Annotated in this window: 106 protein-coding genes (1 of these 106 cut by a window edge); 52 read left to right on the top strand and 54 right to left on the bottom strand. The window is 65.6% G+C overall.

Annotated features, from left to right (window positions below; genetic code table 11):
• A protein-coding gene (locus BLU17_RS06315) for a cache domain-containing protein (RefSeq protein WP_091996061.1) crosses the window boundary here: on the bottom strand, window positions 1–46 show its start. Its footprint begins 1448 nt before the window's first position; 46 of the gene's 1494 nt are visible here — the first part of the coding sequence; its start codon is at window positions 44–46; its stop codon lies off the left edge, out of view.
• 439 nt (window positions 47–485) lie between these two features.
• On the opposite strand from BLU17_RS06315, the gene BLU17_RS06320 reads away from it, so the two are divergent.
• The 3 genes from BLU17_RS06320 to BLU17_RS06330 all read left to right on the top strand — a co-directional run bounded on the left by BLU17_RS06320 (window position 486) and on the right by BLU17_RS06330 (window position 5078).
• The gene (locus tag BLU17_RS06320) at window positions 486–2573 is read left to right on the top strand and encodes a carbon starvation CstA family protein (protein WP_091995869.1); all 2088 of its coding nucleotides are present in this window, start codon (window positions 486–488) and stop codon (window positions 2571–2573) included.
• 30 nt (window positions 2574–2603) lie between these two features.
• Window positions 2604–2810, top strand: coding sequence for a YbdD/YjiX family protein (locus BLU17_RS06325; protein WP_091995870.1), 207 nt, complete (start codon window positions 2604–2606; stop codon window positions 2808–2810).
• A 288-nt stretch (window positions 2811–3098) separates the two neighbouring features.
• Window positions 3099–5078, top strand: a complete 1980-nt coding sequence (locus BLU17_RS06330; protein WP_091995871.1) for an SMP-30/gluconolactonase/LRE family protein — start codon at window positions 3099–3101, stop codon at window positions 5076–5078.
• Between the two features lie 75 nt (window positions 5079–5153).
• Here BLU17_RS06330 and hpnH read toward each other — a convergent pair whose 3' ends face one another.
• Window positions 5154–6305, bottom strand: coding sequence for an adenosyl-hopene transferase HpnH (gene hpnH, locus BLU17_RS06335; protein ID WP_091995872.1), 1152 nt, complete (start codon window positions 6303–6305; stop codon window positions 5154–5156).
• A gap of 12 nt (window positions 6306–6317) precedes the next feature.
• Window positions 6318–7262: a 4-hydroxy-3-methylbut-2-enyl diphosphate reductase gene (gene ispH, locus BLU17_RS06340; protein ID WP_091995873.1), complete on the bottom strand. Its 945-nt coding sequence runs from the start codon at window positions 7260–7262 to the stop codon at window positions 6318–6320.
• A 418-nt stretch (window positions 7263–7680) separates the two neighbouring features.
• Between ispH and hpnC the strand changes: the two genes are divergently transcribed.
• A complete protein-coding gene (hpnC, locus tag BLU17_RS06345; protein WP_091996062.1) occupies window positions 7681–8550 on the top strand; it encodes a squalene synthase HpnC in 870 nt (289 codons plus the stop codon).
• The gene (locus BLU17_RS06350; RefSeq protein ID WP_091995874.1) at window positions 8547–9725 is read left to right on the top strand and encodes a glycosyltransferase; all 1179 of its coding nucleotides are present in this window, start codon (window positions 8547–8549) and stop codon (window positions 9723–9725) included. Before hpnC ends, BLU17_RS06350 begins: the two co-directional genes overlap by 4 nt.
• A gap of 84 nt (window positions 9726–9809) precedes the next feature.
• On the opposite strand, the gene BLU17_RS06355 is transcribed toward BLU17_RS06350, so the two are convergent.
• Window positions 9810–10400 (bottom strand): hypothetical protein, encoded by a 591-nt coding sequence (locus BLU17_RS06355; protein WP_091995875.1) that lies wholly within the window; start codon window positions 10398–10400, stop codon window positions 9810–9812.
• 129 nt (window positions 10401–10529) lie between these two features.
• Window positions 10530–11552: a hopanoid-associated sugar epimerase gene (gene hpnA / locus BLU17_RS06360; protein ID WP_091995876.1), complete on the bottom strand. Its 1023-nt coding sequence runs from the start codon at window positions 11550–11552 to the stop codon at window positions 10530–10532.
• Between the two features lie 182 nt (window positions 11553–11734).
• On the opposite strand from hpnA, the gene BLU17_RS06365 reads away from it, so the two are divergent.
• On the top strand, window positions 11735–12031 hold the full coding sequence (locus tag BLU17_RS06365; RefSeq protein WP_091995877.1) for an acylphosphatase: 297 nt from the start codon (window positions 11735–11737) through the stop codon (window positions 12029–12031).
• Window positions 12032–12096: 65 nt separating this feature from the next.
• On the opposite strand, the gene egtD is transcribed toward BLU17_RS06365, so the two are convergent.
• Window positions 12097–13113, bottom strand: a complete 1017-nt coding sequence (gene egtD / locus BLU17_RS06370) for an L-histidine N(alpha)-methyltransferase (RefSeq protein ID WP_091995878.1) — start codon at window positions 13111–13113, stop codon at window positions 12097–12099.
• A 456-nt stretch (window positions 13114–13569) separates the two neighbouring features.
• Between egtD and rarD the strand changes: the two genes are divergently transcribed.
• A complete protein-coding gene (gene rarD, locus BLU17_RS06375; RefSeq protein WP_091995879.1) occupies window positions 13570–14463 on the top strand; it encodes an EamA family transporter RarD in 894 nt (297 codons plus the stop codon).
• Window positions 14464–14481: 18 nt separating this feature from the next.
• On the opposite strand, the gene BLU17_RS06380 is transcribed toward rarD, so the two are convergent.
• Complete coding sequence (locus tag BLU17_RS06380) at window positions 14482–15021, bottom strand: Mpo1 family 2-hydroxy fatty acid dioxygenase (RefSeq protein WP_091995880.1); 540 nt, start codon at window positions 15019–15021, stop codon at window positions 14482–14484.
• Between the two features lie 326 nt (window positions 15022–15347).
• On the opposite strand from BLU17_RS06380, the gene BLU17_RS34510 reads away from it, so the two are divergent.
• Both BLU17_RS34510 and BLU17_RS06390 read left to right on the top strand, forming a co-directional pair.
• Entirely contained in the window at window positions 15348–15710 is a 363-nt protein-coding gene (locus tag BLU17_RS34510) for a hypothetical protein (protein ID WP_425434073.1), read from the top strand.
• Window positions 15652–16293, top strand: coding sequence for an HAD family hydrolase (locus BLU17_RS06390; RefSeq protein ID WP_091995881.1), 642 nt, complete (start codon window positions 15652–15654; stop codon window positions 16291–16293). The genes BLU17_RS34510 and BLU17_RS06390 overlap by 59 nt, the downstream gene beginning before the upstream one ends.
• A gap of 156 nt (window positions 16294–16449) precedes the next feature.
• Here BLU17_RS06390 and BLU17_RS06395 read toward each other — a convergent pair whose 3' ends face one another.
• The 3 genes from BLU17_RS06395 to BLU17_RS06405 form a co-directional block, all read right to left on the bottom strand.
• Window positions 16450–16710 (bottom strand): hypothetical protein, encoded by a 261-nt coding sequence (locus BLU17_RS06395; RefSeq protein ID WP_091995882.1) that lies wholly within the window; start codon window positions 16708–16710, stop codon window positions 16450–16452.
• 327 nt (window positions 16711–17037) lie between these two features.
• Entirely contained in the window at window positions 17038–17826 is a 789-nt protein-coding gene (locus BLU17_RS06400; protein WP_091995883.1) for a DNA/RNA non-specific endonuclease, read from the bottom strand.
• A 288-nt stretch (window positions 17827–18114) separates the two neighbouring features.
• Window positions 18115–18474 carry a DUF3564 domain-containing protein gene (locus BLU17_RS06405; protein WP_091995884.1) on the bottom strand — a complete coding sequence of 120 codons (360 nt, stop codon included), beginning with the start codon at window positions 18472–18474 and terminating at the stop codon, window positions 18115–18117.
• 308 nt (window positions 18475–18782) lie between these two features.
• On the opposite strand from BLU17_RS06405, the gene BLU17_RS06410 reads away from it, so the two are divergent.
• From BLU17_RS06410 to BLU17_RS06420, 3 genes are all read left to right on the top strand, one after another.
• Window positions 18783–19205, top strand: a complete 423-nt coding sequence (locus BLU17_RS06410) for a rubrerythrin family protein (protein WP_091995885.1) — start codon at window positions 18783–18785, stop codon at window positions 19203–19205.
• A 125-nt stretch (window positions 19206–19330) separates the two neighbouring features.
• Window positions 19331–20668, top strand: coding sequence for a heterodisulfide reductase-related iron-sulfur binding cluster (locus tag BLU17_RS06415; protein WP_091995886.1), 1338 nt, complete (start codon window positions 19331–19333; stop codon window positions 20666–20668).
• Between the two features lie 36 nt (window positions 20669–20704).
• Complete coding sequence (locus tag BLU17_RS06420) at window positions 20705–21286, top strand: DUF3501 family protein (protein WP_091995887.1); 582 nt, start codon at window positions 20705–20707, stop codon at window positions 21284–21286.
• Window positions 21287–21292: 6 nt separating this feature from the next.
• On the opposite strand, the gene BLU17_RS06425 is transcribed toward BLU17_RS06420, so the two are convergent.
• Window positions 21293–21757: a GNAT family N-acetyltransferase gene (locus BLU17_RS06425; RefSeq protein WP_245746744.1), complete on the bottom strand. Its 465-nt coding sequence runs from the start codon at window positions 21755–21757 to the stop codon at window positions 21293–21295.
• 94 nt (window positions 21758–21851) lie between these two features.
• Here BLU17_RS06425 and pdxR point away from each other — a divergent pair, with 94 nt between their 5' ends.
• Entirely contained in the window at window positions 21852–23414 is a 1563-nt protein-coding gene (gene pdxR, locus BLU17_RS06430) for a MocR-like pyridoxine biosynthesis transcription factor PdxR (protein ID WP_091995889.1), read from the top strand.
• Here pdxR and BLU17_RS06435 read toward each other — a convergent pair.
• From BLU17_RS06435 to BLU17_RS33660, 12 genes are all read right to left on the bottom strand, one after another.
• Window positions 23340–24314 carry an aldo/keto reductase gene (locus tag BLU17_RS06435; RefSeq protein ID WP_091995890.1) on the bottom strand — a complete coding sequence of 325 codons (975 nt, stop codon included), beginning with the start codon at window positions 24312–24314 and terminating at the stop codon, window positions 23340–23342. The two genes, pdxR and BLU17_RS06435, sit on opposite strands and share 75 nt — an antisense overlap.
• 115 nt (window positions 24315–24429) lie before the next feature.
• A complete protein-coding gene (locus tag BLU17_RS06440) occupies window positions 24430–25734 on the bottom strand; it encodes an NAD(P)/FAD-dependent oxidoreductase (RefSeq protein WP_091995891.1) in 1305 nt (434 codons plus the stop codon).
• Window positions 25734–27026 (bottom strand): NAD(P)/FAD-dependent oxidoreductase, encoded by a 1293-nt coding sequence (locus BLU17_RS06445; protein ID WP_091995892.1) that lies wholly within the window; start codon window positions 27024–27026, stop codon window positions 25734–25736. Before BLU17_RS06445 ends, BLU17_RS06440 begins: the two co-directional genes overlap by 1 nt.
• A 60-nt stretch (window positions 27027–27086) precedes the next feature.
• A complete protein-coding gene (locus BLU17_RS06450) occupies window positions 27087–28676 on the bottom strand; it encodes a DUF3138 family protein (protein ID WP_091995893.1) in 1590 nt (529 codons plus the stop codon).
• Between the two features lie 94 nt (window positions 28677–28770).
• The gene (locus BLU17_RS06455; protein WP_091995894.1) at window positions 28771–29682 is read right to left on the bottom strand and encodes an ABC transporter permease subunit; all 912 of its coding nucleotides are present in this window, start codon (window positions 29680–29682) and stop codon (window positions 28771–28773) included.
• Entirely contained in the window at window positions 29679–30644 is a 966-nt protein-coding gene (locus BLU17_RS06460) for an ABC transporter permease subunit (protein WP_091995895.1), read from the bottom strand. The genes BLU17_RS06455 and BLU17_RS06460 overlap by 4 nt, the downstream gene beginning before the upstream one ends.
• 12 nt (window positions 30645–30656) lie before the next feature.
• Window positions 30657–31808: an ABC transporter ATP-binding protein gene (locus BLU17_RS06465; protein ID WP_091995896.1), complete on the bottom strand. Its 1152-nt coding sequence runs from the start codon at window positions 31806–31808 to the stop codon at window positions 30657–30659.
• 247 nt (window positions 31809–32055) lie between these two features.
• On the bottom strand, window positions 32056–33177 hold the full coding sequence (locus BLU17_RS06470) for a polyamine ABC transporter substrate-binding protein (protein WP_091995897.1): 1122 nt from the start codon (window positions 33175–33177) through the stop codon (window positions 32056–32058).
• A gap of 77 nt (window positions 33178–33254) precedes the next feature.
• On the bottom strand, window positions 33255–34697 hold the full coding sequence (locus BLU17_RS06475) for an aspartate aminotransferase family protein (RefSeq protein ID WP_091995898.1): 1443 nt from the start codon (window positions 34695–34697) through the stop codon (window positions 33255–33257).
• An 18-nt stretch (window positions 34698–34715) separates the two neighbouring features.
• Window positions 34716–36050, bottom strand: a complete 1335-nt coding sequence (locus BLU17_RS06480; protein WP_091995899.1) for a glutamine synthetase family protein — start codon at window positions 36048–36050, stop codon at window positions 34716–34718.
• Window positions 36051–36081: 31 nt separating this feature from the next.
• On the bottom strand, window positions 36082–36891 hold the full coding sequence (locus BLU17_RS06485) for a gamma-glutamyl-gamma-aminobutyrate hydrolase family protein (protein WP_091995900.1): 810 nt from the start codon (window positions 36889–36891) through the stop codon (window positions 36082–36084).
• A 278-nt stretch (window positions 36892–37169) separates the two neighbouring features.
• Entirely contained in the window at window positions 37170–37394 is a 225-nt protein-coding gene (locus BLU17_RS33660) for a hypothetical protein (protein WP_091996063.1), read from the bottom strand.
• A gap of 444 nt (window positions 37395–37838) precedes the next feature.
• Between BLU17_RS33660 and BLU17_RS06495 the strand changes: the two genes are divergently transcribed.
• Together BLU17_RS06495 and BLU17_RS06500 are read left to right on the top strand one after the other, a co-directional pair.
• Window positions 37839–38390 carry a cupin domain-containing protein gene (locus BLU17_RS06495; protein ID WP_091995901.1) on the top strand — a complete coding sequence of 184 codons (552 nt, stop codon included), beginning with the start codon at window positions 37839–37841 and terminating at the stop codon, window positions 38388–38390.
• Window positions 38391–38470: 80 nt separating this feature from the next.
• The gene (locus tag BLU17_RS06500; RefSeq protein WP_091995902.1) at window positions 38471–39961 is read left to right on the top strand and encodes an aldehyde dehydrogenase; all 1491 of its coding nucleotides are present in this window, start codon (window positions 38471–38473) and stop codon (window positions 39959–39961) included.
• Between the two features lie 67 nt (window positions 39962–40028).
• Here the strand turns inward: BLU17_RS06500 and BLU17_RS06505 are convergent, their stop codons facing one another.
• The gene (locus tag BLU17_RS06505; protein WP_091995903.1) at window positions 40029–40472 is read right to left on the bottom strand and encodes a MarR family winged helix-turn-helix transcriptional regulator; all 444 of its coding nucleotides are present in this window, start codon (window positions 40470–40472) and stop codon (window positions 40029–40031) included.
• A gap of 211 nt (window positions 40473–40683) precedes the next feature.
• On the opposite strand from BLU17_RS06505, the gene BLU17_RS06510 reads away from it, so the two are divergent.
• The 3 genes from BLU17_RS06510 to BLU17_RS06520 all read left to right on the top strand — a co-directional run bounded on the left by BLU17_RS06510 (window position 40684) and on the right by BLU17_RS06520 (window position 43467).
• Window positions 40684–42171 (top strand): DHA2 family efflux MFS transporter permease subunit, encoded by a 1488-nt coding sequence (locus tag BLU17_RS06510; RefSeq protein ID WP_176928954.1) that lies wholly within the window; start codon window positions 40684–40686, stop codon window positions 42169–42171.
• 69 nt (window positions 42172–42240) lie between these two features.
• Window positions 42241–43182, top strand: a complete 942-nt coding sequence (locus tag BLU17_RS06515) for an AEC family transporter (RefSeq protein WP_091995904.1) — start codon at window positions 42241–42243, stop codon at window positions 43180–43182.
• Window positions 43183–43263: 81 nt separating this feature from the next.
• On the top strand, window positions 43264–43467 hold the full coding sequence (locus tag BLU17_RS06520; RefSeq protein WP_143189186.1) for a glycine zipper 2TM domain-containing protein: 204 nt from the start codon (window positions 43264–43266) through the stop codon (window positions 43465–43467).
• A 73-nt stretch (window positions 43468–43540) separates the two neighbouring features.
• Here the strand turns inward: BLU17_RS06520 and BLU17_RS06525 are convergent, their stop codons facing one another.
• From BLU17_RS06525 to BLU17_RS06535, 3 genes are all read right to left on the bottom strand, one after another.
• The gene (locus tag BLU17_RS06525) at window positions 43541–44386 is read right to left on the bottom strand and encodes a carbohydrate ABC transporter permease (RefSeq protein ID WP_091995905.1); all 846 of its coding nucleotides are present in this window, start codon (window positions 44384–44386) and stop codon (window positions 43541–43543) included.
• Complete coding sequence (locus tag BLU17_RS06530; RefSeq protein ID WP_091995906.1) at window positions 44383–45288, bottom strand: carbohydrate ABC transporter permease; 906 nt, start codon at window positions 45286–45288, stop codon at window positions 44383–44385. The genes BLU17_RS06525 and BLU17_RS06530 overlap by 4 nt, the downstream gene beginning before the upstream one ends.
• Before the next feature lie 188 nt (window positions 45289–45476).
• Complete coding sequence (locus BLU17_RS06535) at window positions 45477–46709, bottom strand: ABC transporter substrate-binding protein (RefSeq protein ID WP_091995907.1); 1233 nt, start codon at window positions 46707–46709, stop codon at window positions 45477–45479.
• Between the two features lie 288 nt (window positions 46710–46997).
• Here BLU17_RS06535 and BLU17_RS06540 point away from each other — a divergent pair, with 288 nt between their 5' ends.
• The 3 genes from BLU17_RS06540 (at window position 46998) to BLU17_RS06550 (ending at window position 49886) form a co-directional block, all read left to right on the top strand.
• Window positions 46998–47771 (top strand): SDR family oxidoreductase, encoded by a 774-nt coding sequence (locus BLU17_RS06540; protein ID WP_091995908.1) that lies wholly within the window; start codon window positions 46998–47000, stop codon window positions 47769–47771.
• Window positions 47772–47851: 80 nt separating this feature from the next.
• Window positions 47852–48913, top strand: a complete 1062-nt coding sequence (locus BLU17_RS06545) for an ABC transporter ATP-binding protein (protein WP_091996066.1) — start codon at window positions 47852–47854, stop codon at window positions 48911–48913.
• Window positions 48914–48974: 61 nt separating this feature from the next.
• On the top strand, window positions 48975–49886 hold the full coding sequence (locus tag BLU17_RS06550; RefSeq protein ID WP_091995909.1) for a MurR/RpiR family transcriptional regulator: 912 nt from the start codon (window positions 48975–48977) through the stop codon (window positions 49884–49886).
• A gap of 12 nt (window positions 49887–49898) precedes the next feature.
• On the opposite strand, the gene BLU17_RS06555 is transcribed toward BLU17_RS06550, so the two are convergent.
• From BLU17_RS06555 to BLU17_RS06565, 3 genes are read right to left on the bottom strand one after another with little or no spacing between them, the layout of a single operon-like run.
• Window positions 49899–51338 carry a cytochrome P450 gene (locus BLU17_RS06555; protein ID WP_091995910.1) on the bottom strand — a complete coding sequence of 480 codons (1440 nt, stop codon included), beginning with the start codon at window positions 51336–51338 and terminating at the stop codon, window positions 49899–49901.
• A 52-nt stretch (window positions 51339–51390) separates the two neighbouring features.
• Entirely contained in the window at window positions 51391–52218 is an 828-nt protein-coding gene (locus tag BLU17_RS06560) for an IclR family transcriptional regulator (RefSeq protein ID WP_091995911.1), read from the bottom strand.
• Between the two features lie 26 nt (window positions 52219–52244).
• A complete protein-coding gene (locus BLU17_RS06565) occupies window positions 52245–53132 on the bottom strand; it encodes an IclR family transcriptional regulator (protein WP_091995912.1) in 888 nt (295 codons plus the stop codon).
• Window positions 53133–53417: 285 nt separating this feature from the next.
• Between BLU17_RS06565 and BLU17_RS06570 the strand changes: the two genes are divergently transcribed.
• The 6 genes from BLU17_RS06570 (at window position 53418) to BLU17_RS06595 (ending at window position 59498) form a co-directional block, all read left to right on the top strand.
• Window positions 53418–54377 carry an MBL fold metallo-hydrolase gene (locus BLU17_RS06570; RefSeq protein WP_091995913.1) on the top strand — a complete coding sequence of 320 codons (960 nt, stop codon included), beginning with the start codon at window positions 53418–53420 and terminating at the stop codon, window positions 54375–54377.
• Window positions 54378–54448: 71 nt separating this feature from the next.
• Window positions 54449–56161, top strand: a complete 1713-nt coding sequence (locus tag BLU17_RS06575; RefSeq protein WP_091995914.1) for an FAD-dependent oxidoreductase — start codon at window positions 54449–54451, stop codon at window positions 56159–56161.
• 23 nt (window positions 56162–56184) lie between these two features.
• Window positions 56185–56418, top strand: coding sequence for a DUF2783 domain-containing protein (locus BLU17_RS06580; RefSeq protein ID WP_091995915.1), 234 nt, complete (start codon window positions 56185–56187; stop codon window positions 56416–56418).
• A gap of 287 nt (window positions 56419–56705) precedes the next feature.
• Window positions 56706–57917 carry a Crp/Fnr family transcriptional regulator gene (locus tag BLU17_RS06585; RefSeq protein WP_091995916.1) on the top strand — a complete coding sequence of 404 codons (1212 nt, stop codon included), beginning with the start codon at window positions 56706–56708 and terminating at the stop codon, window positions 57915–57917.
• A gap of 87 nt (window positions 57918–58004) precedes the next feature.
• On the top strand, window positions 58005–58808 hold the full coding sequence (locus BLU17_RS06590) for a flagellar motor protein (RefSeq protein WP_091995917.1): 804 nt from the start codon (window positions 58005–58007) through the stop codon (window positions 58806–58808).
• A 21-nt stretch (window positions 58809–58829) separates the two neighbouring features.
• A complete protein-coding gene (locus tag BLU17_RS06595; RefSeq protein ID WP_091995918.1) occupies window positions 58830–59498 on the top strand; it encodes an OmpA/MotB family protein in 669 nt (222 codons plus the stop codon).
• 44 nt (window positions 59499–59542) lie between these two features.
• On the opposite strand, the gene BLU17_RS06600 is transcribed toward BLU17_RS06595, so the two are convergent.
• Window positions 59543–60025: an Lrp/AsnC family transcriptional regulator gene (locus BLU17_RS06600; protein ID WP_091995919.1), complete on the bottom strand. Its 483-nt coding sequence runs from the start codon at window positions 60023–60025 to the stop codon at window positions 59543–59545.
• Window positions 60026–60372: 347 nt separating this feature from the next.
• Here BLU17_RS06600 and BLU17_RS06605 point away from each other — a divergent pair, with 347 nt between their 5' ends.
• Window positions 60373–60999 (top strand): LysE family translocator, encoded by a 627-nt coding sequence (locus tag BLU17_RS06605; RefSeq protein ID WP_091995920.1) that lies wholly within the window; start codon window positions 60373–60375, stop codon window positions 60997–60999.
• Window positions 61000–61045: 46 nt separating this feature from the next.
• On the opposite strand, the gene BLU17_RS06610 is transcribed toward BLU17_RS06605, so the two are convergent.
• The 3 genes from BLU17_RS06610 to BLU17_RS06620 form a co-directional block, all read right to left on the bottom strand.
• Window positions 61046–62074 carry a DUF2242 domain-containing protein gene (locus BLU17_RS06610; protein ID WP_245746745.1) on the bottom strand — a complete coding sequence of 343 codons (1029 nt, stop codon included), beginning with the start codon at window positions 62072–62074 and terminating at the stop codon, window positions 61046–61048.
• Between the two features lie 444 nt (window positions 62075–62518).
• Window positions 62519–63874, bottom strand: coding sequence for an APC family permease (locus BLU17_RS06615; RefSeq protein WP_091995921.1), 1356 nt, complete (start codon window positions 63872–63874; stop codon window positions 62519–62521).
• 113 nt (window positions 63875–63987) lie between these two features.
• On the bottom strand, window positions 63988–64818 hold the full coding sequence (locus BLU17_RS06620; protein ID WP_091995922.1) for a carbon-nitrogen hydrolase family protein: 831 nt from the start codon (window positions 64816–64818) through the stop codon (window positions 63988–63990).
• Window positions 64819–64980: 162 nt separating this feature from the next.
• Between BLU17_RS06620 and BLU17_RS06625 the strand changes: the two genes are divergently transcribed.
• Complete coding sequence (locus tag BLU17_RS06625) at window positions 64981–65832, top strand: helix-turn-helix transcriptional regulator (protein ID WP_091995923.1); 852 nt, start codon at window positions 64981–64983, stop codon at window positions 65830–65832.
• Window positions 65833–65859: 27 nt separating this feature from the next.
• Here BLU17_RS06625 and BLU17_RS06630 read toward each other — a convergent pair whose 3' ends face one another.
• The 7 genes from BLU17_RS06630 to BLU17_RS06655 form a co-directional block, all read right to left on the bottom strand.
• Window positions 65860–66276 carry a rubredoxin gene (locus tag BLU17_RS06630; RefSeq protein ID WP_091995924.1) on the bottom strand — a complete coding sequence of 139 codons (417 nt, stop codon included), beginning with the start codon at window positions 66274–66276 and terminating at the stop codon, window positions 65860–65862.
• A gap of 40 nt (window positions 66277–66316) precedes the next feature.
• Window positions 66317–66445: a hypothetical protein gene (locus tag BLU17_RS34190; protein ID WP_281247801.1), complete on the bottom strand. Its 129-nt coding sequence runs from the start codon at window positions 66443–66445 to the stop codon at window positions 66317–66319.
• A 289-nt stretch (window positions 66446–66734) separates the two neighbouring features.
• Window positions 66735–67292 (bottom strand): FUSC family protein, encoded by a 558-nt coding sequence (locus BLU17_RS06635; RefSeq protein ID WP_091995925.1) that lies wholly within the window; start codon window positions 67290–67292, stop codon window positions 66735–66737.
• A gap of 36 nt (window positions 67293–67328) precedes the next feature.
• Complete coding sequence (locus BLU17_RS06640) at window positions 67329–68006, bottom strand: GntR family transcriptional regulator (RefSeq protein ID WP_091995926.1); 678 nt, start codon at window positions 68004–68006, stop codon at window positions 67329–67331.
• On the bottom strand, window positions 68003–69388 hold the full coding sequence (locus BLU17_RS06645; protein ID WP_091995927.1) for an aspartate aminotransferase family protein: 1386 nt from the start codon (window positions 69386–69388) through the stop codon (window positions 68003–68005). The genes BLU17_RS06640 and BLU17_RS06645 overlap by 4 nt, the downstream gene beginning before the upstream one ends.
• A 131-nt stretch (window positions 69389–69519) precedes the next feature.
• Entirely contained in the window at window positions 69520–69933 is a 414-nt protein-coding gene (locus BLU17_RS06650) for a DoxX family protein (RefSeq protein ID WP_091995928.1), read from the bottom strand.
• 106 nt (window positions 69934–70039) lie between these two features.
• Window positions 70040–70765 carry a pirin family protein gene (locus tag BLU17_RS06655; protein ID WP_091995929.1) on the bottom strand — a complete coding sequence of 242 codons (726 nt, stop codon included), beginning with the start codon at window positions 70763–70765 and terminating at the stop codon, window positions 70040–70042.
• Window positions 70766–70890: 125 nt separating this feature from the next.
• Here BLU17_RS06655 and BLU17_RS06660 point away from each other — a divergent pair, with 125 nt between their 5' ends.
• From BLU17_RS06660 to ahpF, 3 genes are all read left to right on the top strand, one after another.
• A complete protein-coding gene (locus BLU17_RS06660; protein WP_091995930.1) occupies window positions 70891–71799 on the top strand; it encodes a LysR family transcriptional regulator in 909 nt (302 codons plus the stop codon).
• A gap of 401 nt (window positions 71800–72200) precedes the next feature.
• Window positions 72201–72764, top strand: coding sequence for an alkyl hydroperoxide reductase subunit C (ahpC, locus tag BLU17_RS06665; protein ID WP_091995931.1), 564 nt, complete (start codon window positions 72201–72203; stop codon window positions 72762–72764).
• 156 nt (window positions 72765–72920) lie between these two features.
• The gene (gene ahpF / locus BLU17_RS06670; protein ID WP_091995932.1) at window positions 72921–74525 is read left to right on the top strand and encodes an alkyl hydroperoxide reductase subunit F; all 1605 of its coding nucleotides are present in this window, start codon (window positions 72921–72923) and stop codon (window positions 74523–74525) included.
• Between the two features lie 154 nt (window positions 74526–74679).
• Here ahpF and BLU17_RS06675 read toward each other — a convergent pair whose 3' ends face one another.
• Together BLU17_RS06675 and mprF are read right to left on the bottom strand one after the other, a co-directional pair.
• Complete coding sequence (locus BLU17_RS06675) at window positions 74680–76041, bottom strand: virulence factor family protein (RefSeq protein ID WP_091995933.1); 1362 nt, start codon at window positions 76039–76041, stop codon at window positions 74680–74682.
• Window positions 76038–78647, bottom strand: coding sequence for a bifunctional lysylphosphatidylglycerol flippase/synthetase MprF (mprF, locus tag BLU17_RS06680; protein ID WP_091995934.1), 2610 nt, complete (start codon window positions 78645–78647; stop codon window positions 76038–76040). Before mprF ends, BLU17_RS06675 begins: the two co-directional genes overlap by 4 nt.
• 602 nt (window positions 78648–79249) lie before the next feature.
• Between mprF and BLU17_RS06685 the strand changes: the two genes are divergently transcribed.
• On the top strand, window positions 79250–80413 hold the full coding sequence (locus BLU17_RS06685) for a porin (protein WP_091995935.1): 1164 nt from the start codon (window positions 79250–79252) through the stop codon (window positions 80411–80413).
• 91 nt (window positions 80414–80504) lie between these two features.
• Here the strand turns inward: BLU17_RS06685 and BLU17_RS06690 are convergent, their stop codons facing one another.
• On the bottom strand, window positions 80505–80972 hold the full coding sequence (locus tag BLU17_RS06690; RefSeq protein WP_091995936.1) for a DUF2917 domain-containing protein: 468 nt from the start codon (window positions 80970–80972) through the stop codon (window positions 80505–80507).
• Between the two features lie 542 nt (window positions 80973–81514).
• Here BLU17_RS06690 and BLU17_RS33665 point away from each other — a divergent pair.
• From BLU17_RS33665 to BLU17_RS06715, 5 genes are all read left to right on the top strand, one after another.
• Window positions 81515–81751, top strand: a complete 237-nt coding sequence (locus BLU17_RS33665) for a hypothetical protein (protein WP_091996068.1) — start codon at window positions 81515–81517, stop codon at window positions 81749–81751.
• Window positions 81732–82460 carry a GntR family transcriptional regulator gene (locus BLU17_RS06700; RefSeq protein ID WP_091995937.1) on the top strand — a complete coding sequence of 243 codons (729 nt, stop codon included), beginning with the start codon at window positions 81732–81734 and terminating at the stop codon, window positions 82458–82460. Before BLU17_RS33665 ends, BLU17_RS06700 begins: the two co-directional genes overlap by 20 nt.
• A gap of 440 nt (window positions 82461–82900) precedes the next feature.
• Window positions 82901–84148, top strand: coding sequence for a formyl-CoA transferase (gene frc, locus BLU17_RS06705; protein WP_091995938.1), 1248 nt, complete (start codon window positions 82901–82903; stop codon window positions 84146–84148).
• A 17-nt stretch (window positions 84149–84165) separates the two neighbouring features.
• The gene (locus BLU17_RS06710) at window positions 84166–84978 is read left to right on the top strand and encodes a fumarylacetoacetate hydrolase family protein (RefSeq protein ID WP_091995939.1); all 813 of its coding nucleotides are present in this window, start codon (window positions 84166–84168) and stop codon (window positions 84976–84978) included.
• A gap of 51 nt (window positions 84979–85029) precedes the next feature.
• Window positions 85030–85995 (top strand): hypothetical protein, encoded by a 966-nt coding sequence (locus tag BLU17_RS06715; RefSeq protein WP_091995940.1) that lies wholly within the window; start codon window positions 85030–85032, stop codon window positions 85993–85995.
• A gap of 125 nt (window positions 85996–86120) precedes the next feature.
• On the opposite strand, the gene BLU17_RS06720 is transcribed toward BLU17_RS06715, so the two are convergent.
• A complete protein-coding gene (locus BLU17_RS06720) occupies window positions 86121–87065 on the bottom strand; it encodes a LysR family transcriptional regulator (RefSeq protein ID WP_091995941.1) in 945 nt (314 codons plus the stop codon).
• Window positions 87066–87424: 359 nt separating this feature from the next.
• On the opposite strand from BLU17_RS06720, the gene oxlT reads away from it, so the two are divergent.
• Together oxlT and BLU17_RS06730 are read left to right on the top strand one after the other, a co-directional pair.
• Window positions 87425–88768 (top strand): oxalate/formate MFS antiporter, encoded by a 1344-nt coding sequence (gene oxlT, locus BLU17_RS06725; RefSeq protein ID WP_091995942.1) that lies wholly within the window; start codon window positions 87425–87427, stop codon window positions 88766–88768.
• A 22-nt stretch (window positions 88769–88790) separates the two neighbouring features.
• Window positions 88791–89906, top strand: coding sequence for a LysR family transcriptional regulator (locus BLU17_RS06730; RefSeq protein WP_091996069.1), 1116 nt, complete (start codon window positions 88791–88793; stop codon window positions 89904–89906).
• A gap of 122 nt (window positions 89907–90028) precedes the next feature.
• Here BLU17_RS06730 and BLU17_RS06735 read toward each other — a convergent pair whose 3' ends face one another.
• Entirely contained in the window at window positions 90029–91006 is a 978-nt protein-coding gene (locus BLU17_RS06735) for a 2-dehydropantoate 2-reductase (RefSeq protein ID WP_091995943.1), read from the bottom strand.
• A gap of 190 nt (window positions 91007–91196) precedes the next feature.
• Window positions 91197–91817 carry a LysE family translocator gene (locus BLU17_RS06740; protein ID WP_091995944.1) on the bottom strand — a complete coding sequence of 207 codons (621 nt, stop codon included), beginning with the start codon at window positions 91815–91817 and terminating at the stop codon, window positions 91197–91199.
• A gap of 353 nt (window positions 91818–92170) precedes the next feature.
• On the opposite strand from BLU17_RS06740, the gene BLU17_RS06745 reads away from it, so the two are divergent.
• From BLU17_RS06745 to BLU17_RS06785, 9 genes are all read left to right on the top strand, one after another.
• Window positions 92171–93580: a DUF2252 domain-containing protein gene (locus BLU17_RS06745; RefSeq protein ID WP_091995945.1), complete on the top strand. Its 1410-nt coding sequence runs from the start codon at window positions 92171–92173 to the stop codon at window positions 93578–93580.
• A 198-nt stretch (window positions 93581–93778) separates the two neighbouring features.
• Window positions 93779–94738: a transporter substrate-binding domain-containing protein gene (locus BLU17_RS06750; RefSeq protein ID WP_245746746.1), complete on the top strand. Its 960-nt coding sequence runs from the start codon at window positions 93779–93781 to the stop codon at window positions 94736–94738.
• Window positions 94739–94776: 38 nt separating this feature from the next.
• On the top strand, window positions 94777–95589 hold the full coding sequence (locus BLU17_RS06755) for an SDR family oxidoreductase (protein WP_091996070.1): 813 nt from the start codon (window positions 94777–94779) through the stop codon (window positions 95587–95589).
• Window positions 95590–95681: 92 nt separating this feature from the next.
• Window positions 95682–95948 carry an oxidoreductase-like domain-containing protein gene (locus BLU17_RS06760; protein ID WP_091995947.1) on the top strand — a complete coding sequence of 89 codons (267 nt, stop codon included), beginning with the start codon at window positions 95682–95684 and terminating at the stop codon, window positions 95946–95948.
• A 14-nt stretch (window positions 95949–95962) separates the two neighbouring features.
• Window positions 95963–96829 carry an NAD-dependent protein deacetylase gene (locus tag BLU17_RS06765; protein WP_091995948.1) on the top strand — a complete coding sequence of 289 codons (867 nt, stop codon included), beginning with the start codon at window positions 95963–95965 and terminating at the stop codon, window positions 96827–96829.
• Between the two features lie 26 nt (window positions 96830–96855).
• Window positions 96856–97473, top strand: coding sequence for a pyridoxamine 5'-phosphate oxidase family protein (locus BLU17_RS06770; RefSeq protein ID WP_091995949.1), 618 nt, complete (start codon window positions 96856–96858; stop codon window positions 97471–97473).
• 21 nt (window positions 97474–97494) lie between these two features.
• Window positions 97495–98115: a DUF938 domain-containing protein gene (locus BLU17_RS06775; protein WP_091995950.1), complete on the top strand. Its 621-nt coding sequence runs from the start codon at window positions 97495–97497 to the stop codon at window positions 98113–98115.
• A 102-nt stretch (window positions 98116–98217) separates the two neighbouring features.
• Window positions 98218–99627, top strand: a complete 1410-nt coding sequence (gene gndA / locus BLU17_RS06780) for an NADP-dependent phosphogluconate dehydrogenase (RefSeq protein WP_091995951.1) — start codon at window positions 98218–98220, stop codon at window positions 99625–99627.
• A 212-nt stretch (window positions 99628–99839) separates the two neighbouring features.
• On the top strand, window positions 99840–100166 hold the full coding sequence (locus BLU17_RS06785) for a DUF4148 domain-containing protein (protein WP_091995952.1): 327 nt from the start codon (window positions 99840–99842) through the stop codon (window positions 100164–100166).
• A gap of 420 nt (window positions 100167–100586) precedes the next feature.
• Here BLU17_RS06785 and BLU17_RS06790 read toward each other — a convergent pair whose 3' ends face one another.
• Both BLU17_RS06790 and BLU17_RS06795 read right to left on the bottom strand, forming a co-directional pair.
• The gene (locus BLU17_RS06790) at window positions 100587–101399 is read right to left on the bottom strand and encodes a DUF2968 domain-containing protein (RefSeq protein ID WP_091995953.1); all 813 of its coding nucleotides are present in this window, start codon (window positions 101397–101399) and stop codon (window positions 100587–100589) included.
• Window positions 101400–101528: 129 nt separating this feature from the next.
• On the bottom strand, window positions 101529–101849 hold the full coding sequence (locus BLU17_RS06795) for a hypothetical protein (RefSeq protein WP_091995954.1): 321 nt from the start codon (window positions 101847–101849) through the stop codon (window positions 101529–101531).
• Between the two features lie 276 nt (window positions 101850–102125).
• Here BLU17_RS06795 and BLU17_RS06800 point away from each other — a divergent pair, with 276 nt between their 5' ends.
• Complete coding sequence (locus tag BLU17_RS06800; protein ID WP_091995955.1) at window positions 102126–102851, top strand: M23 family metallopeptidase; 726 nt, start codon at window positions 102126–102128, stop codon at window positions 102849–102851.
• 190 nt (window positions 102852–103041) lie between these two features.
• The gene (ltaE, locus tag BLU17_RS06805; protein ID WP_091995956.1) at window positions 103042–104046 is read left to right on the top strand and encodes a low-specificity L-threonine aldolase; all 1005 of its coding nucleotides are present in this window, start codon (window positions 103042–103044) and stop codon (window positions 104044–104046) included.
• 99 nt (window positions 104047–104145) lie between these two features.
• On the opposite strand, the gene BLU17_RS06810 is transcribed toward ltaE, so the two are convergent.
• A complete protein-coding gene (locus tag BLU17_RS06810) occupies window positions 104146–105558 on the bottom strand; it encodes an MFS transporter (RefSeq protein WP_281247802.1) in 1413 nt (470 codons plus the stop codon).
• Window positions 105559–106040: 482 nt separating this feature from the next.
• On the opposite strand from BLU17_RS06810, the gene BLU17_RS06815 reads away from it, so the two are divergent.
• Window positions 106041–108494 (top strand): glycogen/starch/alpha-glucan phosphorylase, encoded by a 2454-nt coding sequence (locus BLU17_RS06815; RefSeq protein WP_091995957.1) that lies wholly within the window; start codon window positions 106041–106043, stop codon window positions 108492–108494.
• A 28-nt stretch (window positions 108495–108522) separates the two neighbouring features.
• Here BLU17_RS06815 and BLU17_RS06820 read toward each other — a convergent pair whose 3' ends face one another.
• The 4 genes from BLU17_RS06820 to BLU17_RS06835 form a co-directional block, all read right to left on the bottom strand.
• Entirely contained in the window at window positions 108523–108948 is a 426-nt protein-coding gene (locus BLU17_RS06820) for a DUF6232 family protein (RefSeq protein ID WP_091995958.1), read from the bottom strand.
• A gap of 237 nt (window positions 108949–109185) precedes the next feature.
• Entirely contained in the window at window positions 109186–110343 is a 1158-nt protein-coding gene (locus BLU17_RS06825) for a porin (RefSeq protein ID WP_091995959.1), read from the bottom strand.
• A gap of 494 nt (window positions 110344–110837) precedes the next feature.
• Window positions 110838–111953 carry a succinylglutamate desuccinylase/aspartoacylase family protein gene (locus BLU17_RS06830; protein ID WP_091995960.1) on the bottom strand — a complete coding sequence of 372 codons (1116 nt, stop codon included), beginning with the start codon at window positions 111951–111953 and terminating at the stop codon, window positions 110838–110840.
• Between the two features lie 379 nt (window positions 111954–112332).
• Complete coding sequence (locus tag BLU17_RS06835; protein WP_091995961.1) at window positions 112333–113100, bottom strand: ABC transporter substrate-binding protein; 768 nt, start codon at window positions 113098–113100, stop codon at window positions 112333–112335.
• Between the last annotated feature and the right edge of the window lie 287 nt (window positions 113101–113387).

The following is a 113387-nucleotide window of genomic DNA, read 5'->3' on the forward strand; positions in this document are numbered from 1 at the left end:
TTTTTGTCTTCAGGCGGCGGTCGGCGAAGAAAAATGGGGCGGGCATGACGGTGTTCGAAAGCGGAATCTGCAAGCATAACCGGGCGCGCGGCGAGGCTGGCGATCCACGCAGCGCTCGCGACCGGCGCATGCAGATTACGGAGACTGTATCGCCGCGATGATAGCGATTCCCCGGCCGGCTTCTGCCCAGACTCGTCAGCGTCACGCTTATGTCGGCGTTTTCCCTGAGCGCGCGAGACGCATTGCGCGGCAGGTATCGCCGCCGTTGAGTGTGCGTTGAGCGTGTATCGAGCGCCGTCTTTTTTGCTACGTAATTGTACGTAGATCGCTTACGTAGTTGTCCGGTTGTGGCTGACGGCCTGAAAGCGAATACTACCGCCCACGGCATGGCGCGGTGCGTCATGCATGTGCCGGCATAGATCGGCGCGCCAGGGCCCGGACCCGATTCCGGGTGCGAAGCTAAAACCAAAAAACGGAGACACCGCATGAGCCGGGCATCCAGTTTTGTCGTCTGGACGATCGTCGCGCTACTCGGCGCGTTCGCGTTCGGCACCATCGCGCTCGCGCACGGCGAGCGAATCAGCGCATTGTGGATCGTGATTTGCGCCGTGTGCGTCTATCTGATCGCGTATCGTTTCTACAGCCGCTTCATCGCGAGCACCGTCCTGCAGCTCGACGGCCTTCGCATGACGCCGGCCGTGCGCCACAACGACGGGCTCGATTACGTGCCCACCAACAAGTACGTGCTGTTCGGCCATCATTTCGCGGCGATCGCGGGCGCGGGTCCGCTGGTCGGCCCCGTGCTGGCCGCGCAGATGGGCTACATGCCCGGCATGCTGTGGATTCTCGCGGGCGTGGTGTTCGCGGGCGCCGTGCAGGACTTTGTCGTGCTGTTCCTCTCCACGCGCCGCGACGGCCGCTCGCTCGGCGACCTCGTGAAGATGGAACTGGGTCCCGTGCCCGGCGTGATCGCGCTGTTCGGCACGTTCCTCATCATGATCATCATTCTCGCGGTGCTCGCGCTGATCGTGGTGAAGGCGCTCACGAACTCGCCGTGGGGCACGTTCACCGTGGCCGCGACGATTCCCATCGCGATCTTCATGGGCCTTTATGTGCGTTACATCCGCCCCGGCAAGATCGGCGAGATCTCGATCATCGGCTTCGTGCTGCTGATGGCGTCCATCGCGTTCGGCCAGCACGTGCACGATTCGCCCATGCTCGCCGCCATGTTCACGTTCACGGGCACACAGCTCACGTGGATTCTGATCGGCTACGGCTTCGTCGCTTCGGTGCTGCCCGTGTGGCTGCTGCTCGCGCCGCGCGACTACCTCTCGACGTTCCTCAAGATCGGCACGATTCTCGCGCTCGCGATCGGCATTCTGATCGTCGCGCCGGAACTGAAGATGCCGGCGTTCACGAAGTTCATCGACGGCACGGGTCCGGTCTGGTCGGGCAACCTGTTCCCGTTCCTCTTCATCACGATCGCGTGCGGTTCGGTTTCGGGCTTCCACGCGCTGATCTCGTCGGGCACGACGCCCAAACTGCTCGACAACGAAACCAACGCGCGCTTCATCGGTTACGGCGCGATGCTGATGGAGTCGTTCGTCGCGATCATGGCGCTCGTGGCCGCTTCGGTGATCGAGCCGGGCGTGTATTTCGCGATGAACGCGCCGCTCGCCGTGCTCGGCACGACGCCGGACGCCGTCGCGCAAACGGTGGGCCACTGGGGCTTCGTCCTCACGCCGGAGATGCTCACGCACACCGCCCAGGCCGTGGGCGAGACGACCATTGTCGCGCGCGCCGGCGGCGCACCGACGCTGGCCGTGGGCATGGCGCAGATCCTGCACCAGGTGGTGGGCGGCGAAGCGATGATGGCGTTCTGGTATCACTTCGCCATCCTTTTCGAAGCCCTCTTCATCCTGACCGCCGTTGACGCGGGCACGCGCGCCGGCCGCTTCATGCTGCAGGACCTGCTCGGCACGTTCCACCCGTCGCTCAAGCGCACGGAATCGCTGCCCGCCAACCTGATCGCCACGGCGCTTTGCGTGGCCGCGTGGGGCTACTTCCTCTATCAGGGCGTGGTCGATCCGCTCGGCGGCATCAACACGCTGTGGCCGCTTTTCGGCATCTCCAACCAGATGCTGGCGGGCATCGCGCTGATGCTCGGCACCGTCGTGCTGTTCAAGATGAAGCGCGAGAAGTTTGCGTGGGTCACGGCTGTGCCGACGGTCTGGCTGCTCGTCTGCACGCTCACGGCGGGCTGGCAGAAGATTTTTGACAGCAACCCGAAGGTGAGCTTCGTTGCGCACGCGCAGAAGCTTTCGGCCGCCATTGCACAAGGCAACGTCGTCGCGCCCGCGAAGTCGCTCGAGCAGATGCAGCGCATGGTCTTCAACGACTACGTGGATGCCGCGCTTTCGGGCCTCTTTATCTTCGTCGTGGCGAGCATCGTGGTTTATGGCCTGATCGCGATTGCGCGCGCACGCCGCATCGACCGCCCGACCGCCCAGGAAACGCCTTACGAAGCGATGCCGGCGGGCGGCGCGGCTGTCGTGTCGCAGCGCGTGCATTGAACCGGCGTCGGCAACCGAACGGAGCGCATCATGTTCTCGGGACTTCGCGACAACGTACAGACGGCCGGGCGCTACCTCGGCCAGGCCATGCGTTTGATGGTCGGCTTGCCGGATTACGAGGGCTACGTCGCGCACATGCGCGCGACGCATCCTGACCGGCCCGTGATGACATACGAGGCGTTTTTCCGCGAGCGGCAAAACGCACGGTATGGGTCGGGCGCGGGGAAGTGCTGCTGAGTCCCCGCTGATTGTTGTTTCAACGCGAGGCGCGACGGCGAAAGCCGTCGCGTTTTTTTTCGCAAGTAACGCACTCGATTCGAGGCGTCATCAAAGGCGCTCAATTCTCGCGGCGCCCCGCCGTTAACTTTGACGACGACATTCCGCACCAATTCGACGTGTCGCGCCTCGCCCGGCGTCCCCCCACTGCTTCGGATCGTCGGGAACCGCATCTGCAGGGTTGCCGCACACGGCAACACCTCATCTTGAACCTCTGCGCCGTACGGCGTGCGAATCAACGAATCTCTCATGGTCTTGCATCGAATTGGCGCCGCCTTGCTTGCGGCAGCACTGAGCGCGACGGTCGTGCCCGTTTGCGAAGCTCAATACGCTACCGACTGGATTGCGAACACCTACGGTACCAACGCGACGCGCGTGGGCAACGTCGCGCGTTCGATGTGGGTCGCGCCGGAAGGCGTGATCTATACCTCGTCGATGTGGGACGAAAACGAAGGCGGCGTCGCCATTTACCAGAACGGCCAAAGCCTGGGGTCGATCGGCGGGCACGGCGACTTCCAGGGCGGCGCGATCACGGGCAACGCGACTTCGCTGTTCGTCGCGATGCAGTACAACGCCTCGTATGGCAGCGGCACGGTCGGGCGCTACAGCCGCGGCAGCGGCACGCGCGAGCTGCTCATCAACGTGAGCGCCGATACGACCGGGAAACTCGCCGATGTCGTCACCGGACTCGCGACATCGGGCTCGCTCCTCTACGCCAGCGACTTTCCCGGCAACCGCGTGCGCGTGTTCACCACGGAAGGCGTCTGGCAGCGCGACATCGGCGTGAGCGCTCCCGGCGCACTGGCCGTGGACGCGGCCGGCAACCTCTGGGTCGCGCAAAAGAGCGCAGGCGCCGTGCTCGAATTCAGTCCCGGCGGCCAGCTTTTGAATACGGTCCAGCTCGCGGCCTCCGCGCGACCGTCGTCGCTTGACTTCGATTCGCAGACCTCACAGTTGATGATCGGCGACTCGGGTCCCGACATGAACATCAAGCTCTACAACGTGGCGGGCGCGCCGTACGCGACCGGCACGTTCGGCGTTCGGGGCGGTTATCTCGACACAACCACCGGCGCGAAAGGACAGGCGGGCGACAAGCGCTTCATGCGCGTGGCAGGCATCGGCAAGGATTCCGCCGGCAATCTGTACGTGCTGAACAACCCGTGGGGCGGCTCGTGGGATCTCGGCCGCAACGGCGGCACGGACATTCAGGCTTACGACGGCACGGGCACGCTGCGCTGGAAGCTCCAGTCGGTGAATTTCGAAGGCAATGCGGCACCCGACCCCGCCACCGACGGCGCCCTGTTCTACGGCGGCATGAACGTCTATTCGGGCACGGCGGGCGGCACCTTCGTCGCGAATACCATCGATCCGGTCACGTATCCGTCCGACCCGCGCATCAATCTCAACGATTCGCAACGCGGCGAGCATTTCGCGCAGCTCGCGAGCGTGGGCGGCCAGCGCATTCTCGTGGCTGCCGGCCAGAACCCCGACACGTTCTACTTTTTTCACTTCAACGCGTCGAGCGGCTACATCGCCATTCCCGACTACGCGTTGCCAGGTTCCGCATTCGGGACGACGGCCCCGGTGCGCAACGGCTTTTGCCTCGACGGCAGGGGCGACCTGTGGGTGGGCCTCGACAAGTCCAACGTCATTTCGCACTACCCGCTAACGGGTTTCGACGCGAGCGGCAAGCCGCATTGGGGCGCCGCGATCACCGCGCCGATTCCTGGCACGATCGCGCGGCTCACGCGCATTCTCTACCTGCCCGAAAGCGACACGATGATTCTCGCGGGAGAAGATGCCGGCGTCACCGACTGGACCGCGGTCGGCACGCGCGTCGAGGTGTATCACGGCTGGCTCGCCGGAAACAGGAGCACGCCGAATCCGGTCATCAACCTCACGAGCGCGAATCCGAAGTCGATCGCGGCTGCCGGAAATTATCTGTTCGTGGGCTACGTGCACACCGTGCCGAACATCGATGCGTTCAACCTCACCACGGGCGCGATCGACACGACGTTCGTCGACAGCAGCCCGAGCGCGGTGTACGTGGGCAACGACGTGGATTCGATGTATGGCGTGCGGGCGTATCGACGCTCGACCGGCGAATTTGTCGTGACCAGGGACAACTACAACGGCGCCAGCGTCGTGGTGTATCGCTGGACGCCAGCGGCCGCGAGCATGAGCGCGGCAACAGCGGCGGCGACGGTGTCGCCATTCACCGCGAAGTGAGGAAACGACAAAGGGCGCGACGGCATGAACCGTTGCGCCCTTTTTGCAGGCTGACCGCGCGAAGCGGAAAGCGGCTTAGCCGGCCGCGACCGTTGCCGGCTTCTTCGTCTTGGCCGCGTTCTTGATCTCTTCGAGCTTGATCTCGACGTGACGCGAGAACACGTACTCGGCCGGACGCTGGCCGTCGAGCGGGATGTCCTTGGCGAACTCGCCTTCGGTTTTCGGGCCGCTCATCGCGACCTTCAGTGCCTTGAGCGGATGCGCGACGGTGTCGAGCACGGCCGTCGCCTCGAAGCCGCAGTGGACCATGCAGTCCGCGCACTTCTCGTAGTTGCCGGTGCCGTACTTGTCCCAGTCGGTGGTTTCCATCAGTTCCTTGAAGGTCTTCACGTAACCTTCGCCGACCAGATAGCAGGGCTTTTGCCAGCCGAACACGGTGCGGGCCGGGTTGCCCCAGGGCGTGCATTCGTAGGTCTGGTTGCCCGCGAGGAAGTCGAGGAACAGGCTCGACTGGCTGAACGACCAGTTCTTGCCGTTGTTGCCGCGCTTGAAGATTTCGCGGAACAGCTTCTTGGTCTTGTCGCGGTTCAGGAAGTGCTGCTGGTCCGGCGCGCGCTCGTAGGCGTAGCCCGGCGAAACGGTGATGCCGTCCACGCCAATGGGGCCCAGCGTGTCGAAGAACTTCGCCACGCGCTCGGGAATCGCGTCGTTGAACAGCGTGCAGTTGATGTTCACGCGGAAGCCGCGGCGCTTCGCTTCCTTGATGGCCGCGACGGCCTTGTCGTAGGTGCCTTCCTGCGAGACCGAGTGGTCGTGCGCTTCGCGGTCGCCGTCGAGGTGCACCGACCAGACGAAGTACGGGCTCGGCTCGTAGTCGTCCATCTTCTTTTCCATGAGCAGCGCGTTCGTGCAGAGATACACGAACTTCTTGCGCGCCATGATGCCCTTGACGATCTGCGGCATTTCCTTGTGCAGCAGCGGCTCGCCGCCGGCGATGGAAACGACCGGCGCGCCGCACTCGTCGACGGCTTCGAGGCATTCCTGCAGCGACAGGCGCTGGTTCAGGATGGGGTCCGGATAATCGATCTTGCCGCAGCCGTTGCAGGCGAGATTGCAGCGGAACAGCGGCTCGAGCATGAGCGCGAGCGGATAGCGTTTGTTACCGCCGAAATGCTGACGGAAGATATAGGCGCCAACGCGGACTTTCTGGAGCAGCGGAATAGACAAGACGTGTCCTCCTTAAACTTCGCGCGCGACGAGCGGTTGCAACAGCTTCGACGGCAGCTTGAATTCGACTTTTTCTTCACGGCCCGTCATCGTCGACACCTCGACAGGCCCCAACGCGCGCAGCGCGTCGATCACGTTCTCAACCATTTCTTCGGGTGCCGATGCGCCGGCCGTGATACCGACCGTTTGCACATTGGCGAACCATTCGGGCTTCACTTCCGAGCCATCGGCGACGAGATAGCTCGGCACACCCGTTTCGCTGCCGATCTCGCGCAGACGATTCGAGTTCGAGCTGTTCGTCGCGCCCACCACGAGCAGAACGTCCGCCAGCTCCGACAGTTCGCGCACCGCTGCCTGGCGGTTTTGCGTGGCGTAGCAGATGTCGCGCGTGTCCGGGCCGACGATGTCGGTGAAGCGGGCGAGCAGCGCGTCGATGATGCCGCGCGTGTCGTCCACCGAGAGGGTGGTCTGCGTCACGTACGCGAGCGGCGCATCGAGCGGCAGGTCGAGCTTCGCAACGTCGGCTTCGCTCTGCACGAGCAGCACGGTGCCTGGAATCTGGCCGATCGTGCCTTCGACTTCAGGGTGGCCGGCATGGCCGATCAGGATCAGCGTGCGGCCCGCCGCGACGTACTGGCGGCCCTGCACATGAACCTTCGTGACGAGCGGGCAGGTGGCGTCGAGCACGTCGAGGTCGCGTTCCTCGGCGGCGCGTTCCACGGTCTTCGCCACGCCGTGCGCGCTGAAGATCGCCACTGCGCCTTCCGGTACCTCGTCGAGTTCTTCCACGAAACGCGCGCCCTTGTTGCGCAGGTTTTCGACCACATGACGGTTGTGGACGATTTCATGGCGCACGTAGACCGGCGCGCCGTGTTTCTGCAGTGCGCGATCAACGATTTCGATAGCGCGGACAACCCCCGCGCAAAAGCCGCGGGGTTGGGCAAGGATCACTCGCATAAGGTGGCGAACTCCGACTGCCGCAGGAGGCGAGCGAGTCGGTAAAAATGACCTGATCGCCGGCGGCTGTCTATTATTAAGGATGCAAAAATCCGCCAAAGGGGTGACGGAATAAAACCAGACGCGCATTTTAACCCCATCGCCCGCGGTTTGCTGCGCGGAGCACTAGCAGGTGCGGCGTGCACGCGACGGCGGCGCCCGCGCGACGGCCGGCAGTCCCCGAAAAGTTCGCCGCATGGCGCCCCGGCGGCACCCGGCATGCTCGGCCGGCGCCCCACGGCCGCATGGCGGCCATGCGGCAAATGAGACCGGACGCGCGGTCCTTGCGCGGTGCAACATGACGCGGGAACCCTTAAACTATTGCGTCCTGCGCTTGCCCGATGGCGGCCGAGGATACGACCCCATGCCGAACGCTTCGATGGAACCCGACCACTACGACGATTTTCCGGTAGCGCGCGTCTTGCTGCCGAAGGCGCTGCGCGCGCCTGTCGGCGTGATCTATCACGTCGCGCGCACGCTCGACGACATCGCGGACGAAGGCGACTGGAGCCCCGAGCTGCGTCACACGCGCCTCGCCGATTTCCGCGAGGGCCTGAACGCGGTGGCCGAAGGCCGCGCGGCGCGCGTGCATCCCACGCTGTTCGCGGAGCTCGCGAAAGTGGTGCGCGAATGCCAGTTGCCGCTGGAACCGTTTTACGATCTCGTCGCCGCATTCGATCAGGATATCGACACGACGCGCTACGCCGATCGCTTCGATCTGCTGGACTTCTGCCGGCGCTCGGCGAATCCGGTCGGCCGCTTGATGCTGCATCTGATCGACGAGGCGACGCCGGAGAACCTCACCGATTCCGACGCGATCTGCACCGCCTTGCAACTCATCACTTTTCTCCAGGACGTGGGCGCCGACTGGCAGCGCGGCCGCGTCTACCTGCCGCTGGCGGACCGCGAGCGTTTCGGCGTGACCGAGGCGCAGATCGCCGCCGGCAGGGCGGACGACGCGTGGCGCGCGCTGATGGCGCAGGAAGTGGCGCGCGCGCGCGCGCTCATGGTGGGCGGCGCGCCGCTCGCGCTGCGCGTGCCGGGACGCTTTGGCCTCGAGCTGTGCAGCGTCGTGCACGGCGGCCTGCGCATGCTCGAAATCATCGAGCGCGGCGGCTACGACGTTTTCCGCGCGCGGCCTGTGCTGCGCGCGCCCGACTGGGCCGTGGTGCTCCTGCGCACGGCGGCCATGTGGCTGTCGCGCCGCGTGGGCGTGCGCGCGCCTTCGATCGAGAGTAACAACGCATGACTACCACCCTCCTGTTTGCCGTCTCCTGCCTCTCGCTGTTGATCTGGCTCGTGTTGCTGTTCGGCCGCGGCGGCTTCTGGCGCGCGCGCCCCGCCGAACCGCTGCCGCTCGTCGAGCCGGCGGCGGGCTGGCCCGCCGCGTGTGCCGTGGTGCCGGCGCGCAACGAGGCCGACGCGATCGGCGAGGCCGTCAGTTCGCTGCTCCAGCAGGACTACGGCGGCGAATTTCACGTCATCGTGATCGACGACCACAGCACCGACGGCACCGCCGAAGCCGCGCGCGCCGCCGCACTTGCGCTGCAATGCCCGGAAAAGCTCAGCGTGATCGCTGCGAAACCGCTGCCCGCGGGCTGGTCGGGCAAGGTGTGGGCGCAGTCGCAGGGCATCGAGGCGGTGCGCACGCTCAAGCTTCCCGCCGACTACCTGCTCCTCACGGATGCCGACATCGGCCACCCGCCCGACGCGCTCGCGCAACTCGTGGTGCGCGCGCAGGCCGAAGGCCGCGACCTCGTTTCGCTGATGGTGCGGCTGCGCTGCGACTCGGTCTGGGAAAAGGCGCTCATTCCGGCGTTCGTGTTCTTCTTCGCGAAGCTCTATCCGTTCTCGTGGGTCAACAACCCGAAGAACCGCACGGCGGCGGCGGCCGGCGGCTGCATGCTGGTGCGCCGCGAGGCGCTCGAAGAGGCGGGCGGCATCGAGTCGATCCGCGCCGAGTTGATCGACGATTGCAGTCTCGCCGCGCGCATCAAGCATCGCGGCGAGGGCCGTCACCCGATCCGCCTCGATGTGGCCGCGAAGAGCATATCGCTGCGCCCGTACGATTCGTGGAAGGACATCTGGAACATGATCGCGCGCACGGCGTTCACGCAATTGCATTACTCGGCGTGGCAGCTCGCGGGCACGATCCTCGGCATGGCGGTCATCTATCTCGCGCCGCCCGTGGTCGCGCTCGCGCTCGGCCCGAAGGGCTGGCCCGCATGGCTCGCCTGGGCGCTGATGTGCTGCGCCTACTCGCCGATGCTCGCCTACTACCGGCGCTCGCCGCTGTGGGCGCCGTTCCTGCCGCTCGTCGCGCTGTTCTATGTGGGGGCGACGTTTGCCTCGGCGTGGCGCTTCTGGCGCGGCAAGGGCGGCCAGTGGAAGGCGCGCGTGCAGGCGCCCGTGCAGAGCCGTTGAAGCACGGCTCGCCGCCAGGCCGCCGCGAATGAAAAAAAGCCGTCGGTTTCGACGGCTTTTTTGTGGGGTGGACGCCCGCGCGTGCTAGCGCTGCGTGAGCATCATATACATCTGCACGACGACGTCGGGCGAGAACGTGAACGGCACCCAGCCGTGACCGGTGTGACGCAGCACCAGCAGGCGGTCGCCATTGGACTGCTTCTGCACGGCCATTACCGGATTTTTCGTGGACGCGAAGCGCCAGCCGGGCGGAATGCCGGGCGGCGGCTCCGGCTGCATCGAGGCGCGCGCGTTCGACAGCTCCTCGATCATCTGGCCGACTTGCAACGCGTTGAGCGTCACCGTCCGGCCGCCGATCGTCAGCGTGATTTCGTTCTGCGACGGCCGCGCCACGAGCAGTTCGGGCTGCGCGTCGGCGGCGGTCTCGGCCTGCTCTACCGCGGCTTCTGCGGCCTCGGCGGTCGCGACCGCTTCAGTCGCTTCGGCTTGCGGCGTGACGGCGGCATCCGCTGCCGGGGCGGCGGCGCGCTCCGGTTCGCCGGCTGCAGCGGGGGATGCGTGGAGGGGTTCTGCGGCGGCACGTTCGTCGGCGCGCGGTGTTTGCGCGGCGGCGGCGGCCTGAAGGAGCTGATCGACGCCCGCTTCGAGCACGCCAATCTGGTCTTGAAGATTCATGCGAGCTTCTCAGGTAAGACCCGCGATTTTACCCACAGCGCGCGTGCATTGCCCTTCCGGCGTTGTATGCATGTTGCAGGAAAAGTTGTAACAAATTGCTCGGCTGGCGCGCGGCTGCGCGCCGGAAGCTCATTTCGCATTCAGATAACCCGCTTCGCGGAACCATGCGAGCGCATCTTTCAAGCCCTCGCGATACGGTCGCGCGCGATAGCCAAGCTCGCGCTCCGCCTTCGCCGACGTGAAGTACATCTTGTTCTTCGACATCTTGAGCGCATCGACGGTCACGAACGGCTCGCGCTTCGTGAAGCGCGCCACGGCTTCCGCGCCCAGCGCGAGCGGGTAGAGCGGCCAGCGCGGCAGCGCGATCGTGGGCGGCTTGCGGCCCACCATGCCCGCGATGTCGGCGAGCATTTGCTGCAGCGGCAGGTTCTCGCCGCCGAGAATGTAACGCTCGCCAATGCGCCCGCGCTCGAGCGCGAGGAAGTGGCCCATGGCGACGTCGTCCACGTGCACGAGATTCAGGCCCGTGTCGACGAAGGCGGGAATCTTGCCCGTCGCCGCCTCGACGATGATGCGGCCCGTGGGCGTCGGCTTCACGTCGCGCGGCCCGATCGGCGTGGACGGATTGACGATCACGGCGGGCAGGCCGTCGCGCTCGATCATGCGCTCCACGGCGCGCTCGGCGAGCACCTTGCTGCGCTTGTACACGCCGATCGCCTGACCGGCCGTGAGCGGCGAGGTCTCGTCGGCGGAGTTGCCCGAGCTCGTGACCTTGAGCGTCGCCACGCTGCTCGTGTAGACGACGCGTTCCACGCCTGCGTCGAGCGCGGCGCGCATGGTCGCTTCGGCGCCTTCGAGATTGGCGCGCTCGATTTCGTGCGGATCGGGTGCCCACAGGCGGTAATCGGCGGCCACGTGAAAGAGGTAGCGCACGCCGGCAAGCGCCTTGCGCATCGAGGCGGCGTCGCGCATGTCGCCGGTGACGATTTCGACCTCGAGCGCTTCGAGGTTCTTGCGCGGGCTCGTGGCGCGCACCAGCACGCGCACGGCATAGCCCTTTTCTTGCGCGATGCGGGCGACGGCCGAGCCGACGAAGCCGGACGCTCCGGTGATCAGCACGAGATCTCGGTTGGCGCGGGAGGTGTCGGTCATTGCGGGTTCGCTTCCATGGTCGGTGACGCGCCGCGTGCGCGGCGTGGCACGGATTGTACGCGGCGCGGGCGTTCAGGTGCCTTGCCGGGCGCCCCGGCTGTGCGCCCGGCGTGCCCGCGCGATGGCGTCTACAATGCCGACCGTATCGGCCGTGGAAGCAACGAGGAATGGAGAAACGAGCAATGAGCGAACCCGATCTGGATGCGCGTCTCGAAACGTATTACGTGCGCGTGCACGGGACCGTGCAGGGGGTGGGCTTTCGTCACGCGACGGTGCGCCAGGCGCACGCGTTGCGCATTCGCGGTTACGTCGCGAATCTCGAGGACGGCTCCGTCGAGGCCGTCATCCAGGGCACGGCCAATCAGGTGGACCGCATGCTCTCGTGGCTGCGCCACGGGCCGCCTGCCGCGCGCGTGAGTTCGGTGGAGAGCGAGGAGCGCTTCACCGGGAAACGTTACGAGCGCTTCGAGCAGCACTGAAATCGCCCGATAAAAAAGCGGTGCGTCTCTCGCGAGGCGCGCCGCTTCTTCCTATGCGCCTCGCGTCACCTCACGGCAAGCAGACTCTCCGCGAATCCCCACTCCTTCTCCACCCACTGCCGCGCGCATTCGAAGCCCGCATCGGCGGCGATCGCCGGGATTTCATCGGCATGGTACTTGTGGCTGCTCTCGGTCCAGATCGTCTCGCCCGCGCCGATCTCGACCGTGAGACCGGCCGCGCGGACCCCGGCGCGCACGTCGCGCCTCGCCCGCAGATGCATTTCGATGCTGCGCACGTCCGCGTTGAAGCGCGCGACGTGCTCGAAGTCGCGCAGGTCGAAGTCGGCGTCGAGCTCGCGGTTGATGCGCGAAAGCAGGTTCAGGTTGAAGGCCGCCGTGGCCCCGATGGCGTCGTCGTAGGCGGCGATCAGCGTGCCGACGGGCTTCACGAGGTCGGTGCCGAGCAGGAGCGTGTCGCCGGGGCGCAGCATCGCGCGGATGTCGCGCAGGAAGCGCGTGGCCGCGAGGCGCGCGAAGTTGCCGATCGTGCTGCCGAGAAAGAGCACGAGCAACTGCTCGCCGCGCTTGCGCTGGCGGCTCACTTCGGAAAGGCCGGCGAGATAGTCGCGCTCGTAACCGACGATCGAGATGCGTTCGATGTCGGCGAGTTCGCGCCGGCACAGTTGCAGCGCGGTGCGCGATATCTCGATCGGACAGTACGACGTGGGGCGCTTGCGGCACAGCGCTTCGAGAATGCGGCGCGTCTTGCGGCCGCTGCCGCTGCCCAGCTCGGCGACCTTGACGTCGGAGGGCAGCGCTTCGACGATCTCGGGCGCGTAGCGCGTGAGCAGGCGTTCCTCGGCGCGCGTGACGCCGTACTCGGGCAGCACGGTGATCACTTCGAAGAGGGCAGAACCCACTTCGTCATATAGATACTTCGACGGCAGTTCCTTCTGCGGCGCATGCATGAGGCCTGCGCGCACTGCGGCGGCGAATTCGCCGGCGGCGGGAGAAAGGTCGGACGAATGGCCAAAGGCGCGGGCGGGGTCGGCAACGGCGGGGCGGGGCGCAGAAAGTGTCATGCGGGCTCCAGGGGCGTTGGACGTTGTGGGGACGGCGTCGTGCTCGCGGTGGCCGGCGAGCGCGCGGCGCGCGCCAGTCAAACGCGAGGCGCGGCTCCCGCAGCCCAGGCGGAATCCCGCTGGCTGCAGCGGAGTCCAGCCGGGTTGCGGCGACGGCGGGCTGGCGCAGCGAGACTTACGTTCTAGTCCATCGTCGTGCGATCTGCCGGACTAAATTGCTCTGCCTGCGGTGGGAGGGCGAGTGCGCACGACATATGCCCGCCTTGTGCGGCGCGGGTTTGCGGCACCTCTCGCAGCCCAAACACGACTAGAATGCGGTCTCGCTGCCGGTTTCGCCGGCGCGCGTCTTATTCAACAGCCAGTTCAAATGACAACGCTTTTACTCGTGCGTGTGAAATCTGCGCACCGCGCCGCTCGCGATTGCCCCGTTTCTGCTTTCCTGACTTGCACGTGCCGATGAACCAGTACGAACCAGGGCGCGGCATTGCGCTTTCAGTGGGGGCCTCGGCGTTGTTCGCGCTGATGTCGGCCTATACGCTGCTGCTCGCGCCGCTCGGCGGTCTCGATATTTTCGCGTGGCGCGTGATCTGGACCGCGCCCGGAGCGTTGGCCCTGCTGGTGCTGCGCAAGCGCGCGCCGCAACTGCGCGCGCTCCTCGCGCGCATGGTGAGCGAGCCGCGCACCGCGCTCGCGCTGGCGGCGAGCGCGGCGCTGCTCGGCTCGCAGCTCTGGGTGTTTCTGTGGGCGCCGCTGCACGGGCGCATGCTGGAAGTGTCGCTGGGCTATTTCCTGCTGCCGCTCATCATGGTGCTCGTGGGCCGCTTCTACTATCACGAGCGCCTCGAACTGCTGCAATGGCTCGCCGTGGCGTGCGCGGCCGTGGGCGTGGCGCACGAACTGTGGGCCACGCACGCCTTCTCGTGGCCTACGCTGCTCGTCGCGCTTGGCTATCCGCCGTATTTCGTGCTGCGCCGCAAGATTCACGCCGATTCGCTCGTTATTTTCGCCGTGGAAATGTTGCTGCTCATGCCGGTGGCGGTCATCGAGGCGCGTGCTGGCGGCTCGCTCGCGCTGCTCGACGCGCACAGGTTCCTCGCCTTCGTGCTGCTGCCGGGACTTGGCGTGCTCAGCACGGCGGCGCTGGCGTCGTACCTGAAGGCGAGCCGGCTGCTGCCGATGGCGCTCTTCGGCATCCTCGGCTATGTCGAGCCCGTGCTGCTCGTGCTCGTTTCGGTGACGCTGCTCGGCGAGCACCTCGGCGCGCGCCAGCTCGCGACCTACGTGCCGATCTGGCTGGCCGTCGCGCTCACGGCCGTACACGGCGCGCGGCTCGTGCGGTTCGGGCGCTGAAGCTGCCGCCGCCGCCGCTTACTGCCGCGCTTCCCGCCCGCGCGGCGGATTGATGCGCGTGGGACCCACCTTCGACTCGATCGCCGCGCGCAATTCAGGCCGCCAACCGATTCTGAACAACGCCTCGGCGAGCACGAAGAGCGGGCCGATCATGAGGCCGATCAGATCGTCGACGAAAGCGGGCTTGCGATGTTCCCACGCGATATGCCCGACGAACTGGAAGATCCAGCCGACCACGAACAGCGCCGCGCCGCCGCCCAGCCATACCGCGGTACCTTGCTGCGCGAGCCACGCGCCGAAGGCCACGCACGCGACGGAGACGATCGCCATCATGAGGCCGAGGGGCACGTCCAGCACGAGGTAGTAAATCGTGGCGGCGCCGAACAGCAGCCAGGCCGGCGAGACGGAAACCGGCAGCCCCGGCGCGATGACGGGACGCGAGAGCAGCACGGCGAGCGCGAGCACGATGAGCGGAATGCCGATGAAATGGGTGCCGATGTTGCGCGTGTCGCGGTGGTAGGCCGCGTATTGGGTGAGTTGCCCGGTCAGGTTTCTCATGAGTGCTCCTCCGTCTCCAAAATCATTATGATCGTCGGGCTCATGCGCGCAAACCTTCGGCTAGCCGACAATTGCGCCGATTTGTGTCCCGAGCGGGCGCTTGCTCGGGCCCGTCTGCTTCCCAGGCGACGATGATTCCACGTTCCGCTTTGCCGCTTGCCGCCACAACGGCCGCCACAACGGCCGCCACAACGGCCGCCAATTCGCCGTCTGCCGCCGCGCTCGAACGCAGCGCGTGGTTTCGCGGCGCGCCTGAGCCGTTGCGGGAGGCTTTGCGCGCGGCCGGGCGCCGCGTGATTACCGTGCCGCAGGAAGATCTCGCGCTGATGCTCGCGCTCTCGCGGCAGACGGTGAACCAGATCCTGCGCCAGTTCGAGCGCGAGGGGGGGCGCACTGCACTACGGCGAGATCGAGATCGTCGACGGCGGCCGGTTGTCGGCCCGTGCGCAGTGAGAGGTCATGTTAGGCTGCAACGTGCATGCACATCGATCGATATTGACCGTTTGCATCAACGTAAAGTCGCGCATTCCAGTGCCGCATTGCAGCCGCTTCGCGTTTGCGCCGACAATGACGCCGGTCCGCCGCCCCGCCGCGTCGCCTTTTTCCCCCTAGCCTGGCCCATACCGCTTCATGAACGACCGCGTCGTAGCCGCCTTCGACTTCGATGGCACCATCACCACGTCCGATAGCTTTCGCGCCTTCATGCTCGACGCCGCCGGCCCGGCGCGCTTCGCCGCGGCCGCGTTGCGCTGCCTGCCCTGGCTCGCCGGCGTCCCGCTTGGCTGGGCGCCGCGCGGACCGACCAAGGCCCGCTTCCTGTACGCGGCGATGGGACCGGTGCGGCGCGAGGTGCTCGAAGCCGCGGCGCGGCGCTTCGTCGAGCGCCGCCTGCCCACGCTGCTGCGCCCCGAGATGCTCGCGCGCGTGGCCGAACACCAGGCGCTCGGGCACGAGGTCGTGCTCGTGAGCGCGTCGCCGTCGATCTATCTGCGCATGTGGGCGAGGACGATCGGCATCGGCACCGTGCTCGCAAGCGAACTCGAATGGCGCGATGGCGCGTACACGGGCCATCTCGCGGGCGACAACTGCTGGGGGCCGGAGAAAGAAGCGCGGCTGCGCGCGTGGTGGGGGGAAAACGCGCCCGCCACGCTCTACGCTTACGGCGACAGCCGCGGTGATCGCGAAATGGCGGCGCTTGCGCAATACGCATGGATACGCGGCGAGTCGGCGCTGCCGCCGCTTGCGGCGGCGGGCGGCTTCGGCGCGGCGTGAAACGCTGCACCGCCACGGGATCGACGCTACCCTGCGGCTGCACGCCCCCCTTCGCGCACCCGAATCCCGAGGACATGCGCCTGGCGCAAGAGCGAAGCCTGGCGCAAGAGCGAAGGCAAGCCGTTCCGAAGCGCGCGCCGCTGCTCGCGGCGGCGCTCAGTTGAACGGGTTGTCGACGACGCCGGGTTTCTGGTCAGGCTCGTCGGCGACCCTGGCCGGCAGATGCGGGTCGGCCTGCAGCTTCTTGACGATGTCGTCGAGCGCCGCCTTCAGCGCCAGCGCGGCCGCGAGCCCGCGCTTGTCGCGCGTGAGTTCGAGCGTGCCGGCGAGCGTCACGCGCGTCGTGCCGTTCGTGAGGGTGAGCGCATCGCCCTGCACATTCAGAACGTCGTTGTCGTTTGCGTATGCGTCGAACACCTTTGATCCTCCTTCTCTCCGACTGGGCCGTGCGGCGCAAGCCTTACGCGCCCGATGGCGTGGCCCGGATTATAGAAAAGAAAACCGCGCGCCACACGAGGTAATCCTTTCATCGATTCCTGCTCGTCGCCTCCGCTTTTCTGCCTCCGTTTGCGGTGGTTCTGTCGGCCCGATACGATCCGCTTGCATGGCCGCCGGACGCCGGGCCGTAATTGCGAAGGATGTCAAAACGACACGAAGAGAAGGGAATTTCTCGCTGGCTGCACCCCCCGCTTCCGCCGACCTGCGCCGCCGCCCGCCGCGAGAGGCAACCCGCCGACCGCGTGCTTACCAGCCCCACTTGCTCACGGCGAAGCCACGGCCGTTGAACGAAACCTTTTCCTTGGCCGCCACGTTTTCCGGGATGCCCGGAAACGCAATGCCGCTCTGCGCTTCGAGTTCTCGCACCGAGCGCACGTCGTAGCGATCGACGGCCGTGTTGTCCGCGACGATCGCGAACGCGAGCTGCTGCGACGGCACGTACACCACCTTAAAAATCTGCGTCGGCACGAGCACGCGTGTGCTGCCGATGGTCTGCAGTTGCGCGCCCGCAAAGAGCGGTCCGGTCACGACATAGGCATCGCCATATTGCATGGCTAGCTTGCGCACCGCGGTTTCGATGTGAGCCCACAGGCGCTGGTTGTTGTCGCGGTTCTGGGGAACGATGTTGGCCAGTGAAAACGATTCCGCCATTGCCTGCGCATTCCAGCGGTTGCCCGCGGGGCTCATGTGGCCGCGGTCGAAACCGCTGCGCTTGTAGTCGGCGAGCGTCGCGCCTTCGCCCTCGGGCAGGCGGTCGTCCTCGAAGAAGCGGTTCGTGCGCGTCATGTCCTTCGCGGCTTCGAGGTGATCGCGCGTGAGATGCTCCGCAGACCACAGCGGCCCGTGCGTGATGCCCGAATGCAGCACGACGAAATCCGAATAGCAGAGCATGCGCGTCTTCGGCGTCATGCGCTGGTTCGTGAGCGTCGGGAACTGGCCGTCGGGGACGAATTGCGAACAGGCCGGCGCAGCGTACGCGTGGCTCGCGGCGGCGAGCAGCAGGGAAGAGATCAGCGAGGCAAACAGCTTCTTCATCGGGAGGACTGGCGGGACTTGGGGTGGAATCGGGGGCTGAAAGTATAGCGGGCGGCATGAGGGCATCGATGAGCGCCGCGCAAAAAAAACGCGCGCCCGCCGGATGGGCGGGCGCGCGAGGCAAGGCGCAAGCAGATGCGGAAGCGATGAGCGCGGCAGCGTTGCGTTGCTGCGCGGGAAGCGGGGTGGCAAATGGAGCCGCCCGCAGTCAATAGATCGTCAATTCAAAGGATCAATTCAAAATCGATTCGAGGTCAACAAAGAATCAAGTCGCGAGCTGAACTCGGGTCAGCCTGCAAAAAGCGAGTGTTCGGCGCGGACAAGCTGGCGGTCCACAGCCTGGAGGCGCCATTGGCCCTCCATCGGCGAGTGCGACGATTCGCACGACCACGTAGCGTCGCCGTGTGCGGAACTGATTTCCTGACGACGGTTCACATGCAGGCCACGTAGCGTGCACAGCGGCTCGTTTTCGAGCGGCGCACATAGCGACGTGACACCATTCACGTCGCGCAATTCACCCCATTCCGGCAGATCGATCCCATCGTGAGACTCGCGGGACCAGCGTTGCTGATCGGTGTCGAGCCAGAGCACTGCATAGTCATGATTGACGGTCGGATCGGAACCGTTGATCAGGATCGTAAGTCGCATGGCATCTCCGCAAAAATTGATCGGGCGCGTCGGCAATTTCAAAGTCTAGGACGTGTATGCATACGCGCAAGCGGTTCGTGCAGGACAGATCGTCGCGCGCACGCGGCTTACCCGCACCGACCCTGTTTATGGCCGTGTAAACCCGGGCGCCGCCCGGTCCGCTATCGGCGAGATTGAAAATCACAATTGGGAACGCAAACGCCACAACCTAGATTGATAGTGCGGCGAAGTGTTCCGTGCATGCTGCAGCGCACGAGCGAATTGCGTCGCGTCCCCACATATATCAGGTCGAAACGATGGAGGCACAGATGTCACAGCTAAAGGGCTCGAAGACGGAACAGAACCTCAAGGATGCATTCGCCGGCGAATCGCAGGCCAACCGCCGTTACCTGTATTTCGCAGCCAAGGCCGACGTGGAAGGACAGAACGACGTCGCGGCGCTGTTTCGCTCGACGGCCGAGGGCGAAACCGGCCACGCGCACGGCCACCTCGAATATCTGGAAGCGGTCGGCGACCCGGCAACCGGTCTGCCTTTCGGCACGTCGCGGCTGAATCTGCAAGCGGCGATTGCGGGCGAGACGCACGAATACACCGACATGTATCCCGGCATGGCCAAGGTCGCGCGCGAAGAAGGCTTCGACGAAATCGCGAACTGGTTCGAGACGCTGGCGAAGGCGGAGCGCAGCCACGCCAACCGTTATTCGAAGGCGCTGGAAGTGCTGGCGGACTGAGCATCGCCGCGTGCCTCCCGGCACGGGCACACGACGCGCGCGCATTTTCTCGCGGGCCGGACACGACCCGGCGCGCGCACGCGCGCGTATAGTCGATAAGCCGATAAATAGAAGAAGGAGACGTCATGCCCCACAAGGAAGGCAGTCTCGAAGCCCCTACGCGCCATCCGCTCGACTGGCGCTCCGAAGCGTTTTACGACCAGGCCCAGCTCGACGCGGAACTGGCGCGCGTATTCGACATCTGCGCGGGTTGCCGCCGCTGCGTATCGCTATGCGGCGCATTTCCGGCGCTCTTCGATCTCGTCGACGAAACCGATACGGGCGAAGCGCACGACGTCGACACGGCGTCTTACGGCAAAGTGGTCGATCAGTGCTATCTGTGCGACCTCTGCTATATGACGAAGTGCCCCTATGTGCCGCCGCATCCGTGGAATGTGGACTTTCCGCACCTCATGCTGCGCGCGAAGGCCGCTCACTATCGCAAGGGTGAAGTCAAGCTGCGCGACCGCGTGCTCTCCAACACCGATGCGCTCGGCCAGCTCGCCGGCATTCCCGTCGTCACACAAACGGTCAACGCGGTCAATCACACGAAGGCGATGCGCGGCGCGATGGAAGACATGCTGGGCGTCGATCGCACAGCGTGGCTGCCCGATTTCGCCGCGCACAAGTTCCGTAACGCCGCGAAACGTGCCGCGGCGAGCGAGGTGCGAGACGGCGAACGCACGCCGGGCAAGGTCGCGATTTACGCGACCTGCTACGTGAATTTCAACGAGCCGGGCATCGGACACGATCTGCTCGCGGTGCTCGACCACAACGAGATTCCCTACGAACTGGTGAAGAGCGAATGGTGCTGCGGCATGCCGCTGCTGGAGCAGGGCAATCTGGAGGGCGTCGCGCACAAGCAGGCGCAGAACATGCCGATGCTCGCACGCTATGCGCGCGAAGGCTACGCCCTGATCGGCGCGGTGCCGAGCTGCGTGCTCATGTACAAGCACGAACTGCCGCTGATGTTCCCCGACGACGCCAACACCCGGGCCGTGAGCGATGCGTTCTGGGACCCGTTCGAGTACCTCGTGGCGCGCCATCGCGATGGCCTGCTCAAGACGGACTTCCGCGCGCCGCTCGGCAACGTGTCGTATCACGTGCCGTGTCATGCGCGCGTGCAAAACATTGGCCGCAAAACCTTCGACCTGCTCTCGCTCGTGCCCGACACCAAAGTCACCGTGGTCGAACGCTGCTCCGGCCATGCGGGCACGTTCGGCGTGAAGAAGGAATTCCACGCCATGTCGATGAAGATCGGCACGCCCGTGTTCAAGCTGATGGGTCAGGCCGAGCCGAACTTCATTTCCTCCGACTGCCAGCTCGCGGGCCATCACATCGCGCAGGGCATCGCGGAAAACCACCTCGGCGAGCCGCCGCTCGCTCACCCCATCACCTTGCTGCGCCGCGCCTATGGCATTTAGACGCCGCCACCACGACACATTCACGAGGCACGACTCATGACAATCGCGAGAAATTCGCTGTTGACGCTGGAAGCCTACGCCAAGGTGCGGAGCGACATGCGCAAGCGCATTATCGAGCACAAGAAGCAGCGCGTGGTTTCGCTCGGCAATCACCTCACGTTCCTGTTCGAGGACGAAACCACGATCCGCTACCAGATTCAGGAAATGCTTCACCTCGAAAAGATCTTCGACGAAGACGGCATTCGCGGCGAACTCGCGGCGTACCTGCCGCTCGTGCCCGACGGCAGCAACCTGAAGGCGACCATGCAGCTCGAATACGAGAGCGAGATCGAGCGGCGCGCGGCGCTCGGGCGGCTCATCGGCATCGAGGACAAGGTGTTCGTGCAGGTGGAAGGCGAGCCGCCCGTCTACGCGATAGCCGACGAGGACCTCGAACGCGAGAACGCCGAAAAGACTTCCGCGGTGCATTTCGTGCGATTCGAACTCACGCCGCGGATGAAAGCGCGCCTGAGCGAAGGCGCGGCGCTCACGATCGGCTGCGATCACCCGAACTACCGCGTGCCGACGCAGATCATCGACGGCGAGGTGCGCGCCTCGCTTCTCAAGGACCTGGCGTGACGCGCTTTACACATCCTTGCGGTAGATGACGAAACCCGGCTTCACGGCCACATCGTCGTAAAGACGCATGGCCGTGTGGTTCGTCTCGTGCGTGTGCCAGTACACGCGCGACGAATTCGACGCCTTCGCGTGCGCGTACACGGCCTCGATCAGCGCGCGGCCCACGCCCTGGCCGCGCGCGTCTTCCACGGTGAAGAGATCCTGCAGATAGCAGATCGGCCCTTCCATGATCGTGTTGCGGTGATAGATGAAATGCACGAGGCCGAGCACGCGTTCGCCGCGCAAGGCAATCAACGCATGCATGGGTTCGTAGCCGTCGAAGAAGCGCGACCATGTCGTACGCGTGATGGGCTCCGGCAACGCGGTCGGACCGAAGCGTCCATAGAAGCGGTTGTAGCCTTCCCAGAGCGGCAGCCAGGCATCGAAATCGCGTGGCGCGACGGCACGGACCCGAATCGTCGTGTCGGTCAAGATCGTTCTCCCAGGTATCGTCAAACCCCCAGCGTAGGCGACTTGTGGCACCATTGTTAGTCCCACCGAAAATGAAAATAATGGAGCCACGGGTTTGGATTACGCGTTGATGATGTCGGCCTATGCGAAGCGCGCGGCGCGCAAGCTCACGCAGCAGGACCTGCTTTACGAGAGCTTGCGCCGCGCCATACTCGACGGCGACATCCGCCGCGGCACGCGGCTCGCTTCGAGCCGTGCGCTCGCGGAACAGCTTGGCATCGCGCGCAATTCGGTGCTCTACGCGTATGAGCGGCTGGTGGAAGAGGGGTTTATCAACGCCACGCGCCACGGCTCGGTCGTCAACGCTGTCGATGCAACTGGCGCGGCGACGCCTGCCCAGGCCGCGCCGCGCGAGGGTCCCGCGCCTGCGCTCGCGCGCCGCGTGCGCGAATTGCCGCCGCGCCGCATGAGCACCGACGGCGCAAGAGCGCTGCGCCCCGGCGTACCCGCGCTCGACGCGTTTCCTTACGCGCAATGGCGCGGCGCGGTCGAACGCGCGTTGCGCGATCTGCGCACGCACGACCTGGGCTACGGCGACAGCGCAGGCATGCCCGCGCTGCGCGAGGCGATCGCGCAATACGTACGGGTTTCGCGCGGCGTGCGCTGCCAGCCGGAGCAGGTGTTCGTCACGGACGGCACGCAGGCCAGCCTCGACCTGTGCGCGCGCTTCTTTGCGGACGCGGGCGAGCGCGCGTGGATCGAGAATCCCGGCTACCTCGGTGCGCGCGTGGCCTTCGCCGCCGCCGGGCTGCACCTCGTGCCGATGAGCGTGGATGCCGCCGGCATGACGGCGCGGGCCGAAGACTGGCGCGAACAGCCGCCGCGCCTCGTTTATCTCACGCCCTCGCACCAGTATCCGCTTGGCTGCGTGCTGAGCCTCGAACGGCGGCTCGCGCTGATCGAGCAGGCGCGCGCGTGCGGGGCGTGGATCGTCGAGGACGACTACGACAGCGAACTGCGCCACGATGGCCCGCCGCTGCCGTCGATCCAGGGTCTCGCCGACGACGCGCCCGTGATCTATCTCGGCACCTTCAGCAAGACGCTATTTCCCGCTTTGCGCATCGGTTTCATGATCGTGCCGCAGCGCGTGTTGGCACCGTTCGCGCAGGCGCATCGCACGCTCGTGCGCCAGGGGCGCGTGGCGGAACAGCTGGCGCTGGCGGACTTCATCGAAAGCGGGCGTTACGCGCGCCATTTGCGGCGCATGCGCAGGCTTTACGAAGAGCGCCGGGACGGGCTCGTGGCCGCGATCGGCAAGCATCTGGCAGGCTTGATGACGGTATCGGCGGATGCAGGCGGCATGCATTTGAGCGTGCGTCTCGACGCGCCGCTCGCCGACGTGGACGTGAGCGAAGCAGCTTGCGCGCAGGGGCTGCATCTCTCGCCCTTGAGCGCCTATTGCCTCGACGCCGGCGCGCCCGACGCGGCGTGCTACAACGGCTTCCTGCTCGGCTATGCGGAAACGCCGCCGCATGTCGCCGACGCGCTCATGCAGACGCTCGCGCGCATCGTGCGCGAGCGTCTGCCGGCGGCTGGCCGATGCTTACTTATGCCCCGCGATGGCATGCGGCAGGTAGGGCGCTTCGAGCGCGTTGATTTCCGCGGCGGTGAGCGTTAGCGAAAGCGCCGCGACGGCGTCCTCGATGTGCCGCGGCTTCGAGGCGCCGATGATCGGCGAGGTGATGCCCGGCTTTTGCAGCAGCCACGCGAGCGCGACCTGCGCGCGCGAAACGTTGCGCTCGTGCGCGATCGTTGCGACCGCATCGATGATGGACTTGTCCGCATCCGCGCCGTAAAGCGTCTTGCCGAAGCTATCGGTCGCTTCGCGCTCGCTCGTCGCGTTCCAGTCGCGCGTGAGACGGCCGCGCGCAAGCGGGCTCCACGGCATCACGGCAATGCCCTGATCGGCGCACAGCGGCAGCATTTCGCGCTCTTCCTCGCGATAGAGCAGGTTCACGTGGTCCTGCATGCTGACGAATTGCGTCCAGCCGTTCGTGCGCGACGTGTAGAGCGCCTTGCTGAACTGCCACGCGTACATGGACGACGCGCCGATATAGCGCGCCTTGCCCGCCTTCACGACGTCGTGCAGCGCTTCGAGCGTTTCCTCGATGGGCGTGTCGTAGTCCCAGCGATGGATCTGGTAGAGATCCACGTAGTCGGTGCCGAGGCGCTTGAGGCTATGGTCGATTTCCGTGAAGATGGCCTTGCGCGAAAGGCCCTGGCCATTCGGGCCGGGCCGCATGCGATTGTAGACCTTCGTCGCGAGCACGATGTCGTCGCGCTTGACGAAGTCGCGCAGCGCGCGCCCGACGATCTCCTCGGAGGTGCCGTCGGAATAGGTGTTCGCGGTGTCGAAGAAGTTGATGCCCGCGTCGAGCGCCTGGCGAATGAGCGGGCGGCTGGCGTCTTCGCCGAGCGTCCACGGGTGCGTGCCGCGTTCGGGCACGCCATAGGTCATGCAACCGAGGCAAAGACGCGAAACCTGCAGCCCTGTCGAGCCGAACCTGACGTAATCCATTGCTGTTGCTCCTTGCGAAAAGGCGGTTGAAGCAGAGAAAGCGTGCGCGCCGCGCGCAGGCGGTGGACTTTCGCAAGGGTATAACAGGCGGGGAGAACGTGCAGGGCGCACCGTCTCAGAACATCTCCATCACGCGGTGATAGAGCATGCCCATTTCGAGCGCGGGCCGCCGCCATGCGGGGCCGCCGGGAAAGCGCGCATGGCGCAGTTGCGCGAACAGATCGAACGAGGCGCGCTCTCCGACGATGGCCTGCGCGACCACGCGCCCCGCAATGCCCGTGAGCGCGACGCCGTGCCCCGAAAAGCCTTGCACGTAGTAATAATTCGGATCGATCGCGCCGAAGTCGGGCGCGCGATTGCGCGTGACGTCGACAAAGCCGCCCCACGCATAATCCACGCGCGCGGCCGACAGCTGCGGAAATACGTCGCTCATGCGTCTGTGCATGGCCGCCGTGAGCTGCGCGGGCGCGGCCCCGGTCGAGTCCGCCCGGCCGCCGAACAGCATGCGGTCGTCGGCGCAGACGCGGAAGTAGTCGAGAAAGAAGTTGTTGTCGCACACGGCAGATCGTTGTGCGATCAGCGAGTCGGCCAGCCCGCGTCCGAGCGGCTCCGTTGCGATGATGTACGACGCGATGGGCGCGATGCGCGCGGCCACGGCGCCTGGCAACACGCCGCCCGGCGCGGCGTTGCAGCACGACACCACGGCGCGGCAGCGCACTTCCGCGCGCGCGGTCTTGACGACGGGCCGCGCGCCGCGCACGACTTCGAGCGCACGCGTGTGCGCGAACAGCCGGGCGCCTTCGCGTCGGGCCGCGGCGGCCAGGCCGAGGCAATACTTGAGCGGATGCAGGTGCCCCGAGACCGGGTCGTAGACGCCCGCGAGGTAGCGCTGCGAAGCGACGTGCGCGCGAGTGGCGTCGGTATCGAGCCATTCGAGGCGATCGTACCCCCAGCGCGTGCGCGCCGCGTCCATCCACGCGCGCAGGTCGGGTACGCGCTTGGCCTTCGTCGCGACAGTCAGATAACCGGGCGTGAAGTCGCAGTCGATGCCGTAACGCGCGATGCGCTCGCGCACGAGGTTCACGCCCTCGATGGAGAGAGCCCATGCGGCCCGTATGCCTTGCGCGCCGAGCTGCTTTTCGAGCACTTCATCTTTCGCGAAGCCCACGAGCGTTTGCCCGCCGTTGCGGCCCGAGGCGCCCCAGCCGGGACGATGGGCGTCGAGCACCACGACCGAGAGGCCCCGCGCGCGGCACTCCAGCGCGACCGAGAGCCCGGCGAAGCCTGCGCCGATCACGCATATGTCGGCTTCGATCGCGCCTTCGAGCACGGGGTCGTCGTCGGCGGGGCGCGTGGCGGTGGCTTCGTAGTACGAGTGGCGGGCGAGGGCCTGCGCCTGCGCGTCGAGGTCGAGTGTCATCAAAGCAGGTCCTTCATTCGATACCACGCCATCGCGAGCACGAGGGCAGGGGTTCGCAGTGTAGCGCCGCCCGGGAAATCGCGGTGCCGGATCTTGCCGAACAGGTCGAAGCGCGCGGCCTGGCCGTGAATCGCTTCGGCGATCAACGTGCCCGCGAGCCCGGTGGTGTTCACGCCGTGACCGGAGAAACCCTGCGCGAAATACACGGTGGGCGAAAGGCGGCCGAAATGCGGCGCGCGGTTCATCGTGATGTCCACGTAGCCGCCCCAGGCATAGTCGATCTTCACGTGGGCGAGCTGCGGAAACGTTTTCAGCATGTCGCGTCGCATGGCTTCGCCCAGATTGGGCGGCGCGAACGTCGAATAGCTGACCTTGCCGCCCCACAGCAAGCGCGTGTCCGGCGCGGGGCGGAAGTAGTCGAGCACGAACCGGCTGTCACACACGGCTGCCTGGGCGGGCATGAGCGCGTTCATGCGCGCGGCGCCCAGCGGTTCGGTGGCGATCACGTATGTGCCCACGGGCATGATCTTGCGCGCGAGGGCGGGCGCGAGATCGCCCAGGTAGGTATTGCATGCGAGCACGACGAATTTCGCGCTTACGTTGCCGCGGGCGGTCTCGGCGACATGCTTGCCGTTTTCTTCGCGCAGGCGCGTAACGGCGCTGTTTTCGAACACGCGCACACCCGCCTCGACGGCAGCGCGCGCGAGCCCCAGCGTGTAATTGAGCGGATGCAGATGACCGCTATCGGGATCGTAGAGGCCGCCCGGATAGCGCGACGATTGCACGTAGCGCGCGACGCCTTCGCCATCTATGTACTGGAAGCGGTCGTAGCCGAAGCGCCGCGCCACGTCATCGCGCCAGCGTTTGAGCGCATCGACGTCGCGCTCCTTGTTTGCCGCGGTGAAATAGCCCGCGGTGAGCGCGCAGTCAATGCGATGCTTCGCTACCCGCTGCTTCACGATGTCGAGCGTTTCGAGACCCATGTCCCAGATCTGCCTTACCTCGGCTTCGGACATGAACTGCGCGAACGTGTCGATATCGCAGGCGAATCCGCCAATCAACTGCCCGCCGTTGCGTCCGCTCGCGGCCCAGCCGACTCGCGAGGCTTCGAGGAGTGCAACGCTGTAGCCGCGTTCGGCGAGATTGAGCGCAGCGGAAACGCCCGTGAGACCGGCGCCGATCACGCAGACGTCGGCGTCGAGCGCACCTTCGAGCATGGGGTGCGCCGTGGCGTCGTTGGCCGTGGCCGCGTACCAGGACGGTGCGTGAGGCTGATTCGCGAATTTGAGCATGGGAAAGCGTATTCAGAAAAAGCGGGCGGCAGCACGCGGTTGCCGCCCGCCCCGACGTCGTCAGAAGGAGTAGATGAACTGCGCGCCCAGCAAGTCGTTGCTCTTGCCGTACGAACCGTCGTCGTGCAGGAAGACGCGCTGCGTCGCCCAGTCGTGACGGTATTCGACCTTCACGGTGATCTGCTGCGTCGGATAGAACAGCAGGTCGAGCGCCACGTCCTGGCGCGTCGCGCCCTTGCATTCGAAGCCGAAGCCGCCGCCGGCCTGCGAATTCGCCAGGCAGTCCGCACCAATGCCGAAGCCGTTGTACGGGTCCATGCCGTTCGAATTGAGCACGATGCCGCCGCCGCCGCCGCCGTTCTTGCTGTTCGCGAGCAGGTCGTAACGCACCGTCGCGCCCATGCGGCCCACCACCGGTGCGTTGAACTTGCGGTGCGCGAGCAGCGAGAAGCCGTACCACTGTGCGTTGCCGCCGTTGTACGCGGCGCGCTGCTGCTGACCGTAATCCACTTCGGCGTTGTACTGGATGTCCGCGAGTGTGTAGGTCGCGTCGAGTTCGCCGAAGAAGAAGTAGCCGCCCGAGCTCGACGCCTGGCCGCCCACGCCGTACACGGCCTGCCCCGTGGCCGGATCGAATGCGCTCGACAGCGTCTGGCGGCCGATGTTGAACGAGCCGCCGATGTCGAGCGCGCTCGACCACGTATAGTCGGCACGCGCGGTGAACGTCGGGATCTTGTTGCTCGTGGTGATCGGATCGCCCAGCGCGTTCTGGCCCGTCTGTACGACCGCGCCGTTGGTGCGGTACTGCTCGTTGCCGATCATGAACTTGAATGCCCATTTGCTGCCGTCGGGCGTGTAGTTCCAGCCGATGCCCACATAGCTGCCCGGATCCGAGAAGTCGTAGAGCAGGTTGTGCGTGAGCGTGAGCATCTGGTTCGACTGCTGCACCTCGTAGCCGCCGAAGCTCTGCATGAGACCCGCGACGAAGGTGCCCGTGGAGGTCACCGGCACGGTGATGACCGCCGTGTTCAGAATGTTGTTGCCGATCTCGCCATTCTCGTTTTGCAGCAGCGTGATGCCGTTGCCGCGGTTGGGCATGAGCGTGATTTCGGCCGACGGCGCCATCGGGCCGACGCCGAACGTCTTCTTGATGTCGAGGTAGACGTCGCCGAACGTGCTGTTGAAGTAGTTGTACGAACCGGTGTGGTTCGCGAACAGGAACGACGAGGTGCCCGGCGCGCGGTTGTAGATGTAGGTCGGATCGATGTAGCCCGTGATCGAGAGACCCGCGAGCGGCCCCGTCGTGGCGGCGTCGGTGAGCGAATCGACCTTGAGTTGCTGGCTCGCGATCTGCTGCTTCATCGCGTCGACTTCGTCGTTGGTCAGATGCGCCTGCGCCTTGCCGTAGTCGGGGGAGCTGATGTCGACGACCGGCGCGGCGGCCGTGGCCGGCACGGGCGGCACGGACGGCGCCGCCGTCGTCTTTGCAGAAGTCTTCGACTGCGCCAGTTCGGTCTTGAGCGATTTCACCTCTTTTTGCAGGGCGTTGAGCTGCGCCTGCAGGGCTTTGATCTGTTCACTGGTCGAATCGGCAAACGCGATCCCCGGCAACGCCCCGGCCACCAGCAGACAGATTAACTTCTTCTTCATCGGGATTCTCCTTGTTGGTCGTTATTGCGAGTACTTCAAGGTGCGGGCAAGGGGCGGGGGCGGCGCGCACCACCCCCTTATCATGCAGTCCTCATTACGCCGCGCGCCGGCCGATCGGCGCGCCCACCGCACCGGAGGGGGCGGGTGGCGTGATCGCTTCGGCGGGATCGGGCTGGACGAAGGCGAGCTGCATGTCGCGCATGCGCTTCTTCTCGCGTGCCGACATCAACTGGTTCACGGCGATCACGCCGATCGTCACCGCGGAAATGAAAAGCGTCGCGAGCGCATTCATTTCCGGATTCAGACCGAGGCGCACGCGTGAGAACACCACGAGCGGCAGCGTGGTCGAGCCCGGCCCCGAAAGGAACGCGGAGAGCACGAGGTCGTCGATCGAAAGCGTGAACGAGAGGAGCCAGCCCGAGAGCAGAGCCTGCGAGATGAGCGGCAACGTGATGACGAAGAACACCTTGAGAGGCGTGGCGCCGAGATCGAGCGCGGCTTCTTCGAGCGACTTGTTCATCTCCTTCACGCGCGACTGCACGATGATCGCCACGTACGAGACGCACAGCATCACGTGGCCGATCCAGATCGTCACGATGCCGCGTCCCTTCGGCCAACCCAGCATCTGTTCGAGCGCGACGAAGAGCAGCAGCAGCGAGATGCCCTGAATGACCTCGGGAATCACGAGCGGCGCGTTGATCATGCCCGTGTAGAGCGTGAAACCGCGAAAGCGACCGAAGCGCGCGAGAACGAAGCCGGCCCACGTGCCGATCACGACCGAAGCGAACGCGGTCATGAGGCCGATCTTGAGCGAGAGCCACGCGGCGCTCAGCAACTCGTCGTCCTGCAGCAGCGCCGCGTACCACTTCAGCGAGAAGCCGGACCACACCGTAACGAGCTTCGACTCGTTGAACGAGTAGACAACGAGACTGATGATGGGGATATAGAGGAACAGGAACCCGAGGGCGAGAACGCCCGTGGAGAGCGTACGGTTGGGCTTGATCATTTTCCTTCCTCCAGTTCCTTGACCTGGTAGTACTGAAAGATCGCCATGGGCACGAGAAGCAGCAGGACCATCGCAACGGTGACGGCAGAGGCCATTGGCCAGTCCATGTTGTTGAAGAACTCGTCCCACATCACGCGACCGATCATGAGCGTGTCGGCGCCGCCGAGCAGTTCGGGGATCACATACTCGCCCACGGCCGGAATGAACACGAGCAGACTGCCCGCGATGATGCCGTTCTTCGAGAGCGGCAGCGTGATCTGGGTGAACGCCACCCAGGGCTTCGCGCCCAGGTCGTATGCGGCTTCGAGCAGCGTGAGGTCCATCTTCACGAGGTGCGCGTAGAGCGGCATCACCATGAAGGGCAGGTACGAATAGACCATGCCGATATAGACGCCCGCGTCGCTGTGGTAGAGGCGCAGCGGCGAGTGAATCAGGCCGATGGCGAGGAGGGCGTGGTTGAGCAGGCCATCGTCCTTGAGGATGCCGATCCATGCGTAGACGCGAATGAGGAACGACGTCCAGAACGGCAGCATCACGCCCATCATGAGCAGATTGCGCGTGGCCGGATTCGAGCGAGCGATGTAGTAGGCGATGGGATAGCCGATCAGCAGACAAAAGATCGTCGATACGGCCGCCATCTTCAGCGAACTGATGTAGGTGGCGATGTAAAGGCTATCCTGCAGCAGGAACGCGTAGTGGCCGAGCTGCAGCGCGAAGTGCACCATGCCGTCTTTCACCTGGACCAGGTTCGAGTAGGGCGGTATGCCCATCACCTGGTCGGCGAAGCTGATCTTGAGCACGAGCACGAAGGGCAGCGCGAAGAAGAGCGTGAGCCACACGAAAGGCACGCCGATCGCGGCGGTGCGGCCCGAGGGCACGAAGCGCGAGAGCAAGCGCGCGATCGCGGGGCGGCGTGCGCTAGCGGCTGCGCGTGCCGGCGTGGCGGGAAGAGAGGTACTCATGATCAGGCCTCCTTACTGCGTGAGCACAACGCCGCTGGCGGGCGACCACGACACGTAGACGTCGTCGTTCCAGGCCGGCGCGCCCTCGTTCATGAGGTGCGAGCTGGAAAGGTTCGAGACCACCACCTTGCCGCCCGGCAGACGCACGTGATAAAGCGAGTAGCTGCCCATGTAGGCGACGTCGGTCACGACCCCGCGCGCCCAGTTGTGCGGCGTGCCCGGCTTCTCGCGCGTCACGCGCACGCGCTCGGGGCGCACCGAAATCCCCACGGGCATGCCGAGCGGACCGGTGACGCCGTGGCTCACGTACATGCGCGTTTCGAGATCTTCGCTTTCCACGAAGATGTGATCGGGTTCGTCCTCGACGACCGTGCCTTCGAACAGGTTGGTCGAGCCGATGAACTCGGCCGAGAAGCGGCTATTGGGGAATTCGTAGACTTCGCTGGGCGAACCGATCTGCACGATGCGGCCCTCGCTCATCACAGCGAGGCGGTTGGCCATGGTCATCGCCTCTTCCTGGTCGTGCGTGACCATTACGCAGGTGACGTCGACCTTCTCGATGATGTTCACGAGTTCGAGCTGCGTTTTCTGGCGGATCTTCTTGTCGAGCGCGGACATGGGCTCGTCGAGCAGCAGGAGCTTCGGTCGCTTGACGAGCGAACGCGCGAGCGCTACGCGCTGCTGCTGGCCGCCCGAAAGCTGGTGCGGCTTGCGCTTCGCGTAGCGGCCCATCTGCACGAGGTTCAGCGCGTCGGCCACTCGCTCGCGAATCTCGTTCCTCGGCACGCCCTCCTGCTTGAGGCCGAACGCGACGTTCGACTCCACGCTCATATGCGGAAAGAGTGCGTATGACTGGAACATCATGTTGACCGGGCGGCGGTATGGGGGCAGCGTCGCGAGGTCTTCGCCGTCGACGAAGATGCGGCCCGACGTGGCGGTTTCCAGGCCCGCGAGCATGCGCAGCAGCGTGGACTTGCCGCAACCCGAGCTGCCGAGCAGCGCGAAGAGCTCGTTCTTGGCGATGTTCAGGCTCACGTTGTCCACGGCGGTGCTCTCGCCGAATTTCTTGACGACGTTTTCGATGCGCACGAACGCGTCGTTCTTTGCCGGCGCCGCGTTGGCGCGCACAGCTTCTGGGGCGTTGACTTGGGACGTCGAATTCATGATGTGACCTTGGTTCCTTTCTGATCGCAGTACGCGTTTTTCAGGCACGAGCCGGCCCGCACGGGGCGCACGGGGCGACTCGCGGTTAGTACTGCGAACGTAGCTCGGGAATGGCTCGCGGACGCCGTCAGGAAAAAGGGCGGCGCTGCGCGGCCGGACTTCGGGATTGCACACTTCGGGCGGAGAGGGGTCGAGCGATCCCTCTTCCGCGTCGTCTCCTTCTTGTTTCCTTCAGGGGATCGGGGTGTCAGTGGCCCGTTTTCAACTGGGCCCACAGACGGTTTTCAAGGCGCAGGATTTCGGCCGGCATCGGCTTCATCAGCGTCATTTTCTTGAGAACGTCTTCCGGCGGATACACCGTCGCGTCCTGTGCCACGGCCGGGGTGACGAACTGGCGCGCGGCCTTGTTCGCGGTCGGGTAGAACACTTCGTTGGTGATTTGGGCGTTGACCTTCGGATCCGAGATGTAGTTGATCCACTTCATCGCGTTTTCCGGGTGCGGCGCGTCCTTTGGCACGACCATCACGTCGAACCACAGCAGGCCGCCTTCCTTGACATTCGAGAACTTGACGTCGTACGAGCGCTTGGCTTCCTCGGCACGGCGGTGCGCGATGCCGACGTCGCCCGACCAGGCCACCGCAACGCAGATGTCGTTGTTGACGAGGTCGTTGATATAGCCCGACGAATTGAACTGGGTGATGTACGGGCGGACCTTCTTCAGCACCTCATAGGCGGCCTGGTAGTCGCCGGGGTTCGTGCTGTTGGGGTCTTTGTGCATGTATTGCAGCGTCGCCGCAAACACGTCCACGGCCTGGTCGAGGAACGACACGCCGCAGCCCTTGAGCTTCGAGAGATTTTGCGGATCGAACACGAGCGCCCAACTGTCGACGGGCGCATTCGGCCCCAGCGCCTTTTCGACAGCCTGCTTGTTGTAGCCGATGCCGTCGGTGCCGAACGCCCAGGGCACGCCGTACTGGTTGCCCGGGTCGGCGTCCGCGATCATGTGCATGAGCACCGGATCGAGATTCGCGAGATTGGGGATCTTCGACTTGTCGAGCTTCTGGTACACACCGGCCTGAATCTGCTTGGCCATGTAGTTCGACGTGGGCACGACGATATCGTAGCCAGAGCTGCCCGCGAGCAGCTTGGCTTGCAGCGTGTCGTCGCTGTCGTAGTTGTCGTATTTAACCTTGACGCCGGACTCCTTTTCGAAGTTCGGGATCGTGTCCTTCGCGATGTAGTCGGACCAGTTATAGACGTTCAGCTCGCCATCGGCTGCGCGCGCAGGCTCGCTGGAAGTGGCTGTGAGGCCTGCACATGCTGCGAGGGCCGCGATCGCGACCACATGACGAAGATGACTCACACTCATGTTGTTTTCCCCTGAGGAAGAAGATCGGCGGGAGGCTTTACACCCCGTTGTGTGCTTCCCGCCGTGGACAAATGGCGTTACGAAAGACCCAGTTGTTGCGCGGTTGCGTCGATGGCCTGCTTCGCCTTCGCGACGATTTCGTCGATCTCGCCGCGCGTGATGACGAGCGGTGGCGAAAGCAGCATGCGATCGCCTGTGGCGCGCATGATGAGGTTGCCGTTGAAGCAGAAGTCGCGGCAAATCGTGCCCACGTCGCCGCCGTTCGCGAAGCGCTTGCGCGACTTCGGGTTTTCGGCGAGCTGGAGACCCGCAACGAGACCCGCGCCCGAAATGTCGCCGATGATCGGATGATTGGCGAAGGTTTCGCGAAGGCATTGCTGGAAGTACGGCCCCGTGTCGTTCTTCACGCGCGCGACGATGCCTTCGTCGCGCAGCAGCTTGAGATTCGCCACGGCCACGGCAGCGGCGACCGGATGGCCCGAGTACGTGAGGCCGTGATTGAAGTCGCCGTTCTCGATGAGCGCTTTCGCAACGCGATCGTGAATGCCCACGGCCCCCATCGGCACATAACCGCTCGTGAGACCTTTGGCCATGGTGATGAGATCGGGTTCGAAGCCGAAATGCTGGTGTGCGAACCATTCTCCGGTGCGGCCGAAACCGCCGATCACTTCGTCGGCGCAGAGCAGGATGTCGTACTTGCGGCAAATGCGCTGGATTTCCGGCCAGTACGTGGAAGGCGGGAAGATCACGCCGCCCGCGCCCTGGAACGGTTCGCCGATGAAGGCGGCCACGTTGTCCGCGCCCAGTTCGAGGATCTTCGCCTCGAGTTGCTGCGCGCGTGCAAGGCCGAATGCTTCGGGCGTCATGTCGCCTTGCGCTTCGCCATAGAAATACGGCTGGTCGATGTGCACGATGTTCTCGACCTTCGAGGGCATCTGCTCATGCATGTAGCCCATGCCGCCGAGCGTGCCGCCCGCAATCGTCGAACCGTGATACGCGTTTTTGCGCGAGATGACGACCTTCTTCGAGGGCTTGCCCTGCGTGAGCCAGTACTGATGCACCACGCGCAGCACCGTGTCGTTGCCTTCGGAGCCGCTGTTGCAATAGAAGAAGTGATTGAACGGTTCGGGCGAGAGTTGCGCGAGCAGGGCCGACAACTCGATGACCGGCGGGTGCGTCGTCTTGAAGAACGTGTTGTAGTAGGGCAGTTCCTGCATCTGCCTGTATGCGGCGTCGGCCAGTTCCTTGCGGCCGTAGCCCACGTTCACGCACCAGAGCCCGGCCATGCCGTCGATGATCTGGTTGCCGTCCGAGTCCCACAGGTATACGCCTTTCGCCTTCACGATCACACGGCTGCCCGCCTTGTTGAGCGAGCTCATGTCCGAGAACGGATGAATGTGGTGCGCGGCGTCCAATGCGCGATATTCGCTTGTCGAGCGCGTGGCTTGTCCGGCTTGTGCGCGCAGCGTCGTCGGCACATCCTGCAGCGTGCTGGCGGGGGCGTCGATTCGATAGCTCATTGCGATGTCTCCTTTCTGTTACACGTGCAGCAGCAGATGCTTGCGTTCCCACGAACTGATCACGCGGAAATACGCCTCGTATTCGGTTTCCTTGAGCGCGAGATAGGCGCGCACGAACTTCTCGCCGAGGATGTCGTTCAGCGGCTCGCATGTGGCCATCAGCGTGAGGCCTTCTTCCAGATTGCGCGGCAACTGGTAGGGCAGCGAATAGCCGTCGCTCACGAGCGGTTCGGTGGGCTTGAGGTGTTGCGTCAAGCCGAGATAGCCGGCCGCGAGCGTCGCGGCGATCGCGAGATACGGGTTGGTATCGACCCCCGGAATACGGTTCTCGACGCGGCGTGCCGCCGGCGACGAGTACGGCACGCGAAAGCCCACGGTGCGGTTGTCGTAACCCCACGCCACGTTGATCGGCGCGGCCATGAAACGCGAAAGACGGCGATACGAGTTGATGTACGGCGCAAAGATCGGCATGAGTGCCGGCGTGTACTTCTGCATGCCGGCGATATACGCGTAGAACATGTCGGTGGGCTTGCCGTCCGCACCGGTGAAGAGGTTCTGACCGCTCTCTGCGGAAACGAGGCTCTGGTGCACGTGCATGGCCGATCCCGGCTCGTTTTCCATGGGCTTCGCCATGAAAGTGGCATACATGTGGTGGCGCAGCGCTGCTTCGCGCACCGTGCGCTTGAACAGGAAAACGCGGTCGGCGAGATTGAGCGGATCGCCGTGCAGGAAGTTGATCTCCATCTGCGCCGCGCCTACTTCATGAATGAGCGTATCGACTTCGAGGTCCTGAATATCGCAGTACTCGTAAATGTCCTCGAAGAGCGGATCGAACTCGTTCACGGCCTCGATCGAGTACGCCTGGCGGCCTGTTTCGGGGCGGCCCGTGCGACCGACCGGCGGCGTGAGGGGAATGTCCGGGTCCTTGTTCATGTCGACGAGATAGAACTCGAGCTCGGGCGCGATCACGGGCTTCCAGCCCCTCGCTTCATACAGTTCGAGCACGCGGCGCAGCACGCGGCGCGGCGAGATTTCCACAGGCGTGCCGTCGAAATGCACGCAATCGTGGATCACTTGTGCGGTGGGATCGACGGCCCACGGAATGATGCGGATCGTCGACGGGTCGGGTACGCACACCATGTCGGGATCGGTGACGCCGGTGAGGCTGCCGTCTTCGGGATAGTCGCCCGTGACGGTCTGGATCATCACGGCTTGCGGCAGGCGCATGGATTCGCCGGATTCGAACTTGCTGCGTGGAATGATCTTGCCGCGCGCGATGCCCGCCATGTCCGGGATGATCGCTTCGATTTCGGTGATGTGATGTTTCTTCAGGAATTCGTCGATGTCGTGCATGATCTTTCTCTCTGTTCTGTATGGGCCGGCTTCAGGCATGGGCGGTGCGCGGCGCGTGCGCCACGTCGTATCCGGCCCCGCCCGGTATTCGGGCCAGCATGCGGTTGCGGCAGGCTTCGCCGAACGCGTGGAAGATGGCGGTCGATAGTGCGTCGTCGGCGTGCTTCCACTCGGGGTGCCACTGCACGCCGAGTGCAAAGCTCTGCGCGTTCGCCACGCTCACGGCTTCGATGAGGCCGTCGGGCGCGAATGCCTCGGCCACGAGGCCCGCGCCCAGCCGCTCGATGCCCTGTCCGTGCAGCGAATTCACTTGTGCTTCGCGTTCGCCACCGGCGAGCCGCTGCAAAAGACCGCCTTCCACGAGCTTCAACGCGTGCGCCGGGCCGTATTGCGTGTCGAGCGGGTCGTCCTTGTTCTCGCGATGGTCGTCATAGCGGGCAACGGCATGCACCTGCTGATGCAGCGTGCCGCCGAACACGACGTTCATCTCCTGGAAGCCGCGGCAGATGGCGAGTACCGGCACGCCAGCCGCGATTGCGGCGCGCATGAGCGGCAGCGTGGTGGCGTCGCGGGCGGGATCGTGCAGCGTGCCCGCTTCGCTCGCCGCGCCGCCGTAGCGATGCGGCTCGACGTTCGAGTAGCTGCCGGTGAAGAGCAGGCCGTCCACGGCGTCGAGGATGTCCGCCGCCGCCCGGCGCTCGCCGAGCGCCGGCAGCACGAGCGCGAGCGCGCCAGCACCGTCCACCGTCGCGGCAATGTACTTTTCGCCGGCAACGTGGGAAGCGTGGGCTCCCATCATCGTACGGTCGGCAGTGATGCCGACCAGGGGTCTGGTTCGCATGACTAATGATTTATCTGCTTGCCCGTGCGGACTGTATCGATGCTACGGGCGTGACATGACCTTGCAGCCTTGCGAGACGCAAAACCACAAACCCAGGGTGCTCCGCGCAGCGGCGCTAACGCATGGCGCTGCGCGTGGAGATCATGTACGCGGTTCGTTTTCTGCCGGTGTGAGGCGCCACCGTATTCAGGCGTGCGCATCCACATCGTTCAGGCGCGAGTGCACGCCTCGCGGAAAAACGACGGCGAAGAAAACGAACAGCGTTGGAAGGAGAGGCGCTAGGGCAGAAGCGACGCGACTTCGTCCGTATGGACGGCGATGAATGCGCGCGCGGAAACGGAGTTATGACGCCGGACGGAGCGGCGGGAAAGGATTGTGAAGACAGATAGAAGCAGGCGAGAGGCAAGCCTGCCGCTACTGCCGTCGGCGAGGGCGGCGCAGTCACTGCGAAGACACCTCGCATGACGACGATCCCATCTCACCAGAGGGCCACGGACTCTCACAATAACACTCGACTGGTTGCGTTGAACAAAGGCGCCCGGTTCAAGCATTCGAGGTCGTCAAATTGATTGCTGCATTAAACATTGGACGACTTCGATGTATCGCTTTCCAAACGCGGCCGATTCGCTATGTTTCTCGCATAAAACACGGTTTTTGCGCTGCAACGTCGCGGAAACCAGGCTGTGCTCGACCTGTAGTTCAGCATATACGAGCCAAAAAGGGCGTCAATTATTTTTTCACGTTTTTGATGTCAGCACTTTCCCCGAGGACGTCGCGAGATCGCATGTTCTGCGAAATATCGGCTCCTGTCCTTATATTTCTAATAACTTACAGGGGTTTGTACTGACGCAAAAAAAAGCAAACTGATTAGAATATTCAACACGTCAACCGCGCCGCACCGCGCGTCTTCTTGCCAACGGTTCCTCATCGTGTCCGAGTCCGCTTCCGTGTCGTCCGAAGTCGCCACACGTCTGCGTCATGTTCGCAAACGCTATGGCTTGTCGCAGCGCGAACTCGCCAAGCGTGCCGGCGTGACCAATGGCGCGATCTCGCTGATCGAGCAAAGTCGCGTCAGTCCCTCCGTCGGGTCGCTCAAAAAGCTGCTCGAGTGCATCCCCATGAGCCTCGCCGAATTCTTCACCTTCGATCTGAGCGAGGGGACGGAAGTCGTGTCGCGGCGCGGTGAAATGCCGAACCTCGGCAATGAAGCGATTGCGTTCTATCTGGCCGGCGCGAACATGAAAGACCGCAACATGTGCATCATGCGCGAGGTCTACCAACCGCTTGCAGACACGGGCCCCGAAACGCTGATGCACGCGGGGCACGAAGGCGGCGTGGTGGTTGCCGGTCAACTGGAACTGACCGTAGACGGCACGACGTGGCTGCTAGACCCCGGCGACAGCTATTACTTCGAAAGCCGCTTCCCGCACCGGTTTCGCAATCCCAGCGCGAACGAAGTCTGCGAAGTGGTGTCGGCAAACTCGCCGCCCACCTTCTGACTCGCCGATCGCGCGAACCCGGTTCGCCTGCCGCTGCGCCGCGGCGCGCAGGCTGAATCGAAAATCATTGAGGCATCCTCATGGAAAAGAAAACTCTCGCTTACTGGCAGGACAAGGCCGCAACGCTTTCGATCGAAGGCCGCGCATTCATCGACGGAGCTTACCGCGACGCATATTCGGGCCGCACCTTCGACTGCGTGAGCCCCGTCGACGGCCGGGTGCTCGCGAACGTGGCCGACTGCGGCGCAGCCGACGTGGACGCCGCAGTGGGCGCCGCACGCCGCGCGTTCGACGAAGGCGCATGGGCCGGGCTGAATCCGCGTGCGCGCAAGGCGATTCTGCTGCGCTGGGCCGCGCTCATGCGCGAGCACCTCGAGGAACTTGCGTTGCTCGAAACGCTCGACGCGGGCAAGCCGATCGGCGACACGACGGCCGTGGACGTGCCGGGCGCGGCTTACTGCGTGGAGTGGTTCGCCGAAGCCATCGACAAGGTGGGCGGCGAAGTCGTGCCCGCGGACCATCATCTCGTTGGCCTCGTCACGCGCGAGCCCATTGGCGTGGTGGCCGCTGTCGTGCCGTGGAATTTTCCGATCCTGATGGCCTCGTGGAAGTTCGCTCCGGCGCTTGCAGCGGGCAATAGTGTCGTGCTCAAGCCCTCGGAAAAGTCGCCGCTCACCGCCATTCGCGTGGCGCAGCTTGCACACGAGGCCGGGATTCCAGCAGGTGTGTTCAACGTGCTGCCTGGCGGCGGCGAGCCGGGCAAGCTGCTTGGCCTGCACCGCGACGTGGACTGCATCGCGTTCACGGGATCGACGAACGTGGGCAAGCAGATCATGCAGTACGCAGGCCAGTCGAATCTCAAGCGGGTCTGGCTCGAACTCGGCGGAAAATCGCCCAACATCGTACTGCCCGATTGCCCCGATCTGGACCGCGCCGCGAACGCCGCAGCGGGTGCGATCTTCTACAACATGGGTGAGATGTGCACGGCCGGCTCGCGCCTGCTCGTGCATCGCGACATCAAGGACGTGTTCCTTGCAAAGCTCGTCGAAGCAGCGAAGGCGTATAAGCCTGGGAATCCTCTCGATCCGCAGGTGTCGATGGGCGCAATCGTCGACAAGATTCAGATGGAGCGGGTGTTGGGCTATATCGAGGCCGGACGCAAGGATTCGAAGCTGCTGATCGGCGGCGAGCGCGTGAACGCGGGGAGCGGCGGTTTCTATGTGGAGCCGACCGTGTTCGACACGCATCATGACGCGAAGATCGCTCGCGAGGAAATCTTCGGGCCGGTGCTCTCCGTCATCACGTTCGGCACGATCGACGAAGCGGTGCGCATTGCCAACGACAGCGACTATGGACTCGCGGCAGCCGTGTGGACCGCGAATCTCACGCATGCGCACGAGATTGCGCGGCGCCTGCGTGCGGGCACGGTGTGGGTGAATTGCTACGACGAAGGCGGCGACATGAACTTTCCGTTCGGCGGCTTCAAGGAATCAGGCAACGGGCGTGACAAGTCCTTGCACGCGCTCGAAAAATACACTGAACTCAAGTCCACGCTGGTGCGCCTGCGCTAGCGTTGGGAGGCGCAACGCGGCGGCGCAGATCGCACGACAATAAGGGCGGCAAGGGCCTTTAAGGCCTTTAACGCTCTACGAGCGCGCCAAGATTGGCGCGCATACGCTGGAGCATCGCGCTGAACTGCTCCGCCTCTTCGGGCGTAAAGCCCGCGAGCGCCTCCGCCTGCACTTCGTCGCCCACGCGGCGCGCACTCGTAAGGACGCCTTCCGCCTTGGGCGTGAGGCTCACCAGCAATTCTCGGCGGTCGTCGGGGTTGGGCGTGCGCGCGACCCAGCCGCCTTCTTCCATGCGCTCCAGCAGCCGGCCGGCGGAAATCGGGGCGACTTCCAGCAGCTCGGCGAGGCTCGCCTGGTTCATGGCGCCATAGTGCGCGAGGTACGCGATCATGCGGCACTGCGCGCGCGTGAGTTCGAGCGACGACTTCGCAAGCTCGTCGTAACGTTTGCCGTAGAGCCGGCCCACGTCGACGACCAGGAAGCCAAAGCGCCTTTCAAGGTCGGTAGTCATCGCCAGATTATACGGGGGAGCGGCGTGCGCCTTCGCGAGGGCGTACTCACCGATACCGGTTGCGTAGAGGAGGGCGAGTCGTATAATAAGCACGCTTACGATTACAACGCAACGCGCTCCGCCCCCAATCACAATGACCGCAGTCATGCAGGACGGCTCCGCCGCGCAGCATCGGGCGGACTCAGACAAGGAAGCCCCGCTCAACCGCGGCATGATCACACTCTCGATCATGCTCGCCACGCTGATGCAGACGCTCGACAGCACGATCGCCAACGTCGCGCTGCCGCACATGCAGGGCACGCTGTCCGCGTCCCAGGACGAGATCACGTGGGTGCTCACCTCATATATCGTCGCGGCGGCCATCGCCACGCCGCTTACGGGCTGGCTTGCCGACCGTTACGGCGTAAAGCGGCTGCTCGGTGTGGCGATTGCGGGATTTACCGTGGCCTCGGCCTTGTGCGGCCTTTCCGAAACGCTGGGCGAGATCGTCGCGTCGCGGCTTTTGCAGGGTGTGTTCGGCGCGTCGCTCGTGCCGCTCTCGCAGTCCATTCTTCTCGACATCAACCCGCGCGAGCGCCAGGGGCAGGCCATGGCGGTCTGGGGCATGGGCGTGATGGTCGGGCCCGTGCTCGGGCCCACGCTGGGCGGCTGGCTCACCGATAGCTACAACTGGCGCTGGGTATTCTTCATCAACGTGCCCGTGGGCGTCTTTGCATTCTTCGGCGTTTCGACTTTCCTGCCCGCGCGCGAGCCGGGCCGCCAACAGCGCTTCGACGTCTTCGGCTTCGCCACGCTCGCGCTCGCCATCGGCGCGCTGCAGGCCCTGCTCGACCGCGGCGAGCAACTCGACTGGTTCGGTTCGCTCGAAATACGCGTCGAAGCGCTGGTTGCGGTCATCGCGTTTGCATTTTTCATTGTGCACACAGCGACTTCGGGCCCCGGTACGTTCTTTCGCTATCAACTGCTCAAGGACCGCAACTTCGCGACGGGCACGTTATTCATCTTCGTGATCGGCGCGGTGCTCTACGCGACGCGGGCGCTTCTGCCGCCCATGCTGCAGAACCTCATGGGCTATCCGGTCGCCACCACGGGTCTCGTTACGGCGCCGAGCGGCGCGGGCACCATGATCGCCATGCTGATCGCCGGGCGCATACTGAAGCGCGTGGACGCGCGCGCCATGCTGCTGTTCGGCTTCATGGTTTCCGCGTACGCGCTCTGGCAGATGATGCAGTACACGCTCGTGCTTTCGGCCTCGGATATCGTGTGGCCGGGCGTGGTGCAGGGCTTCGGCCTTGGTTTCGTGTTCGTGCCGCTTTCGGCGCTGACTTTCTCGACGCTTACGCCGCAGTTGCGCGCGGACGGCACCGCCACTTATAGCCTCATGCGCAACATCGGCAGCAGTATCGGTATTTCGATCGTGCAGACGTTCGTCACGCGCGGCACGCAGATCGCTCATGCCGACCTCGCCGCCAACATCACGCCCTTCAATCCCGCAGTCCAGACAATGCTCGAAAGCGGTTCGCGGTACGATCTCGCCGTGCTCAATCAGTCGATCACGCAGCAGGCCCAGATGATCGCGTATCTGAACGACTTCAAGATGATGTTCGTGGCCACGCTGCTTGTGATTCCGCTGCTCTTCCTGATCCGGACCAACTCGAACGCCGCTGCCGCCGATACGAGCCACGCGGCGATGGATTAGGCCGTTTCCGCGCCTTTTTTTTCGCTCAGGCGCGCGGCGGGTCCGCGCGCTTTGCATTCAAGAACCTCCATGCTTTCCGCCGTCTCCATTCTCCTGCCCGTTTTCGGCCTCATCTTCGCGGGCTTCGCCTGCCGTCGCGCGAATGTCCTCGGACCCGCCGCCGCATCGGAACTGAACCGCTTCGTCGTCTGGCTCGCGCTGCCCGCGCTGCTTTTCGATATCCTTGCGCACGCAACGTGGCACGAGCTGTTTCAGCCCGCATTCGTCGCGGCGTTTGGTCTTGCGGGACTTGCGGTATTCGCCGCCGTGGTGGGCGCGCGCGTGTTTCTCGGCCGGCCGCTCGCGGATGCGAGCATCGACGGCCTCGCCGCCGCCTATCCGAATACGGGCTACGTGGGTTTTCCGCTGTGCATGATCGCGTTCGGACCGTCGAGTCTCACGGCCACGACCCTCGCGACGATACTCGTTGTCTGCGTGCTGTTCGCCATCGCCATCGTGCTGATCGAGACGGGGCTGCAAAGCGAGCGGCGTCCGCATCGGCTCGCCATCAAGGTCGTGCGTTCGCTGTTGCGCAATCCTCTCCTGGTGGCGCCCGCGCTGGGCGCGATCGTTTCGGCCGCGCATGTCACGCTGCCCGCGAGCGCGGAAACGTTCCTCAAGCTCCTTGGCAGCGCGGCGAGCCCGTGCGCGCTCGTGAGCCTCGGCCTTTTTCTGGCGGAGCGTCGCACGAGCGGCGCCGCGCCGCGCGAGTCCTCGTGGTGGCTCACACTCGGCAAGCTCGCCGTGCAGCCGCTGCTTACCTGGTGGCTCGCCGACCGCGTGTTCGCGCTGCCGGCTCAACTGGTGGAAATCGCCGTGCTGCTCGCCGCGTTGCCTACGGGCACGGGTCCGTTCATGCTCGCCGAGTACTATCGGCGCGAGGCACACGTGACCTCGCGCACGATCCTGCATTCCACGATCGGCTCGCTCGTCACGCTCACGCTGATTCTGCTGCATCTGCACCATGGCTGAGGCAACGGGCCGCGAGGCTGCGCCGGCGCGGCACGATGCTTGCTGCACCAAGGCCATAACCATCGATCAGGAGAATTGACGATGAACTGGCTTCGACATATCGGCGCGGCGCGTGTCCCGCTCGTCATCGCTGTTTTCCTCGCTGCGGCGGGTACCGGTGCCTGCACGCTGGGCGGCGCGGCCGCGGGCGGCTATGTCGGCAACAAGGCGACCAACGGCAGCGCGGTCGGCACCGTGGGCGGCGCGGTCGCAGGCGGCGTGATCGGGCACGAGCTTGGCAAGTAGCCCGCACGCGGCCCGACAAAAAAACGGCGGGCGTGTGCCCGCCGTCGTCATTTCGGTCGGCGCTCGCCGGTCTTCACTTCACGGCGCCAAGCGCCAGCCCCTTCACCATGTAGCGCTGCAACCAGGCGAACACTACCGAAACCGGCAGCGTGGCCGCCAGGGTGGCCGCCATGACGAGCTGCCATTCCACGGTGTACTTGCCGGCCACCATGTCGGTGACCTGCACCGTGAGCGTCTTGTTTTCCGGCGAGCGGATCAACGTATAGACCACGGCGAATTCGTTCCACGCGCTGATGAACGTGAAGATCGCCGTCACCACCACGGCCGGGACCGCGAGCGGCAGGAACACGCGGAAGACCGCGCCGGTGCGGCTGCATCCTTCGAGCCACGCCGATTCTTCGAGGTCGCGCGGCACGGTCTGGAAATACGACGAGAGCATCCACACGGCAAACGCGATGTTGAATGCCGCGTACGACACGATCACGCCGATCTTCGAATCGACGAGATTGCCGTCGCCATATGGAATCATCGCGGCGAGGCGGAACAGGCCCACGACGAGCAGGATGGGCGAGAGCATTTGCGTGACCAGCAGGAACTGCCGGTAGAGGCCGCGCCCGCGGAACGGAAAACGCGCGAGCGCATAGGCGGCCGGCAGGCTCACGGCGAGTGCGAGCGCGGTGGAAAGGCAGCTCACGACAATGCTGTTGCGCAGCGCGACGCCGAAGTTCGCGGCCTGCCACATATCGACGTAGTTCTGCCAACGCCATTGCATGGGCAGCCAGCGCGCGGGGTAGACGAACACCTCCGAAGCGGGCTTGAACGAGGTGAAGAACATCACGGCGAACGGAAACAGCACGGCTACGACGAGCGGTGAAAGCGCAAGCCAGCACCAGATCGAGCGTTTGAGCTTGCGGTTCATGCGAGGTCTCCTTCTGCGTTGCCACGTCTGGCCTGCAAGCGCAGGTAGACCACCGAGAATGCGAACAGGATGACGAGCATGATGAGCGAGACCGCGGCCGCTTCGCCTGGTCGTCCCAGGCGGAAGCCCAGTTCGTAAAGGTAAGTGACGAGAATATGCGTGCTGTCGTCGGGGCCGCCTTGCGTCATCACCCAGATGATCGGAAACGAGTTGAACACGTAGATCACGTTCAGCAGGATCGCCATGTTGATGAACGGCTTGAGCAACGGCAGCGTGAGCTTGCGGAACTGCTGCCACGCGCTTGCGCCGTCGATGCGCGCGGCTTCGTAGATGTCGCCCGGCACCGAGGAAAGGCCGCCGAGCAGGATCGTCGTGGTAAACGGTATCGACACGAGGATGCCCACGCAAATCTCGACGGGGAACGCATATTCGGGTGTCGCGAGCCAGTGAATCGGTCCGGAGGTCAGGCCGAGCCGTTGCAGCGTGACGTTGACCATGCCGTAGTCGTCGTTGAACGCCCAGCGCCACACCACGGCGGTCATGGTGAGCGAGACGGACCACGGCAGCATGACGATGGTGCGCGCAATGCCGCGACCGTAGAAGTCCTGATTGAGCACGAGCGCGACCGGCACGGAAATGAGCACCGTGCCCACCACGACGAAGAATGTCCAGATCAGCGTGTTCCTGAGGGCGCTCATGAACACCGGATCGCCGAACACGTTATAGAAGTTCTGCAGGCCGCTGAAATCGCGGATCTGCCCGAAGCGCGATACATCGTGCAGCGACTGGTAGACGATGTTGAAGATCGGATAGCTGATGATGAACAGCGCGAGCACGAGACTCGGCACGATCAGGAGCCAGGGTGCGCGGGGCGCGGCAACGGCGCGGGGTAGTCGGCTCATGCGGGTTCGTGCGCGTGATCGGTCGGGGGCGTCGCCGGCCGGCGCGGCGGCGGGCGAGGGTTTCAGGGGACCCGTAGTCATGTCGAATCGTCAGTGCTTCGAAACGTCGGTTCTCAGGCGTTCCGGCACGCGCCGCGGAGTTCGGGGCGCGCGCCGGTCTCGCCGTACAGATGAGGCTCGAATGAGGCTTACTTGCCGAGCGACTTGTTCGCTTCCGTGGCCGCCTGGTTCAGCGCGTCGGCCGGCTTGGCCTTGCCGAGGTAGATCGACTGCATTGCGTTGGTCACGGCCTTCGCGGTGTCCTCCCAGCCCGTCACGGTCGGCGCGAACTTCGCGTGCGGCAGCAGCGCGATGAATGCCTTCGTGTCGGGGTCCTGGAACGCCGGATCGGTCGCCTCCGCCTTCGTGGTCGGCAGGAAGCCTTCCGTGCTCGTGAACTCCACGCGCGGTTCCTTCGTGAACAGATAGTCGAGGAACTTCCAGGCGCTCTTCTTCGCCTTCGAGTTCTTGAACATCATGATCGAGTCGGTCACCGCGTAGGTGGCGGGCGTCGTTGCCACGGGGATCGGATCGATGCCGTACTTGATGTTCGGTGCTTCCTTCTTCAACTGCTTGGCGAGGAACGGCGCCGAGATCATCATCGCCACGCGGCCCTGCTTGAAGAGGTTCTGCACGTCTTCGCGGCTGTAACCCGTCACGCCCGGCTGGGTGAGACCGTCGTCGATCATCGTCTTGTAGAGCGTGGCGGCCTTCACGCCAGCGGGCGAGTTGAACGCGGCCTTGCCGTCCTTGCCTACCACTTCGCCGCCGTGGGTCCACAGCGCGTAGTAGTAGTACACGTCGGTTTCGATTTCCTTGCCTTGCAGGCCGAAGCCGGCGATGCCCTTCGCCTTGAGCTTCTTCGAGGCGTCGATCACGTCGTTCCAGGTCTTCGGACCATTCGGATAACCAACGGAAGCGAGCATGTCTTTGCTGTAGTACAGCGCGCGCGCCGAAGCGGCGATCGGCAGGCCGTAGATCTTGCCGTTGATTTCGCCCGGAGCGAGGAACGGACCGATGAAGCGCGCCTTGAAGTTCGCATCCATGTACGGGTCGAGCGGCTCGGCAATGTCGTCCTTCACGAAGTCGAGCAGCCAGCGCGTGCCGATGATGGCGAGGTCGGCATTGGCGCCGCCGGAAATGTCCGTTTGCAGCTTCTGTTGCAGCGAATCCCAGTTCACGTCTTCGATCTTGACCGTGATGCCGGGGTTGGCGGCCTCGAACTGCTTGGCCATTTTCTCGAAGTACGGGGCCGTGGCGTCGCTGTAGTGCGCGACGGTCACGCGAACCGTATCGGCATGCGCCGCGGCGGTGATGCCCGCAAATGCGAGCGCGACGGCGAGCTTGCCGAGCGTGGTGGTTGCACGTGCCTGAAACGACATTCTCTCTCTCCTGGGTGGTTTTCCTGCTTATGCCGCCGCCGTGACCCGGCCGCTGGGTTGCGTTGTTTGAAAAAATCCTACAGGATGAAAAAAGCGTTGTCACCTGGTAATCCCGATATTGTTTTGCGCGCCGTTATTTGCATAACATGCTGTAAAACAGGGGAAATTCATGCGGTGCAGCAGCGTGGAACGATTCGTGTAAACCCGTATGGGATAGCCGCGCCCCATTCATATGTAGGAAATTTTCAGGTTCGCTGGCATGAGCGGCGGACCGCACGGAGGATCGAGATGAGCCGGGTCGTGCTGGTGACGGGTGCGTGCGGCGGCATAGGCCGCGCGCTGTGCAAGCGGTTTCTCGACGCGGGCGACACGGTGCTCGCGCTCGATCGCGACGCTGCGGGCGTGCAGCAGCTCGCGGGCGATTTCGGCGCCGCGCGTCTCGAAGCGTTCGCGGCCGATGTGAGCGATCAGGCCGCGGTGACCGACGCCGTGGCGCGCGGCGTGGCGGCGCGCGGACCCGTGGACGTGGCGGTGGCGAATGCGGGCGGCGCGCTCGGCACCACGCTCGCGCACACCGACGCGGCGAGCTGGCGTCGCGACGTCGAGCTGAACCTGAACGGGACCTACTATACGGTCGAAGCCGTGCGGGCCTCGATGATCGAACGCAGGCGCGGCGCACTCGTGCTGATCGGCTCGGTGAACGGCCTCACGGCGCTCGGCCATCCCGCGTACAGCGTGGCGAAGGCGGGCCTCGTGAGCTACACGAAAGCGCTCGCCATGGAGCTGGGACCGCACGGCATACGCGCGAACATCGTTTGCCCCGGCACCGTGAAGACGCCTGCGTGGCGCATGCGTGTCGAGCGGCATCCGAAGATATTCGAAGAACTAAGCAAATGGTATCCGCTCGGCGACGTGGCCACGCCCGAGGATATTGCCGACGCCGTGCAGTTTCTCGCCTCGCCGCGAGCGCGGGTGATTACGGGCGTGGCGCTGCCCGTGGACGCAGGTCTCATGGCGGGCAACCGGCTGATGGCCAACGAATTGACGCTCGATCCGTTCTGAGTCGCGCACGCAACGTAGAACGCAATCTCGATCACATGGCGGCACCCATCTACGCAAGCATTCAGGCAAACGAGGAAAGCATGGCAGCGGTACAACTGAACGGCATCTACAAGCGCTATGGCGATACCCAGGTCGTGCACGGCGTCGATCTCGACATCGAAGACGGCGAATTCGTCGTGCTGGTCGGGCCTTCGGGCTGCGGCAAGACTACGTTGATGCGCATGATCGCCGGTCTCGAGGACATCTCCGGCGGCGACCTTACGATCGGCGGCGCGCGCGCTAACGCGTTGCCGCCGCAGCAGCGCAATGTATCGATGGTGTTCCAGAGCTACGCGCTCTACCCGCATCTCTCGGTGTACGACAACATCGCATTCGGCCCGCGCATTCGCAAGGAGCGCGAAACCGCGTTCAAGCCGCGTATCGAGGCGGCCGCGAAAATGCTCAACCTCTCGGGCTATCTGGAGCGCTTGCCGCGCGCGCTCTCGGGCGGCCAGCGCCAGCGCGTCGCCATGGGCCGCGCCGTGGTGCGCGAGCCGGCGCTTTTCCTCTTCGACGAACCGCTTTCGAACCTCGACGCCAAGCTGCGCGTGCAGATGCGCACCGAAATCAAGGCCCTGCACCAGCGCCTGCGCAACACGGTGGTGTACGTCACGCACGACCAGATCGAGGCGATGACGATGGCCGACCGCATCGTCGTGATGAACGCGGGGCGCATCGAACAGATCGGGCGGCCGCTCGATCTGTACGACAAGCCGGGCAACCTGTTCGTGGCGAGCTTCCTCGGCTCGCCCTCGATGAACTTCGCCGAGGGCACGGTGATGAGCGACGCGCGCGGCACGGCGCTCGTGCTCGAAGACGGCGTGCGCATCGCCTTGCCGGAAGGCCGGGCGCGGGCCGGCGCGCGCGTGACGCTCGGCGTGCGTCCCGAGCACATCGAAGCGGGCGGCGACGTGCCGTTCAACGTCGAAGTGATCGAGCCGACTGGCGCGGAGACCCATTTGTACGGGAAAATAGGCGGCACGACATGGTGCGTCACCACGCGCGCGCGCCCGGATGTTTCGCCGGGGCAGCGCATGACGCTGGGTTTGCCTCTGGCGCACCTGCATCTGTTCGATACCGAAAGCGGCAAGCGGCTCGATTGAAGCGGAAGCTCGCATCGAAACTGGATAGCGGGCGCCTCGTACCTTTCACGGGAAAAACAGCTTGCCGGTCTCCAACCTCATTCATCACATCCGCAACGTCGCGGAGTCGCTGCGTCCCGCCGAGCGCAAGGTCGCGGAGATGGTGCTCGCCGACATCGACTTCGCCATGCGCGCGAGCATCACCGAGCTTGCCTTGCGCGCAGACGTGTCCGAGCCTTCCGTCACGCGCTTTTGCCGGGCGGTGGGCGCGCACGGCCTGCGCGACTTCAAGATGCGGCTCGCGCAGAGCGCGGCGGGCAACGTGCCCTTCGCGCTGGCCACGGAGATGACGAGCGGCGAGGCGGGCGGCGCCGGGTGGGCGGGCGAAGTCGGCACGTTGCTCGACAAGGTCACCGAGTCGGTCGTGCAGGGCGTGACGCATGCGCGCGCCTCGCTCGACCCGGCCGTGTTCGAGGCCGCGGTGGCCGCGCTCGGCAGCGCGAGGCGCGTGTACTTCTTCGGCGTGGGCGCGGGCTCGGGGCTCGTCGCGCAAGACGCGGCATTGCGCATGCTGCGGCTCGACATCGCGGCAAGCGCTTTCACGGACGCGCATCTGCAACGCCTGTATGCCGCGCTGCTCGAACCGGGCGACGTGGCGTTCGCGATCTCGCAGTCGGGGCGCAGCGTGGAAGTCAACGAGAGCATCCAGATCGCGAAGGAGCGCGGCGCCACGACCATTGCGCTGACTAGCGCAGGATCGCGTCTCGCGTGGGTGGTCGACATTCCGCTCTTGCTGCGCCTGCCGGCGGCGGCGGATGCGCATGCGCCCGCCGTCGTGCGCATCGCGCATCTGGCGGTGCTCGATGCGCTCGCGCTCGGCGTGTCGCTCGGGCTCGGGCCGAAGGCGCTCGCCAAGATGCGCGACGCGCAGGCGCGCAGCGACGGCGAGAGCGGCAGCACGGCGGACGTCGCGTCGCCATCCCGCGATGCCTGAAGCGGCGCGCGCTCAACAGCCTGCGCGCTTCGTCAGCCTCGCCGGCATGGTGTCCGGCACCATCGTGAACGCCTGCACTTCCTGAATCTTCGCGGGGTCGATCGCCAGTTCGATCGTGAACGACTTCATCAGCATCGAGAGCGCGAGGCGCATTTCCACCGTCGCGAGATGGCGGCCGGGACACACGCGCGGACCCGCGCCGAACTGCAGATAAGCGCGCACGTCGTGGGCTTTTTCATCGGATTCGCGTCCTGCATGCTTCATCCAGCGCCACGGGTCGTAGCGTTGCGGGTCGGCAAAGTGCTTTGCGTCGAGCATCGCCGGGCGCGCCACGAAGAACATGCGCGTGCCCTTGGGCAGCGCGACGTCGCCCACGACCACGTCTTCGAGCGGCTCGAACGAATGCACGGACGCCACCGGGCGCAGGCGCGTCGCTTCGATACAGATCGCTTCGAAAATATCGAGCGCTTTCAACGTCGCATAGTCGGGGCACACCGGAGATGCGCCGAGAACGCGCTGCGCTTCGTCGCCGAGATGGCGCTGCAACGGCGCATCGGCGGCGAGATAGGGCAGCGTCCACGCAATCGAATCGGCGGTCGTATCCTCGCCGGCGAGCAGGAGCGTCAGCACGTTGGCGCGGATCTGCGCGTCGGTGATCGTCGCGGTGCCGTCTTGCGCCTGCTGCTGCGCGAGCATCGCTTCGAGCAGGTTGCGCGGCGTTTGCGCGGGCTCGTCGCGCATGCGCTCGCGGGCGCGCGCCATCATCGCGTCTGCATGGCGATGCACCTGCGCGAGCGACCGTTCGAGCTTGCGGTCCGACGGCAGCCGGACGTAGCGCCAGTACGGAAAGAGCGCATTGGTGCGGCTCATCACGCCCGGCAGAATGCGCTCCAGATGCTCCTGAATCACGTCGCGATCGCGCTCGAGCGTGCGCGGGTCTTCGCCGAATGCGAGCGCGCTCGTCACGTCCACCGTGTAGCGCTTGAGGTCGTCGGTCATCTCCACGATCTCGCCGCGTTCGGCCGCGCGTTGCCAGCGTGCGTGCAGGCGCCCGGTGATGTCGGCGAGCGTGGGGTAGAACGCCTTGATGTTGGGAATGGAAAGCGCCTGCATCACGAGCTTGCGCTGCGGCTCCCACGCCACGCCCTCAGCCGAGAAAAGGCCGTTGAAGCCCATCTCCTCGAACACGGCTTCGATCGGCTGATAACGCCGGAAGCGATGCGGCCGCTCGCGCATGATTTGCTGGACCAGTTCGGGGTCCGTCCAGATCGTGATGGGGATGCTGCCCACCTGGAAGCGGTAGGGCGCGCCGAGTTCGGCGGCCCAGCGCTCGAGGATCAGATGCAGCCGCGGCGGCGAGAGCTGGAGCAAATTGCCGAGCAGCGGCAGGCCGCGCGGGCAGGGCAGATCGGCGACCTGGCGCAGCGCCCGGGCGGGGAAAGCGGTGCTCATAGGCGGTCCTCGTTGGGTGAGCGTGTCGTTTCTCGTCTCGCGCGGCAGGCGATCATGGCGGCGCGGCCGGCGCGCCCTCCACGTAGCCGAAGCGCCGCGAAAGGCGCGCCGCGGCGGCGATCAGCCGTTGCGCGGCCGTGCCCTCGCGCGCGATGTCGAGACTGCCCGAAGGCCCCATCACCGCGAGCACGAGGCAGACGCTGCCAGTATGGTCGAACACGGGCGCCGCGACCGTGCTGATGCCGGGAACGGGCTTGTCGAGCGCCGTGTCCACGCCCTGCGCGCGAATCGCGGCGAGCCGCGCGAGGAAGTCGGCGCGCGCGCCCTCGCGCGGCGGCGCGCCCGCGAGCCGCAGTTCGTCCTGCGCGAGCAGCGCCGCGCGCACGTCGTCGTCGACCCATGCGGCGAACACGCGGCCGATGGCCGTATTCACGAGCGACATCACCGTGCCCGGGCGCAGGCTCACGTGCAGCGGCAGCGCCGACTCCTCGAGGCGCACGACGGTCGGGCCGAGCGGCCCCGGCACCGCGAGCGCCACGCTCATGGCCGTGGCGGCGGCGAGGTCGATCAGTTCGGCGTCGGCTTCGCGCACGGGCGAGAGGCGCGCCAGGCCGATCAGGCCGAGTTCGAGGCCGAGCGGCCCGACCTCGTAGCGGCCCACCGCGTCGCGCGCCAGCAGGCCGATCTTCTGCAGGCTCACGAGGTGCGGAAAGGCCTTGGCGGGCGCCATGCCGGCGGCGGCGGCAAGGTCGCGCAGCGGCAGCGGCGTGCCCGCCGCGACGAGCGCGGCGAGCAGGTCGCCCGTGACGTCGAGGGACTGGATGCCGCGTTGAGGCTTGCCGGCGGCTTCGGGCGCGGCGTTTTCGTTCGCGGTGTCCATTGCGTCGCCGCGCGGGGTCGAGGCGCTTACTCGGGGCATGTCGGGGTCGAGGGGAAGGCGGCCGCGGCGATTTCGGCAGCGGCGTTGAGCAGCGCGCGCACGACCGCGCCGTCCGGGCGCACGTCGAGCGCGCCGGTCGCGCCGATGGCGGTGAGCGTGAGGCTCAGTTCGCGCTGCGGGCCGAGCACGGGTACGCAAACACTGCTCACGCCGGGGCTGGGCGCGTCGATGCCGGATTCGTAGCCGCGCGCGCGGATGGCGTCGAGCGATTCGACGAAGGCGGCCTCGGGCAGGGGCGTTCCCGCGGGTTCCTGCGACGCCGCTGTCGTTTGGGGGGCGGCATTGCCGGTGCCGCGCCATACCGGCTGCGCCGTTTGCGTCGCCCATAGCGTTTCGAGCGCCCCGGGCGCGAGAAACGCGCAGAAGACACGCCCCGTGGACGTGGCCCGCAGCGACATCACCGTGCCTACATGCAGGTTCACGTGCAGCGGCAGGCTCGCGTGCTCGTAGCGCACGATGGTCGGCCCCTGCGGCCCCGCAATGCACAGCGCGACGCTGCAGTTGAGCGATTGCGCGAGCGCCGCCGCGCGCGGCACGGCTTCGCGCAGCGCGGGCTGCTGCGCGAGGTGCAGCAGCCCGAGGCGCAGCGCGAGCGGGCCGGGCTCGTAGCGCCCGGAAAGCGCGTCGCGCTTGATGAGGCCGAGCCGCGTGAGGCTCACGAGATAGGCATGCGCCTGGCTCGACGGAATGTCGCCGCTCGCCGCGAGATCGGTGGGTGCGAGCGGCGCGCGCGCCTTCGCCAGCGCGCGCAACAGGCGGCCGCCCACCTCGACGCTCTGGATGCCGCGCTGTGCGCGGCCAGGCGCCGCGTTCCCCTCCGGCGCGGACGCGGCGCTGTCGTCGCGAGGTCTCATTGGCGCTTTTCTCTGGCTGAAAAAGGGTCCATGTTAACTGAACGGCGGCGCCGGTCGCGACGCGTTTACGCGGTGCGGCGCAGTGCCTATAAATTAGTGTATAGCGATTTGGTTTGCCATTGACAAATAAAAGTCGGGGCGCCATGATGGCTTCACCCCGGCACGACAGCGGTCCAGTTCTTCCATTCCAAACGGGGCGAGACAACCAGGCTGGCGCGCTCCGCGCCCGGCCCCTGCGCGCTTCGCCCCGCCCGGCTCAAGAGCCCCTCGATACGGAGACTCAGCATGGCAAAGGCGTTCGCATCCCAGGCAGACCTCGAAGAAAAGAAGGTCACGTTCACGCAACTTTCGGAAAACGCATACGCGTACACCACGGAAGGCGACCCGAACTCGGGCGTCATCGTCGGCGACGACGGCGTGCTGATCGTCGACACGACGGCTACGCCCGCCATGGCGCAGGATCTCATCGCGAAGATCCGCGGTATCACCGACAAGCCCATCAAGTATGTCGTGCTCTCGCACTATCACGCGGTGCGCGTGCTCGGCGCGTCGGCGTATTTCAAGGAAGGCGCGCAGCAGATCATCGCGAGCCGGGGCACGTATGAAATGATCGTCGAGCGCGGCGAAGCCGACATGAAGTCGGAAATCGAGCGCTTCCCGCGCCTCTTCGCGGGTGTCGAGACGGTGCCGGGCCTCACGTGGCCCACGCTCGTGTTCGACAAGGAAATCACGCTGTTCCTCGGCAAGCTCGAAGTGAAGATCGCGCACCTGGGCTCGGGCCACACGAAGGGCGACACGGTGGTGTGGCTGCCCTCGCAGAAAGTGCTGTTCTCGGGCGATCTCGTCGAATACGACGCGGCCTGCTATTGCGGCGACGCCCAGCTTGCCGAGTGGCCCGCCACGCTCGAAGCGCTGCGCGCGCTCGGGCCCGAGAAGCTCGTGCCGGGCCGCGGCCCCGCGTTGCTCGACCCGGCGGAGGTCAACAAGGGGCTCGACTACACGAAGGACTTCGTGATGACGCTGCTCGCGCAAGGCCGCGCCGCGGTGGAGCAGAAGCTCGACCTGAAGGGCGCGATGTCGCTCACGCGCCGGGCGATGGACCCGAAGTTCGGCCACGTGTTCATCTACGAGCATTGCCTGCCGTTCGACGTGACGCGCGCTTACGACGAGGCGAGCGGCATCACGCATCCGCGCATCTGGACGGCGCAGCGCGACAAGGAGATGTGGGACGCGTTGCAGGATTGAACCGCGACCGGCAGCGGCATGGGACCGGAGTCGCGCCTCGGCGCCGACTCCGGCCGACAGGAGACAAAACGATGATCGACTATCAGACGCTGACCTTCGACTATGCGCGATGCAGCGATCAGGCCCCGGACGCCGCCGCCTGCGTGCGTCCGGTCGTGGTGGTCGGCGCGGGGCCGGTGGGCCTCGCGACGGCCATCGACCTCGCGCGCCAGGGCGTCCAGGTGGTCCTCGTGGACGACGACTGCACGCTTTCCACGGGTTCGCGTGCCATCTGCTTTTCCAAGCGTTCGCTCGATATTTTCGACCGTCTCGGCTGCGGCGAGCGCATGGTCGGGAAGGGCGTGAGCTGGAGCGTGGGCAAGGTGTTCCGCAAGGACGAGCTCGTCTATACGTTCGACCTGTTGCCCGAAAGCGGTCATCGCCGGCCTGCGTTCGTGAATCTGCAGCAGTACTACGTGGAAGGCTTCCTGCTCGAACGCGCGCAGGCATTGCCCAACCTCGAAATCCGCTGGAAAAACCAGGTGACGGGCATCGCGCAGCGCGGCACGCCGGGCTCGAACGAGGCGCACGTCGCGCTCGAAATCGAAACGCCCGACGGCCCGTACACGCTGCTCGCGCGCTACGTGGTGGCTGCCGACGGCTCGCGCAGCCCGCTGCGCAAGCTGCTCGGCCTCGACAGCCACGGCCGCACGTTCAAGGACCGCTTCCTCATCGCCGACGTGAAGATGGAAGCCGACTTCCCCACCGAGCGCTGGTTCTGGTTCGATCCGCCGTTCCATCCGAACCAGTCGGTGCTGCTGCATCGCCAGCCCGACAACGTCTGGCGCATCGACTTCCAGCTCGGCTGGGACGCCGACCCGGTGCTCGAAAAAACGCCCGAGCGCGTGATTCCGCGTGTGCGCGCGCTGCTTGGGCCCGACGTGAAGTTCGAGCTGGAGTGGGTGAGCATCTACACGTTCTCGTGCCTGCGCATGGACAGCTTCCGCCAGGGCAACGTGCTGTTCGCGGGCGATTCGGCGCACCTCGTTTCGCCGTTCGGCGCGCGCGGCGCGAACAGCGGCTTCCAGGACGGCGAGAATCTCGCATGGAAGCTCGCGATGGTGCTCGGGAGCCACGCGCCCGACGCGCTGCTCGATACCTACGCAAGCGAGCGCGAATACGCAGCCGACGAGAACATTCGCAATTCCACGCGCTCCACCGACTTCATCACGCCGAAGAGCGCGGTGAGCCGCGTGTTCCGCGACGCTGTGCTCACGCTCGCGCGAGAGCATGCTTTCGCGCGGCAACTGGTGAACAGCGGCCGGCTTTCCGTGCCGGCGGTGCTGCGCGAGTCGACCTTGAACACGCCCGACGAGGACGCGTTCAGCGGCCAGATGGAGCCTGGTGCTTCGTGCGCGGATGCGCCGGTGCTCGACGCCTCCGGTCGCGAAAGCTGGCTTCTTCCGCACCTTGGCGATCAATTCGCGGGCCTCGTGTTCAGCCGCGCGGGCCCGGCGTTCGATACGGCGACGCTCGCCACGATGCAGGCGCTCGCGCGCGCGCCGGTGCCGCTCAAGTTCGTCGTCGTGCTCGACCGCGAAGCGGCGGTGCCCGCGGACCTGCCTGCGGCGACGGCCGTGCTGCGCGACGTGCAGGGTCTGGCGGCGCAGCGCTACGGCGCGCGGGATGGCGCGTTCTATCTCATCCGCCCGGACCAGCACGTGAGCGCACGCTGGCGGCGCGCCGATGCCGCGCGCGTGGAGCGCGCGCTCAAGCGGGCGCTGTGCGTTCAGGGCACGGCATAGGCGACAAGGAGAAGGAGACGACGATGCTCAACACGCAACCCAATCTGGCAAGGCCGGACGACTTCTACGAAGCGCTGATCGACATGCACCGCGACCTCGACGAAGCGCAGAGCCAGGCGGCCAACGCGCAACTGATCCTGCTGCTCGCGAATCACGTGGGAGAACACGAAACGCTGATGCAGGCGATCCGCTTCGCGCGCGCCGGCGTGAGCGCCGCGCCGGCGAGCGGCGGCGCGGCGGGAAAGCTTGCGGCATGAAAGCGCGGTGGCGCGCGGCAGGCGCAAGCGTGCCGCCGTCCAATGGCCGGGTTTTGAGGCACTTTTCGCGGTCGCAATCGTTTGCGTGCGCAAAGCGTCGAATTTTGCGCTCGCGCGCATGCTCTCGCCACCGGCTTTCGGCGTGCCTGCCGTGTACGCCATCGATGCAAACCGATTCAAGAACATGCCGGAAAACGCCGTAAACGCGGCACATAGACCGACTTCGCCAATGCATGAGCCCGAGAAAAATCATGCACGCGAGGCAATCGTTTTACCGGGGATAGAACTTGAATCGCAGTCAAACATGGTCGCGCACGGCAGCGCCCGGCGAGATCATTTATTCGGAAGGCTTTGCAGGCGAGCGCCTGATCTTCGTGATCGCCGACGGCAAGGTCGAGATATCCACGCGCTGCGACGACAAGAAAGTCGTGATGGCGACGCTGGGCCGAGGCGAGTTTTTCGGCGAGACCGCGTTGCTCGGCGCCGAACCGCGTCCGAACACGGCGAAGGCGCTGAGCTTTTGCCAGCTGACAGTCGTGCCGGCCGATATCATCGAAGAAGAACTCGAGCGCGTCTCGCCGCTGCTGCGCCACATCGTGCGCACGCTTACTCGCCGCGTCAAGGCGAAGGACGATCTGCTCGCCACCTACACCCACGCCGACTTCATGCCGGGGGTGCTTTCCTACGCGCACGTGCTCGCGCTGATCGCGGGCGCCAACGATCACGCCGAAGGCGGCGACACCTGGTCGCGCCACGGCGCGGCCGGTGCCGAGGTGAGCGTGCCGCTCGCCGACGTCGTGCAGAAATGCCGCGCGGTGGCGGGCCATTCGCGCCCGCACGTCATGGCCATGCTGCGCCGCATGGAGAAGCTCAATCTCATCACGATGCAAAGCGGGCAGGCCACGCATCTCGCCAACGGCGCGGCGGCGGCGGAGGGCGCACTGGGCCGCCAGGTCGTGACGTTCGACCCCGCGCGCATCGTGGATCGCGCGGCGCAGGTGGCGGACAGCGATCTCGACGTGTCGATCAACAGCGAGCTCGAACTGATCGAACTGGCCGATCTCGAAGCGCTGATCGGCGTGGAGCGCAAGGTCATCCTCAACAAGCTCTCGCACGCCGAAATCGCCGACGAGGTCTTCGCGTTTCGCAAGTCGAAGGTGCTGAACTTCGTCGAGCAAAAGGGCGTGGCGTACTTCTCGAAGCGCACGGACCGCGGCCCGGGCGAGCTCAACTCGCTGGACGACCTGCTGTTCGTCGACCAGCGCACGCTGTTCGAAGCGGTCGGCACGCTCGATACCTACGACCTCGCGAAGCTGCTCACCTCGATCGAGGACCAGGCGGTGTCCGAGCGCCTGCTTTCGGTCATGGCCGACGCGCGCAAGAACGAGGTGTCGTGGATCATGCGCCGCGACATCAAGATCGATCCCATGGAAGTCGTGGACATCGAGAAGCGCCTGCTTGACGCCGTGCGCGCGCTCAAGGCGCCTGGCGCACGCTAGGCGCGGCATATACCGGCGCGCGTCGCCGCCCTGCGCCCTGAGCGCGTGCGGAGGCACATGCGCGCGCAGGTTCATCTGGAGATACGCATGGATTTGCTTACCTTGATCGGTATCGTCGTCGGCGTGCTGGCCGTGGCGGCCGGGTTCTTGCTCGAAGGCGGCCACTTCGCCACCCTGCTCCAGCCGGAGGCGCTCGCCATCGTGCTGGGCGGCACGCTCGGCGCCGTGATGATCCAGAACACGTGGGCGCGCTTTTTCGACGCCGTGAAGCATCTGCGCATGGCCTTCGTGAAAGCGCCGCGCGTGGACGAAGCGAGCCTCGCCGCCGTGCTGGAGTGGGGCGATCAGGCCAAGCTCAACGGGCTGCTCGCGTTCGAGTCGATGAACCTGCAAGGCATTCATCCGTTCGCGCGGCGCGGGCTGGAACTGCTTGCCAGCGGCGTCTCGACCACCGTGCTCGAAGATGCGCTCAATCGCGAGCTGGAAGCCTGCGGCCGCACGCATATGGCCGCCGCGCGCGTGTGGCAGCAGGCGGGCGGTTATGCGCCCACGTTCGGCATTCTCGGTTCGGTGCTCGGCCTCATTCAGGTGACGGGGCATCTCATCGATCCCGTGCAGCTCGGGCCTGGCATCGCGGTGGCCTTCGTCGCCACGCTTTATGGCCTTGCGTTCGCGAATCTCGTGTTTCTGCCGCTCTACGGCAAGATACGCGCGCACATCGAAAGCGAGCTGCGTCTGCACAAACTCTATATGGACGGCCTGCTCGCCATTTCGCGCAAGGAGTCGCCTCACACGATCGCCACGCGTCTTGCGGGCGAAGTGAGCGGCAACACGGGCAGCCTGCAGGACGAGGCGAACGTATGGGCACTGGACGCGACGCGCGCGAGCTGACCCGCAACCCGGCCATCCAGCATGAACATGCCCTCCGACAAAGAACTGCCGCTCACGGGCCGCCACGATCACGAAGGGGACGAAGGCGACGATCCGCATACCGGCCGCTGGCTCATTTCATACGCGGACCTCATCACGACATTGATGGTGCTGTTCCTTGCGCTCTACGCGATGCAGCTCGCGAAGCATAAGGAATCCGAAATCCGCGCGGCGGCTGAACCGGCGAGCACGGCTGCCTCTTCGGACCAGCCGCCCGCCGCCGATCAGGCGCTGCTGGCTTCGCTGGAAACGCTGCGCCAGCGCGGCGAGATCACGATCGTACCCGCGTCGCGCGGCGTGGAGATCGGCATCAACGCGAAGATCCTGTTCAACGCGGGCGACGCCACGCTGCTGCCCGAATCGCTCGGCGTGCTGGGCCGTATCGCCGACGTGCTGAGCCATGCGCCAGCGGGCAACATTCTGGTGGAAGGGCACACCGACAGCACGCCGATCTCGAACGCGAAGTACGCGTCGAACTGGGAGCTTTCCTCGGCGCGCGCGGGGGCGGTGGTGCGCTACCTCGTCGAGCGGGGCATCGAGCCGCACCGGCTCGTCGCTATCGGCCACGCCGACAACTACCCGCTCGTGGCGGGCAACGACCCCGCGAGCCGTGCGCTGAACCGGCGCGTGACGCTCGTCGTGCAGCGCTGAGCGTCGTCACGCGCTTTGTCCGCACCACACAATGAAAACGAGCGTCACACCTGCATGGACGGCACGTCTTTCATGCAGCGCAACGCGAACATCGACCGGCTGTGCCGAATGCCGGCAATCCGGTAAAGCTTCTCGCGCAGGAAGCGCTCGTAGCCCGCGGTGCCGTCCACCGCCACCTTGATCCAGTAGTCGTACTCGCCGGAGACGAGATAGGCTTCCAGCACGTCGGGCAGCGCGGCGAGCGCGGCGCCAAAGCGCGCGAGCGCGTCGTCTTCGTGGCGGTCGAGCGTCACTTCGAGAATCACGATGTCGGCGTAACCGAGCTTCTGCTGGTTCACGAGCGCGACATAGCCGTCGATATAACCGTCGGCTTCGAGCTGGCGCGTGCGGTTCCAGCACGCCGTGGTCGACATGCCGACCTGCTCGGCCAGTTCGGCATTCGAAAGCCGTGCGTTTTTCTGCAGGGCGCTCAGGATCTTGCGATCCTGGCTGTCGAGGGTGCGGGCGGGGCGTTCGCGGGCGGCCATAAGCAAAAAGAATCGTATTAATCAATATTGCATTTTACCGGAAGGATGTTCCGAATCTGACCAGGCATTGGCCCAAAACAGGAAGCCCATCCAGCCTTTCGACCGGTATATTTTCCGACATGTCTTCATGCCCGGCACGACCCGCACGGCCACCTTGCCGGCGCGGGGCGCGCCGCCGCAGCCACAAGCCGCGGCGGCCCGTCAGGGCCCTCCTGCCGCCCACCGCGGCGACCGCCGGACCTTCGCCTCGCGCGCCACGCTGCGCTATCCACCGAACGCGAACGTATCCGGCCGGGCATCGAGGCATACAAGCGCTTCCGATTCCTTGCCCCCTCCAGAACAACAAGATGTCGACCCAGTTGTATCTCTCTTTTCTCGCCGCCGCGCTCGTACTCGTCTATACTCCCGGTCCCGTCAACGTCCTCACGATGAGCCAGGCGCTCCACGCCGGGTGGCGCCGAGCGCTGCCATGCGTGTGGGGCGGCACGCTCGCCGTGCTGCTTCAACTCGCGCTGACCGCGCTGTGCCTCAATTCCCTGCTCACGATCAGTGAGCATTCACTTACGGCGCTGCGCTGGCTGGGGGGCGCGTATCTGGTGTGGCTTGGCTGCAAGCAGTGGCGCAGCCGGTCGCTCGCCGGCGCGGATGCGCCGCCGGAGGCCGAAGGCGCAAGCCGTCGCGACTTGTTCTGGCGTGGTTTTGCGACATCGGGACTCAACCCGAAGACCCTGCTGTTCTTTCCCTCGTTTTTTCCGCAGTTCATCGGCGCCGATGCGCCCTGGAGCGCCAACCGGCAATACCTGCTGCTGGCGGCGACGTTCGCGTTGCTGTTCGCGGGCGGGGTGGCTTCGATGGCGCTGTTCTCGCACCGCCTGCGTCACGTGCTGCAGCGGCCAAAGCGCATGCGCGCCGTGAACCGCCTGATGGGCAGCCTGCTCGTGGGGATGGGCGCGATGATGGCCGGCTTGCGCTGAACGCACAGGCCGCCGAGGGTGCGCGCTCGTGCGCGAGCCCTGTCGCTTAAGGTGTGGTTGCGCCGCTGGCGGTGGAGGCGGCCGGTGTTGCCATCGGCGTGGCCGCCGCCGCGCCATGGGGCGCAGCGGACGACGCGAGCGTTTGCGTCGCTGCGGCGTCGGCGGAAGCCGCATTCGTGCCGGCCGGCGTTGCAGCCGGCGCGGACGCGGCCTCGGGCGGTGCGGCGTTGTGAGCGGCCACACTCGCCGGAAGCACCGCGGGCTGCGGGTTCGCCAGAGTCGCGGACGTGCCCGTCGCGCCATGTTCCGCCGGAACGGCGGCCGGTTTGGCCGGCGCGGGCGCGACAGTGGCCGGCGCCGGCGCAGCAGTGGCGGCGGGCGGCGCCGTCAGCACTGGCGCGGCGGGCAACGCATTGTCGTGGAGTACGGCCGCGCCTGTCGCCGCTGCCGCCGCGGCGGCAGCCGGTGCGGCCGATCCCACCGTGGTCGCGGCAGGCGCGGCGCTTGCCGTGACCGGCTCGACGGGCGGCGGCAGCGGCGTGATCTTGATCGTGCCGCTGCCCGGCACGGGCTCGCTGCGCGCGGCGGCGTTCAGATAGCGCCCCACCAGATCGAAGAAGCGCGAGTAAAACGGTCCCGACTGGATCGTTTCGCTGGAAATTTTCACCATTTCGTCGCTGTTCGAGCGAATGGGCAGCGAAACCGACCCCAGAATCGAGAGCCCCACGCTTGCCGACGTATCGCTTTTCTTGAGCGCATAGCCGTTCTGCACGGCGTTGACGTACACCATGCTCGAATTGCTCGCGTCGCCAGGCGTGCAGACCACATGCACTTCCACGACGATGTGCTGGTCGCTCGTCGGCTGGAAGTTCTTGGTGGCGTCGACGGTGTCGTTACGCGTGATCGTCGTCATGTAGCCCTGGCTCAGCAGCGCGCGGCGCGACGCTTCGCAGGCGTCGGCACTCGCATAGTTGAAGCTGCGCGAGAACTGGCTCGGCGCGCTGCTCAGCAACTGATCTTCCTGGAAGTTCGGCTTGGCCGAGGAGCACGCGCCGAGCGCGGCGGCCAGCGTCACCGCGGCCGCGGCGAGGGCGGCTGGACGAAGCGGAGCAGGCAAAAGAGGGACGACTTTAGAAAAACGGGACATGTTCAGGGCAAACAGGGCGGCAATGCGGCATTGCATCGGACGGGATGCATTGTAGTTCGGTTCCGCCGCGCGCGATCGAACGCTCGTTTTTTCGAGGCATTTCGAAAGCCACTCGAAGGAATTCGCAGGGCGCGTGCCACGCCACCGGTAAAGACAGGCTTTCGCCGAACGCGAACGCTTGGGCCAACCCGGCGCGCGAGCGGCTGCCACTCCGCTCACGACCTTGCGGACCCGTCACGTCGCCGTATTTCGGAGCGCCGTACGGGTCGCTGGGTCACCTCCTTCATGCAGGCCCAGAAGGCCAAAACGGCGAGCGCCCCGCAAGGGACGCCCGCCGCTTTACCTGCTGCAAACGTCAGCGAAGCGCTTCGCTTACACCGCCATTTCCGGCGGTGCCTGCCGGAAGCAGCGCGTGATCCAGCCGAGATAGACAAGGCCGAGCACGAACCAGATCACGCCGAGCACGATCGCCGTCTTTTCGAGGCTGCACAGCAGCCAGATGTCGGTCACGGCGCCAATCAGCGGAAACACGACGCCGCCGAGGAAGCCGAAGCCGCGCGAGCCCGCCGCGCCGCCGAAATACTGGCGGATCACGCACAGGTTCACCGAAGTGAACGCCAGGAACGCACCGAAGTTGATGAACGAAGTCGAAGTGGCCACGTCGAGCTTCAGCGCGATCAGACCGACGGCGCCGGCAATCGCGATGTTGATCGCGGGCGTGCGAAAGCGCGGGTGGATGAAGCCGAAAATCGATTTGGGCAGCACCTCGTCGCGGCCCATCGCATAGAGGAGGCGCCCCACGCTCGCCTGCGCCGAGATGCCCGAGGCGAATTGCGCGAGGATCAGGCCCGCGAGGAAGATCGTCACGAAGATATCGCCGCCCACCTTGCGCGCGATTTCGAAGGCGGCCGAATCCGGGTCCTTGAACACGGCGCCCGGATGGGCGAGCTGCAGCGTATATGCGGCGATCACGAAGATTGCGCCGCCCACGAGCGCGATCAGCACGATGGCGCGCGGGATGGTCTTTTCGGGCTCGATGGTTTCTTCGGTGAGCGTGGAAACGGCGTCGAAGCCAAGATACGAGTACGCGGCGATTGCGGCGCCCGCCATCGTGGCCGAGAGCGGCACGTGCGGCTGGAAGAACGGCTGCGCCGTGATGAGACCGCCAGGGCCCGCGGCGGCGGAAGCATAGTGCAGGCAAAGGACTACGAACATGGCCGCGATGCCAAGCTGCACGATCATCAGCACGATGTTGAAACGCGCCGCGAGCTCGATGCCGACAATGTTCAGCGCACTCGTGAGCACGATGAACGCGACGATCCAGATCCACGTGGGCACGCTCGGGAACGCGGCGCCGAGATAAGCCGCGCCGATCAGCCAGATCACCATCGGCAGGAAGAAGTAGTCGAGCAGCGTGGCCCAGCCGATCATGAAGCCCAGATGCGAATTAAAGCTCTTGCGCGTGTACGTATAGGCCGAACCCGCGACCGGGAAAAGCCGCGCGAGCTTGCCGTAGCTGAGCGCCGTGAACACGATCGCGACGAGCGCGATGAGATAGGCGAGCGCGGCGGTGTCCTGGCTTGCGCCGGCGAGCACGCCATAGGTGCCGTAGACGATCAGCGGCGCCATGTAGGCGAGGCCGAACAACAGCACGGATGGCAGGCGGAGCGTGCGCTTCAGATGCGGTACGTGAGCGCCGCGTTCATGCGACGGCGAGGGAGGATTCATGATGCAGTTGTCTCCAGGGGGGCTGCGGTTTCAATGGGCGTGGACGAGCCCGGCGAGCCGCGCGGGCGGCATGCCGGATCGCCTGTTGCCGGATCTGGCTGCTGCGCTGCGGCTTAGCGCGTGCGCGTGCGGATATTGAGCGAGCGGCGGCCTTGCGCGTCGTTCTCGTCGACGAGATTCAGCGCGATGCGTGCGTCGTGCAGATAACTGTAGTGCTCGCGGCTTTGCGCGAGCAGCGCGCGGTCCACCTTCGCATGCAGCACCGCGTCTTCGTTCTTCAGCTCGCAGAGCACGTCGCCGAACGGACTGACGAGCGCGGTTTCGCCGGGGAACGTCAGGTTGTCGTCGCCGTCGCCGATGCGGTTCACGAGCGCCGCGAACATCTGGTTTTCCATTGCGCGCGCAACGATCGCGCGGCGATGCACGGGGCCGAACGGGTCCATGTTGCCGTTCGTGACGACGAGCATTTCCGCGCCGAGCGAGGCAACGGCGCGCGCCGTTTCAGGAAATTCGATGTCGTAGCAGATCAGTAGGCCGACGGTCATGCCCTTGAATTCGCACACCTCGTAGCGATCGCCCGGCGTGAACACGCCCACGTCCGTGGCCCACAGGTGCGTCTTGCGATAACGCAGCGCGACGTCGCCGTGTTCGTCGATCAGGACCGTCGTGTTGTAGAAGCGCCCGCCTTCGCGCTCGGCGAGGCCGACGGCCACGCCCACGTTCGCGGCGCGGGCGGCGTCGCGCACCCGCGTGAGCGCGGGACCGTCGAGCGCTTCGGCCACGTCGCGCACGTTCTCGCGCGTGGGAAAGCCGGTGAGCGTGGCTTCGGGGAATACGACGAGATCGCTGCCTTCGCGGCGCTTGCCGATCGCGTCGAGCACGCGGGCCAGGTTGGGGGCGACTGCGCCGTCCACGAGCGGGATCTGCGCGAGTTCGAGTTGCATGCTTGTCTCCAGTGCCTCGTTCGTCGGGCTCGCGGGCAGTCGGGCCTATGGTTCAGGCTTTATGTATTACGTCAGCGCCGCGCGAGCGTCAGGAGCGGCTATTATCTCCACGTTATTTTTGTCCAGGAATTACCCACCAGGGGTACCCTGATCGGAGGACTCATGGAACCCGACTGGCAGGACCGTGCGTTCCATCACCATATCGCGACGCTGATCGACGCCCTCGACGGCCCTGATTTCTGGACCCGCCTGACGCGCGTGATCGAGCGTTTCGTCGCGTTCGACAACTGGGTCGCGCTCGTATTCCGCCGCGATCGCGCGCCGCTCGTCTGCGCCGAGTCGCCCATGCCCGACGGCACCGTGGATCTCTTGTTCCGCGCGTATCTGGAGGCGATGTACCTGCTCGATCCGTTCTATATCAACGCGTGCGAAAAGCCGCGCGCGGGCCTCGTCACGCTCGCCGAAGTCGCGCCCGATAACTTCCGCATGACGGACTATTACCAACGCTACTTCAAGAGCAACATCATCGGCGACGAAATGCAATTCAACCTGCCCGTCGACGGCGAGCGCACGCTGATCTTTTCGCTGGGTGCAAAGCACCATTACACGGAGCGCGACATTGCCCAATGCGCGATGTTCGCGCCATGGGTGGTCGCGCTCATGAGGCAGCGGCTTGCCTACGAGCATTTCGCGGATGGGGCGGCGCAAGCGCTGGTGTCGGAGGCCGGGGCGGAAAGCGCGGCGCCGCAGGGGCAGCTCAGCGAGGCGGGCTTCGCGAGCCGCATCGAAGCGGTCACGCAGCAGAGCGGACGCGTGCCGCTCACGGCGCGCGAAATCGAAGTGGTGCGCTTGAGCCTGAGCGGCTTTTCCACGCGCGCGATTGCGGAACGGCTCGAAATCTCGTTCGAGACCGTGCGTGCGCACAAGAAGCACATTTACGCGAAGCTCGGCGTGAGTTCGCAGTCGGAGCTGTTCGCGCTGTTCTACGAGCCGCTCGGGCGCGCGGGCGCTTGAGAGCGCCGCGCGCGCTCATGCGCGTTGTCAGAACTCGACGAGCGCGAAATCTTCCTTGCCCACGTCGCAGAGCGGGCAGCGCCACGCGTCGGGCACGTCGGCCCAGCGCGTGCCGGGGGGGAGGCCGTCGTCGGGTGCGCCGGCGGCTTCGTCGTAGACCCAGCCGCAGATCACGCACACCCATTGCCTGAAGCCATCGCCGGTGTCCGCGACGGAAGTTGTGCCGCCTGCCGGCGCTTCCTGCGCGACACTTTCCTGCGGCGTATCGAGCGCGACCACGAGCGGTGCTGCGGTCGTTTCGCGCGCGGCGAGCCTGGTTTGCAGGGTGTCGAGCAGTGCGGCGGCTTCGTCGGCGGTGAGGTCGATCCAGTATGGATCGCCTGCGCCGTCATTCAGGCGTTCGGGGGAGAACTGGATTTCGAGGGCAACGCCTTTCTTGTACATAAGCTAAAACGGATTGCGTAGCGTCCCGGGCCAGCCATGCTCAGAGGAAGTACCGGCACAGCAGCGAGGCCGCGATGCCGGCGGCGGCGATCAGCGCGAGCATCTGCAGGAGCGTCATGGACTTGCTGGACTTGGCGTTCGGAGCGGCGGGACGGGTGGTGGTGTTCATAGGATGAAGTCGCGGCGATGTAAGTTGCGTTCTCGATCGCGCCCCTTATTGTCGCCACCGAGCCTGGCTGGTGGCGGAGCGCGGCCGGGGAGTTTCGCACGATTTCACGCTGATGGGGGCATTCGGACGCCGGCCGCGCGCACGCGCCGCAGGATCGGCCACGCGTCCTTTCGTGCGATTCGCCGCGCGCAACCCTCATCGCACAGCGAAACGGATTATCGCCGCTAACGCGGGCCGGATTCCCGAGCGAGCGGAGATGGTTTATTTCGCGTGAGTTGAGAGAACGCGTTCACGCATGCAGCCAACGCTGCTCGACATACGAGAACAGCCAGCTGACGGGCACCGCGCAGGCCATCCCGATGGCCACCTCCGCCACGCGAAAGAGCGCGACGTCCCACACCGGCCCGTTCATGGGCACGAGCAGCACGATGGTGGTGGTGATCGCGCCCAGTCGGGCGGCAGTGCTCACGCTCAGGCACCAGCAGCCGACGATCACCACGCTCACGGCCACGAGGTAGGCCGCGAGGTTTTCCGGGCCGAACGCGGCCGTCGCGAGGCCGACCGCGCCGCCCGCGATCGCGCCGATGAACTGGTCGCGCGACTGTGCGAGCGTATCGGCGTAATCGTGCTGCGTGACAGCGATGGCCGTGATCGCGGCCCAGAACGCCTGCTCGGTGTGGAGCGCGCGCCCGATGCTGTACGCGAGGCCCGCGCCGCACACGGCGCGCAGCGCCATGAGCGTGCCCTGCGCGGCGCGGCTTTTCAGCGGCAGGCGCTTGAGCGCGCCGAGCGCCGACTGCTGGAGCGACGTGAGATAGGCGAAGAGGTTGTCTTGCGGGTCGTGCATCGCGTGTGACTGGTCGAAAAATGAACGCCAAGCATATCAAGCCGTATCGGCCGCGTGCGCGTCGTCAGGCAGGCAATGCGCGCGCAACTGTTTTGCCGCGTGGCGCAGATCGCGCTCGATCGCGCGCCGCGCCCCCTCGGCGTCGCGGCGCTTGAGGCGGCGCATCAGGCTTTCGTGGGCCTCGTTGAGCGTGTGCGCGAGCGCGGTGTCTTCGAACAGCAGGTTCGAGATCGGCCCCACCTGGAGCCACACCGTTTCGATCAGGTCCACGAGCAACGGCGAGCCGCTTGCACGATAGAGCGCGAGGTGAAAGTCCTCGTTCACGTCGAGGTAGCGTGCGCGTTTGTTCTGCGCGAGCGCTTCGGCCATTTGCGCGCACAGCGCATCGAGCCGCGCGATTTCCGCGGCCGTGAGACGCGCGGCGGCAAGCGACGCCGCTTTGCCTTCGAGCATCACGCGCACGTCGAGCACGTCGTCGAATTGCGCGCGCGTGAGCTGCGGGACCATTACGCCGCGGTTGGGCAGGTTCACGAGCGCCGACTCGGCCGCGAGCCGAACGAGCGCCGCGCGCACCGGCATCTCGCCCACGCCCAGCTTGCCGGCGAGTGCGTGAATGCGCAGGCGCTCGCCGGGCACAAAGCGCCCGAGGCTCAGCCAGCGCCGCAACGTGGCGTAGGTCTCGTCCTGCAGCGACTGATGCGCGCGCGTCTTCATCGCGGCTTGCCTTCCTCGCCGGGTTCGCCGAGCTCGGTCAGGCAGGCATCGAAGGCGGTTAGCAGACGGTCGACGTCGGCCTCGGTCGTCTCCGGGCACACGAGCATCATGTTGTGGAACGGCGTGATGAGCACGCCACGATTGAGCAGATACAGATGCAGCGTCTGTTCGAGTTCGTCGTCCATGGCCGCGCGCGCCTCGCTGCCGTTGCGCGGCGGCGTGGCGCAGAACTGGAATTCGGTGCGCGCGCCCACGCGCGTGACGCACCACGGCAAGCCGTGGCGCGCGATCGTGGCCGCGAGTCCGTTGGCGAGACGTGCGGCGAGCGCGAACATGTGGGTGTACGCCGCTTCGGTCATGACTTCGTCGAGCGTTGCGCGCATCGCGCTCATGGAGAGCGCGTTCGCCGTGAGCGTCGTGCCGATGCCCGAATGGCCCGGCGGCGCGTCGTGCTTTGCCTGTTGCGCGCGCGCCGCGAATTCGGCGGAAAAGCCGTAGACGGCGCAGGGCACGCCGCCGCCCACCGGCTTGCCGAGCACGAACAGATCGGGCTCGATGCCGTGCTCGCGCGCATAGCCGCGCGGGCCGCTGCTGATCGTATGCGTCTCGTCGATCAAAAGCAGCGTGCCGTGCCGTTTCACGAGCGCCTGTGCCTCGCGCCAGAAGCCGGGCTCGGGCAGCACCATGCCGACGTTCGTCATCGCGGGCTCGGCGAGCACGCAGGCCACGTCGTTGTCGGCGAGTGCGCGTGAGAGCGCTTCGAGATCGTTGAATTCGACCACGCGGGTGGTCGGCAGAAGGTCGTGCACCTGGCCCAGCAGGCTGGCGCGCTGCGTCGGCCGGCCATCGACGAGATCGACGAACACGTCGTCGACGGTGCCGTGATAGCAGCCGTTGAACACGATGATCGCGCGCCGTCTCGTGGCCGCGCGCGCCCAGCGCACGGCGAAGCGGTTGGCGTCGCTCGCGGTCATCGCGAACTGCCAGTACGGCAGGCCGAAGCGCTCGGCAAGCGCTTCGGCCACCGCCACGGCGTCTTCCCCCGGCAGCATGGTGGTGAACCCGCGCTGCGCCTGCGCTGCGAGCGCGTGCGCCACGGCTTGCGGCGCGTGGCCGAACATCGCGCCCGTGTCGCCGAGGCAGAAGTCGGCGTAGCGATGGCCGTCCACGTCGGTGAAGGTTGCGCCGCGCGCGGCGTCCACGTAAAGCGAGCAGGGCGTGGACCAGTCGTTCATCCAGTGCAGCGGGACGCCGAACAGCAGATGCCGCGCGGCTTGCGCGGACAATGCCCGCGACTTCGGGCGCGCGGCGACGAAGGCTTCGCGTTCGCGGGCGAGAATGCGTTGCGCGCGGTCCCGGCTTGTCCCCTGGCGGCCTGGCATTGGCGTCTCCTCAAGATTTGATCAAATCTTCGCACGGAAAAACGGGGAAGTAAATTTGATCAAATCTGCCGGAAAACGAAAAGGCGCGATCCCCTGGGGCATCGCGCCTTTTCTTCGGTTAAAGCCGTGCGTTACTTCCTGTCGATCGACAGCCGCCCTGGCCCGCTCACCGCGAGTGCGAGCAAGCCGCCCGCGATGCTTACGTTCTTGTAGAAGTTGATCATGTTCGCCATTTGTTCGGCGCCGGTCATGTTCCAGAAGTGATGCGCGATGATCGCCGTCGCGACGGTGTAGAGCGCGAGCAGGACGGCGAGCGGCCGCGTGTAGAAGCCGATCAGAATCAGGATGCCGACCACGAACTCCATGATGACGGCGATGATGGTGGAGAGCATTGGCGCGGGCGCGCCCACGTGCGCCATGTAGTCGACGGTGCCCGAAAAGCCGGTGATCTTCGACCAGCCGAACAGCACGAACAGGGCGGCAAGCAGAATGCGCGAGATCAGCAGCACGGCATCGTTGCCGGGCCCGAACAGGTTGTATCGCATGGTTTTCTCCGAGGAATGAAGCGGTTCGCCACGTATGGATCCGCACCTGCCGGGTGGCGGACCGCTCTCCGCGAGCGGTCCGCCGCGCGCCGGTCCGTTGGCTGGATCAGGACCAGAGCTCCGACACTTCGATATTACGCAGATCGAACACGAGAACTTCTGCATCGTGTCCGTCGCTGAAGGCGAGCTCGCGCTCGGAGCGGAGGCGCGCGCCATCGCCTTCGCCGAGTTCGACGCCGTTCAGCTTCACGCTGCCGCGCGCCACGTGGACGTAGGCGTAGCGGTCCGCGCCGATTGCTACCTTCGCCGTTTCCGCGCCGTCGATGCGGCCGGCGTAGACCCGGGCGTCCTGGCGCAGCAGCAGCGAATCTTCGGCGCCGTCCGGTGAGAGGATCAGGCGGAACTTGCCGCGCTTTTCTTCGTCGGCGATGTTCTTTTGCTGATAGCGTGGCGGCGCGCCCTTCACGTTCGGCGCAATCCAGATCTGCAGGAAGTGCACCGGCTCGCCCGCCGAGTGGTTGAACTCGCTGTGCGCGACGCCGGTGCCGGCGCTCATCAGTTGCACGTCGCCGGGAACGATCACCGAGCCCGTGCCCATCGAGTCCTTGTGCTCGAGCGCGCCTTCGAGCACGTACGAGAAGATTTCCATGTCGCGGTGCGGATGCTTGCCGAAACCGCGCGCCGGGGCCACACGGTCGTCGTTGATGACGAGCAGGTCCGAGAAGCCGATCTGCTCCGGATCGTAGTAATTCGCAAACGAAAACGTGTGACGCGAGCTGAGCCAGCCGTGTTCGGCGCGGCCGCGTTGGTCTGCCTTGCGAAGTTCGATCATTTTCGTTTCTCCTTCGAATCGGTTCGATTCGGTGTCCGGTTGCGATGGAGAGAAGTTTAGGTCAATCAAATCGGCTTTAATCGGCGTAGGATACGAATCACTGTCACGTTGAAGTGGACAATGGAATGCAACTCGACGACATGCGGATCTTCGTGAACGCCGTGGATACCGGCAATTTCACCGCAGCGGCGCACCGGCTGCGGCTTTCCAAACAGTTCGTGAGCCGGCGCGTGGCGGCGCTGGAGGCGGATCTCGGCGCGCGGCTGCTCGTGCGCAACACGCGCAAGCTGGCGGTGACGGACCTCGGCCAGGAGTTCTACGAGCGCGCAAAGCGGATTCTTTCGGACGTCGCCGAAGCCGGGCAGGCCATGTCGGACCGGCGCAGCGAGCCGCGCGGCCTGCTCAAGGTGAGTGCGCCCATGTCGTTCGGCATGGCGCATCTGTCGCCGCTCGTCGCCGAATTTCTGCGCGAGCATCCGGACGTGCGCTTCGACATGGACCTGAGCGATCGCACCGTCGACGTGATCGGCGAGGGGTTCGACATGGCGCTGCGCATCGGGCGGCTCGCCGATTCCACGCTGGTCGCGCAAAAGCTCGCCGACGTGCGCATGATCGCCTGCTGCAGTCCCGGGTACCGGCGCCGCCGCCGCGCGCCGCAAACGCCGGCCGATCTCGCGCAACACGCCTGCCTGCCATACGGGCAGCAGGGCCGGGCGCCCTGGGAATTCGTCGTCGACGGCGTGCGCACGGCCTTCGACGTGCATGGTCCGCTGCGCGCCAACAACGGCGAAGTGATCCGCGACGCGGCCGTAGCCGGGCTCGGCATCTGCTATCTGCCGGACTTCATCGTGGCGGGATCGGTTGATGCGGGTTTGCTCATCGAGGTGCTCGAACCATTCATGCCGCCGCCCAACGCGCTCCATGCGCTGTATCCGCAACATCGTGAAGCTTCCGTGACGATCCGCGCGTTCACGCAATACTTGCGCGAACGGCTGGCGGCGCGCGCGGCGACCGCGCGTGGCGGCGCACTTTGACGCAGCAAGCCTGCGATGCCTTGCAGAAGGGCCGTTGCGCCTGCATCTAATACCCAAAGCCGGACGCGCGCCGGCACGCCGATGTAGGGGCAGGCGCGAGGAACCAGACGCATATCGCGGCGATCACACCTGGCTGAGCCTCGATCTGCGCGCGGAGGCACCATGAATGGGCGAGCGCGTGAGGCGCAATGTCGCAGTTTCGTTGTATGCTCACCGCCCCGAGGGTTGCTCGGGACGCTTGAAGCGGGCGCGGAAGCCCATGCAGGCGGGCCTCGAAGATGACTATGGGGTCCGATAGGCAGGGTTTATACCCGCGATCAAAGCAACCAATTTTTCAAACGGACGCGGTTCCCGTAATCTTCGTCCATACCTTTTCCCAACCCAGAGCGAGGAAACAACGCATGTCTCTCATCAACACGCAAGTCAAGCCGTTCAAGGCAACCGCATACCACAACGGCAAGTTCGTTCCGGTCTCTGAAGAAAACCTCAAGGGCAAGTGGTCGGTTGTCGTGTTCTACCCGGCTGACTTCACGTTCGTGTGCCCGACCGAACTCGGCGACCTGGCCGACCATTACGCCGAATTCCAGAAGCTGGGCGTCGAGATCTACGGTGTGTCGACCGACACGCACTTCACGCATAAGGCGTGGCACGACACGTCGGACACGATCGCCAAGATCAACTACCCGCTGGTCGGCGACCCGACGGCCACGCTCGCGCGCAACTTCGACGTGCTGATCGAGGAAGAAGGCCTAGCCCTGCGCGGCACGTTCGTGATCAACCCGGAAGGCGAGATCAAGCTCTGCGAAATCCACGACAACGGCATCGGCCGTGACGCGAAGGAACTGCTGCGCAAGGTGCAAGCTGCTCAATACGTCGCGTCGCACCCGGGCGAAGTCTGCCCCGCCAAGTGGACGCCGGGCGCCGAAACGCTCAAGCCGTCGCTCGACCTCGTCGGCAAGATCTAAGCGTCGCATGAACCCTGCGATCGCCTTGATCGCCTGACGCCGAAGTCAAACTGAGCTGTACCTCAAGCTGTATATCCGGGCCGCGCCCTTGCGGCCTGCGGCCCGGAACGCATTCAAAGCATTTCCCCCGCTTCTTCTCTAGCCGGAAAAAACGCCATGCTCGACGCCAATCTCAAAGATCAACTCAAAAGCTACCTCGAAAAAGTCACGCAGTCGATCGAGATCGTTGCGTTCCTGAATGACGGCGAGAAGTCGCAGGAACTGCAGCAACTGCTGCAGGACATCGCATCGCTGTCGGATCGCATCACCTACGAAGAACGTCGTGGCGCCGCAGCCGGCAACGCGCGTACGCCTTCGTTCGAGATCAGGCGCGCGAACTCCGACGTCAAGGTCACGTTCGCGGGCATTCCGATGGGCCATGAATTCACGTCGCTCGTACTCGCGCTGCTGCAGGTGGGCGGCCACCCGGTCAAGCTCGAGAACGAAGTGATCGAACAGGTGAAGGCGCTCGACGGCGCGTTCTCGTTCGAAGTCTACATGTCGCTGTCGTGCCAGAACTGCCCGGAAGTCGTGCAGTCGATCAACGCGATGGCGACGATCAACCCGAACGTGCAGATCGTCACCATCGACGGCGCGCTGTTCCAGGACGAAGTCGAGAAGCGCCAGATCATGGCCGTGCCGACCATCTACCTGAACGGCGAAGTGTTCGGCCAGGGCCGCATGGGCGTCGAAGAGATCCTCGCGAAGCTCGACACCGGCGCTTCGGCGCGTGCCGCCGGGAAGCTGAACCAGAAGGACACTTTCGACATGCTCATCGTCGGCGGCGGCCCCGCCGGCGCAGCGGCCGCGATCTACGCGGCGCGCAAGGGCATTCGCACCGGCGTGCTCGCCGAGCGCTTCGGCGGCCAGGTGCTCGACACGATGGCGATCGAGAACTTCGTCTCGGTCAAGGAAACGGAAGGACCGAAGTTTGCGGCGGCGCTTGAGCAGCACGTGCGCGCCTATGACGTCGACATCATGAACCTGCAGCGCGCCGAAGCGGTCGTGCCCACGGGCAACGGCTTCGAAGTGCGCACGCAGAGCGGCGCGACGTTGCGCGCGAAGAGCGTCGTGCTCGCAACGGGTGCGCGCTGGCGCAACGTGGATGTGCCGGGCGAGCAGGAATACCGCAACAAGGGCGTGGCCTACTGCCCGCACTGCGACGGCCCGCTTTTCAAGGGCAAGCGCGTGGCGGTGATCGGCGGCGGCAACTCGGGCGTGGAAGCGGCGATCGACCTGGCCGGTATCGTGAGCCATGTGACGCTGCTCGAATTCGGCGCGCAACTGCGCGCGGACGAGGTGCTGCAACGCAAGCTGCGCAGCCTGCCGAACGTCACGGTGCACGTGAACGCGCAAACCACGGCGATTGCCGGCGACGGCCAGAAAGTCACGGGTCTCGCGTATCTCGAACGCACGTCGGGCGAGACGCATCATCTCGAGCTCGAAGGCGTGTTCGTGCAAATCGGCCTCGTGCCGAACACCGAGTTCCTCAAGGGCACGGTGGCGCTTTCGAAGCACGGCGAGATCGAAATCGATGCGAAGGGCCAGACGTCGGTGCCGGGCCTGTTCGCCGCGGGCGACGTGACGACCGTGCCGTTCAAGCAGATCGTGATCGCCGTGGGCGAAGGCGCGAAGGCGTCGCTCGGCGCGTTCGAATATCTGATCCGCTCGTCGGCTGAGCAGGAAGAGGACGCGAAGGCGACGACGCCTGTGGTTGCGTAAGCAACGGTTTCGAGTAGTCTCTCTTTGCGCCGGCTCACGCCGGCGTTTTTTATTGCCCGGAGAAATCGCCCGGTCTTGCGCGAGCGGGGTGGCGCCCGGCGGGCCTCGGGCGTGCGGTATCTCGCGGGACGGAAGCGAGGACCGGTTCGCGCCTTTACCCCCGCGCCGCAATCTCCTTCTTCCACCCCGCGATGATCTTCGCCGCCAGCGCGTTGTAATCGCCGTCGAAGTGGTGGTTGCCGGTCGTCTTGACGACGTCGATGCCGGTGTTCGCGAGCGCCGGGCACAGCGTGTCCTTCTCGCCCGCGCCATACACGCATTGCACGATCGATGGCGGCACCTTCTCGAGTTCGGGGCGCACCTGCAGCGCCTTGTCGCTTGCCGGCATGCCGAGCCAGCCCGTCACGCGAATCTGGAAGTCGGCGTCGGGCGCGAAGCCGAGCAGCGACATGTACGACACCTTGGCGCGCAGCGCGTCGGGCAGGCGGTTGTACGCGAACGGCATCACGTCCGCGCCGAACGAATAGCCGACGAGCGCGATGTGCTGCGCATGCCAGCGCGAGCCATAGGTTTTCAGCACGCGAGCGAGGTCGTGGCTCGTCTGCGCGGGCGTCTTTTCGCCCCAGAAGTAGCGCAGCGCATCCCAGCCGACCACCGAAACCCCCTGCTTTTGCAGCGCTTCCGCGACCGTCTTGTCGAGATCGCGCCAGCCGCCGTCGCCCGAAATCACCACGGCGAGCATGTCGGTGGGATGCTCCGCGGGCAACTCGACGAGCGGCAGGTCCGACACGTCCTCTTCGCTTTCCGTCACCACGCGCAGATGATTCGATGTGAGCGCGACGATCTTGTCCGCGTCGGCCACGTTGGCGGCGAATCCGCGCACGGCGCCGGAACGGGTTGCGTGCGCATCGTCCGTCGTCACGCCCTGCTCGAAGAAGCCGGGCAGGCCGTTGCCGCGGGAGAGCCTGGCGTCGGCGGGACACGGGGCGAAGCGCGCGTCGAGCTTCGCGGCAGGATCGAGCGACACCGCGCCCGCCATCGTGTTCGCGGGGGCCTGCGAGAGCATGTGCTGCGCGATGAGCGCGCCTTCGCCGCTGCCGACGGCGATCGGCGCGAAATACTCGCTCGACCCCTGCTGGCGTTCGAGTTGATGGCTCAGCGATTCGGCGTCGCTATAGAGCTTGTGGCAGGCCTCGTTCTTCACGGCGGCGAGGTTGGCTGCATAGCGTTCCGTATCCACGCCCACGACGAGCGCGCCGTGTTGCGCGAGCGCGTCGGCGCGAGTCTGGTCGGCGTCGCTCCAGTGCTTGTCCGCCGAAAAGAGCACGGCAAAGCCGCGCATGGCTTCGCCGGGCTTCGTCACGGCGACGTCGCCGTAACGGCCGCCCGGGACGTGCATCGTCGCGGCGGAAGCGGGCACCGAAGCCGCGTTGGCCTGAATCGCGCAGAGCGCGAGCAAAGCGGCGCCCGCTGCCGTGCCCGCAATGCGCGGCAGCTTGAGAGTACGGAATGTCATGAGCGCCAGCCTCCTGCCAGCAGCGATAGATCGGCGAGGGTGATGAACACGCTGATCGAGCCCGAAGCAGCCAGATAGCGCGGTTCCCAGCGCGGCGCGAATTTGTTCTTGAAGCCGCGCAGCCCCCGGAAGTTATAGAAACGGCCGCCGAAGCGCCAGATGAAGCCCGCGAGCCGGTGCCACGGCGAAGCGAGCGGCGAGGGCCCCATGCCCGCGAGCGGCGCCATGCCGAGCGAGAGCGACTGGTAGCCGGCAGCCTTCAGGTGCAGCGCGAGCTGCGTGAACAGATACTCCATCGCGTAGGGCGACGCGCCCGGCAGATGGCGCATGACGCCGACCGTCGCGTCGGTGTTGAGATCGGTCGTCATGAAGGTGACGAAGGCGAGCGGTTCGCCGTTCTGGCGTATCAGCAACACGGACTGCGCGGCGAGATAGTCGTCGTCGAACGCGGCCACCGAGAAGCTCTTTTCGCGCGCTTCGCGGTCTTCGAGCCAGGCGTCGGAGATTGCGCGCAGCACGGGCAGGCTCGCGCCCATTTGCGCGGGCTCGATATGCTCGATCGAGAAGCCGTCGCGTTCGCCGCGCTTGAGCGCGTAGCGCAGGTGGGCGCGCTGCGGGCCCTTCAGGTCGAATTCCTGCAGCATCACGCGCGCCTCCTCGCCGAGCTTCATCAGCGTGAGGCCGGCATCGAGGTAGAGCGGCAGCGCGTCGGCGCGCACCTGGTAGAACGCCGCGCGGCCGCCGTGCGCGTGCGCGAGCGTGACGAATTCGCGGATCAGCGCGGGCCACTCGTCGCGCGGGCCGACCGGATCGTGCAGCGCGGCCCACGTACGGCCGCGCTTCGCGTACATCAGGAACGCCTTGCGCGAGGCGGAAAAGAGGAAGCTCTTGTCGCCCATCAGCGCGAGGCCCGCGTCGCTGCGCTCCTGCGCGCGCACGATGCGCGCGGCTGCTTCGAGGTCTTCGCTCGCGGGCATCACGAAGCGCCCCGCGGCGGGGCGCAGCAACTGCCACGATGCGAGCGCGGCGGCGAATACGCCGGCGCCGAGCGTCGCGCGCAGGGCGCGCGGCGCGCGGCTGTGGAACGCGAATTGCCACCAGAGGCTCTGCGAATATTGCACGTCGCGGAAGGCGAACAGCAGCACCCACACGGCAAGCGCGATCACGCAGCCGACCGAGGCGAGCCACGCGGGCGTGAAGCGCTCGGCGAAGAGCGACGAGTGGCGGTTGAAGCGCTTGCGCGTGGCGAGCAGCAGCACGATCAGCACGCACAGCACGCCCGCTTCGACAAAGGCGAGGCCCTTGGCGAACGAAAGCGCGAGGTTGGCGAGGGCGATCACGAACGCGAGCCACCATGCGGCGTCGAGGCGCCGGAGCAGCCCGCGCGCGACGAAAAGGAGCAATACGCCGAAGAGGCTGCCCATCAACTGCGAGCTTTCGAGCACCCAGAGCGGCAAGAAGGTTTGCAGTAACGCGATGCGTTTGGAGAACGCGGGCGTGGCGCCCGAGATCACGAGCATGCTGCCGGTGACGAACGTGACGATGGCGAGAAAGAGCGGCGCGAGCTGCGAGACGCCGTCCGCGCCGCGCTTCGCGAAGCGTGCGCCGAGCGGCGTCTTGAGCGCGCGGCCTTCGAACACGGCGAGGACGGCCGCCGCCAGCGCAAGCGGCGCGCCGAAGTAAATCGCGCGATAAGCGAGCAGCGCGGCCAGCACCTTCGAAGCGGGCACGCTCGGGCCGAGCGCGTAGACCATCGCGGCTTCGAATACGCCGATGCCGCCCGGCGTGTGGCCGATCAGGCCGAGCAGCATGGCGGCGCAATACACGGTGAGGAAATCGGTGAAGCCGATGTGGCCGTGCGGCATCACCGACCAGAGCGCGAGCCCGGCACCGACGACATCGAGCGCGGCCAGCAGCAACTGCGCGACGAGGTCGCGCCGCGCGGGCACCGAAAAGCGCAGCCAGGCGCGCCCGAACGGCTCGATGGCGCGTGCGTTAGCGGGGCAGAGGGCCACGAGCACGGCGCCGCAGCCGAGCAGCGTGCCGCCGGCCAGGCGCAGCGCGTCGGGCGAGAGCGGCAGCAGGCCGGAGACCGTGCCGGCGGCGCCGACCATGCCGAGCGCGGTCATGAGCACGAGCGCGAAGGCGAGCGTGATGCCGGTGAATACGCTCATGCGGCCGATCTGCGCCGCGGTGACGCCCGCGCCGCCATACACGCGGCAGCGCACGGCGCCACCCGTGAGCGCGCCGAAGCCGGTGACGTTGCCGAGCGCCGAGCCGGCGATGGCGCCCGCCCACAGTGCGCCGCGCGAGACGTGCATGCCGAGGTAGCGCAGGCCCACCGCGTCGCGCCCGACCAGCGCCACGAAGCTCACGACCGTGGCGGCGAGCGCGCCGGCCCATTGCGCCGGGTTGAGCGTCCAGAGCTGGCTGATCACCGAGTGGTAGTCGACCGTGCGCGAGAGGTGCTGGAACACGACCAGCAGCAGCGCGCAGATGCCCAGTGCGAACGCCGGCGTGACGAAGTGCTGCAGGCGCAGGGCACCGGCGCGGCCGCGTAGCGCCGCGAAGGCGCGCGCCGCGCGCGAGGAATGCGATTGAGACATGGTTCGGCCTGCTGATCTCCGCGATGTCGCCGTATCGACTGCGTTAGCTTCCCCGGCGGGGACATCGCGATATTTGCTACGTTCTTTCGAGACCGGCCCTCGCGCATCTCGCGCCGCGAACCAGGAAGTCGAGCCGAAACGTAATCGTTTGGAAAGGACGGGTTAAGCTCAGCAAACGCATAGGACTCTCCGCCGGTTGACGCCTGAGGCGAAGAAACTCCTGCTGGGTGCGGATGAACCGGGCGATATTACGTGGCTAAATTCGCGGGGTTAATCGAGAGAAAATCATATGACGATTAATGTTTGCAAAGAACAATTCAAAAACGAATCGCGTGACAAGGCAATCGTCAGGTTATGAGTAATGTGAAGCGCCTGAAGCGGGATGCTATGGGGCGATTCGCCGTAAGCCTTGCAGGCTGGTCGATCCGGGCGATTCGGCTTAAGTCGTTTCGGTTGCCGATCTGATCGTTCACGATTTTCATCGCGCCTTCGGAAATTGCTGTTACTAATTCGACACACCTTGTTTAATCCTTTTACAAGCGCCGTTGAGCGAGTTAGTCTGCTTCGGTCAAGAGTTGTTTTACTGCGCCAGGAGAAATGACGTGAAAAGACTCGCCTTGACTTCCCTCTCGCTTGCTGCACTGGGCGTCGCCGGCATGGCCCAGGCACAGACCAGCGTGACGCTCTACGGCACCATCGACACCTCGATCACCTACGTCAACCACGCCGACGGCGGCAAGAATCTGTGGGCGCTCGGCAACAGCAGCTTCGGCAATCTCTCGGGTTCGCGCTGGGGGTTGAAGGGCGCCGAAGATCTCGGCGGCGGCCTCAAGGCGATCTTTCAGCTGGAAAACGGCTTCAACCCGTCCACGGGCGCGCTCGGGCAGGGCGGCAAGATGTTCGGCCGACAGGCGTACGTCGGGCTGACGGCCGACCAGTACGGCTCGCTCACGCTGGGCCGGCAGTATGACCCGCTCATCGACCTCGTGCAGGGCATCACGGCCGACAACTACTTCGGCTCGGTATTCGCGACGGCCGGCGACGTCGACAACTACGACAACAGCTTCCGCGTGAACAACGCGATCAAGTACACGACGCCCGTGTGGAGCGGCCTGCAGGCGGCGGCGATGTACTCGTTTGGCGGCATTGCGGGCGCAACGGGTGCCGAGCAGTCGTATTCGGCGGCGATCAACTACACCAACGGCCCGCTCGCGCTGGCGGGCGGTTACTTCTACGCGACGAACAGCCGGGCCGTGAACGGCATACGCACCGATGGGTGGACGAGCACCTCGGACGGCACATTCGACGGCCCGGTCAACACCGGCTACGCCTCGGCGCACTCGCTCGCGATCGCGCGCGCGGCCGCGCAGTACCAGATCGGCCAGTTCACCTTCGGTCTCGGTTACAGCAATGCGCGCTACTCGCCCGATGCCAGTTCGGTGTTCCGCGACACCCAGAAGTACAACACCGGCCAGGGCTTCTTGAACTACCAACTGAGCCCGACGCTGCTGCTCGGCGTTGGCTACAGCTATACGCACGCCAATGGCGATACGACGGCGAGTTACCATCAGGTTTCGCTCGGTGCCGACTACAACCTCTCGAAGCGCACCGACCTCTACATGACGGCTGCGTGGCAGCACGCGAGCGGCGACACCGGCGACGGCGCAGGCGGCTCGATGCCTGCCGAGGCCTCGATCGGCTCGTATGGTTACGCGGGCACGTCGAACCAGACGATGGTGAACCTCGGGCTGCGGCACAAGTTCTGATCCAGCGCCTGACTTTGCGATGCCGGATGCGCCTGTTGGGCGGCGCATCCGGCATCTTGCCGTTTACGGACCGGATCGACGCCTGCGGCCGTCACGCCTCGGGCGAACGCCGCAGGATCAGCAACGCGAGCCAGGCGGCCACGCGCTCGACGCCGCGTCGCACGCTCGCAAACGGCGGCCGCCACGCGCTCGTGATCGTCACCCGCGCGGGGAGAGCGGCCTCGGTGCTGAGCCAGATGCGCTCGCCGCGTTCGAGCCGCAGCGTCTCGCCCGGCTGCAGCCAGTGATCGTAGGGCGAGCGGGCGCGCGTGACCCATACCTGCGCGGCATGGATGCGCAGTGTGGCAGGCGCGTTTACGCGCCAGGTGAGCGTGCGCGCGGGTGGAACGGCGAAATGAACCGATTGCGTGGGCAACGGATCGTCGGATGCGCCGGCTTCGTTGCCGAAATGGGCGGTCGGAGCGCAGGGAGGCGGTGAAGCGGGACGGCAGGTTGCCTCCGTAACGGCCTCTGAACTGGCCTGTGCGGTCCGTGAAGCGGCTTGCAAAGCGTCATCCATCGTTTTCTCCAGTTTTTGGAGCCGACGGACGGGGCGCTGCCACCCAAAAAAACAAAAAGCCCCGTCGATGCCGGCGGGGCTTGTGATTTGCGTGACGACAGACTGCTAGTACGCACACCATCCCCATGGATCGCCCAGTTGGGTTGTCCACGGATGATTCATGTCGGCGACGAGGAGGGTGAAGATGGCGTGCATGGACCGAGTGTGCAGGGCGCTTGCCCAGGCTGTCAACCGGAAATGCCTGGATGTCCGGGCGTTTGCAGCGTGTGTCGAACGCGAGACGCGCCGCGCTCGCCGCTTGCATCGAAGGATTGCGCCCTCTACACCATATCCCCCTTGCGGACGGTGCCGATTTCTCACTAGCATTGGTCGTTTCGCGGCAAATCTGGTTGTTCTCACAATGTGGGAATTCAGCACCAAAGGCGCTTGCGGATGTTGTGCGGAAACGACTCTATGTGATATATCACATACAGAATATTGATTTTTGTCGCGACGCAGCATATGATTGAGTCATTCGATTACTCAATCTTGCGGAGCTTCAAATGGATTTCGTTTCTCTCGCACTTTTCGGGGCGGCGGTCGTGGGTCTGGGCGCTGCCGCTACGGTCTTGATCGCGCGCTGGTTGCCGCAGTCCGCTGTCGAGCAGGCTGCGCAGCACGGCCGGTTTGCCGGTTTGGGCGAGGCGCCGCCCGTGAAGCAGGCGCGTCGTGCACAATTCGGTCCGCGAATCCGCCCGCAGGTCGGAAAAGAGGCAATCAATGTCGTTAGAACAAACTGAAGCAGTAGCAACCCGGGAAGCCGCACCGCTCAAACTGGCGCTGCAACCCATCAACGCCACGCTGAGCCTGCGCGATCAGGCGTACGCCATGTTGCGCCAGGCCATCGCCGACGCCGACATCTATCAGTCGCGCGAGGAAATCCGGCTCGACGAGCGCGTGCTGAGCGAGTCGCTCGGCGTGAGCCGCACGCCGGTGCGCGAGGCCATGACGCTGCTCGAGCAGGAGGGCTTTCTGCGCATGGTGCCGCGTCGCGGCATCTACATCGTGCGCAAGAGCAAGCGCGAGATCGTCGAGATGATCCAGATGTGGGCGGCGCTCGAAAGCATGGCCGCACGTCTCGCGACGATCCACGCCACGGACGAGGAAATCGCGCGGCTGCGCCACATGTTCGACGACTTCCGCGACAGCACGCCGGCCGAGCATATCGCCGAGTATTCGGACGCCAACATCGCGTTTCACCAGGCAATCGTCGAGCTTTCCAGATCGCAGGTCATCCTCGACACGATCAAGAACATTTTCGTGCACGTGCGCGCCATTCGGCGCATGACGATTTCGCAGAGCGATCGGGCTTCGCGCTCGATCGTCGATCACCTGCGCATCATCGAGGCGCTGGAGAAGCGCGATACCGAGCTGGCGGAAAAGCTCGTGCGTCAGCATTCGCTCGATCTCGCGGCCTACGTCGAGAAGAATTGCGATTTCCTCGATTGAGGCCGGTAGCGGGCATTGCATTCAGCAGCGAAACGGGAGACCCGCGCGTCTCCCGTTTCGCGTTTACGTACCTCGCGGCGGGCCATCGCTGGCCCGACTTTATGCGCATCAATTCCTGGCACCCCTGAAGACGTCGCGCCGCCTCCCCACCATCCCTCACACGAAATCTGGCATATCAGCCCTCCCGTTCGCTCGGGGTTTTCCCTCCTGTGCAGTGCGTCAATGTCGTTCGATTTGCATCAAAGCCAAGACAGGCAAGACCTCAGCGGTCTCCTAATGGCATTCCCGAGGAGCAATTTTCCTCTTGCTTCGATGTGATATATCACATACCGTATTGCAGAAGGACGCAGATGTCGCGCCATCGCGCGAAACGCCCCTGCCCACGCAACTCACCGATTTTCGAAAACTCGCCCGGCTACGATCAAACAAGGAGACATGACATGGGCAAGGCATTGAACGGCGTGCGCATTCTCGATTTCACGCATGTGCAGTCGGGACCCACCTGCACGCAACTGCTCGCCTGGTTCGGCGCTGACGTAATCAAGGTGGAGCGCGTCGGCGCCGGCGACATCACGCGCGAACAGCTACGCGACCTGCCGGATGCGGACAGCCTCTATTTCACGATGCTCAACGGCAACAAGCGTTCGCTCACGCTCGACACCAAGAACCCGGCAGGCAAACGCGTGCTGGAGCGCCTCATTCGCGATTGCGACGTGCTCGTCGAGAACTTCGCGCCTGGTGCGCTCGAGCGCATGGGCTTCAGCTGGGAGCAGATCCAGACGCTGAATCCGCGCATGATCGTCGCCTCGGTGAAGGGCTTCGGCCCTGGTCCCTACGAGGACTGCAAGGTATACGAGAACGTCGCGCAGTGCGTGGGCGGCGCGGCCTCCACGACGGGCTTCGACGACGGCCCGCCGGTCGTTTCCGGCGCACAGATCGGCGACAGTGGAACGGGCCTGCATCTCGCGCTCGGCATCGTCACGGCGCTCTATCAGCGCACGCACACGGGCCGCGGCCAGAAGGTGCTCGCTGCCATGCAGGACGGCGTGCTCAACCTGTGCCGCGTGAAGCTGCGCGACCAGCAGCGCCTTGAGCGCACCGGCGTCATGAAGGAGTACCCGCAGTACCCCAACGACGGCTTCGGCGAGGCCGTGCCGCGCGCAGGAAATGCGTCGGGCGGCGGCCAGCCGGGCTGGATTCTCAAGTGCAAGGGTTGGGAGACCGATCCGAACGCGTATATCTACTTCATCGCGCAGGCGCCCGTGTGGAATCGCATTTGCAAGCTGATTGGACGCGAGGAGTGGATCGACGATCCCGACTACGCAACGCCGAACGCGCGCCTGCCGCGCCTCAAGGCGATCTTCGACGAGATCGAGCACTGGACCATGCATCGCACGAAGTTCGAGGCGATGGCCGTGCTCAACCGCCACGACATTCCGTGCGGCCCGATTCTTTCGATGAAGGAGATCGCCACCGACGAATCGTTGCGCGCCAGCGGCACGATCGTCGAAGTGGATCATCCGGTGCGCGGCAAGTACCTCACGGTGGGCAATCCGATCAAGCTCTCGGACAGCCCGACCGAAGTCACGCGTTCGCCGATGCTGGGCGAGCACACCGACGAGGTCCTCGCCGAATTCGGCTATACGAAGGATGAGATCCATTCGCTGCGCGCCTCCGGCGCTGTTTGAAACCAAAGGAGCGAAGCATGGAAACATGGATGCGTTTGATGGCGAGCGACGGCAGCGTTGTGTTCGGTCGCGTCGAGAACGGGTACCTGCACGAATACGAAGGGATCGATCAGCCGGTGCCCACGGGCGCGGTGCTGTCGCTGCGCGCGCTCACGCCGCTCGCGCCGCTCGCCCCCGGCAAGGTGATCGCGCTCTGGAACAATTTTCACGCGCTCGCCGCGAAGCTGGAAAAGCCGGTGCCCTCGCATCCGCTTTTCCTCATCAAGCCCGCTGCTTCGGTGATCGGTTCGTTCGAATTGATTCGGCGTCCTGCCCACTATGCGGGAAAAATCGTGTTCGAAGGCGAGCTGGGCATCGTGGTCGGCAAGCGTTGCCGCGACGTGAGCGTCGCGGAAGCCGAGGCCGCGATTTTTGGCTACACGATCGTCAACGACGTCACGGCCGCGGGCCTCATCACCGAGAATCCGCACTTCCCGCAATGGTGCCGCGCCAAAGGTTTCGATACATTCTGTTGCCTCGGCCCGGCAATCGTTTCCGGGTTCGACTGGCGGCGCGCACGCGTTGTCACGCGACTCGATGGCGTGGAGCGGCAGAATTATCCGCTCGACGACATGGTGTTTTCGCCGGCGCAGCAGGTGAGCCTCATTTCGCAGGACCTGACGCTCGAACCGGGCGACGTGATTGCGTGCGGCACGTCGCTCGGCGTCGGCTCGATCGTTGAGGGTGCAACCGTCGAGGTCTCGATCGAAGGGATCGGCATGTTGAGCAATGCGCTCGCTGCTGCGTGCGGTGAAAACGAGCGGCTCGCCACGACTGAGGGTGCGGCCTGATGGCGTGAACCGAAAACGCGCGCGGCCATGCGCCGCGCGCGAGGAGGAGAGATGCCGGAGCAACTGGCCGGCGACCTGGCATGGCTGGGCGCCGGGGCGCTGTTTGCATGGCTCGGTTGTGCACTGGCACAACTGGCGGCGCTCGCGCCCGCGCGCGTATGGGGTTCGCACGCCGCGCCGCGCTGCACAGGTCGTGCTGGTGCGCCGCACAAGCATCGGTTCGGCTTCGTCATTTCGTTCGCATTGCTATTGACCGTTCCGCCCGGTGTGCTGGCTGAGGGATGGGCGCACGCGACGGATGCGGTAATGGCTGTCGAAGCGGGCGTGCTGGCCGGCTTGTGTCACGCGGGCCGGCGCGACTTCACGCGACGCGTGCATAGGGTGGCGGCGACAGCCGTTGCATTTGGCGCGAGCGTGCTCGTCGGCGGCTTCGTTGGTTTCGTGTTGCTGCCTGCGCGCAGCCCAATCGAACGGATTGCGTTATTTACTGCCGTGGCGGCTGGTGCGTTGCTGGTCGGCGCTGCGCTGAGCCTGTTCGGCCGTAGCGCGCAGGCGCGAGGGGCCGCGCGCAAACGCATGCCGTTCGGCCGCGGCGATCGCACCATGCATGCGGTGGCGCTGCTGCTCGGCGTTGCGCTCGGCTGCGGGTTCGTGAGCTCGCACGCCTCGCCTGAGTTCGGGATTTCCGTGCTGTTCGCCGGCTGCGTACTGTACGCCGCGCTAGGTGCGCGGCTCATGAGCGGCGCTCAGCGCCCATGGCCCGCTCGTTCGGGTGTCGTCGAGGCTTTGCCGCTGCGCGAACCGTTCAGCGCGACGTTCAACGCCAGCTTTGCAGGTGTGCCGGACGACCTGCTCGTCGCGGCTTGCGGCGGCGGCGCATTCGAGCCCGCGTGGCTGGCCGCGGGCGATGCTCAGCACGGCTGCGCGGGGCGCGCTGGCCATCATGCCTCACAGGACTTGCCACGCCGCCGGCGCAGCCGGGGTGGTGCGCTGCGTCAACGGCAAGGGCCGCACTGACGCACGTTGGCCATACACCTTGCGCGTCGCGACGAGATTATTTTCGGGAACCGGCGAGGCAATACGCCGCCTATTCACGCGAATGATTAGTCTTGCTTGAAGGTTGATGGCGTTTCCATAAAACCTTACTTATGCAAGCTCGCTTCGGAGACCCGGGTAATGTTTTCGATGAGCGGCGCGCCTTCCTCCATGAGGAAGCGCTTGAACGCAAGCGCGACGGGCGGCAGGCGCTTGTTTTTGCGGTGCACGACGTACCAGTTGAGCATGACCGGGAAGCCTTCGACGTCGAGTACCGTGAGATGGCCGACCTGCAGTTCGAGGCTGATGGTATGCGCCGAAAGAAAGGCGATGCCCATGCCTGCGATCACGGCCTGCTTGATCGTTTCGGTGCTCTGGATTTCCATGGCGATCTTGAGGTTCGTGATCTTGCCCGCGAAGCCTTCTTCCATCGAGTTCCATGTATCCGAGCCTCGCTCGCGAACGATGAACGCCTCGTTGGCGAGCGTGCTGAGCTTGATGCTGCGCTTGTGCGCGAGCGGATGCGTGGGCGCCGCGACGATCACGTAGGGGTGCGGCGCAAACGGCTCGTTGATGGCGTCCGTGGCGTGCGGCGGACGCACCATGACGGCGAGGTCGGTCTGGTTGGTAGCGAGCTGATGAAGCAGTTGCTCGCGGTTGTGCACGGAGAGATTGAGTACGACGCCCTTGTAGCGGCGCATGAATTCGGCCAGCAGACGCGGAAAGAAGTAATCGCCCGCGCTAATGACGGCGACGTTGAGCTTGCCGCCCGAGACGCCCTTTAGCTGGCTCATCGCCTCGTCGACTTCGTGGAACTGCTGGATGATCGCGCGGCTGTAGTGAAGCATCTCCGTGCCTGCGGGCGTGAGATAGATCTTCTTGCCGAGCTGTTCGAAAAGCGGCAGGCCCGCATGGTCTTCGAGCTGGCGCACTTGAGTGGAAACGGCCGGCTGTGTGAGATGCAGCTCCTCTGCGGCGCGCGAAAAACTGAGGTGGCGCGCCACGGTCTCGAAGACCTTGAGCTGGCGCAGCGTGGCGTTTCGCATCGTCATGGCCGAACCATAAAGGAAACTGAATCCACATAATAACAAACTTTAATTGTGAGTAATTCAGCAATCACCCTAGCATGAGTTGAAAGGCGTCCGAATGCCGTGCAGCGATCTTCGGGTTAACGCTCGGAACTGCGATTTCATAAGGGTCAACGCTTAGAAAAGCCCTTGTTTCATGATGTTTCAGTGAAATGCCGGAATGATCGGGTGAATGAGGATTGACGAATTTCCGTTCGAATTTTTCATTCATCCGGCGAATAAAAAGCAGCCGTACCGAAACAGAGAATCAAAATCATAAGCCTGAACTTATGCAGACCCGTAATCACGCAGGCTGCAATGAATGAATAGCGGAGACAAGCGAGATGAATGCAATCAGTCAGAGGAGCGAGAGCGGTCCGTTCTGGACGAGCCGCTGGTTTCAACTGGTGGTGGGCATGCTATGCATGGCACTCGTTGCCAACCTGCAGTACGCATGGACGCTGTTCGTCGCACCGATGAACGCGCGACATCACTGGGGCCAGGCGGAGATCCAGCTGGCGTTCTCGATCTTCATTCTGACTGAGACCTGGCTCGTGCCGGTGGAAGGCTGGCTGGTCGACAAGTTCGGCCCGCGTCCGGTCGTGGCGGGCGGCGCGGTTTGCGCGGGTCTCGCGTGGGTCATCAACTCCTACGTCACAACGCTGCCGATGCTTTACGTTTCGGCGGTGATCGCGGGCGTCGGCGCGGGCGGCGTGTACGGCACCTGCGTGGGCAACGCGCTCAAATGGTTTCCGGACCGCCGCGGCCTCGCTGCGGGCCTCACGGCCGCGGGCTTCGGTGCCGGCGCCGCGGTGACGGTGATTCCGATCGCCAACATGATCACGCGCTCCGGCTACGAGCACACGTTCTTCTTCTTCGGCGTGCTCCAGGGCGTGTCGATTCTGGTGCTCTCGTTCCTGCTCGTGAAGCCCGCGCCGCGCCCCGTTACGGTGGCGGCCCGCCGTCTCGTCTCGCGGATCGATTACACGCCGGGGCAGATGGTCAAGCAGCCGGTGTTCTGGGTGATCTATGTGTCGTTCGTCGCGGTGGCTGCCGGCGGCCTGATGGCAACGGCGCAGATCGGACCCATCGCGAAGGACTGGGGCCTCGCGCGCATTCCGATGACGGTGTTCGGCGCGACGCTGCCGCTCCTTACGCTCACGCTCTCGATCGACAACATCTGCAACGGCTTCACGCGTCCGCTGTGCGGCTTCATCTCCGACAAGATCGGCCGCGAGAACGCGATGTTCCTGATCTTCGTGGGCGAGGGGCTCGCGCTGCTCGGCATGATGCAGTTCGGCACCAACCCGTATGCGTTCATGACGTTCGCCGCGCTCATTTTCTTGTTCTGGGGCGAGATTTTCTCGATCTTCCCGGCGATCTGCGCAGACACCTTCGGCAGCAAGTACGCCGCTTCCAATGCCGGCACGCTGTACACCGCGAAGGGTACCGCCGCGCTGCTCGTGCCGGTGGCCTCCGTGCTCTCGGCCACGGGCGGCTGGAGTGCCGTGTTCGTCGCGGCAGCGGTCATCACCATCGCGGCGGGCGTGAGCGCCAAGCTTTTCCTCGCGCCGATGCGCAAGCGTCTGATCGAGCAGAGCAGCGAGGAGAGCAACGAGCCCTCCGTTACGCTGGCCGCCAATACGGGCGCGGGGCTCCAGCACTGGTCCAATCAAAGCGGCGAATGAGGCGCGCGAGCCCGCCATGTCGATGAACGTATCGCTCCAGCAGCTCAAGGTGTTCGTTGCGGTGGCGCGGGCGCGCAGCTTCACGCGCGCCGCGCGCGAGTTCGGGCTCACGCAGTCGGCGGTGAGCCGCTGCGTGCGTGAACTCGAAGAAGCGGTCGAGCTCAAGCTGTTCGACCGCACCACGCGCCAGGTCGAGCTCACGCTCGCGGGCAGCGGCTTCGAGCGGCGCATCGGGCGCCTCCTCGACGAGATCGACATGGCGCTCAGCGAGGGCCGCGACGCGCACCAGGCGCATAGCGGCGTCGTGCTCGTGGCGAGCAATCCCGTGCTCTCGTCGACGTGGATGCCCGTCGCGCTCGCGCGCTGCGCGGCGGCTTTTCCCTCGCTCACGCTGCAACTGCAGGACCTGCCGCAAGCGGCCGTGCTGCAAGCGGTCGAGCAGGGCGAAGCCGACTTCGGCGTGATCGCGGAAAGTGTGCCGTTCGCGAGCGGCAATCTCGATGTGCAGCCGCTTTCGGCCACGCCCCTTTGCGCGCTGTTACCCGCGCATCATCCGCTGGCGCTTCAGGGGGCGCTGCGCTGGGATGATCTCGCGCGCGAGCCGCTCGTCACGCTCAATCGCGATGCGGGCTGCCGCGGCGCCGTCATGCGCGCGCTCGAAGGCCTGCGGCCCGAGGGGCGGCCGTTGCAGGAGTTCGCGCATGTGGGGGGCGTGGCGCGCATGGCGCAGCTCGGCATGGGGATCGGCGTATTGCCGGTGTGCGTCGACAGCGCGCGCGCGGAGCATGCGCATCGCGCGGGCGAAGGCGCGCACGCTACATGTCATTGGCCGGTGCCGGCGTGGCCGCTCGTCACGCGCTTGCTGCATCCGGTGGTCAACGTGACGACGATGCTCGTGCGTCGTCGTCATCGTTCGCTGCGGCCTTGTGCTCAGGCGGCATGGTCGCAGTTCATGGCGGACGGTTCGGCCGCCGATGGCGCCTGCGCGGACGCTTCCTCGCCGGACGCCGACGCTGCGCCGACCTCGATCGATGGCTCGCCCGCGCGAGGCGTGAACGGCGGCCCCATGCGCGTGGCCTTGCGCGGCGCCGACACGCCGACGCTCCAGGTCACGCATACGCATGCCCGCATCGAATAGCGCGCGCTTTGCGCGTCGTTTTTTCTGCTCCAAAGCAAAACGGATCGCTCAGGGCGATCCGTTTTTTTATCCGGCAACCGCGCGATGAAGAACGGGCGGCGCCATGCCGGCCCGCGCCTTCGCTACGCCGGCTGCATCGCCATGCGCTCACGCTGCTTTACGAGCGCGAGTACGGTGTCGATGGCAGGCGTCGGTTCGCCGACCAGAGCGCCCATCTCCTGGACGACGGTGAGCAGCGGGTCGATTTCCATCGGCCGGCGATTTTCGAGGTCGACGAGCATCGAGGTCTTGTGCGCGCCCACCGCGCCCGCCCCGTCGATGCGCCGCTCCAGGTCCACGCGGAAATGCACGCCGAACCGCTCGGCAATTCGCTTGCCTTCGAGCATCATCGTGCGCGCCACGGCGCGCGTGGCCGGGTCGCTCGTGATGATGTCGAGCGTGGCATGCGTGAGCGCGCTGATGGGATTGAAGCAGAGATTGCCCCACAGCTTGAGCCAGATTTCGTCGCGGATGTTCTCGCGAATCGGCGCGTCGAAGCCCGCAGCCTGCATTATTTCGTGCAACTGAACGATGCGCGGCGTGCGCTCGCCCGAAGGCTCGCCGATGGGAAACTTCTTGCCGTACACGTGGCGGATCACGCCAGGCGCCTCGATTTCCGCGGCGGGATAGAGCACGCAGCCAATTGCGCGCTCGGGTGTGAGGCGCGTCCATTGCGAGCCGTCCGGGTCGATGCTTTCGAGCCGTGTGCCCGCGAACTTGCCGCCATGCTGGTAGAAGTACCAGTAGGGAATGCCGTTGGTGCCCGTGACGATGGCCGTGTGCCTGCCGATGAGCGGCTGCATCGCGTCGATCACGCCCGCCACCGAATGCGCCTTGAGCGTGATGATGACGATGTCCTGTACGCCCAGCTCGCGCGCGTCGGAAGTGCAGCGCACGTTCGCCACGTATTCCTCACCATCCATCAGAAGGCGGGCGCCGTTCTCGCGCATGGCGGCCAGGTGCGGGCCGCGCGCAATGAAACTCACGTCGGCGCCCGCGCGGGCGAGCTGCACGCCCATCATGCCTCCAATCGCGCCCGCTCCAAAGATGCAGATCTTCATGTTGAAACCCCAATGACGTTGAAAAACGCTTGTCCGTGGCGCGTTCGCGAGCATTGGGGAAAAGCTGGCCGCTCGCCGCGGCGACGGACGATGGTTCCAGCATAGGGGCTGCTATCGATTAACGACAGTTAAAGTTTCTCGTGAAAACCATCATGAGAAGCTTATGCATGAGGCCGCAAAAACCTGGCGTTCAAGCGCGCCGCACGAGGAGAAAACTCACGCCGATTGCGCCCAGAAACGCGCCGCAGGTGCGATTGAACCAGCGCCGCACCGTGGCGCGCGTGAGCCAGCGACCGAGGTACATGCCCGCGAGCGAATAGAGTGCGATGGCCACGCATTCGAGCGCGAGAAAGCTCGCGCCGAGCACGCCGAATTGCGGCGCGATGGGCTTCGCGACATCGACGAATTGCGGCAGAAAGGCCGTGAAAACGAGAATCGCCTTCGGATTGCCAGCCGCCACGAGGCACTCTCGCCATGCAAGGCGCGCGAGCGAAGCGTCGCTGTCCAGGTTCTCGCCGATGGGATTGGCGTCGCTGCGCCAGAGCTGCGCGGCGAGCCATACGAGGTATGCGGCGCCCGCGAGCTTGACGACGAAGAAGATCGCCTCGGACGCGCGCAGCACGACGGCGAGGCCCGTGGCCGCAAGCGCGATCATCGCGGCGAACGAGACGAGCCGGCCCGAGCCGCCGAGGAGCGCGCGCAGAAAGCCGTGGCGCGCGGCCACGTTGATGGACAGAAGATTGTTCGGTCCAGGCGCCATGTTCAGCGCGAAGCAGGCGGGCAGAAAGAAGAGCCAGGCGGTGAGGGACATGATGACGCTCGAAGGTTTGCGCCGCGCGGCGCGCCGTGAATCGCGCCATTCTAACGCGGTTGGCACGACCCGCCGCGCAATGAATCGACGGGCAATGCGTATGCGGCGAGGGCCCAAAGGTGCTGCGCAGTCAGCGGCATGGTGAAGGAAGCGCGCGAAGCTCATGTTGTCGATCAACGCGCCACAGCACGGGCTGGCTACGCTGCTTGCGCGAAACGAGGGCGCACGATTAAATACGCAGGCGATGGCCACGGCGCAAGGCAGCCGTTCATGCAGGACGAATTTCCCGGCATTCCCCGCATTTTCCCCGCTTGCCAGATCGGCGAGAGACCACACAAGAACCGGAGAAGGTCATGAATGGGAGCACCATTGCTGAACGCGAGGCGGCCGGGCGTGCCGCTCGCGAGCGCTCGAAGCGTTCGAGCCACAAGGAAACCGGCCACATCAAGCGCGATCCGCTGGAGCTGCTGCGCCAGAGCAGCGAAGGCCGCGTGCCAAACCTTGTGCAACTGCGCTATGGGCGCATGATCGTCTCGCCCTTCACGTTCTTTCGCGGCAGTGCGATTCTCCAGGCGCACGATCTCGCGGCCGTGCCGAATACGGGCATGACGATGGACATCTGCGGCGACGCGCATCTGCTCAACTTCGGCGGCTTCGCCACGCCGGAGCGGCAGCTCGTGTTCGATCTCAACGACTTCGACGAAGTAGCGCCCGGTCCCTGGGAGTGGGACGTGAAGCGCCTCGCTGCGAGCTTCGTCGTGGCGGCGCGACACATGCGTTATTCGCGCGGCGTCGCCGAAGACCTGGTGATGACGGCCGTGAACACCTATCGCGACCGTCTGCGCCAGTACGCGGAATATGGCGCGCTCGACCTCTGGTACGACAAGATCACGTTCGATCGCATGGTGGAGACGGCGCTCACGCCCGAAGGCCGCCGCCTGATCCGGCGAGGCATGGAAAAGGCCGCAAACCGCACACACGAGAACATGCTCGAAAAGCTCGCGGAGCGTGACGGCGAGCACTGGACGATCCGCGACGCGCCGCCCGCGCTCTTTCACGTGCACGGCGTGAACACGCTGTTCGAACCCGAAGACGACTGGTTCACGCCTGGCGACTGGCGCGCGCTGATCGAACCGATGTACGAGGCATACGCGAAAACGCTCGCGCCCGACCGGCGCGAGCTGCTCGATCACTTCTCGATCCAGGACCTCGTGTTCAAGGTAGTGGGCGTCGGCAGCGTGGGCACGCGCTGTCTGGTGATGCTGCTCGTCGATCATCACGGCAAGCCGCTCTTCCTGCAGGTGAAAGAAGCGCGGCGCTCGGTCATTTCGCAGTACTTCAAGTCGTCGTCCGCGAAGCACGAAGGCGCGCGCGTCGTGCACGGCCAGCGGCTGCTCCAGGCGGCGAGCGACCTCTTTCTCGGCTGGACGACGGGGCCTTCGGGTCGTCACTTCTATGTGCGCCAGCTGCGCGACATGAAGCTCTCGGTCGATCTTCAGCTGCTCGACAGCGCGTTGCTCGCCGGCTACGCGAGGCTGTGCGGCTGGGCGCTTGCGCGCGCGCATGCGAAGTCGGGCAGCGCGGCCATCGAGATCGGCTCGTATATCGGCCGCAGCGACCAATTCGCGGAGGCGCTGACGGCCTACGCGTTCGCCTATGCCGACCAGGTAGAGCGCGACTACGACGCGTTCGTCAAGGCCGCGCGCAGCGGCGCGATCGTCGCGCGCAGCGACGAGGACATGGCAGCCGACTTTCGCGTATGAGCCGTGGCGGCATGCGACGCGCTATGCTTGCGCCTTTGTCCCGCTGCGCATGAGCCTGATATGCCGCGCGGCGCGCGTTCATGCGTCTACGTCAGGTCGATCTGCTCAACGGGCCGTCGCGTGCGCGCTTCATGCAAACAAATACGAGGGGAGGTAGGGTTGAAGCGGTTTGTCATCGCGGGACGACGGCGTGCACGCGTGTTATCGGTAGCGCTTCACGGCGCGCTCGCCGGCGCCTGCGTGCTGGCGGGCGTGGGCGCTGCCGCCGCCCAGGAGCTGGAAAGCCCCACGCTGCGCAAGGTTCGCGACACCGGCACGATCGTCATCGGCGTGCGCGAAGCCGCAGTGCCGTTCTCCTATCTGGCCAGCGGCGAGCATGCAACGGGCTATTCGTACGAGATCGCCCAGCGCATCGCGTCAAACGTGCGAGAAACGCTCGGCCTTCCCGCGCTGCGGGTGCGCGAACTGGTCGTCACGCCGCAGAACCGGATCACGCTCGTGCAGAACGGCACCATCGACCTCGAATGCAGCACCGCGACGCATACGCGCGAGCGCGAGAGCGACGTGGGGTTCTCGAACAGCATCTTCGAGTACGGCGTCCGCATGCTCGTGAAGCGCGGCTCGCCGGTCAAGGACTTCGGCGATCTCGCGGGCCGCACGGTGGTCACGACCGCGGGCACTTCCGAAGAGCGGCTGCTGCGGCGCTGGAACGTGGAGCGCGCGATGAACATGCGCATCGTCGTCGCGAAGACGCACGCCGATTCGGTCGACGCCGTGCGCACGGGGCGCGCCGTGGCTTTCGTGATGGACGAGCCGCTCCTGCAGGCCGCGCTCGCGACGGGTTACGTGGCGAGCGCGACGCCCGGCGCGCCGGTTGCGCAAAGCGCGCGCAACGTGAGCGGTGCGCACGCTTATGCGATCGTCGGCAATCCGGCGAAGCAGGAGGTGTACGGCTGCATGTTCCGGCGCGGCGACACGGCCTTCAAGCGCATTGCCGACGACACCATCGCGAAGATGGAGCGCTCCGGCGAGGCGCTCGCGCTGTACCGGCGCTGGTTCGAGTCGCCGATTCCGCCTGCCGGCGTGAATCTCGACTATCCGGTATCGGAGCAGATGAAGGCGCTGTTCGCGAATCCGAATGACCAGCCGCTCGATTGAAGACGGTCCGCCGGCTGGACAAACCGAAAGAGGCGACGATGAGTGATACGCAAGAACTTGCGCCGGCGCCCGACGCAGCGGCGCCCGACGCAACGGCGCCCGCACGCAGGGTGGCGCTCGTGACCGGCGCGGGCAGCGGCATTGGCCGCGCGTGTGCGCGCAGGTTGCTCGCGAGCGGTTTTGCCGTCGTGCTGGCGGGCCGCCGTGCCGGGCCGCTCGAAGCGCTCGCCGACGAAGCCCGCGCGCGCGGCGAAGAGGCGCTGGCGGCCCCCTGCGACGTGACCGACGCGGCGGCCGTCGAGGCGCTCTTCGAGACGATCCGCACGCGCTACGGCCGGCTCGACCTGCTCTTCAACAACGCGGGCCGCAACGCACCGGCCGTGGACATCGACGAGCTCGGCGTCGACGACTGGCGCGCCGTGGTCGAGACGAACCTGACCGGCGTGTTCCTTTGCACGCGCGCGGCGTTCGGGTTGATGAAGAGGCAGACGCCGCGCGGCGGCCGCATCATCAACAACGGCTCGATTTCGGCGCACGCGCCGCGGCCGTTCAGCATTGCGTACACGGCGACCAAGCATGCGATCACGGGCCTGACCAAAGCGGTTTCGCTCGACGGGCGGCGTTACGACATCGCGTGCGGGCAGATCGACATCGGCAACGCGGCGACCGGGATGGCCGGGCGCATGGCGCGCGGCGTGCCGCAGGCAAACGGCGAGATTGCCGTCGAGCCGCTGATGGACGTGGAACTGGTCGCCGACGCGCTGCTGCACATGGCGCAGTTGCCGCTCGAGGCGAACGTGCAGTTCATGACCCTCATGGCGACGAAGATGCCGTTCGTGGGGCGTGGCTGAAGCTACCGCCGGCGAGCGCGGAGGCGCCGCCGCACGTGTGCCCGCGAGGTCCCGTATACTGGGCCGTGAACCGCCACGACGCCTGAGCGCCTATGCCTTTGCCTCCACATCCGGACGACGATCCGCGCCCCCAACCGCCCGAGTGCCCCGACAACGACGACTGCTGCCATAGCGGCTGCGATCCCTGCATCTTCGACTTGTACCAGGAGGAGAGGGATCGCTATCGCGCCGCGCTGGCTGCATGGGAAGCCCGCGAGGCGGCGCGGCTGGCGGCGTCGAAAGCGCCGCCCGAGGAACGCGAAAATCCCGCGCGACCAGCCGCGCCTTCGAGCGGCAAGTCCGCGTGCGAGCCGCACTGATTGCCCCTTCCGCCATGACCGAATCCATCTTCGTCCCCCACGTCCCCGTTCTCGACGCCGCTGCGCTCGACGCGCTGCAGGCGTTTGTCGAGCGCCATCCGCGCCTTTTCGTGCTGACTGGCGCGGGCATCAGCACGGATTCGGGCATCCCCGGCTATCGCGACGAGAACGGCGCCTGGAAGCGCTCGCCGCCCATCACGCTGCAGGAGTTCCTGGGCTCGGAGAGCATGCGGCGACGCTACTGGGCGCGCAGCATGATCGGCTGGCCGACGGTCGGGCTCGCGCAGCCCAACGGCGCGCATCGCGCGCTCGCGCGGCTCGGCGCGGCGGGCCATGCGCGCACGCTCGTCACGCAAAACGTGGACGGGTTGCATCAGCGCGCCGGCAGCCGCGACGTGATCGAGCTGCACGGCAGCATCGGCCATGTGCATTGCCTCGACTGCGGCGCGCAGTATTCGCGCGCGTCGATTCAGCCCGAACTCGTGGCGCGCAATCCCGCCATCGCGGGCGCGAGCGCGGAACCCGCCGCCGACGGCGACGCCCATCTCGACTTCGACGGCGCCCATGCTTTCTTCGTGCCGGCGTGCGCGGCGTGCGGCGGGATGCTCAAGCCGTCGGTGGTGTTCTTCGGCGAGAACGTGCCGCGCGAGCGCGTGGCGGCGGCTTCGGCCGCGCTCGACGAAGCCGATGCGGTGCTCGTCGTCGGCTCCTCGCTGATGGTGTATTCGGGCTACCGCTTCTGCGTCTGGGCGCAGCAGCGCGGCAAACCCGTGGCGGCGATCAACATGGGCAGGACGCGCGCCGACCCGCTGCTCGCGCTGAAGGTCGAAGCGCCGTGCGCGGCCGTGCTCGACGCGCTGGGCGCGCGCCTCGCCGCCTGACACTCCACGACCTCATGGAAGACGACATGCTGAACACGCTAGCCGACCTCGAAGCGCACTACGGCACGCCGCACGAACGCGCGCTGCGCAAGGAAATCGATCACGTCAACGCCGATTACCGGCGCTTCATCGAAAGTTCGCCGTTCGTCGTGCTCGCCACGGGCGGCCCGGACGGCCTCGACTGCTCGCCGCGCGGCGACGCGCCGGGCTTCGTGCGCATCCTCGACGAGCGCACGCTCGCGCTGCCCGACCGCCCCGGCAACAATCGCGTGGACAGCTTGCGCAACGTGGTCGCCTCGTCGCAGGTGGGCCTGCTGTTCATGGTGCCGGGCGTGGGCGAGATGCTGCGCGTGAACGGGCGCGGCCGCGTAAGCACCGAGGCGGCGCTCGTCGCGAGCTTCGCCGTGAATGGCAAGCCGCCGCGCTCGGTGCTGGTCATCGACGTTCAAAGCGTGTACTTCCATTGCTCGAAGGCGATCGTGCGCTCGAACCTGTGGGACCCGTCGCGCCATGTCGAGCGCTCGCACCTGCCGAGCGCGGGCGACATGCTGCGCCGCGTGAACGCGGAGCAATACGGCGAGCCGTTCGATGCCGAAACCTACGAGGCCGGTCTCGCAGAACGCATCAAGAACGCGTTGTATTGAGCGAGGCGCGAACGCAACACGATGAACGATCCGCAAGCCGCCCGCCGCCTCGCCGCGCCTGCCGCCGAGCGCAACGCCGCGCCGATCCTCGAAGTGCTGCGCGGCGCGCTGCCGGCGCGGGGCACCGTGCTCGAAATCGCGAGCGGCACCGGCCAGCACGCCGTCCACTTCGCGGCCGCGTTGCCCGGGCTCACGTGGCAGCCCAGCGACGCCGACGCGCGCGCCCGCGCCTCGATCGCCGCATGGCGCGCGCACGCCGGCCTCGCGAACCTGCGCGAACCGCTCGATCTCGACGTGTGCCGCGAGCCTTGGCCAATCGACGCGGCGGACGCCGTCGTCTGCATCAACATGATTCACATCGCACCTTGGCGAGCCGCGCAGGCGCTCATGAAAGGCGCGGGTGCGCGCCTTGCGCAAGGCGGGGCGCTCGTGCTCTACGGGCCGTACCGGCGCGGCGGCGCGCACACGGCGCCGGGCAACGAGGCGTTCGACGCCGACCTGCGCGCGCGCGACCCGGCCTGGGGCGTGCGCGACATGGAAGACGTCGAGGCGCAGGCGCAGGCGCAGGCGCAGGGCTTCGTGTGCGAGGCACGTGTGGCGATGCCGGCGAACAATTTCAGTCTGGTGTTCAGAAAACGCTAGGCGGTCGGCAGACGTGGGCCGCGCGGCGCCTGGGCGTTTCCCTTATGCTTGCACGGTTGGCGCCGCGGGCGGCGCCGTCAATGAATGAAGTGGAGAAACAACATGAGCAAACAGCCAATCGGCGTAGTGGGTCTGGCCGTGATGGGGCGCAATCTGGCGCTCAACATCGAAAGCCGCGGCCACGCGGTCTCGGTGTTCAACCGCAGCCGCGCGAAAACCGACGAGCTGATCGCTGAATATCCGGATCGCAAGCTCGTGCCGGCGTACACGCTCGAAGCATTCGTCGATTCGCTGGAAAAGCCGCGCCGCATTCTGCTGATGGTCAAGGCGGGCGAAGCCACCGACGACACCATTGCCGCGCTCAAGCCGTTGCTGGAGAAGGGCGACATCCTGATCGACGGCGGCAACACGCACTTCACCGACACCATCCGCCGCAACCAGGAGCTCGCGAAGGCGGGTCTGCACTTCATCGGCACGGGCGTGTCGGGTGGCGAAGAAGGCGCGCTCAAGGGCCCGTCGATCATGCCGGGCGGCCAGCGCGACGCATACGATCTCGTGGCGCCCATCCTTACCGAAATCGCCGCCAAGGCGCCGGACGGCGAGCCTTGCGTGGCCTACATGGGTCCGGACGGCGCGGGCCACTACGTGAAGATGGTGCACAACGGCATCGAGTACGGCGACATGCAGCTCATCGCCGAAAGCTACGCGGTGCTCAAACAGGTGCTCGGCCTCTCGAACGAGGAACTGGGCAAGGTCTACACTGAGTGGAACGAGGGCGAACTCGACAGCTACCTGATCGAGATCACCTCGAAGATCTTCGGCAAGAAAGACGAGGAAACGGGCAAGGATCTCGTTGACGTGATCCTCGACCGCGCCGCGCAAAAGGGCACCGGCAAATGGACGAGCCAGAACGCGCTCGATCTCGGCGCGCCGCTGCCGCTCATCACCGAAGCCGTGTTCGCGCGCGTGCTTTCGTCGCTCAAGACGCAGCGCGTGGCCGCGAGCAAGGTGCTCGCCGGACCCGGCGCGAAGCCGTTCCAGGGCGACCGCACGGCGTTCGTCGAGTCGGTGCGCCGCGCGCTGTACTTCTCGAAGGTCATTTCGTATGCGCAAGGTTTCGCGCAGTTGCGCGCCGCATCCGACGAGTACAAGTGGGACCTTCAGTACGGCGCGATCGCGAAAATCTTCCGCGCGGGCTGCATCATCCGCGCGCGCTTCCTGCAGAAGATCATGGACGCCTATGCGAAGAACCCGCAGCTCGACAACCTTCTGCTCGACCCGTATTTCCGTGACATCGCGGCCAACTATCAGACGGCGCTGCGCGAGGTGGTGATCCAGGCGGTGAGCGCGGGCGTGCCGGTGCCGGCGTTTTCGTCGGCCGTCGCGTACTTCGACGGCTACCGTTCAGAGCGCGTGCCCGCCAACCTCGTGCAGGCGCAGCGCGACTTCTTCGGCGCGCATACCTTCGAGCGTATCGACAAGCCGGGCAGCTTCCACGCCGACTGGTCATAAGGAAATCGAAAGACAAAAAACCGCACTGTCGTTGCGGTCTTTGTCGGAATCAAAAGGTGAGTCCCACGGGCTCACCTTTTTTTGTTGCTCAAATCGCAACGGTGTTTTTATGTATAAGGGTTTTCCCTAGGACAATTAGACGCCTACACTGTAATCAATCGCTGACGAACACGGTGTTCCGAAGCGGAAATAAAACAGATGGAGGTGTGATCATGAACAAGCTTATCCCCGCAGTTGTCGTTGCCGCCGCTCTTGCCATCCCGGCAATCTCGTTTGCCCAGTCCAGCCAGCAAGGCCTGACGCGCGCTCAGGTGCGCGCGGAACTGGTCGAACTCGAGCACGCCGGTTACAACCCGTCGGCTGACTACGTGAACTACCCGGCAAACCTGCAGGCCGCCGAAGCCCGCGTGACGGAAGAAAAGCTCGCCGCCGGCAACACCAGTGGTTACGGCGCACCGGCCGTGGGTACCTCGCAGTCGGGCGCGGCGGTGCAGCCGGCACGTCTTGCCCCGCATCAGCAGATTTATTTCGGCCACTAAGCGCTGACCGAACGGGGCCGCCTCGGGCGGCTCCGGTGCAAGACCCCCTGTAGTTAGTCCTCGTGAGTTCGTAGTTGCAGCAAGCCTTCAGTTTGAAGGTGTTGTGAGTCGCAGTAAGTGGTAGGTGTTGTTCGGTAGTTGCAGTGCGCAGTGTGTATTGGCAGTAGCAGGTGTAGTGGGTAGTACGCAGCACGTGCAGTACGCAGTAGCAGTAACGCCACGCAGTGAGTTGTTGCAGCAGGAAATAGCAGTAAGCAGAGAGTGGCGGGAAGTTGAAGTCGGCTGGCGCAACGAGAGGTGCAGCCGTGCAGTAGCAGCAGGTAGCAGGTTGTTGCAGTAAGTTGTAGCAGTCCAGTACGGGCCGGTTTTCAACCGGCCCGTACTTTTTTATGGGTGCGCTTCGCGATCCTTATCGCGATTTCAGCGGGCATGCAGATGCGGCACGCCTTCGCTCGTCGCGACCTTGAGCTGATGCAGCGCCCGGTGCGCCTTGTTCAACTGCGCCTGCGCGGCGATGCGCTGCGCCTCCAGTTGGGCCACTTCCTTGCGCACCTGATGCTGGCGGCCCGTCACGGTCTGTTCTTGCTCCGAGTGCCGCTGCAGGTCGACGCGCAGCCGTTCGGCCTGCGTTTCCGATTCCTCGATCAGCCGCGCGAGTTCCGCGTTTTGTGCGACGAGCTGCGCGCGGCGCGTCTCGCCGTCGGCGAGGCGCGTCGCCTGCTCCTGCATGAGGTGAAACGCCGAGCCGGCCGCGTCGAGGTCGTTGGCCTTCAACGCGCGCCAAAGTACGCTCTCCTGATGGAGCGCGACGAAGTAGCCGAGCGTGGGCGGATGGAAAAAGAGACTCACGGTATAGGCGAAGCAGCGGTAGACGCGAAAGGTCGTCAGCTCGTCGGCGGCGCGGAGCGCTTCGAACGCGGCGCCGTCGGCGATCTGCACGGGGCGGCCGTTCAGATGGGCCGGCATGACCGGCACCGCATGGAGCGTGGACACCGGACGCGGGCCGCTGGCCCCTTCGCCCGGCAACGTCGCGCCCGCGGCGGGCTCGGCGCGAGACTCGATTTCGACCACGGAATCCGCCGGCGAACCGGATGCGGATGCGGCGTGCGGGTCGTGCGCGGCGGCGTCGCTGGCGGCGGCGGTGCGTTGCGTGGCCGCGTCGTGCGCCACGGCGAGGAGGCGCGAGGGGCCGCCAGAAAGTGCGACGTTACGACGGTTCAGAATGGATTTCACGGCGGTTCCCCAAAATGGCGCGCCAAAGGCAAAGCGCTCCGCGCGGGGGCGCCGGACGTTTGCTTTGGCGGGCAAGTCGATCGGGACGGGGCGATGCGGTTCGCGCGCGGTCCGCTCCGGGCTCGCTTCCTAGTGCAGCAGGCGAGGCCGGCGTGCAATGTCGTCGAAGAGCGCACGGCCGGGTTCGAGCGCGAAAAGCCAGGTTTCGTCATAGCCGCTCAACGTGTCGAGCGCATCGCGCAAACGCTCGATCACCACGGCGGGAATTTCCACGGTCGCCTCGAGGGCGCCTGAGAGCCGCGCGACGCTGGCGTGCTGCACCAGTTCGTCGGCGGCTTCGGCCACGTCGGCCGCAAAGATGAGATGGTTGTTCAACAATTCGACGAGGCCAGGCGACGACGCGACATCTTCGACGTTGAGTTGCAGCGAAAGAAAGGTGGCTTTATTCATGCTCGAATCCCTCAGGGACATGGGACTGCAGCGAGAGGCCTTTCATCTGATTATCAGGTTACGCGTGATCCAGTATAGGCGAGGCCCCGCGCGAGCGTAGGCGGGGCGAGCATGCCGGTGAAAAAAGGCGGTCGGAACATGAACGATATAATGGGGACGTTCGCCAATTCCGGCTTTATTCGCGGAATGTGGCGCGCAAGCGAACGCCTGCGGCCCGCCGCGCATCCAATATGCGTATCTCCCTGCATACGCGAGGACCAAGCGAGGAACAGCAAGATGAATCGACAACGGCGAAACCCGGGCGCGTATGCGGCGCTGGCCGCCCTCACGCTCGTCTGCAGCGCCTGTAGCAGCACTTTCACACCCTGGACGGAGTCCACGAACGCGCCGCCCATGTCCACGAGCGGCGTGCCGGCGGGCTACTACCGCGTCAATCCTGGCGACACGCTTTCGCGCGTCGCCGCGGCATACGGCCAGCGTGCGCAGGACATCGCGAGCTGGAACCAGCTACCCTCCGCGAACGCGCAGATCCTGCCGGGCCAGGTGCTGCGCGTCGCACCGCCGCCAAACTACGCAGCGGTCGTACCCCAGGCGCCAATGCCGGGCGGCGCGCCCGCTGCGGCGGGCGTGGCGATGCCCGCGCCGGTCGCGCCTTCCATCGCGCTCGCGTGGCCCGCGCGCGGGCCGATCCTCCAGCGCTTCGTGCCGGGCAAGTCCACCGGCATCGTCATCGGCGGCACGGCCGGAGAGCCGGTCAAGGCCGCCGCCGCCGGCCGCGTGGTCTATGCGGGCACGGGCATCGAAGCCTATGGGCCGCTCGTCATCATCAAGCACAACGACCAGGTCGTGACGGCCTACGGGCACAACGCCAAACTGCTCGTCAAGGAAGACGACGCCGTTTCGCAAGGCCAGCCGATCGCGGAAATGGGCACGGCCGGCGTTCAGTTTGAAGTCCGCAGCGACGGCAAGCCCGTCGACCCACTGCCGCTGCTCGCGCGTTAGCCGCAATGGCGGCGTGCTTCCCGGTGGCCGCGCCGTGGCGGCGCGGACCGCCTTCAGCCGGGCATCCCACCCGGCATTGCGCTGCCTGGCAGTTTGAAAATACACTCAATGATTCTCGCGCCGCGCGGGGCGCGCCAGTCGAGGCGCGTCTCCGTTCGTCCCGCGCGCCAACCAAGAGGATCTCATCGCAATGATCGACCTGCGCAGCGACACCGTCACCCGTCCGAGCGAAGCCATGCTCGCCGCCATGACCCGCGCCGAAACCGGCGACGACGTGTGGGGCGACGACCCGACCGTGCTGCGCCTGCAGGCGCGCGTAGCGGAGGAAGCGGGCAAGGAGGCAGGTCTTTTCTTCCCGAGCGGCACGCAGAGCAATCTCGCCGCGCTGATGGCGCACTGTGCGCGCGGCGACGAATACATCGTCGGCCAGGCGGCGCATACCTATAAGTACGAGGGCGGCGGCGCGGCGGTGCTCGGCAGCATCCAGCCGCAGCCGCTCGACAATGCCGAAGACGGCACAATCGCGCTCGAACGCATCGCCGCGGCGATCAAGCCGCTCGACGACCACTTCGCGCGCACGCGCCTGCTCGCGCTCGAAAACACGATCGGCGGCAAGGTGCTGCCTGCGGACTACGTCGCGAAGGCCACGCGGCTCGCGCACGAGCGGGGGCTCTCCACGCACCTCGACGGCGCTCGCGTGTTCAACGCGGCCGTTGCCTCGAATCAGCCCTTGAAGGCGCTGGCGGCGGGCTTCGATTCGGTGTCGATCTGCTTTTCGAAGGGGCTTGGCGCGCCGGTGGGCTCGGTGCTCGTGGGCAGCCGCGCGCTTGTCGAGGTCGCGCACCGCTGGCGCAAGGTGCTGGGTGGCGGCATGCGCCAGTCGGGCGTGCTCGCGGCCGCTTGCCTTTACGCGCTCGACCACAACGTCGCGCGTCTCGCCGACGATCATGCGAACGCTGCGCGCCTCGCCGCCGGCCTCGCGCAGATCGATCAGGTGAAGGTGATGTCGCAGGCCACGAACATGGTGTTCGTGCAATTCCCGCACGAGCATTGCGCGCCGCTGGAGGCGTATCTGAAGGAGCGCGGCATCCTCACACAGATGCTCTACGCTTCGCGCTTCGTCACGCATCTCGACGTAACGGCTGCCGATATCGATACGTTCGTGGCGGCAGTGAAGGGCTACTTCGCGCGCTGAGCGCTGGCGAGGAAGGCGCGCTTTGCGGCGCGCCCCCGGTTCGAGGCTGGCTGGCGGCGTATTGCTCCCGGGCTTCGCCGCTGCGCCTCGCCGCCCGCTTTAGCCGCGCCGCACCGCCCGGTGCGACGGCGCGAAAAGCCGCAGACCGCTCGCAATGGCGGCCGCCCCCGCAAAGGCGCAGCCGAGACCCAACGCGAGCGTCGGGCCGTGCCGGCCCGCAATCCCGAAGCACAGCGCCACGAGCGCCGCGCCCGTGGTCTGCCCGAGCAGACGCGAGACGGCGATGGTGCCGCTCGCGCCGCCACTGCGTTCGGGCGGCGCGCTTGCCATGATCGCGCGCAGATTCGGCGACTGGAAAAAACCGAAGCCCGCACCGCAGATCGCCATGCGCACGACAATGTCCGCGACCGCCGGGTGTGCGGGCAGCAGCGCGAGCGATGCCATGCCCGCCGACAGAATGGCGAGGCCGATCGCGCCGAGCAGGCCAGGCGGATAGCGGTCGGAGAGCCGGCCCGCGATGGGCGCGGCCGCGGCCACGACCACGGGCCAGGGTGTCATCAGGAAGCCGGTCTCGACCTGGCTGCGCATCAGCACGGTTTCGAAATAGAACGGCAGCGACACGAACGCGAGGCCTTGCGCCGCGAACGAGCACACGGCCGTGACCGACGAAAGCGCGAAAACGGGCCTGCGGAACAGGTCCACGGGCAGCATGGGCGCGGGATGCCCGGCTTCGCGCCGGATCAGCAGCGCGCCGAACACGAGCGCCACCGCGGCCGCAACGCCCACTTCCGCGCCGGGCGCGCGCTGCGCGGCTTCGCCTAGCGCGAAGATCAGCGCCCCGAACGTGACTACGTTGAGCAGCGCGGCGACGGGGTCGAAGGCGTGCTTGCCGCGCGCCGTCTGCGGCAGCGCGGGCAGCGCGAACACGAGCGCCACCACGCCGAGCGGCACGTTGATCGCGAAAAGCCACGGCCAGGTGCCCGCGGAGAGGATCAGCGAGGCAATCGTCGGACCGACGGCGAACGACACGCCGACGATCAGCGCGTTCATGCCGAGCCCGCGCCCGAGCCGGTGCGGCGGATAAAGAAAGCGGATCAGCGCCGTGTTGACGCTCATGATCGCGCTCGCACCGAGGCCTTGCAGCACGCGCGCGAGCGCAAGCGCGGCGAGCGTGGGCGCGAGCGAACATGCGAGCGACGCGACCGTGAAGATCGCGAGCCCGCTGATATAGATGCGACGGTGCCCGATGATGTCGCCGAGCGCGGCGAGCGGCAAGAGCGTCGCGACCATCGCGAGCTGGTAGGCGTTGATGATCCAGACCGAGGCGGCGGGCGCCGCGTGCAGGTCGGTGGCAATGGCGGGCAGCGCGGTATTGGCGATCGCGGTGTCGAGCGTCGCGAGCGCGACCGCGAGCATCACTGCGCCCATGGCGCGGCGGTTCTTCGCGGACATGGGCGCGTCGGCGTGCGGTGTCTCGCGGGACTCGCGCGGCGCGGAACAGGTTTCGGACAAGACGATCTCGGGCGGTTTGACGATGAAGGCCGCAACGCAGACCGTGCGGACGAATTTTGCGATTGTTACAGAGCCCGTCCGGTTTTGCAGGAGGTGCTTCAGAGCGTGGGTTGTCTGTAAGGCTGGTCGCGAGCCCTCACGGTGATCCAGGCGGCCGTATCGCAACTAACCGCCAACCCTGATACCTGTGCGCCTGCCGCCGCGCTACGCGCGCGGAACCGCCGGCGCGGCAAGGACCGTGGGCTGGCGGCAGGTTCGGCGTGCCCGGCGGCCGTGTTGAGCATCCCGCTGGCGTGTCGCCGCACGGCATTTAAAAATGCACTACTCTGCAAACTGATCTGCGCGCCCGCGAGTGAGGCCGGACTTTTGCGTCGCCACGCCGACACACAAGTCTTCCTCGTTTCGTCATGGGCGGCGCAGCCCCAGAACAACCGCTCGCCTTGCACCGTTAGAGGGCGCGCAGCTTCTTCCGGGAGTCGTAAATGACAGCAGTAGGTCTCGAGTTCGATCAATTGCAGAGCAGCGTCGAAGCGCTGCGCCGCTCCCTCTCCAACCGCCTGATGTACGGCGTCGGCAAGGACGCCGTGACGGCGCGTCCGCAAGACTGGCTGCATGCGGCGGCGCTCGCCGTGCGCGACCGGCTCGTCGAGCGCTGGATGATCACCACGCGCCGCCAGTACGATCAGGACGTCAAACGCGTCTATTACCTGTCGATGGAATTTCTCATCGGCCGCACGTTCTCGAACGCGCTGATCGCGCTGGGCATCCACGAGCAGATGAAGGAGGCGCTCGCGAGCGTCGGCGTCGACATGGACACCGTGGTCGACTACGAACCCGACGCCGCGCTCGGCAACGGCGGCCTCGGGCGTCTCGCGGCGTGCTTTCTCGACTCGATGGCGACGCTCGGCATTCCCGGCTTCGGCTACGGCATCCGCTACGACTACGGCATGTTCCGCCAGCAGATCGTGAACGGCGAGCAGGTCGAAGCCCCCGATTACTGGCTGCGCTACGGCAATCCATGGGAGTTTCCGCGGCCCGAGGTCCAGTATCCGGTGCATTTCGGCGGGCGGACCATGCAGCGCGACGGGCACGTCGAATGGGTCGATACGCAGCACGTGAACGCCATGGCCTACGACACCGTGATTCCCGGCTACGCCACCAGCGCGACCAACACGCTGCGGCTGTGGTCCGCGCGCGCGGACGAGGAGCTCGACCTCTCGGCCTTCAATCAGGGCGATTATCAGCGCGCGGTGGAAGCGCGCAACATTTCCGAGAACGTCTCGCGCCTGCTCTATCCCGACGATTCGACGATGGCCGGGCGCGAGCTGCGTCTGCGCCAGGAATACTTCTTCGTCTCAGCGACGATGCAGGACCTGATTCGCCGCTACCTGCGCACGCACAGCACCTTCGGGCGATTCCCGGACAAGGTCGCCGTGCATTTGAACGACACGCACCCCGTGCTGGCGATTCCGGAATTGATCCGTCTGCTCGTGGACGTGCATCATCTGCCGTGGGACGAGGCGATGGGCTACGTGCGCCGCGTGTTCTCGTACACGAATCACACGCTGATGCCCGAAGCGCTGGAAACCTGGGATGTCGAACTATTGGCGCGCCTGTTGCCGCGCCACCTCGAAATCATCTTCGATATCAACTCGGCATTTCTGCGCGAAGCGAGCGACCGCGGCGCGCACGACCTCGACCTGATCCGCCGCATCTCGCTCGTCGACGAATACGGCCAGCGCCGCGTGCGCATGGCCTATCTCGCGATCGTGGCGAGCCACAAGGTGAACGGCGTTTCGAAGTTGCACTCGCAACTGATGACGCGCGACATCTTCGCCGACTTCGCGCGCCTTTTTCCCGACCGCTTCACGAACGTCACCAACGGCATCACGCCGCGCCGCTGGCTCGCCCAGGCGAGCCCGCCGCTCGCCCGTCTCGTGGACGACGCGATCGGACCGCGCTGGCGCAGCGATCTCTTCGAGCTCGATGCGCTGCGCAAGCTGCGCGGCGACGCCGCGTTCGAGGCCGGGTTCCGCGCGGCCAAGCGCAGCAACAAGGTGCGGCTCGCGCAGCGCGTGCGGGAGCGCACGGGCATCGTGTTCAATCCCGACGCGCTCTTCGACATGCAGGTCAAGCGCATTCACGAGTACAAGCGCCAGTTGCTCAACGTGCTGCACGTGATTACGCGCTACAACCGCATTCTCGAAGCACCCGAGCGCGACTGGGTGCCGCGCGTCGTGCTGTTCGCGGGCAAGGCTGCTTCGGCCTACCGCATGGCGAAGATGATTATTCACCTCATCAACGACGTGGCCGCGAAGATCAACAACGATCCCGTAGTGGGCGACCGCCTCAAGGTGGTGTTCGTGCCGAACTACGGCGTGAGCGTGGCCGAGATGCTCATTCCCGCGGCGGACCTTTCGGAGCAGATCTCGACTGCGGGCACGGAAGCGTCGGGTACCGGAAACATGAAACTCGCGCTCAACGGAGCGCTCACGATGGGCACGCTCGACGGCGCGAACATCGAAATTGGCGAGGCCGTGGGGCAGGACAACATCTTCATCTTCGGCCATATGTCCGATCAGGTGGACGCGCTGCGCTGCGCGGGCTACCGACCGCGTCAGGTCTACGAGGAAAATGCCGGGCTGCGGCGCGCGCTCGACCAGATCCGCACAGGCTTCTTTTCGCCGGGCGATTCGGCGCGTTACACCGACATCTTCCACACGCTCGTGGATTGGGGCGACCATTACCTCGTGCTGGCCGACTATTCGGCTTTCATCGAGGCTCAGGACGCCGCCGACCAGCGCTTCGTCGACGCGCCCGCATGGACTGCGAGCGCGATCGAGAACGTGGCAGGGATGGGGAAATTCTCTTCGGACCGTGCGATCGCGGAGTATGCCCGCGACATCTGGCACGTGAAGTCGATCGAGATGGAGTGAGCGGCAGGCCGCGGCGCCAAGGGCAAATTCAGGGCGCGGCGGGCCGGGTCGTGCCGCCGTCGGCCTGTGCGGCTTGTGCAGCCTGTGTGGCCTTTGCGGCCCGCACTGCCTGCTCCACGCGTTCCAGGAACGCATGGTCGCCGCTGGCGATCGCCTCGCGCGGTTCGCCGCCCGTCACGACATACAGCCGGTGCACGGCCTCTTGCCAGATCCATGCGAGCCACCCGACCACGACCAGCATCACGCCGCACACGAGACCGGCCGCCGAGCCGAACGCGCCGCCCACCGCGGCGATAGCGACGCCGGCCAGGCTGATCGTGATGGGCACGGCGCGACTGCGCCGCCCGGTGACGATACGCACGTCGTCGATGTCGCGCAGGGGGTAAACCTGGCCGGCTGCGGAAAGCGCGTTGCGCGTGACCGAAACGGCGGCTTCGTTGAAGGGGAGTTCCATCGGCTGGTAAACGGCGAGGGGAGAGAGCGCAGCGTACCAGAAGCAGGGCCTGAATGGGCAAGGCTGGCCACGATGTCGCGGCCGCGCGGCATGCGCGTCGCCAGCCTGCGCAAAAAAAAGCGGGGCATCCCAAGGGATGCCCCGTCCGGTAAGGCGCGGTGTGCAGCGGAAACTGCGGCGCGCCGTGCGAAGCCGACGGCGCGAACCGCCGGCTGCCGCTGTTGCTAACTTGCCTGTTTAGAACTTGTGGCGGATCGCGACGCGCACCGCGACCTGGTCCTGCGAACCCGTGCCCGAGGTCGGGAAGATGTTCGACGTCGAATCGCCGATCTGCGCTTGCACGTTGGTCGTGCCGAAGCGGCCCGAAGCGTCCTGATACACGCCGAGCAGATAGACGTCGGTGCGCTTGCTGAGCGCGTAGTCGACCGCTGCGTTGATCTGGTTCCAGTGCGCCGACGCGCTGCCCGAAGCACGCGAGTACGTGTAGCCGAGCGCGCCCGACAGAGCCGGCGTGAAGGCGTACTTGCCGCCTGCTTCATACGCGTTGTACAGCGTCGACGAACCGGCGACCGGCGAGATCAGCGTGTTGGTCCACAGGGCCCACAGCGTTGCCGGGCCAACGATGTAGCGGCCGCCAACGCCGAACGAGCGGAGGTCGCGAATCGTGAGCGCGGTTGCCGGCAGGTTCGCGATCGAGGTCGACATCGACGGCGTGGCTGCGCCCGGGTACGTGATGTTCGTGTACGCGGCGCCGAGGCTGAACGGGCCGTAGCCGTAGTTCGCGCCGAAGCTGTAAGCACGCGACGATGCCGTCGAGGTGCCCGTCGGGGAGCCCGCGAACGAGGTCGTGTTCGAGAAGCCGTACAACGCGCCGAACGTGAAGCCGGCGAAGTTTATGCTTTGGAACTTGACCGAGTTGTTGATGCGGCTCGAGGTCAGCTGGTCGACGTCGTTGAAGTGGTAAGCGTAGTTGCCCGCCACGGTGTTGCCGCCGGTCGAGTAGTTCGAGCCGAGAACGTCGGTGTTGAACGAGTATTGACGGCCGAACGTCAGCGAACCGATGTTCGATTGCGTCAAACCGACGAAGGCTTGACGGCCGAACATCGCGCCGCCCTGGCCTGCCGTGCCATTGCCGCTGTTGAAGCCGTTTTCGAGCACGAAGATCGCCTTCAGGCCGCCGCCCAGGTCTTCCGTGCCGCGCAGGCCCCAGCGGCTGCCCTGTGCCACGCCGTCGCCGTATTGCCACAGGCTGCTGCTGCCGCCAGTGGAGTTCTTTACGTGGCTGTTATAGCTGATACCGGCGTCAATCAAACCGTACAGCGTGACGCTGCTTTGTGCATGGGCAATGCCCGCAATCGACGCAAGAATAGCGGTGGTCAGAATTTTCTTTTTCAACTGTTTCTCCGGGTGAAGGAAAGATGACTACTCCAGCCTCTAACGGGCCGGTCAATGCGACGGGCTGCAATTTAAGGGTCGATAACGAAACGAATGTGACAGTAAGGCTACGTCAGCGAAATGTCGCCATTCTGTTGTGCGGATGCTACACACCGGTTGCGAGTCTGCGGAGCGCCCCGCGAAGGCGGCCAGGACTGGGTTTGCGGCCGATTTACGAGGATGTTTCAGCACGCCGATTGCGACAATCGGCCTTATAAGATTTTGTTCTATGCTTCCTCGTATTTGACCGGTTTATCGATTTTTTGAATTTTGCTTCAAGCTGGAATTGATTGATATCAATCGCGCATTAACGGTCCATCAATGCGCGATTTACATGGCTCATTGCCACCAATTCATAAAGAAGAAAATTAGTTACCCGAAGTAACTTGAATGGCCGGTAATTGCCATTAAAAACGGGCTCGCGCCAGTGGCGCGAGCCCGTTCGTGCAATGGCGTTACAGCGAAAGGAGTGAGCCGCTGCGAATGGGCTTGTCGCCTGCGATGCGCGCGACTTCCATGCCGGCCGTGGCGAAGCGCGTACTATGGCGCGCGTACATCACGCCGCTCACGCCGGCGTGCAGCGTGGTCACGGTGTCGGCAAGCGGATCGACGATATCGGCGACCGCCGCGCCGTGTTCCACCCATGTGCCGCACTCCACGCGAAACACGAGCACGCCGCTCGCGGGAGCGATGATCGGTTCCGTGCCCGCGAGCGGCGTGGCGGGGTAAGCAAGCGGCGGCAGCGGCGCGGCCGTGCCTTCGATCACGCCACGTCCGATCAGGTACTCGACGATAGCCTGGGCGTCGTGCCCGGCGTATTCGTGCGAGACGTCGCGCTGGCTGCGCAACTCGACCGTCACCGAAATCGAGCCGTGCGGAATGGGGTAGCGCTTGCCGAACTGCTCGCGCAGCTCCGACCAGCAGAAGCTGTGAATCTCGTCGAACGGGTTGCCGATCGAGTTGAGCGCAAGCAGCGACGCCTTGGCGTCGAGGTAGCGCGCGAGCGGTTCGACGTCGGGCCACAGCTCCGGATTCGTGTAGATGTGCATGGCGGCTTCCCAGTCGCAATGCAGGTCGAGCACGATGTCGGCGTCGTATGAAAGGCGCTGCAGCGCGAGCCGCATCGATGCAAGCTCGGTTTTCGGCTGCTGGGCGGCCAGCGCGTCGCGAATGGCCGCGCGGATGGCCGCGCGGTTCGCGGCTTCGTCGCGCCCGAGATGCGGCTCGATGTTGGGCAGCACGAGCGCGGTGAGCTCGTGGAAATTGCGGTTGAAGTTCTGCGCCGTGTTCGATTCGAAGCGGCCGATCAGGTGTCCGAGCCAATGCTGGTTCAGCCCCACCGGGTTGGGCACCGGCACGATCACGATTTCGCCGCGCAGGCGCCCCGCGGCTTCCAGCTCCGCCAGCTTGCGCCGCAGTGTCCATGAGACGAGCATGCCCGGCAGCTCGTCGGCGTGCAGCGACGACTGGATGTAGACCTTGGGACCGCCGGACGGACCGTAGTGGAAGCTCGTGATCTGCCGCTCGGTGCCGAGCGCCGGCGCTATCAACGGATGGTTGCGGGTTTGCATGATGAGTGCGCGCGGCGCAATTGAATGCGGGGCGCGTTTTGAGTGATGATCGGATTGGCCCGCGGGCGGGCCGGCTCCCATGATCTTAGCCGATATGCGTGGCGGGCAGAATGGCGGATGATTCGCGAGGCGGTTTCTGGCCCGGCGCGGCACGCGCTAACGCCAAAACGTTTGGGTGCGATCCTGTGCGACCCGCCAGATAATATGGATATCGAATTAAATCAGGCCGGAGCGCGCATACCGGGGGCTATCGTGAGCGTGGCTTGACCAGGAGGCCCGGGAAGTTGCGAAAAAAAAGCCCGGACCGTTGCCCGGTCCGGGCTTCTTCGATTCTGCCAGCCGTGCCGCGCATCGCGCGGCGGCGGCTTTTGACGGCGGCTTAGCTGCCGTACACGTCGAAGTCGAAGTACCTGGCTTCGATCTTCTTGTACGTGCCGTCCTTGATCATGTCGGCGATGGCCTTGTCGATCTTCGTTTTCAGGTCGCCGTCTTCCTTGCGCAGGCCAATGGCCGCCGCGCCCGTCGGGATTTCCTTGCCCGCGAACGCGAAGCCGGCGCCGCGCGGCGTCTTCAGGAAGCCGAGGTCGGCTTGCACTTCGTCCTGCAGCGCTGCGTCCAGACGGCCCGAGATCAGGTCGGCGTAGACCTGGTCCTGGTTCTGGTAAGGAACGACGTTCACGCCCTTCGGCGCCCAGTTGTCCTTCGCGTAGGTTTCCTGGATCGTACCCTGCTCGACGCCCACCGACTTGCCCTTGAGCGAGTCGGCCGTCGGCTGGAAGTTCGTGCCCTTCTTGGCGACGAGGCGCGTCGGCGTGTTGAACAGCTTCGCCGAGAAGGCGATCTGCTCTTCGCGCTGCGGGGTGATCGTCATCGACGAGAGCACGCCGTCGAACTTCTTGGCCTTCAGGCCGGGAATCATGCCGTCGAAGTCTTGCTCGACCCACACGCACTTCGCGTTCAGGCGCTTGCAGATCTCGTTGCCAAGGTCGATGTCGAAACCGACCAGCTTGCCATCGGGTGCTTTGGATTCGAACGGCGCGTAGCTGGCGTCGACGCCAAAGCGCACGGTGGTCCAGTCCTTCGCGTGGGCGGCGCCGGCCGAGACGGCGAGCAGGGCGACCGACAGGGCGGCAAGCAGTTTCTTCACTATGGGTACTCCTCGAGATGGTTCAGGACGCGCCGCGTGCGGTCGTGCCGCCGTGGCGTATTTTCCGGCGCGGCTTGCGCCGGTTTTTTCGTTGGACCCGCCAGCCTGCGGCCAGCGAAGCGCGCCAAGCTTACCAGGTCAAAATTGCTGCGTCGCTAGTGTAATACCGGATGGCGGGAAATGGCGCGAGCAAGCGTACGGTCGTGCGCTTGCAGCATCTCGCGCAAGGCCTTGTCGGGCAAGGCGTTCGGGCGGATACGGGAAGGCTCGCGCGGGGCTCTTGCGGA

The sequence above is a fragment of the Paraburkholderia lycopersici genome (assembly GCF_900096975.1).
Lineage (GTDB): Bacteria > Pseudomonadota > Gammaproteobacteria > Burkholderiales > Burkholderiaceae > Paraburkholderia > Paraburkholderia lycopersici.

Bases quoted from the DNA above. Each gene is read 5' to 3' on its own strand.
- BLU17_RS33665 (WP_091996068.1), top strand. From the start codon at position 81,515: ATGGATTTCGTTTCTCTCGCACTTTTCGGGGCGGCGGTCGTGGGTCTG.
- BLU17_RS06355 (WP_091995875.1), bottom strand. From the start codon at position 10,400: ATGAATCTTCAAGACCAGATTGGCGTGCTCGAAGCGGGCGTCGATCAG.
- BLU17_RS06785 (WP_091995952.1), top strand. From the start codon at position 99,840: ATGAACAAGCTTATCCCCGCAGTTGTCGTTGCCGCCGCTCTTGCCATC.
- BLU17_RS06745 (WP_091995945.1), top strand. From the start codon at position 92,171: ATGAATGGGAGCACCATTGCTGAACGCGAGGCGGCCGGGCGTGCCGCT.
- BLU17_RS06505 (WP_091995903.1), bottom strand. From the start codon at position 40,472: ATGACTACCGACCTTGAAAGGCGCTTTGGCTTCCTGGTCGTCGACGTG.
- BLU17_RS06465 (WP_091995896.1), bottom strand. From the start codon at position 31,808: ATGAATTCGACGTCCCAAGTCAACGCCCCAGAAGCTGTGCGCGCCAAC.
- ispH (WP_091995873.1), bottom strand. From the start codon at position 7,262: ATGCGAGTGATCCTTGCCCAACCCCGCGGCTTTTGCGCGGGGGTTGTC.
- BLU17_RS06775 (WP_091995950.1), top strand. From the start codon at position 97,495: ATGAACGATCCGCAAGCCGCCCGCCGCCTCGCCGCGCCTGCCGCCGAG.
- BLU17_RS06650 (WP_091995928.1), bottom strand. From the start codon at position 69,933: ATGCGATACAACCTGTTCGGGCCCGGCAACGATGCCGTGCTGCTGATC.
- BLU17_RS06535 (WP_091995907.1), bottom strand. From the start codon at position 46,709: ATGTCGTTTCAGGCACGTGCAACCACCACGCTCGGCAAGCTCGCCGTC.
- BLU17_RS06760 (WP_091995947.1), top strand. From the start codon at position 95,682: ATGCCTTTGCCTCCACATCCGGACGACGATCCGCGCCCCCAACCGCCC.
- BLU17_RS06820 (WP_091995958.1), bottom strand. From the start codon at position 108,948: ATGGAACTCCCCTTCAACGAAGCCGCCGTTTCGGTCACGCGCAACGCG.
- BLU17_RS06715 (WP_091995940.1), top strand. From the start codon at position 85,030: ATGCCGGAGCAACTGGCCGGCGACCTGGCATGGCTGGGCGCCGGGGCG.
- BLU17_RS06655 (WP_091995929.1), bottom strand. From the start codon at position 70,765: ATGATCGAACTTCGCAAGGCAGACCAACGCGGCCGCGCCGAACACGGC.
- BLU17_RS06645 (WP_091995927.1), bottom strand. From the start codon at position 69,388: ATGCCAGGCCGCCAGGGGACAAGCCGGGACCGCGCGCAACGCATTCTC.
- BLU17_RS06800 (WP_091995955.1), top strand. From the start codon at position 102,126: ATGAATCGACAACGGCGAAACCCGGGCGCGTATGCGGCGCTGGCCGCC.
- BLU17_RS06735 (WP_091995943.1), bottom strand. From the start codon at position 91,006: ATGAAGATCTGCATCTTTGGAGCGGGCGCGATTGGAGGCATGATGGGC.
- BLU17_RS06710 (WP_091995939.1), top strand. From the start codon at position 84,166: ATGGAAACATGGATGCGTTTGATGGCGAGCGACGGCAGCGTTGTGTTC.
- mprF (WP_091995934.1), bottom strand. From the start codon at position 78,647: ATGTCTCAATCGCATTCCTCGCGCGCGGCGCGCGCCTTCGCGGCGCTA.
- BLU17_RS34190 (WP_281247801.1), bottom strand. From the start codon at position 66,445: ATGAACACCACCACCCGTCCCGCCGCTCCGAACGCCAAGTCCAGCAAG.
- BLU17_RS34510 (WP_425434073.1), top strand. From the start codon at position 15,348: ATGCTCGCGCTCTCGCGGCAGACGGTGAACCAGATCCTGCGCCAGTTC.
- BLU17_RS06765 (WP_091995948.1), top strand. From the start codon at position 95,963: ATGACCGAATCCATCTTCGTCCCCCACGTCCCCGTTCTCGACGCCGCT.
- BLU17_RS06720 (WP_091995941.1), bottom strand. From the start codon at position 87,065: ATGACGATGCGAAACGCCACGCTGCGCCAGCTCAAGGTCTTCGAGACC.
- BLU17_RS06400 (WP_091995883.1), bottom strand. From the start codon at position 17,826: ATGAAGAAGCTGTTTGCCTCGCTGATCTCTTCCCTGCTGCTCGCCGCC.
- BLU17_RS06450 (WP_091995893.1), bottom strand. From the start codon at position 28,676: ATGAAGAAGAAGTTAATCTGTCTGCTGGTGGCCGGGGCGTTGCCGGGG.
- BLU17_RS06595 (WP_091995918.1), top strand. From the start codon at position 58,830: ATGAACATGCCCTCCGACAAAGAACTGCCGCTCACGGGCCGCCACGAT.
- oxlT (WP_091995942.1), top strand. From the start codon at position 87,425: ATGAATGCAATCAGTCAGAGGAGCGAGAGCGGTCCGTTCTGGACGAGC.
- BLU17_RS06500 (WP_091995902.1), top strand. From the start codon at position 38,471: ATGGAAAAGAAAACTCTCGCTTACTGGCAGGACAAGGCCGCAACGCTT.
- BLU17_RS06690 (WP_091995936.1), bottom strand. From the start codon at position 80,972: ATGGATGACGCTTTGCAAGCCGCTTCACGGACCGCACAGGCCAGTTCA.
- BLU17_RS06755 (WP_091996070.1), top strand. From the start codon at position 94,777: ATGAGTGATACGCAAGAACTTGCGCCGGCGCCCGACGCAGCGGCGCCC.
- BLU17_RS06420 (WP_091995887.1), top strand. From the start codon at position 20,705: ATGACAATCGCGAGAAATTCGCTGTTGACGCTGGAAGCCTACGCCAAG.
- BLU17_RS06570 (WP_091995913.1), top strand. From the start codon at position 53,418: ATGGCAAAGGCGTTCGCATCCCAGGCAGACCTCGAAGAAAAGAAGGTC.
- BLU17_RS06630 (WP_091995924.1), bottom strand. From the start codon at position 66,276: ATGTACAAGAAAGGCGTTGCCCTCGAAATCCAGTTCTCCCCCGAACGC.
- BLU17_RS06795 (WP_091995954.1), bottom strand. From the start codon at position 101,849: ATGAATAAAGCCACCTTTCTTTCGCTGCAACTCAACGTCGAAGATGTC.
- BLU17_RS06555 (WP_091995910.1), bottom strand. From the start codon at position 51,338: ATGAGCACCGCTTTCCCCGCCCGGGCGCTGCGCCAGGTCGCCGATCTG.
- BLU17_RS06640 (WP_091995926.1), bottom strand. From the start codon at position 68,006: ATGAAGACGCGCGCGCATCAGTCGCTGCAGGACGAGACCTACGCCACG.
- BLU17_RS06320 (WP_091995869.1), top strand. From the start codon at position 486: ATGAGCCGGGCATCCAGTTTTGTCGTCTGGACGATCGTCGCGCTACTC.
- hpnA (WP_091995876.1), bottom strand. From the start codon at position 11,552: ATGACCGACACCTCCCGCGCCAACCGAGATCTCGTGCTGATCACCGGA.
- BLU17_RS06530 (WP_091995906.1), bottom strand. From the start codon at position 45,288: ATGAGCCGACTACCCCGCGCCGTTGCCGCGCCCCGCGCACCCTGGCTC.
- BLU17_RS06600 (WP_091995919.1), bottom strand. From the start codon at position 60,025: ATGGCCGCCCGCGAACGCCCCGCCCGCACCCTCGACAGCCAGGATCGC.
- ahpF (WP_091995932.1), top strand. From the start codon at position 72,921: ATGCTCGACGCCAATCTCAAAGATCAACTCAAAAGCTACCTCGAAAAA.
- rarD (WP_091995879.1), top strand. From the start codon at position 13,570: ATGAACCAGTACGAACCAGGGCGCGGCATTGCGCTTTCAGTGGGGGCC.
- BLU17_RS06625 (WP_091995923.1), top strand. From the start codon at position 64,981: ATGGAACCCGACTGGCAGGACCGTGCGTTCCATCACCATATCGCGACG.
- BLU17_RS06580 (WP_091995915.1), top strand. From the start codon at position 56,185: ATGCTCAACACGCAACCCAATCTGGCAAGGCCGGACGACTTCTACGAA.
- BLU17_RS06770 (WP_091995949.1), top strand. From the start codon at position 96,856: ATGCTGAACACGCTAGCCGACCTCGAAGCGCACTACGGCACGCCGCAC.
- BLU17_RS06440 (WP_091995891.1), bottom strand. From the start codon at position 25,734: ATGACACTCGACCTCGACGCGCAGGCGCAGGCCCTCGCCCGCCACTCG.
- BLU17_RS06515 (WP_091995904.1), top strand. From the start codon at position 42,241: ATGCTTTCCGCCGTCTCCATTCTCCTGCCCGTTTTCGGCCTCATCTTC.
- ahpC (WP_091995931.1), top strand. From the start codon at position 72,201: ATGTCTCTCATCAACACGCAAGTCAAGCCGTTCAAGGCAACCGCATAC.
- BLU17_RS06605 (WP_091995920.1), top strand. From the start codon at position 60,373: ATGTCGACCCAGTTGTATCTCTCTTTTCTCGCCGCCGCGCTCGTACTC.
- BLU17_RS06545 (WP_091996066.1), top strand. From the start codon at position 47,852: ATGGCAGCGGTACAACTGAACGGCATCTACAAGCGCTATGGCGATACC.
- BLU17_RS06700 (WP_091995937.1), top strand. From the start codon at position 81,732: ATGTCGTTAGAACAAACTGAAGCAGTAGCAACCCGGGAAGCCGCACCG.
- BLU17_RS06390 (WP_091995881.1), top strand. From the start codon at position 15,652: ATGAACGACCGCGTCGTAGCCGCCTTCGACTTCGATGGCACCATCACC.
- ltaE (WP_091995956.1), top strand. From the start codon at position 103,042: ATGATCGACCTGCGCAGCGACACCGTCACCCGTCCGAGCGAAGCCATG.
- BLU17_RS06525 (WP_091995905.1), bottom strand. From the start codon at position 44,386: ATGAACCGCAAGCTCAAACGCTCGATCTGGTGCTGGCTTGCGCTTTCA.
- BLU17_RS06675 (WP_091995933.1), bottom strand. From the start codon at position 76,041: ATGACATTCCGTACTCTCAAGCTGCCGCGCATTGCGGGCACGGCAGCG.
- BLU17_RS06510 (WP_176928954.1), top strand. From the start codon at position 40,684: ATGATCACACTCTCGATCATGCTCGCCACGCTGATGCAGACGCTCGAC.
- BLU17_RS06480 (WP_091995899.1), bottom strand. From the start codon at position 36,050: ATGCACGACATCGACGAATTCCTGAAGAAACATCACATCACCGAAATC.
- BLU17_RS06540 (WP_091995908.1), top strand. From the start codon at position 46,998: ATGAGCCGGGTCGTGCTGGTGACGGGTGCGTGCGGCGGCATAGGCCGC.
- egtD (WP_091995878.1), bottom strand. From the start codon at position 13,113: ATGACACTTTCTGCGCCCCGCCCCGCCGTTGCCGACCCCGCCCGCGCC.
- BLU17_RS06415 (WP_091995886.1), top strand. From the start codon at position 19,331: ATGCCCCACAAGGAAGGCAGTCTCGAAGCCCCTACGCGCCATCCGCTC.
- BLU17_RS06590 (WP_091995917.1), top strand. From the start codon at position 58,005: ATGGATTTGCTTACCTTGATCGGTATCGTCGTCGGCGTGCTGGCCGTG.
- BLU17_RS06575 (WP_091995914.1), top strand. From the start codon at position 54,449: ATGATCGACTATCAGACGCTGACCTTCGACTATGCGCGATGCAGCGAT.
- BLU17_RS06350 (WP_091995874.1), top strand. From the start codon at position 8,547: ATGACTACCACCCTCCTGTTTGCCGTCTCCTGCCTCTCGCTGTTGATC.
- BLU17_RS06565 (WP_091995912.1), bottom strand. From the start codon at position 53,132: ATGAGACCTCGCGACGACAGCGCCGCGTCCGCGCCGGAGGGGAACGCG.
- BLU17_RS06470 (WP_091995897.1), bottom strand. From the start codon at position 33,177: ATGAGTGTGAGTCATCTTCGTCATGTGGTCGCGATCGCGGCCCTCGCA.
- BLU17_RS06435 (WP_091995890.1), bottom strand. From the start codon at position 24,314: ATGGATTACGTCAGGTTCGGCTCGACAGGGCTGCAGGTTTCGCGTCTT.
- BLU17_RS06460 (WP_091995895.1), bottom strand. From the start codon at position 30,644: ATGAGTACCTCTCTTCCCGCCACGCCGGCACGCGCAGCCGCTAGCGCA.
- BLU17_RS06730 (WP_091996069.1), top strand. From the start codon at position 88,791: ATGAACGTATCGCTCCAGCAGCTCAAGGTGTTCGTTGCGGTGGCGCGG.
- BLU17_RS06455 (WP_091995894.1), bottom strand. From the start codon at position 29,682: ATGATCAAGCCCAACCGTACGCTCTCCACGGGCGTTCTCGCCCTCGGG.
- BLU17_RS06615 (WP_091995921.1), bottom strand. From the start codon at position 63,874: ATGAATCCTCCCTCGCCGTCGCATGAACGCGGCGCTCACGTACCGCAT.
- BLU17_RS06660 (WP_091995930.1), top strand. From the start codon at position 70,891: ATGCAACTCGACGACATGCGGATCTTCGTGAACGCCGTGGATACCGGC.
- gndA (WP_091995951.1), top strand. From the start codon at position 98,218: ATGAGCAAACAGCCAATCGGCGTAGTGGGTCTGGCCGTGATGGGGCGC.
- hpnC (WP_091996062.1), top strand. From the start codon at position 7,681: ATGGAACCCGACCACTACGACGATTTTCCGGTAGCGCGCGTCTTGCTG.
- frc (WP_091995938.1), top strand. From the start codon at position 82,901: ATGGGCAAGGCATTGAACGGCGTGCGCATTCTCGATTTCACGCATGTG.
- BLU17_RS06830 (WP_091995960.1), bottom strand. From the start codon at position 111,953: ATGCAAACCCGCAACCATCCGTTGATAGCGCCGGCGCTCGGCACCGAG.
- BLU17_RS06325 (WP_091995870.1), top strand. From the start codon at position 2,604: ATGTTCTCGGGACTTCGCGACAACGTACAGACGGCCGGGCGCTACCTC.
- BLU17_RS06330 (WP_091995871.1), top strand. From the start codon at position 3,099: ATGGTCTTGCATCGAATTGGCGCCGCCTTGCTTGCGGCAGCACTGAGC.
- BLU17_RS06740 (WP_091995944.1), bottom strand. From the start codon at position 91,817: ATGTCCCTCACCGCCTGGCTCTTCTTTCTGCCCGCCTGCTTCGCGCTG.
- BLU17_RS06620 (WP_091995922.1), bottom strand. From the start codon at position 64,818: ATGCAACTCGAACTCGCGCAGATCCCGCTCGTGGACGGCGCAGTCGCC.
- BLU17_RS06365 (WP_091995877.1), top strand. From the start codon at position 11,735: ATGAGCGAACCCGATCTGGATGCGCGTCTCGAAACGTATTACGTGCGC.
- BLU17_RS06485 (WP_091995900.1), bottom strand. From the start codon at position 36,891: ATGCGAACCAGACCCCTGGTCGGCATCACTGCCGACCGTACGATGATG.
- BLU17_RS06560 (WP_091995911.1), bottom strand. From the start codon at position 52,218: ATGGACACCGCGAACGAAAACGCCGCGCCCGAAGCCGCCGGCAAGCCT.
- BLU17_RS06635 (WP_091995925.1), bottom strand. From the start codon at position 67,292: ATGCACGACCCGCAAGACAACCTCTTCGCCTATCTCACGTCGCTCCAG.
- BLU17_RS06475 (WP_091995898.1), bottom strand. From the start codon at position 34,697: ATGAGCTATCGAATCGACGCCCCCGCCAGCACGCTGCAGGATGTGCCG.
- BLU17_RS06410 (WP_091995885.1), top strand. From the start codon at position 18,783: ATGTCACAGCTAAAGGGCTCGAAGACGGAACAGAACCTCAAGGATGCA.
- BLU17_RS06405 (WP_091995884.1), bottom strand. From the start codon at position 18,474: ATGCGACTTACGATCCTGATCAACGGTTCCGATCCGACCGTCAATCAT.
- BLU17_RS06445 (WP_091995892.1), bottom strand. From the start codon at position 27,026: ATGCTCAAATTCGCGAATCAGCCTCACGCACCGTCCTGGTACGCGGCC.
- BLU17_RS06520 (WP_143189186.1), top strand. From the start codon at position 43,264: ATGAACTGGCTTCGACATATCGGCGCGGCGCGTGTCCCGCTCGTCATC.
- BLU17_RS06815 (WP_091995957.1), top strand. From the start codon at position 106,041: ATGACAGCAGTAGGTCTCGAGTTCGATCAATTGCAGAGCAGCGTCGAA.
- BLU17_RS06380 (WP_091995880.1), bottom strand. From the start codon at position 15,021: ATGAGAAACCTGACCGGGCAACTCACCCAATACGCGGCCTACCACCGC.